This is a genomic window from Pseudomonas sp. Irchel s3b6, from assembly GCF_900187415.1.
In the GTDB taxonomy this organism is placed as follows: Bacteria; Pseudomonadota; Gammaproteobacteria; order Pseudomonadales; family Pseudomonadaceae; genus Aquipseudomonas.
This window is the reverse complement of the sequence record NZ_FYDM01000002.1, coordinates 167,886-283,228: the sequence shown is the minus strand read 5'-3', so window position 1 is coordinate 283,228 and position 115,343 is coordinate 167,886. Positions and strand designations below refer to the sequence as shown.

The following is a 115,343-nucleotide window of genomic DNA, read 5'->3' as shown; positions in this document are numbered from 1 at the left end:
TACCCCATCCAGGCGTTCGGCCAAGGCCTGGGTATCGTGCTCGACAAAATGCACCAGGCCCAGGCGCCGTGCCTCATGGCCATCAAAGCGGGCGGCGGTCAGTGCCAGGCGCCGGGCCTGGGTCAGGCCGATGCGCTGGACCACGAACGGCGCGATTTGTGCCGGCAGCAGGCCCAGGCTGGTTTCCGGCAGGCCGAATTGCGCGTTGTGTTCGGTCAGCGCAATGTCGCTGACACAAGCCAGGCCAAACCCTCCGCCGAGCACCGCGCCTTGCAACACACTGATCAGCACTTGCGGTGCATGCTGGGCCTCTTCCAGGAGCGAACCGAACGCACGGTTCAATTCACGGTAAGCCTCCAGGCCTTGGGCCCGTGCATTGGCCATGTCCTTCAGGTCGCCGCCGGCACAGAAGTGGCCGCCGGCACCGCCCAGCACCAAGGCTCGAACATCCCGGTCATCGCGCACCGCCGCCAGCACCGCGCGCAACTCAGTGACCATCTGCAGGCTCATGGCATTGCGGCAGTCCGGACGGTTCAAGGTGATGTGCAGCACGCCGTTGTGCTGCACCAGCAACAGGGTCTGGCAAGCGGGCAGGGTGCTCATTTTTTCTTCCCGGGCAGGATGCCCATCAGTTTGCAGATGATCCCCAGCATGATTTCGTCGGCCCCGCCGCCGATCGACACCAGCCGCACATCGCGATAGGCACGGGCCACCGGGTTGTCCCACATGTAGCCCATGCCGCCCCAGTATTGCAGGCAACTGTCACTGACCTCGCGCCCCAGGCGTCCGGCCTTGAGCTTGGCCATGGACGCCAGGCGGGTGACATCCTGGCCTTTGACGTACTGCTCGGTGGCCTGATAGACCAGGGCCCGCAGGCATTCGATTTCAGTCGACAGTTCGGCAAGGCGGAAGTGGATGACCTGATTGTCGATTAGCGCGTTGCCGAACGTCTTGCGCTCCTTGCAGTACTCGATGGTGCTGTCGACACAGTACTCCAGGCCCTTGATCATGTTGGCGGCCCCGAACAGGCGTTCCTCCTGGAACTGCAGCATTTGCATCATGAAGCCGGCGCCTTCGTGGCCAATGCGGTTGCGTTGCGGTACACGCACGTTGTCGAAAAACACCTGGGCGGTTTCCGAGCTGCGCATGCCCAGCTTGTCCAGGTTCGGACTGAGGCTGATGCCGGGGGTGTTCATCGGCACCATGATCAGCGACTTGTTGATGTGTGCCTTGTCGTCCGAGGTATTAGCCAGCAGGCAGATGAAGTCGGCGTTCGGCGAGTTGGTGATCCACATCTTGCTGCCGTTGATCACGTAATCGTCACCGTCCTTGCGGGCGGTGGTTTTCAGCCCTGCGACATCGGAACCGGCCCCGACTTCCGAGACACCGATGCAACCGACCTGCTCGCCACTGATCGCCGGGCGCAGGAACTCGTCGCGCAACTCATCGGAACCGAACCGGGCCAGGGCCGGGGTGCACATGTCGGTCTGCACGCCGATGGCCATCGGTATCCCGCCGCAACGAATGGTGCCGAACTCTTCGGCGGCGACAATCGAATAACTGTAGTCCAGGCCCATGCCGCCGAATTTTTCCGGCTTGGAAATCCCCAGCAGGCCGAGCTCGCCGGCCTTGCGGAAAATCTCGTGGATCGGAAAGCGCCCGGCTTTCTCCCACTCGTCGACGTGAGGGTTGATTTCGCGGTCGACAAACTGGCGGACGGTACGGCGAAGTGCTTCGTGTTCCTGGGTAAAGATCATTGTTGTTGTTCTCCTGGCGAACCCTGATCGCTCCCACGCTCTGCGTGGCAACGCTTCTTTGGACGCTCTGCGTCCGCTGTTGGGACGCAGAGCGTCCCGGGCTGCATTCCCGCGCGGCGCGCGGGAACGACCGACTGACTAAAACCGTGCGACACCAAAACTGTTGGGCTGCAACTGACGAACCTCGGCCTCGTGACAAACATCCAGCAGGTAGCCCAGCAGCGTACGGGTGTCCCGTGGATCAATCAGCCCGTCGTCCCACAGGTTGGCACTGCCATAGAGGGCGGTGGACTGGCTGTCGAGTTTTTGCGCGGTGACCTGTTCCAGCATGTCGAGCATCTTCGGATCCGGGACCAGGCCGTCCTTGAGCTGTTTGGCTTCGGTGACGATGCGCAGCACCTTGCCGGCCTGGGCCCCACCCATCACTGCCGTACGGCTGTTGGGCCAGGCGAAAATGAAGCGCGGGTCCAGGCCCCGGCCACACATCGCGTAGTTGCCAGCGCCATAGGAGCCGCCGACCACCAGGGTCAGCTTCGGTACCCGTGCGTTGGCCACCGCCTGAATCAGCTTCGAGCCATGTTTGATCACCCCTTGCTGTTCCGACTCGGTGCCGACCATGAAGCCGGTGGTGTTGTGGAAAAACAGCAGGGGGGTCTGACTCTGATCGCACAACTGAATGAACTGCGCCGCCTTGCTGGCGCCTTGGGGGGTGATCGGGCCGTTGTTGCCGATGAAACCGCAAGGCCGTCCCTGGATGTTCAGATGACCGCAGAGGGTTTGCTGGTCGAACTCCCCCTTGAACTCCAGAAAGCGCGAGCCATCGGCGATGCGGGCAATGATCTCGCGCACGTCGTAGGGTTTTTTCGGGTCATCAGGAATCAGCCCCAGCAGTTCGTCGATGGGGTAGAGCGGTTCGTCCCAGGGTTGGGCGGCGAGCCGTGGCAGTCGAGCGTTCCACGGCAACAGGCTGACGATCTCGCGCACCAGGCGCACACCGTCGGCATCATTCTCGGCCAGGTACTCGGCGGTGCCGGCGATTTGCGCGTGCATTTCGGCGCCGCCGAGCTGCTCGTCGGTGGCGACCTCGCCCGTGGCGGCCTTGAGCAGCGGCGGCCCGGCGAGAAACAGTTTGGCTTTGCCGCGCACCACCACCACGTAATCCGACAGGCCCGGCTGATAGGCGCCACCGGCCGTTGCCGAACCATGCACCACGGTAATCTGCGGCAAGCCCATGGCCGACATCCGTGCCTGGTTGGCGAAGCTGCGTGCGCCCTCGACAAAGATCTCGGCGGCGTAGTTGAGGTTGGCACCACCGCTCTCGGCGAGGGTAATTATCGGCAGTTTGTTTTCCATGGCGATCTGTTGCAGGCGCAGGGATTTCTTCAGGCCGCTGGGGGAGATGGTGCCGCCCTTGATCGCACTGTTGTTGGCCACCACCAGTACCCGCACGCCGGACACATGGCCAATCCCGGCGATCAGGCCGCCGCCGGCCTGGCTACCGTCCTTGTCATCGTGCAGTTTGTAGCCGGCCAGGCTCGCCAGTTCGAGAAACGGCGCGCCGGGGTCGAGCAACAGGTTCAAGCGTTCGCGCGGCAACAACTGCCCGCGCTTGTCGAACTTCGCTTTGGCTTCGGCGGCCTTGCTCAGCAGGTTGCGTTCCAGCTGGCGGATCTGCTCGATGCCGTCGAGCATCGCCTCGCGGTTTTGCGCAAACTGCAGGCTGAGGGGGTCTAGCAGGGATTCGATGACTGGCATGGATCAACCCTCGTCCTTGAGCACGTCGGGTAAATACGCTCGATGGAAGCCATTGAACGACTCACTGTGTTGCGCCTTGTGCAGCGGCCACGCCCGGCTGCCAAGACTGGCGGCGCCGTCGATGCGCAAGGTGCTGCCGCTGACAAACGCGGCGGCCGGGCTTAGCAGGAAAACGATCGCCGCACTGACCTCCGATTCGGTGCCGATGCGTTTGAGGGGGACATGCTCACGCAGGGTCGGGATCACGGCCTTGAAGGCACCTTCGTAGGTGTCCATGCCACTGGAGGCAATCCAGCCCGGCGCTACCGCGTTGACCCGCACCCCGGCATAACCCCATTCGAAGGCGGCGGTCTTGGTGAAATTGTCCATGCCCGAGCGCGCGGCCCCCGAGTGACCCATGCCAGGCATGCCACCCCACATGTCGGCGAGCATGTTGACGATAGCGCCGCCGGTCTTGCTCATGCACTGGTTGAACACTTCCCGGGCCATCAGGAAGCCGCCCACCAGGTTGGTGCGCAGCACGGTTTCGAAGCCCTTCTGATTGATCGAGGCCAGGGGCGCCGGGTATTGGCCGCCAGCATTGTTCACCAGCCCCTGGATCGGACCGTGTGCCTCGATCAATTGCGCCACCAGCTGCTTGACCGCTTCTTCATCGCGAATGTCGCAGGCCTGCCAACTGGCCTTGCCGCCGTCTTCGGTGATTTCAGCGGCGACTTGCTGCAGCTTTTCCAGCTTGCGCCCTACCAGCAGCACATGGGCGCCGAGGGCCGCCAGCTCATGGGCGGTGCAACGGCCAATGCCACTGCCACCGCCCGTGACGAGGATGTTCTGGCCAGCAAACAGATCGGGTTTGAATATTGAATCGAAGGCCACGGTGACAGTCCTCTAGTTGACTTGGTCAGCGATGCTTTGCGGCACCGGGATCTGGATTTCCAGCAGCTGTTGAGCGAATGCCTTGCCTTGCGGGTCGATCCGCAGGCTGGCCACGCCACCGCCACCGAGGGCGTTTTCCAAGAGAAAGTTCAGGCTGTGGGTGCCGGGCAGGTACCAGCGCTCGACTCGCCCGTGGACCGGGTCGAGTACGTGACTCATCCAGTCGACCATCACCTCGGGCGTCAGCGCTTCGGCAATCCACGGCAGGTAATCGGGCGAGCGGGCCATGACACCGATGTTGCTGTGATTGCCCTTGTCGCCGGAGCGCGCCACCGCCAGTTTCACCAGCGCCACACTGGCGTCGGCCCGGCCCTGGGGTTTGGGCGGGGCAAAGGGCACCGGCAGGGTGGCAGTATCAAGATGATCGAGGGCGGGCAGGGGGCAGGCGTAACGCTGACCTTGTAGATCGACTTCCAGCGCGCAGGCCGTTTTGTCGATCAGGAACGAATACAGACGGATCAGCGGGTACACCGTCGGCCGGCCACCGACGATGCCGGTCAAGCCCGGTGCCATGCCGGTGGCCGCCTGGGCGATCTCGCGGGAAAACAGGATCAATGCCTGCTTGTTCGGGTGCCGCACCGCGAGTTTGATCACCACCTCGCGGCTGTCCTGGCGCTGGCCGTGGGGACCGTAGGTCGCTTCGCTGCCGAGCAGTTCGATGTTGACTTCACTGTAGGGCGCCCAGCCGCGCTGGCTGAACATCTCCGAAGTCCTGGCGATGATTGCATCGCTGACACGGCGTGCCTTGGCCACGGCATCGATGCCGGCGATCAGGCAGCTGGCGGTGCAGCGAAAGCCATCCGGATACGTGGCGCTGACCTTGTACTGCGCCGAAGGGGGCAAGCCCTTGGCGCCGTGCACCTGAACACAGTTGTGGCCGTGCTGCTGGAGTTTGACCTGGCTGAAATCACAGACCACGTCGGGTAGCAGGTAGGCGCGCGGGTTGCCGATTTCATACAGCAGTTGCTCGCCCACCGTCAGCGGGGTGACCAGCCCGCCGGAGCCTTCGGGTTTGCCGACTGTGAACTGGCCATCGGCGCCGACTTCGACGACGGGAAAGCCGATGTGTTCGTAGTCTGGCACTGCTCGCCAATCGGTGAAGTTCCCGCCGGTGCACTGCGCCCCGCATTCAATGATGTGCCCGGCCAGTGCGGCCTGGGCCAGTTTGTCGTAGTCCTGCCATGACCAGCCGAACTCATGCACCAGGGCGGCGCTGACCACGGCGCTGTCGACCACGCGCCCGGTAATCACGATGTCCGCACCCTGGCGCAGGGCTTCGACGATGCCGGGAGCGCCCAGGTAGGCATTGGTCGAGACGCACATCGGGGGCAGGGGCGCGCCGCTGAACATTTCCTGCACGCCGCGGGTCGCCAGTTGCTTGAATTGCGGCTGCAGGTCATCGCCCAGCAACACGGCGATTTTCAGGGGCACACCGGCCGCATCGCATGCGCTTTGCAACGCGGCGGCGCAGGCCAGTGGATTGACCCCTCCGGCGTTACTGATCACGCGGATGTTCTGTTGGCTGATGCGGCCCAGGAGCGGACCGAGCACCTCGACGAAGTCGGTGGCGTAACCGGCCTGGGGATCTTTCAGGCGGGCACCGGCCAGCAGCGACATGGTGATTTCCGCCAGATAGTCGAACACCAGGTAGTCCAGCCGGGCGCCTTCGACCAATTGCGCGGCGGCGGTCGAGGTGTCGCCCCAAAAGGCACTGGCACAGCCGATACGAACGGTTTTGTTCATTGCGAGCCTCCGACAGAAGTGTTTTGAGACTACCAAGCAAGCGCTTGGTTTGTAAATGCCGGTTACAACTTCTGCCCAAGCGCTTGCTTGGTTTCCCCGGCCAGCTTAAATTGCCCGCGCAACCCACTGCGTTGGCGGTGTGGCCGCACATTAGATTGAGCGACTGTAGGAGAGAACGGGTGGACGAGCAAAAAGCCCTGCTGGTAATGCGCGAGTTGGTCGACAACGGGAAACTGACCGACCCTGACAGCGCTCGCGGCAAACTGCTGCAGATGGCCGCTCACCTGTTTCGCAACAAGGGCTACGAGCGCACCACGGTGCGTGACCTGGCCAGTGCGGTGGGGATTCAGTCGGGAAGCATCTTTCATCACTTCAAGAGCAAGGATGAAATCCTGCGGGCGGTGATGGAAGAAACCATTCGCTACAACACCGCCTTGATGCGCGCGTCGCTGGCTCAGGCCCCCACGGTGCGTGAAAGGCTGCTGGCGCTGATCCGCTGCGAACTGCAGTCGATCATGGGCGGTAGCGGTGAGGCCATGGCGGTACTGGTCTATGAATGGCGCTCGTTGTCCGAGGACGGGCAAGCCCAGGTGCTGGCATTGCGCGACATCTATGAGCAGATCTGGTTGCAGGTGCTGGGGGAGGCCAAGGACGCCGGATTCATACGCGGCGACGTGTTCATCACCCGGCGTTTCCTGACGGGGGCCTTGTCCTGGACCACCACCTGGTTTCGCCCGGACGGCAGCATGAGCCTTGATCAATTGGCTGATGAAGCGTTGATTCTGGTGCTGGATGAAAAATGACGGTTTGGTAAAAACCATTAAATAGTCCTCCGTACATTGTCTAAGTGGGTGAAACCGCCTAGCGTGATGAAGGAGACAGTATTTTCAGGGGTGGTGTTTTTGATGGCTTCGCCAATGTGGACGGCTTCGCGGATTTTACTGATGGCGCTGGCTGTGCTGTTCGTACAGCCGACTTTGGCTGCACAGTTGGTGCGAGTCGGTGCGGCGCACTTTCCGCCTTACACCGTCCGCCCGGAAAGCGGTGCCGACACCGGGTTGTTGCCGCAATTGGTAGTAGCCCTGAACCAACTGCAAACCGACTATCAATTTATCCTGGTACCGACCTCGATTCCGCGTCGCTTTGGTGACTTCACGCAGGGGCGGGTCGACATGGCGATCTTCGAGAACCCGGCCTGGGGCTGGCAGGACATTCCCCACACGACCGTCGACATGGGGCTGGAAGATGCGGAAATCTTCGTCGCCCAACGACGTCCCGGTCGCGAGCAAACGTATTTTTCCGACCTGCAAGGTAAACGGCTGGCATTGTTCAGTGGATATCACTATGCCTTTGCCAATTTCAACGCGACCCCAAAGTTCCTCGCAGACGAATACAACGCCACGCTGACCTACTCCCACGACAGCAACCTGCTGATGGTCTTGCGTGATCGTGCCGATATTGCGCTGGTCACCCGTTCGTACCTGTTCGATTACTTCTTGCGTAACAATGCTGTCGCGCAACAGCTGCTGGTGTCCGAACGCATTGATCAGGTCTATCACCATTACGCACTGATTCGCCCAACTGCCCCGATCAGCGGCGAGGCATTCGGCAAGTTGCTGCAAGGCCTGCGGGACAACGGGCAGATGCTGAAGATTTTTGATCCGTACAAGATCGCTATCGTCCCGGTACCCAAGGGCTGAAGCCAGGTGCGCTCGCGCCGATTTGCCAGCCACCCCTAAATTTCCCTGCGCCGCTCACGTCACATCAACGAACTGTCGATGATTACCGTGAGCCCGACCCATGTCCAATCTGAATGATCTGACGGCCCTTGCGCTACCGCTGGGGCTCCGTCTTGCTGGTGATGAAAACGAGAGCCGGCTGAGCCTGTCTCTGCAAGGACAACCGCTGATTCAGTTGAGCCTGAGCCGTGAGCCCGGGTTGCACCTGCGTGTGCAGGCGCTGTTTGGCCGTCCTGTCGGCGAGGCCTTGTGGGCGGCCTGTTACTGGTTGTTTGCCCGTGACCCGGGATGTCAGTCCCTGACCTGGCATCTGGATGAGCCTCCCACGCAAGCTTTGTTCAGTGGCTTGCTGATCACCACTGAACACGCCGCACAGTACCGCTGCGAGCGCAGCCTGTTCTGGCAATTGCCCCAACCCTGGCTGGGCGAGTCATGCAACGGCAGTTATCCACAACAGATGTTGATCAGTGCCGGCAAGCGCCATCCCAAGCGTGCCGTGAAGCCCCGAGGTGAAGTCTACCGCCGCTTCGATGCCCGGCTGGGGGCCTGGATATCCTTGCGCACGGTTGAAATCGACAACGACCTGGCGCGCTTCAATCGCTGGCAGAACAGTCCGCGAGTCGCGAGTTTCTGGCAGGAGAGTGGCAGCCTGGAACAGCATCGCGAGTACCTGACCAAGCTGGAAGCCGACCCTCATACGCTGACGTTGATTGGCTGTTTCGACGATCAGCCGTTTGCCTACTTTGAAGCCTATTGGGCCAAGGAAGACCGCATCGCTCCGTTCTATGAGGCCGGTGACTACGATCGCGGGATTCACATGCTGGTCGGCGAAGAACAGCACCGGGGCCCACACAAGGTGGCGAGCTGGCTCTCGGCACTGGTGCATTACCTGTTCCTGGATGATGCGCGCACGCAACGGGTGGTGGCCGAACCGCGCGCCGACAACGCGAAGATGATCGGGCACCTGCACAACCAGTGCTTCCACTGCGAAAAGGAATTCGACTTTCCTCACAAGCGCGCGGCGCTGATGATCCTGGGACGTGAACGGTTTTTTGATCGTTGCGCGTTGGCGTGATTGGTTGGCCAGGAAGGTTTTTTGTAGCGAGGGAGCCAGATCCCTCGCCACAAGGGGTGTTCGGGGTCAGCGACGGGCGAAGGTATCGCTGCGAGTGCCCGAGACCTTGCGGCAATGCACCAGCGCATCGCGGATCATGAAGTTCACCAGGGTCGGCGACACGCCCAGCTCCTTGGCGATGTCCTTCTGGGGCACGCCGTGCAGGCGATACATCTCGAAGGCGTAGCGAGTGCGGCTCGGCAGTTCACCGAGGGCGTCGGCGATATGTTCCAGGGTCGAGAAGTTGATGTGTGACGTTTCTGGTGAAGCACCGTGAATGACCACGTTCAAGCCTTCTTCTTCAGTCCCTGAATACTTCTGCTCCAACGCCTGTTTACGGTAGTGGTCGATCGCCAGGTTGCGCACGATCTGGAACAGGTAGCTGAGCTGTGCCTTGAACGAGGACGTGATCTGCGGCGCCGACTGCAACCGGAAGAAGGCGTCCTGGACCACGTCTTCAGCGCGGGATCGGCAACCGGTAATACGAGCGGCGATCTTCACCAAAGTCAGTCTGTTATCAACGAATGCCTGGAGTAAGGGTGAGTCACACCTGCTTGTGAACACTGGTTCCGTCATGGAAGTCACCTTGCTGCAAAAAGTTAGTGGGACGACAAGGGATTTGGAGCCGTCCAACGCATCGAGCGACAAGCTAGGCTTAATGATAATGATTGTCAATTGAGAGGGATAATTAATTCTATTGGGCAAGGCGTTTTGCGAACCGCCTCACGCTGAGAGCCGTGAACCGCTGCGCTGAGCCTCAAGCACGGACTAATTATTTCGATTCTCCATCCGTTCTCATTGGTGAATGGCACCGGGCAAAGGCCCCGGTTTCGCCGCTTTACCAAGCCTTGCACGGTCGGCAAAGACCGCGTCCTGCACGTTCTTGAATGGACGTAGCGCAAGAAAAAACCGACTCCATTTGCAAGCCGAATTCAGGCAGGAACCCTCATGAGCGACGTGTTCGAACTCCCCAGCACACTGGTCCAAGCCCTCCAGCGCCGCGCGGCCCTGACGCCGGACCGGATGGCCTTGCGCTTTCTTGGCGAAACGCCGGAGCAGGGCGTCGTCTTGAGTTACCGCGAGCTGGACCTTCGCGCGCGAACCCTGGCAGCGGCCCTGCAGGCGCAGACACAACCCGGCGATCGTGCGGTGCTGTTGTTCCCCAGCGGCCCGGATTACGTCGCGGCGTTTTTCGGTTGTCTGTACGCCGGTGTTATCGCGGTGCCGGCTTATCCACCGGAGTCGGCGCGCCGTCATCATCAGGAGCGCCTGCTCTCGATCATTCACGATGCCGAGCCGCGCCTGTTGCTGACCAGCACCGACCTGCGTGATTCATTGCAACAAATCAGTGAGCTGAGCACCGTGCACGCGCCGCAATGGCTGTGCATCGACGAGTTGGACCGTTCGCTGGCCGAGCGTTGGCAGGTACCGTGCCTGCAGGCTGATGACATCGCCTTCCTGCAATACACCTCGGGCTCCACGGCACTGCCCAAAGGCGTGCAGGTCAGCCACGGTAACCTGGTCGCCAACGAGTTGCTGATCCGCCGGGGATTTGGCATCGACCTGAACCCGGATGACGTGATCGTCAGCTGGTTGCCGCTGTACCACGACATGGGGCTGATTGGTGGCCTGCTGCAACCGATCTTCAGTGGTGTGCCTTGCGTATTGATGTCGCCGGCGTACTTCCTCGCACGACCGTTGCGCTGGCTGGAAGCGATCAGTGAGTACGGCGGCACCATCAGTGGCGGTCCGGACTTTGCCTATCGGCTGTGCAGCGAGCGGGTAAGCGAGTCGGCGCTGGAGCGTCTGGACCTCAGTGGCTGGCGCGTGGCCTATTCCGGCTCCGAACCGATTCGTCTCGACACCCTGGAGCGTTTCGCCGAGAAGTTTTCCGCCAGCGGGTTTACCCCGGACAGTTTCATGGCGTCATACGGGTTGGCCGAGGCCACGCTGTTCGTGGCAGGCGGTGCGCGCGGCCAGGGTATCCCGGCGCTGCGTCTGGACGAGCAGGCGCTGGCGCAGAACCGTGCCGAACCTGGCGAGGGTGGCGCCATCATGAGTTGCGGCCACAGCCAGCCTGAACACGCGCTGCTGATCGTCGAGCCCCAGGCGCTGACGGAACTGGCTGACCAACAGGTCGGTGAAGTCTGGGCGGCCGGGCCGAGTATCGCCCATGGGTACTGGCGTAACCCCGAAGCCACGGCGCAGACCTTTGTCCAGCATGCAGGGCGCACCTGGTTGCGCACCGGCGACCTGGGCTTCCTGCGCGATGGCGAACTGTTCATCACCGGGCGCTTGAAAGACATGCTGATTGTGCGCGGCCATAACCTGTATCCACAGGACATCGAACAGGCCATCGAGCGTGAAGTGGAGGTGGTGCGCAAAGGTCGGGTCGCGGCCTTCGCCGTGAATCATCAGGGCCAGGACGGTATTGGTATCGCCGCGGAAATCAGCCGCGGCGTGCAGAAAATCCTGGCGCCCGAGACGCTGATCAAAGCCATTCGCCAGGCGGTGGCCGAGGCCTTTCAGGAGGTCCCCAGCGTCGTGGTGTTACTCAATCCCGGTGCGTTGCCAAAGACCTCGAGCGGCAAGTTGCAGCGCTCGGCGTGTCGCAGTCGGCAGGTCGATGGCAGCCTCGACGCCTACGCGCAGTTTCCCGGCGATGATGAGCCCGCCGCTGGCGAGCCTCGATCGGTGTCGGCACTTGAAAGCCTGATCGGCCAGATCTGGTGCGATCACCTGCACGTCGAGCACGTGAGTGCCGACGATCATTTCTTTCTGTTGGGCGGCAACTCCATCGCCGCCACGCAGGTGGTGGCGTGCCTGCGCCAGGCGTTGGGCCTGGAGTTGAATCTGCGCCTGCTGTTCGAGGCCCCGACCCTCGCGACATTTGCCTCGGCAGTGGCACGCCAACAACAGGACGGCGGGCAGGCCTTGGGCACCATCAAGCCCTTGGCGCGCAACGCAGCATTGCCGCAATCGCTGGCGCAAAACCGGTTGTGGATTACCTGGCAACTGGAACCGCAAAGCAGCGCCTACACCATTCCCGGTGCCTTGCAGCTGCGTGGCGAACTGGATGAAGACGCCTTGCGCGGCAGTTTCCAACAGTTGATCGAGCGCCACGAATCCCTGCGCACGCGGTTTTTCGAACGGGACGGCCAGGCGCTGCAGCAGGTCGACCCCGCCTGTGAGTTCAACCTGCAATTGATCGATATCAGCGACCTGCCGCTGGCCGAGCGTGAAGCCCGCGCCCGGCAGATTCGTGAGGACGAGGCCCGCACCCAGTTCGATCTGGAGAACGGCCCGTTGTTCTGGGTCACCCTGGTACGCCTGGACGATGAAGAGCACCAATTGCTGGTGACCCTGCATCACATCATTGCCGATGGCTGGTCGCTGAACGTGCTGATCGACGAGTTCTCGCACCTGTATGCCGCCGCTGTCCAGGGCCAGACCGCTGCCCTTGCCGCCTTGCCGTTGCAGTATGCGGATTACGGCAGTTGGCAACGCCAATGGCTGGCGCAGGGGGAGGGCGAGCGGCAACTGGCTTACTGGAAGCAGCAGTTGGGCGACGAGCACCCGGCCCTGAACCTGGCGACCGATCATCCACGCTCTGCCCAGGCGTTGCGCAGCGCAGCACGCTACACCCAGCGACTGGACGCTGGCTTGAGCGAGGCGATTCGCCAGACCGCCCAGGCTCTTGATGCGACGACCTTCATGCTGTTGCTGGCAGGGTTCCAGAGCCTGTTGCATCGCTATAGCGGCCAGCGCGATATCCGGATTGGCGTCCCCAATGCCAACCGTCCGCGCCTGGAAACCCAGGGGCTGATCGGCTTCTTCATCAACCCCCAGGTGCTGCGCGCCGAAGTGGATTCGCGTCTGCCATTTGTCGAACTGCTGGCGCAAACCCGCGCCCGCGCACTGGATGCCCAGGCCCATCAGGACCTGCCGTTCGAGCAACTGCTCGAGGCGTTCCCGCAAGCCCGCGAGCAGGGTCTGTTCCAGGTGATGTTCAACCATCAACAGCGTGACCTCGGTGCCCTGCGCCGCTTGCCGGGGCTGCTCGCCGAGGAGCTGTCGTGGCACAGCCGCGAGGCCAAGTTCGACCTGCAACTGCACAGTGAAGAGGACCGCAATGGCCGCTTGAGCCTGTCCTTCGACTACGCCGATGAGCTATTCGATGAAGCGACGGTCCAGCGTCTGGCCCGGCACTTGGTCAACCTGTTGCGCGGTGTTTGCGAGCAGCCGCAACAGACCATCGGCGACCTGTCTCTGCTTGAACCCAGCGAACACGCCGAGCAAGCACAGTGGAGTGTTGCCCCCCGCACCACGGCGAACCAATGGCTACCGGAGTGGCTCAACGAGCAAGCGCGCCTGACCCCGCAACGCATCGCCCTGATGTGGGAGGGCGGGCAACTGGGCTACGCCGAGCTGCACGCCCAGGCCAACCGCCTGGCCCATTACCTGCGCGACAAAGGCGTGGGGCCGGACGTCTGTGTGGCGATTGCCGCCGAGCGATCGCCGCAGCTGTTGATCGGCGTGCTGGCGATCATCAAGGCCGGTGGCGCCTACGTGCCGCTGGACCCGGATTACCCGGCCGAGCGCTTGGCCTACATGCTCGAAGACAGCGGCGTGACGCTGCTGCTGACCCAGAGTCAGCTGCTGCAACGCCTGCCGACAGCGGTGGGTGTCAGTGTCATCGCCATGGACACCCTCAACCTTGACAGTTGGTCGAGTCATGCACCGGGGCTGCACCTGCAGGGCGACAACCTGGCCTACGTGATTTACACCTCCGGCTCCACCGGCCAGCCCAAGGGTGTCGGCAACACCCATGGGGCACTCAGCGAACGGCTGCAGTGGATGCAGGCCACCTACCGCCTCGATGAAAGCGATGTGCTGATGCAAAAGGCGCCGATCAGTTTCGACGTGTCGGTGTGGGAGTGTTTCTGGCCGTTGATCACTGGCTGTCGTTTGCTGCTGGCAGGCCCTGGGGAGCATCGCGACCCCCAGCGCATTGCCCACCTGGTGCAAGCTTTCGGCGTGACCACGCTGCACTTTGTACCAGCGTTGTTGCAGCTGTTCATCGACGAGCCCACGACGGCCGCATGCACCCGCCTGCGCCGCCTGTTCTCCGGTGGCGAAGCCTTGCCTGCCGAGTTGCGCAACCGCGTGCTGGAGCAATTGCCGGCGGTACAACTGCACAACCGCTACGGCCCGACTGAAACGGCGATCAACGTCACCCATTGGCACTGCCACACGAGCGATGGCGAACGCTCGCCGATTGGCCGGCCGCTGGGCAATGTGGTGTGCCGGGTGCTGGACAGTGATTTCAATCCGCTGCCGGCCGGAGTCCCCGGCGAGCTGTGCATCGGTGGTACCGGCCTGGCTCGGGGGTATCTGGGACGACCCGGGTTGACCGCCGAACGCTTTGTCGCCGATCCGCTGAGTGAACAAGGGGCGCGTTTGTACCGCACCGGTGACCGCGTGCGCTGGAGCGCGGAGGGTGCTCTGGAATACCTCGGACGTCTCGATCAGCAGATCAAACTGCGTGGCTTCCGGGTCGAGCCGCAAGAAATCGAAGCACGCCTGCTGGCACAGGACAACGTCGCACAGGCCGTGGTACTGGTGCGTGACACCGTTGCCGGCGTGCAGTTGATCGGCTACTACACGGTGGTCGATAGCGTTGAAGCGCCAGAGGCGAAAAGCCTGCGCCTGAAACACGCACTGGCTGCCGAGCTGCCGGAGTACATGGTCCCGGCACAGTTGGTGCGGCTGGGCACAATGCCCTTGAGCCCGAGTGGCAAGGTCGACCGCCGTGCCTTGCCGCAACCCCAGTGGCAGGTGCGTGAGCAGATTGAACCGGTCACGGCGCTGGAGCAGCAGATCGCCGCGATCTGGCGTGAAGTGCTGGGCCAGGCCCAGGTCGGTCTGCGCGATGACTTCTTCGCCCTCGGCGGCCACTCGTTGCTGGCCACCCAGATCATCTCCCGGACCCGGCAGGCCTGCGACGTCGAGTTGCCGCTGCGGGTGTTGTTCGAGGCCAGCGAGCTGGGTGACTTCGCCGAGCAGGTGCGCTTGATTCAAGCGTCGGGTCAGCGCAACCAACAGCCGCCGATCGAGAAAGTCGACCGCAGAGCACCGGTGCCGTTGTCCTATTCCCAGCAGCGCATGTGGTTCCTCTGGCAGATGGAGCCGGACAGCCCGGCCTATAACGTTGGCGGCATGGCGCGTTTGCGCGGGCTGCTGGATGTCGGGCGTTTCGAGGCGGCGTTGCAAGCGCTGGTCATGCGTCACGAAACCCTGCGCACCACCTTCCCCAGCGTTAACGGTGTGGCCTGGCAGCGGGTTCATCCGCAAACCGGCCTGCGCATGGACTGGCAGGACTTTTCGACGCTGGACGCTGACCTGCGCGAGGAGCGAGTCCAGCAACTGGCCGACCGTGAAGCGCACACCGCGTTCAATCTGGAAACCGGGCCGTTGCTTCGGGCCTGCCTGGTCAAGACCGCCGAGCACGAGCACTACCTGGTACTGACCTTGCACCACATCGTCACCGAAGGCTGGGCGATGGATATCTTTGCCCGTGAGTTGGCGGCCTTGTACGAAGCCTTCCTCGATGATCGGGGGTCGCCGCTGGAACCGTTGCCGGTGCAGTACCTGGATTACAGTGTCTGGCAGCGTCAATGGCTGGAGTCCGGCGAGCGTCAGCGTCAGCTCGACTACTGGACTGCACAGCTGGGCCATGAGCATCCGCTGCTGGAGCTGCCGGGTGACCGCCCAAGACCTGCGGTGCAAAGTCATCGGGGCGAGCTGTTTCGCTTTGATCTGAGTGACGACCTCGCCACACGGGTGCGCACCTTCAATGCACAACAGGGCCTGACCCTGTTCATGACCATGACCGCCGCCCTGGCCGTATTGCTCTACCGCTACAGTGGCCAGACCGACTTGCGTATCGGTGCTCCGGTGGCCAACCGCATTCGCCCGGAAAGCGAAGGGCTGATCGGTGCGTTTCTCAACACCCAGGTCCTGCGTTGTCAGCTCGACGGGCAGATGACGGTGACCGAGTTGTTCGAGCAGGTTCGCCAGCGAGTCATCGAAGGTCAGTCCCACCAGGACCTGCCGTTCGATCACTTGGTAGAAGCCTTGCAGCCACCGCGCAGCACGGCCTACAACCCGCTGTTCCAAGTGATGTGCAACGTTCAGCGCTGGGAGTTCCAGCAGAGCCGTTCGCTGGCCGGCATGACGGTCGAGTATCTGGCCAACGATGCACGGGCGACCAAGTTCGACCTGAACCTGGAAGTCACCGAACTCGATCATCGGTTGGGTTGCTGTTTCACCTACAGCACCGATCTGTTCGATGAGCCGCGCATCGCCCGCATGGCCGGGCATTGGCGCAACCTGCTGCGTACCTTGATCAGCGACCCTGAACAGCGACTCAGTGAACTGCCGTTACTGGGCGCCAGCGAGCAGCAACAGCTGTTGGCCAGCCTTGCGCAAGCGCCGGGCGAACATCGCCTGGACCAGTGCATTCATCACCTGTTCAGCGAGCAGGTGTTGGCGCGCCCCGACGCGCCGGCCTTGACCTTCGCCGCTCAGACCTTGAGTTATGCCGAGCTGGATCGTCGCGCCAATCGTCTGGCCTGGGGGCTCCGTGAGCGGGGCGTCGGCCCGCAGGTGCGGGTCGGCCTGGCGCTGGAGCGCTCGCTGGAAATGGTCATCGGGCTGCTGGCGATTCTCAAGGCGGGCGGTGCCTATGTGCCGCTGGACCCGGAGTACCCGCTGGATCGCCTGCACTACATGATCGAAGACAGTGGCCTTGGCCTGTTGCTCAGCGACGCGGCGATGTTCGAGGCGCTGGGTGAACTGCCGCCCGGTGTGGCGCGTTGGTGCCTGGATAGGGATGCCGTGCGACTGGTGAATTACCCGGACTGCGAGTTGCCCCTGATCAGTTCGCCGCTGGATCCGGCCTACCTGATCTATACCTCCGGCTCCACCGGCAAGCCCAAGGGCGTGGTGGTAGCCCACGGCGAAATCGCCATGCATTGCCGCGCGGTGATCGAGCGCTTCGGCATGCGTGCCGATGACTACGAACTGCATTTCTATTCGATCAACTTCGATGCCGCCACCGAGCGTCTGTTGGTGCCATTGCTCTGCGGTGCACAGGTGGTGTTGCGGGCTCAGGGGCAATGGGACGCGCAAGCGATCTGCCAGCTGATTCGTCAGCACCGCATCACTGTTCTCGGCTTCACCCCCAGTTACGGCAGCCAGTTGGCGCAATGGCTGGCCACCCAGGGGGAAACCCTGCCGGTGCGCATGTGCATCACCGGTGGCGAAGCCTTGACCGGGGAGCACCTGCAGCGAATCCGCGCAGCCTTCCAGCCGAGTCTGTTTTTCAATGCCTATGGCCCGACCGAAACCGTGGTCATGCCATTGGCCAGTCTGGCCCCGCAAAACCTGGAGGAGGGCGCCGGCAGCGTACCGATCGGCCGTGTGATCGGTGACCGCGTGGCCTACATTCTCGACGCTGACCTGGCGCTGGTGCCGCAAGGCTCGACCGGTGAGTTATACATTGGCGGGGCCGGTCTGGCCCAGGGCTATCACCAGCGTTCGGGGATGACTGCCGAACGCTTTGTCGCCGACCCGTTTGCCGCTCATGGCGGGCGGCTGTACCGCACCGGCGACCTGGTGCGCCAGCACATCGATGGCCTGGTGGAGTACCTGGGGCGCATCGACCATCAAGTGAAGGTTCGCGGTTTCCGCATTGAACTCGGTGAAATCGAAACCCGCCTGCTGGAACATCCGGCGGTACGTGAAGCGGTGGTGTTGGCGCTCGATACCCCAAGCGGCAAACAGCTGGCCGGCTACCTGGTCAGTGAGGTGGCCGAACAGGACCTGGCGCAGCAGGCAACGCTGCGCGACTCGCTCAAGGCGCACCTGAAAACCCAATTGCCGGATTACATGGTGCCAACGCACCTGATGCTGTTGGCTCGCTGGCCGCTGACGGCCAACGGCAAGCTTGACCGCCGTGCGCTGCCCACACCGGACCTGGATCTCAATCGCCAAGCGTACGTCGCCCCGAGCAACGCGCTGGAGCAGACGCTGGCCGGTATCTGGTGCGACGTGTTGAACGTCGAGCAGGTCGGCCTCAACGATAACTTCTTTGAACTGGGCGGCGATTCGATCCTGTCGATCCAGGTCGTCAGTCGGGCACGTCAGCAGGGTATTCACTTCAGCCCACGGGACCTGTTCCAGCATCAAACGGTGCAGGCGCTGGCGGCAGTGGCCACGCGTACCGAACAGGTCATGGCCGAGCAAGGCCTGCTCACGGGTGAGTCGGCACTGACGCCGATTCAGCATTGGTTCTTCGAGACCGATATGGCGGCGCGTCAGCACTGGAACCAGGCGCTGTTGCTGGAGCCTACGGTGAACCTTGAACCTCATCGACTGGAGCAAGCGTTGCTAGCGGTGGTCGAGCAGCATGACGCCTTGCGCCTACGCTTCACGCCAATGGCCGGGCAATGGCGAGCCGAGCATCAGGCGCTGACGGATGCCGCCTTGCTGTGGCAAGTCCGGGTACCGGACCTGGACCACTGTGAAGCGCTGTTCGCCGATGCCCAGCGCAACCTGGATCTTGAGCAGGGTCCGCTGATGCGAGTGGTGTTGGTCGATGGGGCCGAGGGTGGGCAACGTCTGTTCATTGCCATTCACCACCTGGTGGTCGACGGGGTGTCGTGGCGGGTGTTGCTGGACGATCTGCAGACTGTCTACCGTCAACTCGAGGCGCAACAGGCCGTGCGCCTGCCGGCGAAAACCAGCGCGCTACGTGACTGGAGCGCACGCTTGCAGGCCTATGCCAGCAGCGAATCCCTGCGCGAAGAGCTGCTCTGGTGGCAAGAGCAACTGGCCACGGCCCGGTCCGGGCTACCCTGCGATCACCCTGAAGGTGGCCGGCAGCAGCGTCACGCACAAACTGTCAGCGTACGGTTGAGCGCCGAGCAGACTCGGCAATTGCTGCAACAGGCGCCCAGTGCTTACCGGACCCAGGTCAACGACTTGCTGCTCACCGCCCTGGCCCGCGTGCTGTGCCGCTGGAGCGGCAATGACTCGGCGCTGATTCAGCTCGAAGGCCACGGCCGTGAGAGCCTGTTCGACGAGATTGACCTGACGCGCACCGTCGGCTGGTTTACCAGCGCCTACCCCTTGCGCCTGACACCCGAACGCATCGAAGACGCGACCGGGCAGGGCGCTTCGATCAAGGCCATCAAGGAACAACTGCGTGCAGTGCCGCACAAGGGGGTGGGGTATGGTGTGCTGCGCTACCTGGCCGATGACGCGTGCCGGCAGCAGATGGCGGCACTGCCGCAAGCGTCAATCACCTTCAACTACCTGGGTCAGTTCGATCAGAGCTTTGGCAACGACGCGCTGTTCCAGCCATTGGATCAACCCGTCGGTGCCGCTCATGACCCGGATGCACCGTTGCCCAATGAACTGAGCATCGACAGCCAGGTGTATGGCGGTGAGCTGTTGTTGCGCTGGACCTTCAGCGCGCAGCGCCATGATGGGCAGACCATCCGCGAATTGGCGCAGGCCTACCTCGACGAATTGCAGGGCCTGATCGCCCACTGCCTGAACGACAATGCCGGAGGCCTGACACCGTCAGATTTCTCGCTGGCGCAACTGACCCAGGTGCAGCTCGACGAGCTGCCGGTTCCCGCCTCGCAGATTGAGGACCTGTACCCGCTCACGCCGATGCAGGAAGGCATGTTGCTGCACACCTTGCTGGAACCGGGCACTGGCCTGTACTACATGCAGGACCGTTACCGTATCCACAGTGAACTTGACCCGCAGCGATTCGCTCAGGCGTGGCAGGCGGTGATCGCTCGGCACGAAGCCTTGCGGGCCTCGTTCTGCTGGGACATCGGCGCGCAGATGCTGCAGGTTATCCACACGCCGGGCAGCACCCCGATCGAGTTCCTGGACTGGAGCTCGGTGGCCGAAGATGAGCAGGAGCCCAAGCTGCAAGCCTTGCTCAAGGCCGAACGCGAGGCCGGCTTCGACCTGCTCCACCAGGCGCCGTTCCACCTGCGGCTGATCCGCGTCGGCGCGGCACGCTACTGGTTCATGATGAGCAACCACCACATCCTCATCGATGCCTGGTGCCGATCCTTGTTGATGAATGACTTCTTCGAGATCTACACGGCAATGGGCGAGGGGCGGGAGGCGCAACTGGCCGTGGCACCGCGCTATCGCGACTACATTGGCTGGCTGCAACGCCAGGACATGGCCGAGGCACGCCAGTGGTGGAAGCACAATCTGCAAGGCTTTGAACGGACCACGTCGATACCGGGTGACCGTCCGTTCCTGCGTGAACACGCGGGTGACAGTGGCGGCATGATCGTCGGTGACTGCTACACCCGGCTGGACGCCCGCGCCGGCGCGCGACTGCGGGAGCTGGCCCAGGCCTATCAATTGACCGTCAACACCTTTGCCCAGGCGGCGTGGGCCCTGGTCCTGCGACGCGTGAGCGGTGATCGCGACGTGCTGTTCGGCGTCACCGTGGCCGGGCGTCCGGTGGAGATGCCCGAGATGCAACGCACGGTGGGGCTGTTCATCAACAGCATCGCCTTGCGCGTCAAGCTGCCCGAAGACGATCAACCCTGCAGTGTGCGCCAATGGCTGAGCGATCTGCTGGACAGCAACATGCAACTGCGCGAGTACGAGTACCTGCCGTTGGTGAACATCCAGGAACAGAGCGAACTGCCCAAGGGCCAACCCCTGTTCGACAGCCTGTTCGTGTTCGAGAATGCCCCGGTGGAAGTCTCGGTGCTGGACCGTGCGCAAAGCCTCAACGCCACCTCGGACTCGGGCCGAACCCACACCAACTTCCCGCTGACGGCGGTGTGCTATCCGGGGGATGACCTGGGGCTGCACCTGTCCTACGACCAGCGTTACTTCGACGCCTCCACGGTCGAACGCATGCTTGGCGAGTTCAAGCGACTGTTGATTGCCCTGATCGATGGTTTCCACGGCGACATGGCGGACTTGCCCTTGCTGGGCGAGCAAGAGCGGGACTTCCTGATCAACGGCTGCAACCAGAGCGAGCATCACTACCCGCTGCAGCAGAGCTATGTCGAACTGTTCGAAGCCCAGGTCGCCGCGTATCCACAGCGCATTGCCGTCAGTTGCCTGGACCAGTGCCACAGCTACAGCGAGCTCAACCAGCGAAGCAACCGCCTGGGTCATGCCCTGGTGGCAGCGGGGGTGCGGATGGATCAGCCAGTGGCGTTGCTCGCGGAACGCACTCCAGACCTGCTGGGGATGATCATCGGCAGCTTCAAGGCCGGTGCCGGTTACCTGCCGCTGGACCCGGACCTGCCGAGTCAGCGCCTGAGCCGGATCATCGAGCTGAGCCATACGCCGTTGCTGGTGTGCAGTGCGGCGTGCCGTGAACAGGCAGTGGCATTGCTGGATGAGTTCGGTTGTGCCAATCGACCTCGCTTGCTGGTCTGGGAGGAGGTGCAGGCGGGTCAGGCCCCGGTGCATAACCCGGGGATCTACAGCGGCCCGGATAACCTGGCCTATGTGATCTACACCTCCGGTTCCACCGGTCTGCCCAAGGGGGTGATGGTCGAGCAACGCGGCATGCTCAATAACCAGTTGAGCAAGGTGCCCTACCTGCAACTGAGCAAAACCGACGTAATCGCGCAGACCGCTTCGCAAAGCTTTGATATCTCGGTCTGGCAGTTCCTTGCCGCACCGTTGTTCGGTGCACGGGTGGACATCGTGCCGAACGCCATCGCCCATGATCCGCAGGGACTGCTGGCCCACGTGCAGGCCCAGGGCATCACCGTGCTGGAGAGTGTGCCTTCACTGATTCAGGGCATGCTTGCCCAGGAGCGGATGTCATTGGACGGCTTGCGCTGGATGTTGCCGACGGGCGAGGCGATGCCACCTGAACTGGCGTACCAATGGTTGCTGCGTTACCCGGATATCGGGCTGGTCAATGCCTATGGCCCGGCGGAATGCTCGGATGACGTCGCGTTCTTTCGCGTCGACCAGGCCTCGACTCGCGGCAGTTACTTGCCGATTGGTACGCCGACCGACAACAACCGTTTGTACCTGCTTGATGGTGCACTGGAGCTGGTGCCGCTGGGGGCCGTGGGCGAATTGTGCGTGGCTGGCACGGGGGTGGGGCGCGGTTATGTCAGCGACCCGCTGCGTACCGCCCCGGTGTTTGTGCCCAATCCGTTTGGTGCCCCGGGCGAGCGCCTGTATCGCAGCGGCGACCTGGCAAGGCGGCGTCCCGACGGTGTGCTTGAGTACGTCGGCCGCGTCGACCATCAGGTGAAGATCCGCGGCTACCGCATCGAGTTGGGGGAAATCGAGGCGCGCCTGCATGAACAGCCAGAGGTCCGCGAAGCGGCGGTCTGCGTGCAGGAAGGTGTCAACGGCAAGCACCTGGTCGGCTATCTGGTGGTCAGCGATTCGACTCAGGATCAAGGTGAACAACTGGAGGGGATCAAGCAACGCCTGCGCGCCGTGCTACCCGACTACATGGTACCGCTGCACTGGTTGTGGCTGTCGCGCATGCCGCTCAATGCCAACGGCAAGCTCGATCGCAAGCAGCTGCCGGCGCTTGCGATCGGGCAGTTGCAAAGCCAGGACTACCAGGCGCCGGGAACGGAGCTTGAGCAAACCCTGGCGGACATCTGGGCGCAGGTGCTGAAAGTCGAGCAGGTCGGGGTTCGCGACAATTTCTTCGAACTGGGCGGTCATTCACTGCTGGCCACGCAAATCGCCTCGCGGGTACAAAACGCCTTGCAGCGGGATGTGCCGCTGCGTGCGATGTTCGAGTGCAGCACGGTGCAGGCGTTGGCGATGTACATCGAAGGGCTGTCCGCGACGGACATCACCGCGGAGAAGGTGGACCGATTGAATGACCTGATGGCGGAACTGGAGGGGCTGTAGTTTTGCAGCGCTTGTAAGTGCCACTTGTCCGGAGCGCCGCCCGGACCGGGCTTGCTCTCTCACGGCATCGGTGTCGCAGGCTTCGTGTGGGAGCGGGCTTGCCCGCGACAACGACCGCGTAGAGGTGGGTGGTCGGTAGCGCTTGTGCGCGGTGGCCTTGTCACATGCGCTATTGAAGCCGGAATTGACGCTCATACCTGCGCGGGACAGTCTGCCGGACCATTTCTGACAAGCACACTGTGCAAAGGAGACAACGGATGCCCTTCGTTACGATTGATGGACAACCCCTTCACTATATTGACCAAGGTGTGGGCCCTGCGGTGCTGTTGGCCGGTAGTTACTTGTGGGACCAGGCTATGTGGGCGCCACAGATTGCGGCCTTGTCGCAACAGTATCGGGTGATTGCCCTGGACCTGTGGGGACACGGTGAGTCCGGGTCGCTGCCCCAGGGCACGGCCTCCCTGGATGACCTGGCGCGCCAGGCCCTGGCGCTGCTCGATCACCTGGACCTTGAGCATGTGACGCTGGTCGGCCTTTCGGTCGGCGGCATGTGGGGGGCGCGCCTGGCCCTGTCCCACCCGCAGCGCATCAACGGCCTGGTGCTGATGGACACCTACCTCGGCGCCGAACCCGAGGCCACCCGGCAGTACTATTTTTCGTTGCTCAAGCAGATCGAGGAGGCGGGTGCGATTACGCCGCAGATTCTCGATATCGTGGTACCGATTTTCTTCCGGCCGGGAATCGACCCGCAGTCACCGCTTTATCAGCAGTTTCGCGCATCACTGGCAGCCTTACCGCCTGAGCGTTTGCGCGAGAGCATCGTACCGCTGGGGCGGATCACGTTTGGTCGAGAGGATGTGTTGGCGTGTCTGAGTCAGTTGAACCCGCAAGCCACGCTGGTGATGTGCGGTGACCAGGACACTCCAAGACCGCCTTCGGAAACCATGGAAATGGCAGAGTTGATTGGCTGTCCCTATCGACTGGTGCCTGAAGCCGGACATATCTCCAATCTGGAAAATCCGCGGTTTGTCACTGAGGCCTTGTTGGCGTTCCTGGCTGACAGGCATCCGTGCAGCGGTTGATTGGAATTCGCAGGCCGCCCCCATTCGGCGGGCGGTACTGCATGGATCAAGCAGGCCCGCGATGGCGGGTCACTCGGCCCTGCGATCCGGCTCGCAGCCCTTGAGCACCAAGCGGATAATTGTCTGCGCCGCCGCTTCGTAATCCTCGTCATCCAGCTTGGCCTTGCCGGTGATGGCGGTGATCTGCCAGTCGAAGTCGGCGTAGGTCTGGGTCGCGGCCCAGATGCTGAACATCAGGTGATGGGGGTCGATGGGGGCGATCTGGCCGCGATCGATCCAGGTCTGGATGCAGTCGATGTTGTGCCTGGCCTGGCCGTTGAGCTGCTCCACCAGGTCGGCGCTCAGGTGTGGGGCGCCGTGCATGATTTCGCTGGCAAACACTTTGGAGGCAAATGGCAGGTCGCGGGAGATGTGGATCTTCGAGCGAATGTAGCCGCCGAGCACTTCGCTGGGCTCGCCGTCGGCGTTGAACGGCGTCGAGGCCTGCAGGATCGGCTCGATGATGCTTTCCAGGACCTCGCGGTAGAGGTTTTCCTTGGACTTGAAGTAGTAATAGACGTTGGGCTTTGGTAACCCCGCCTTGGCCGCGATATCGCTGGTTTTGGTCGCAGCGAAGCCCTTGTCGGCAAATTCTTCACTGGCGGCACGCAGGATCAGTTCTTTATTGCGCTCGCGGATAGTGCTCATAAAACAGGTGATTCCTTGCCTGTACTGGCGGTTGCGCATGGTAGCACCGGCCTCGCGCGACGCTCAAGAATGCCCTTACGCAGTGTGGCAGGCTATGCTGCACATCACTTATTCACGAAGGACACCCTGAGCCATGGCAGGAAGCAGTTTGCTGTTGTTGATCGATGACATTGCCGCGGTGCTCGACGATGTTGCGTTGATGACCAAGTTGGCCGCGAAAAAGACCGCCGGCGTCCTGGGTGACGATCTGGCGCTCAATGCCCAGCAGGTGTCTGGCGTGCGCGCCGAGCGGGAAATTCCGGTGGTCTGGGCGGTGGCCAAGGGCTCGTTCATCAACAAACTGATCCTGGTGCCATCGGCGCTGGCCATCAGCGCGTTCATTCCCTGGCTGGTCACGCCACTGCTGATGCTGGGGGGGGCCTACCTGTGTTTTGAAGGGTTTGAAAAGCTGGCGCACAAGTTCCTCCACAGCAAGGCCGAAGATCAGGCCGAGCATGCGCAGTTGGTCGAAGCCGTGGCTGACCCGGCCGTCGATCTGGTGGCCTTCGAGAAGGACAAGATCAAGGGCGCGGTGCGCACCGACTTCATCCTCTCGGCGGAAATCATCGCCATCACCCTGGGCACCGTGGCCGACGCGCCGCTGACGCAACAGGTGATTGTGCTGTCGGGGATTGCCATCGTCATGACCGTCGGTGTTTACGGTCTGGTGGCGGGCATCGTCAAGCTCGACGATCTCGGCTTGTGGCTCACGCAGAAACCGGCGCAGGTGGCCAAAAGCATCGGGGGCGCGATCCTGCGGGCTGCACCGTACTTGATGAAAAGCCTGTCGGTGATCGGTACGGCCGCGATGTTCCTGGTCGGTGGCGGGATTCTCACCCATGGCGTGCCCGCGGTACATCACTGGATTGAAGGTGTGAGCCAGAGCGTTGGCGGCTTCTCGTGGATCGTGCCGAGCTTGATGAACGCCGTGGCCGGGATTGTGGCGGGGGCGGTGGTGCTGGCCGGTGTGATGATGGTGAGCAGGGGCTGGCGCGCGGTCAAAGGCTGAGCAAGCAATGTACGCTCGCTCCCACAAAGGATAGGGGATGACAGGTGCATGAAAAAGGCCATTCGATGCGAGTCGAATGGCCTTTTTGTTGCCAGCGTGATTACTCGGCGATCTGCAGCTTGCGGGCTTCGCTGTAGACGTAGCGTACCTTCTCGTACTCGAACGGCGAGTTTGTCTGGCCGTAGCGGAAGCGGGTCTGGTAACGCTTGTCGATGCCACGCAGGATCAAGATTTCCGGATGGTTCTCGCTGACTTCCGACACGTTCAGGAAGTTGATCGCTGACTCTGCCGTGTAGTCGACCACCAGCCCGCCGGTGTCGCGCAGGTTCGAGGGGCCGAGGATCGGCAGCATGAGGTAGGCGCCGCCCGGAACGCCGTAGAACCCCAGGGTCTGCCCGAAGTCTTCGCTTTGGCGTGGCAGGCCCATGGAGGTCGCCGGATCCCACAGGCCGGCGATGCCGACCGTGGTGTTGAGCAGCAGGCGCCCGGTGGTTTCCAGTGAGCGCTGGCCCTTGAGTTGCAACAGGCTGTTCACCAGATTGGGCACGTCACCCAGGTTGTTGAAGAAGTTGCTGACACCGGTGCGCAGAAAGCTCGGGGTGATATAGCGGTAACCGTCGACCACCGGCAGGAACACCCACTGGTCGAAGCGGTAGTTGAAGTGGTAGACCCGACGGTTCCACGACTCTAGCGGGTCATAGACGTTCAGGGCGCTGAGGGTCGAGCGCTCGAATTCGCGCTGGTCCAGCCCCGGGTTGAACTTGAGTTTGGTCAAGGGTTCGGTGAAGCCGTCCGGATCTACCACGGTCGGGGTGTTGGCCTTGCTGTTGTCGGCATTGGCATAACTTGCGCAGAGCAACGCAGCGAGAAACAGGAGAGGTTTAGCCACGGAAGAACTCCAGCATGTCGTCGGCGTTGACGCGATAGTTGAGGTTGCCGCAATGGCCGCCGTGAGGGTAGACCGTCAAGCGGTCGCCGAAAGTCTTGCGCAGGAAGCCCAGGTCGCCAGGGCCAAGGATCACATCGTCAGCGTTGTGCATGACGGCGATTTTCGGGCTGTCGTGCAGGTAGTCCTTCAGTGCGTACAGGCTGACCTGGTCGATCAGTTGCAGCAGGCTGCCGCCGTCGGTGCGCGCGCGCCACATGGGAATCACCTGCTCGGTGAGGTAGCAATCGAAGTCGCATTGCAGGGCGCGTTTGAAGAACGGCGTCAGGCTGGTGCCTTCGGCGATCGGGTACTTGGGCGGGGTGATCAGGCCGCGGCGGTTGACCAGGTCCGAGGTGTAGGCGATGTCGGCGGCCGAGAAACGGAACGAGGTACCGATCAGCATGGCCATCTGTTCGTTGGTCAGATGCTCTTTTGACTGCTGGAAGTCATAGACCAGCGCATCGTTGAGGTCGATGTAGCCTTTTTCCTGGAAGTAGCGGGTCAGCTTGTTGAGGACCAGTTCATAAAACGTGGTGCTGTTGTTGATGCCCTTGACCTCGGTTTGCACCATCTTGTCGAGGTTGGTCACGGAGGTATAGAGGTTCACCGGCGGATTGAGCAGCAGGACTTTCTTGAAGTTGAAGCTGCGCCGGGTTTCGTCCAGATGGGCGACGAAGGCCGCATCCAGTGCGCCCAGGCTATAACCGGTGAGGTAGTAGTCGGTGACCGGCAGATTCGGGTTGTGCGCGCGCACGGCTTGCATCACGCGGTACATGTCCTCGGCATCTTCCTTGCTCACGCCCGGGGTGGCGAAGCGGGACGCGGAGGCAATGAAGTCGTAGCTGGTGGGCGAGGACAACTGGACGACGTGATAGCCGGCCTTGTAGTAGAGGCGCTTGAGGTATTCGTTGAGGCTGCTGTCGTAGCGTGCGCCGGTGCCGGCGATCAGGAAAATCAGCGGTGCGGCGTGGTCCTGGGTGGCCATGCGGTAGGTGAGTTTTTTCACCGCCCAGAAGTTGTCCGGCAATTCGAAGGCGCGCTCGGGGCGCAGCGCCAGGCTGTAATCGCCCTGATTGATATCTTCGTCCAGTGGCAGCTCTGGCCTCAGTTCTGGCGGTGTCGTGGCAATCGTCGCTTCAAACGGGTTGGTAAGCGGGTAGCCATAACTGGCGGCATCTATATCTATCGCCAGTGCGGACGCACTCAGGATAAGGCCGCCGAAAAGGGCAGCGAAGCGCAAGGAACGGAGCATGACTAAATCCCTTAGAGGAAGGTGCCTAATGAAGTTCGCAGGCTATGACCACAGGTTTCGCGCCAAAGTGCCATGCATCGGCACCAAAGTGGCTGAGTGGTGGTCAATAGTAGCCGGACGATACACTTTGCAGGCATTTGATGACCAGTTATCTGTTGAATGCGTTTGTTTCGCGGCCTCGTGCGATTAAGCTGGGCGCCGTTTTGCCTCTCGGAGAGTTTCATGTCCCGCCGTTTACCCGTGATATTGCTGTGCATCGTACTGCCGCTATGGCTGGTCGCCAGTTATGGTGCGCGTTATGGCTTTATGGAAGATGCCCAGTGGGTCGGCATTTGCGTGGATCAGGCCAGTCGCTGGGAATGCCAGTTGCGCTCCGGGCTGGGGTTGATGATTCACTTCAAGGTCATGGGCTGGGCCGCGTTGGCCGCGGCGCTGGCCGGTTTTTTCGCACCGGAGCGGGCGGGCTGGTGGCTGGCGCTGCTGGCGCTGATGTTCGGTTTCCCTGCACTGGCCCTGTACAACACCAGCCTGGCGGTGTTTGCGGTGGTGATTGCGGGGTTGCGGTTGGTGCGGGCACCGGCTGCTTGCCCGCGATAACCCATCGGCAGGCGAATGGCCGTCAGCCTTTGCGCACTCGCAAACTGCGCCACAACGCGGCAACCATCAACCCACTGACCAGTGCCCAGCCCCAGGCTTGCTGATTGAGCAAGCCTTCGCGATACAGTTGCGGGGCGATGCCGGCGCCGATGATAAAGGTCAGCAGGGCGATTTCACGGCGAGGAACACTGACCGGGCGAATCAGGTAAACCAGTGCTGGTAGCAGCAGGGCGGCGCTTGGGAAGCTGCGATAACGTGGCTCGAACACCAGTCCCAGCATCATCACCGCACCGGCAAAGCCTGCCGCGGCCAGCAGCCAGCCGGCGCGACGCTCCAACGCATTGAAGGCGCGTTCACGCCAGCCGGTTCGGGTACTCAGGGTCAATGCTGCATGGGTCAGAACCAGCAGGTTCAGGGTGACGAGCACAACGGCCCAGATCCATTCATCGGCAGAGCGGCTGGTGACGCGCGCCAACTCGGCAAAGCTTCCGATAGAGCAGGCCGCGACAGCGCCCAGCAGCGGCAATATCAATGCTGAACGGGTGCTGCGCACGCGGCCTCCCAGCATCAACGCGCCGAGGAATATCAGCCCGCCCACGGCCAGCCATTGCGGCCAGTACGGCAGGTTGCTGACCGGGCCTGCGAGAACGCCCTTGTCCTGGCGGTCGGCGTCGAACAACCCCCAGTAACCACCGACCGCGCCTTCGCTGCCGCGTTTCCAGGGTTGGTCGAACGCTTCGATCAGGTTGTAGTGCCAGCCTTGCTGTTCGGCCATGGCGACAAAGCCGCGAATGAAGCGGGCTTCGTTGACCCGGCTGGGCACGGCGGTTTCCCGCTGGCGGCCTTCGCTCGGCCAGCCGGTCTCGCCAATCATCACGTCTTTGGGGGCGAAGCGATTGCCGAACACCTGGCGTACCTCGGCGACGTGTTGCAGGGCGGCGTCGATGTTCGACGGATCGTCTTCCCAGTACGGCAGCAAGTGGATGGTGAGGAAATCCACTGTCGGGGCGATTTCAGGATGTTTGAGCCAGAATTCCCAGACGTCGGCGTAGGTCACCGGTTGTTTGACCTGGCTTTTGACGTGACTGATCAGCTTGGCCAGTTGCGCGCCAGTGATTTCCTTGCGCAGTAGGGCTTCGTTGCCGACGATCACCGCAGTGACCACGTCCGGGTTGGCGTTGGCTTCGGCGATCAGCAGCTCGACTTCCTTGGCGGTGTCCACCGGGTTGCTGTTGACCCAGGCGCCGATCATCATTTTCAGACCGTGCTTGCGCGCCAGGTCCGGCAGGGCTTCGAGGCCGGTCATCGAGTAAGTGCGGATGCATTCAAAACGGGTCGCCAGCAGCGCAAGGTCGGCGTCCATGCGCTCGGGACGCAGGTTGAATGGCACATCGAACGGCGACTGGTCTTTATCGAACGGGGTGTAGGAGGCGCACTGCAGTTTGTGCGTGGCGCTGGCAGCATCCGGTAATACCACCGGTTGGCCGAGGCCGTACCAGTAGCCACATAAGGCAAAAAGGCCGAGCAGGCAGGCAAACAGATAAGCGAAAAAAGGGAAGCGCGAGCTGGCGGGCATGGTCAAGCCATCCGGGAACAAAGCCGCGCATCTTACCTGCATTTGCCAGAGGCTTGGTGGGCTGCATGATTTTGATATGCAAAGTTCGGGCGGGAGTTGCCAGGGTAATTCGTCGGGGTGTCGTTACTGGCTTTCTGATGTCGTTTCTCGCTGCCTTGAGGTCGCTCGTAGAGCAGGTCGCCGAGGTCGCGAGGTTGATGATCGAGGTATCAGTACTCCGCTGATGTTCGAACGAGTTTGCGGTGAGGCGTGATGGAGGCGCTGTGCACATACGTTGACGCTGCTCGGCATTCGTCGGGCGCAGCACTTTCGGGGAAGTAACGATGAAGATGCGACGACTCTTAGGCGCCGGTGCCGCTCTGGCACTGGCGATCGGCTCCACGCAGGCATTTGCCGACAGCAAAACCCTGAGCATCGGCTATGTCGACGGTTGGTCCGACAGCGTGGCGACCACTCACGTGGCAGCGGAGGTGATCAAGCAGAAGCTCGGCTATGACGTGAAGCTGCAAGCCGTGGCGACCGGGATCATGTGGCAGGGCGTGGCCACGGGCAAACTCGATGCCATGCTCTCGGCCTGGCTTCCGGTGACCCACGGTGAGTACTGGACGAAGAACAAGGACAAGGTGGTCGACTACGGTCCCAACTTCAAGGACGCAAAAATCGGCTTGATCGTGCCGGAGTACGTCAAGGCCATCTCCATCGCTGACTTGAAGGATGACACCACCTTCAAGAACAAGATCGTCGGCATCGATGCCGGTTCAGGCGTGATGCTCAAGACCGACCAGGCCATCAAGGACTACGGCCTGGACTACAAACTGCAGGCCAGTTCCGGTGCCGGGATGATTGCCGAGCTGACCCGCGCGGAAGAGAAGAAAGAGTCCATTGCCGTGACCGGCTGGGTACCGCACTGGATGTTCGCCAAGTGGAAGCTGCGCTTCCTTGACGATTCCAAAGGCGTTTACGGCGCAGCGGAAACCGTCAATAGCATCGGCAGCAAGGGGCTGGAGAAGAAGGCGCCGGAAGTCGCCAAGTTCTTGCATAACTTCCAGTGGGCCTCGAAAGACGAAATCGGCGAAGTCATGTTGGCGATTCAGGATGGCGCCAAGCCGGATGTCGCGGCCCGGGATTGGGTGGCCAAACACCCGGAACGAGTGGCCGAGTGGGTCCAGTAATTTAATTCGACGCGTCTAGTCAGCACCTTCCAGGCCCGCTTGGCATTTTTGCCTCGCGGGCCTTTGTTTTTGTCCGCGTTCAATGGGTGAAACCGACACTTTGCGTTCTAAGACTAAGGTCGTCTGGAACCTCTCCTTGAGCCGCATAGAGTGGATAACGTTCCAACACATATCTGTGCTGCGAGGATAAAAACAATGAACGACAGCATTTACCTCTCGATTCAAAACAGCCCGCGCTTCAAGGAGCTGGTTCGTAAAAGGGAAAAGTTCGCCTGGATACTATCGGCGATCATGCTTGGGCTGTACTCCGGATTCATTCTTCTGATCGCTTACGGGCCGCACGTACTGGGGGCGAAGATCAGCCCTGAGTCGTCGATTACCTGGGGCATTCCGATTGGTGTGGGGCTGATTGTTTCGGCCTTCATTCTGACCGGCATCTATGTACGACGCGCCAACGGCGAGTTCGACGATCTCAACAATGCGATTCTGAAGGAGGCCAAGCAATGATCCGGCGCCTATTTGCAGTCCTGGGCCTCGCCGCCTTCGCCCCCGCCGTTTGGGCGGCCGAGGCACTCACTGGCGAAGTGCACAAGCAACCGCTCAATATTTCGGCAATCCTGATGTTCGTGGCCTTTGTCGGCGCGACGCTGTGCATCACCTACTGGGCCTCCAAGCGTAACAATTCGGCTGCTGACTACTATGCGGCGGGCGGCAAGATCACCGGTTTCCAGAACGGTCTGGCGATTGCCGGTGACTACATGTCGGCGGCGTCCTTCCTGGGGATTTCCGCGCTGGTGTTCACGTCCGGCTATGACGGCCTGATCTACTCGATCGGCTTCCTGGTGGGCTGGCCGATCATTCTGTTCCTGATCGCCGAGCGTCTGCGTAACCTGGGTAAATACACCTTTGCCGACGTGGCGTCCTACCGCCTTGGGCAGACCCAGATCCGCACCCTGTCTGCCTGCGGTTCGCTGGTGGTGGTGGCGTTCTACCTGATCGCGCAAATGGTCGGTGCCGGCAAGCTGATCCAGCTGCTGTTCGGCCTGGACTACCATGTTGCGGTGATCCTGGTAGGCATCCTGATGTGCATGTACGTGCTGTTCGGCGGCATGCTGGCAACCACCTGGGTGCAGATCATCAAGGCCGTGCTGCTGCTGTCCGGTGCCTCGTTCATGGCGCTGATGGTGATGAAGCACGTCAACTTCGACTTCAACATGCTGTTCTCCGAGGCGATCAAGGTTCACCCGAAAGCTGAAGCGATCATGAGCCCGGGCGGCCTGGTGAAAGATCCGATCTCGGCGTTCTCCCTCGGTCTGGCGCTAATGTTCGGTACCGCTGGCCTGCCGCACATCCTGATGCGCTTCTTCACCGTGAGTGATGCAAAGGAAGCTCGCAAGAGCGTGCTCTATGCAACTGGCTTCATCGGCTACTTCTACATCCTGACCTTCATCATCGGCTTCGGCGCGATTCTGCTGGTCAGCACCAATCCGGAATTCAAGGATGCGGCGGGCGCCCTGTTGGGCGGTAACAACATGGCGGCGGTGCACCTGGCCAACGCGGTGGGTGGCAGTATTTTCCTGGGCTTTATCTCGGCGGTAGCGTTCGCCACCATTCTGGCGGTGGTTGCCGGCCTGACCCTGGCCGGTGCATCGGCGGTGTCGCATGACCTGTATGCCAGTGTGATCAAGAAGGGCAAGGCCAACGAGAAGGATGAAATCCGTGTCTCGAAAATCACTACCATTGCCTTGGCGGTGCTGGCGATCGGTCTGGGGATCCTGTTCGAAAGCCAGAACATCGCGTTCATGGTAGGCCTGGCGTTCTCCATTGCCGCGAGCTGTAACTTCCCGGTGCTGCTGCTTTCCATGTACTGGAAGAAGCTGACCACCCGTGGGGCGATGATTGGTGGCTGGCTGGGTCTGGTCAGTGCGGTGGGCTTGATGGTGCTGGGTCCGACCATCTGGGTGCAGATCCTGCATCACGAGAGGGCGATCTTCCCGTATGAGTACCCGGCGCTGTTCTCGATGATGATTGCGTTTATCGGGATCTGGTTCTTCTCGATCACTGACAAGTCGACGGCGGCGGACAATGAGCGGGCGCTGTTCTTCCCGCAGTTCGTTCGTTCGCAGACTGGGTTGGGGGCGAGTGGGGCGGTTTCGCACTAAGGTTTGATGTTTCTATATAAGTAGCGACGTTGTATGAAATGCCTCGGTCGAGAGATCGGGGCATTTTTATTCGGCGCTGATAATTCCGTAGGAGCGAGCGATGTGGCGATCCGACTTGTCCTGAAGGTGACCGGACAGCCGACCTATATTTTATTGACCGAGTACATATCCATTCCTGCGGTAACGGCGACTTATGGTTTCGCCCTTACGGCGACTCACTTTTTTTACAAGCGCCTAAAAAAAGTAAGCAAAAAAACGCTTCGCCCCGAGCGTCCGGCCCCTCGCTAAGGCTCGGCGTTCCTTCGCTCCGGCATCCATCCGGGGGCATTGCCCTCCGGTCTGCTTCGCGACGACCTCCAGGCAATGAGTTCGACTGCGTCGAACGGCGCTGCGCGCCAATCCCCGGATGAATACCTCCACTCAGCCTCCCGAAGGGGCGGGTGGATCAAGATCAAGAGCTGCAGGCGAGCTAACGCTCGGCCTGTTGAGTGGTGATGCTCCACACTGATCGTTCCCATGCGGGAACGATCAGTTGACCACTACACAGTGACCAGGCCGGCCGGTAGGCCGCCTCGCGTTGCTGTTGCGGTGCACGCCCCCTCGAGAGGCTGAGTGGAGGTTCTGCGCAGTGGGCAACCCGGCATGGATGCCGGGTTAGCCGCCCCCGGCCATGGATGGCCGATGGCGGCGGGCCCACGGAGCAGGGCCGGAGCGAAGGCACCCTGAGCCTGGGCGAAGGGCCGAACGAAAGGGGCACAGCCTTTTGGTTACTTTGGGGCCCCAAAGTAACCCGCCGTAAGGGCGGAACCCTAACTGGCCGTTACCTAAACAACAGATATGTACACAATCAAAAAAACGCCCCTAAGTCCGACGCAAACAAAAACGGCCCCTATATAAATAGTGGCCGTTTCCAGTGCAACTCAACACGCTACAGCAAGACTGAACTTACTTGCGGTCTTCCAGCTTGGTAATGTCACGCGACTCGTAGCCGGTGTACAGCTGGCGCGGGCGGCCGATCTTGTACGGGCTGGAGAGCATTTCTTTCCAGTGGGAGATCCAGCCGACGGTCCGCGCCAGGGCGAAGATCACGGTGAACATGCTGGTTGGAATGCCGATCGCCTTGAGGATGATCCCCGAGTAGAAGTCGACGTTCGGGTACAGCGAGCGCTCGATGAAGTACGGGTCGGTCAGGGCGATCTCTTCCAGGCGCATGGCCAGTTCGAGTTGCGGATCGTTCTGGATGCCGAGCTCCTTGAGCACTTCGTCGCAGGTCTTTTTCATGACGGTAGCGCGTGGGTCGCGGTTTTTGTAAACCCGGTGACCGAAGCCCATCAGTTTGAACGGATCGTTCTTGTCCTTGGCCTTGGCGATGAACTTGTCGATGTTCGAGACATCGCCAATTTCATCGAGCATGGTCAGTACGGCTTCGTTGGCGCCGCCGTGAGCCGGGCCCCACAGTGCCGCGATGCCGGCAGCGATACAGGCGAACGGGTTGGCGCCCGAGGAGCCTGCCAGGCGTACGGTGGAGGTCGATGCGTTCTGCTCGTGGTCGGCATGGAGGATGAAGATCCGGTCCATGGCCTTGGCGAGTACCGGGCTGATCGGTTTGATCTCGCACGGAGTGTTGAACATCATGTGCAGGAAGTTTTCCGCGTACGACAGGTCGTTGCGCGGGTACATCATGGGTTGGCCCATGGAGTACTTGTAAACCATCGCTGCCAGGGTCGGCATCTTGGCAACCAGGCGGATCGCGGAGATTTCGCGATGCTGCGGGTTATTGATGTCCAGGGAGTCGTGGTAGAAGGCCGACAGGGCGCCGACTACGCCGCACATCACGGCCATTGGGTGAGCGTCGCGACGGAAGCCGTTGAAGAAAGTCTTCAGCTGCTCGTGAACCATGGTGTGGTTCTTCACGGTGCTGACGAACTGGGCCTTTTGCTCTGCTGTCGGCAGTTCGCCGTTGAGCAGCAGGTAGCAGGTTTCCAGGTAGTCCGACTTCTCGGCCAGTTGCTCGATCGGGTAGCCGCGGTGCAGCAGAATGCCGTTATCGCCGTCAATATAGGTAATCTTCGACTCGCAGGAAGCGGTCGACATGAAACCCGGGTCAAAGGTGAAGCGGCCCGTGGCCGTCAGGCCCCGAACGTCGATAACATCGGGACCAACGGTGCCGGTTAAAATGGGCAGCTCGACGGGGGCTGCGCCCTCGATGATCAACTGCGCTTTTTTGTCAGCCATGTGGCCTCCTATTTATGCTTGAAATCATCAGACAGACCCCCCACGCAGGGCCCGCACCACTATAGTGAGATAAATTCGAATGTCAATTTGCCTAAAGTCTTGCTCCAGAAGGCTTTAACCGGACTTTTTCCTCGAAATTGCCTGCCGTTTACGCCTTTTATTGCGCTTGTGCAATCAGCTATTAGGGGAAGGTGAACGCGTTGTCATTAGTAGCCTAACTGTCTATACTCGGCCACCGACCGCCAGGGGCTTTTGGGCCTGCTTTATTGGGGGTCGCATCCCTGGGTGGTGGTTACCTGACCAGTGCACTCCCCAACAACTTTGCCCTGATTGTTAGGGGCTCTTCAGTGTGAAAAAAAAGCCGTGAAAAGCCAACGACCTGTAAACCTAGACCTAAGGACCATCAAACTCCCCATCACCGGCGTTACGTCGTTTCTTCACCGTGTTTCCGGCATCATCCTCTTCCTGGGCCTTGGCTTCATGCTGTATGCATTGGGCAAATCCCTGGGTTCCGAGGAAGGTTTTGCCGACGTGAAGGCATGCTTGACCAGTCCGCTGGCCAAGTTCGTAGCATGGGGCCTCCTGTCCGCTCTGCTGTATCACCTGGTAGCCGGTGTGCGCCATTTGATCATGGACATGGGCATCGGTGAGACGCTGGAAGGCGGCCGCCTGGGCTCGAAAATTATCATCGCCGTTTCCGTGGTGTTGATCGTTCTGGCAGGAGTTTGGATATGGTAACCAGCGTTACGAACCTTTCGCGTTCGGGCCTCTATGATTGGATGGCACAGCGTGTGTCTGCGGTTGTTCTCGCGGCTTATTTCATTTTCCTGATCGGATACCTCGCAGCGAATCCGGGCATTGGCTACGAGCAGTGGCATGGCCTGTTCGCCCACAACGGGATGCGTATCTTCAGTCTGCTGGCCCTCGTTGCCCTGGGCGCTCACGCCTGGGTCGGCATGTGGACCATCGCGACCGACTACCTGACGCCGATGGCGCTGGGCAAGTCCGCGACTGCAGTACGTTTCCTTTTCCAGGCAGTATGCGGCGTTGCGATGTTCGCTTACTTCGTCTGGGGTGTGCAGATTCTCTGGGGTATCTGATTCATGGCTAACATTCCAACGATTTCTTTCGACGCCATCATCATTGGTGGTGGCGGTGCCGGCATGCGCGCAGCGCTGCAACTGGCACAAGGTGGTCACAAGACTGCCGTGATCACCAAGGTTTTCCCGACGCGTTCGCACACCGTATCGGCTCAGGGTGGCATCACCTGCGCTATCGCCTCCGCGGACCCGAACGATGACTGGCGCTGGCACATGTACGATACCGTCAAGGGTTCCGACTACATCGGTGACCAGGACGCTATCGAATACATGTGTCAGGAAGGCCCGGCTGCCGTTTACGAGCTGGACCACATGGGTATGCCATTCTCGCGTACCGAGCAAGGTCGTATCTACCAGCGTCCGTTCGGCGGTCAGTCCAAGGACTACGGTAAAGGCGGCCAGGCTGCGCGTACTTGCGCTGCGTCCGACCGTACCGGTCATGCTCTGCTGCACACCCTTTATCAGGGCAACTTGAAAGCCGGTACCGTGTTCCTGAACGAGTACTACGCTGTCGATCTGGTGAAGAACGGCGAAGGCGAGTTCGTCGGCGTGATCGCCATCTGCATCGAAACCGGCGAAACCACCTACATCCGTGCCAAGGCCACCGTACTGGCTACCGGCGGTGCAGGTCGTATCTACGCTTCGACCACCAACGCCCTGATCAACACCGGTGACGGCGTTGGCATGGCGCTGCGTGCCGGCGTGCCGGTACAAGACATTGAAATGTGGCAGTTCCACCCGACCGGTATCGCCGGTGCCGGTGTACTGGTTACAGAAGGTTGCCGTGGTGAAGGTGGATACCTGATCAACAAGCACGGCGAGCGTTTCATGGAGCGTTATGCTCCGAACGCCAAAGACCTTGCTGGTCGTGACGTTGTTGCCCGTTCGATGGTTAAAGAAATCATCGCCGGCAACGGTTGCGGTCCGAATGGCGACCACGTAATGCTTAAACTCGACCACCTGGGCGAGGAAGTGCTGCACAGCCGTCTGCCAGGCATCTGCGAACTGTCGAAGACTTTCGCACACGTTGACCCGGTTGTTGCTCCGGTTCCGGTTGTTCCGACCTGCCACTATATGATGGGCGGCGTTGCCACCAACATTCACGGCCAGGCGATCACCCAGAACGGCGAAGGCGTCGACGAAATCATCCCTGGCCTGTTCGCAGTGGGTGAAGTGGCTTGCGTATCGGTTCACGGTGCCAACCGTCTGGGCGGCAACTCGCTGCTCGACCTGGTGGTATTCGGCCGCGCTGCCGGCCTGCACCTGGAAAAGGCGCTGACCGACGGTATCGAATACGACGAGGCCACCGACGCCGACATCAATGCGGCCCTGGCCCGTCTGTCCGCTCTGAACGAGCGTACCGAAGGTGAGGACGTGGCAACCCTGCGTCGCGAGCTGCAAAACTGCATGCAGAACTACTTCGGTGTATTCCGTACCGGCGAATACATGCAGAAGGGTATTGCCCAACTGGCTGACCTGCGCGTGCGCATCGCCAACGTCAAGATCAACGACAAGTCGCAGGCGTTCAACACTGCACGTATCGAAGCGCTTGAGTTGCAGAACCTGCTGGAAGTGGCCGAAGCCACCGCCATCGCAGCTGAAGTACGTAAAGAGTCCCGCGGTGCTCACGCCCGTGAAGACTTCGAAGACCGTGACGACGAAAACTGGCTGTGCCACACCCTCTACTTCCCGGGTGACAAGCGCGTGACCAAGCGTGCTGTGAACTTCTCGCCGAAGACTGTTCCGACTTTTGAACCTAAGATTCGGACTTATTAAGGGTGGCCGCCATGTTGAAAGTCAGCGTTTATCGTTACAACCCTGATCAGGACGCCGCGCCGTTCATGCAGGAATTCCAGGTCGATACCGGTGGTAAAGACCTGATGGTGCTGGACGTGCTGGCCCTGATCAAAGAGCAGGACGAGGGTTTCTCCTATCGTCGTTCTTGCCGTGAAGGTGTTTGCGGTTCCGACGGCATGAACATCAACGGCAAAAACGGCCTGGCCTGCGTCACGCCGCTGTCTGCTGTCGTAAAAGGTAACAAGTTGATCGTTCGTCCTCTGCCAGGTTTGCCGGTTATCCGTGACCTGGTCGTCGATATGAGCATCTTCTACAAGCAATACGAGAAGGTTAAGCCTTACCTGCAGAACGATACGCCGGCTCCGGCCATCGAGCGTCTGCAGTCCCCTGAAGAGCGTGAAAAGCTCGACGGTCTGTACGAGTGCATCCTGTGCGCTTGCTGCTCGACCTCGTGCCCGTCCTTCTGGTGGAACCCGGACAAGTTCCTGGGTCCAGCTGCCCTGCTGCAAGCCTACCGCTTCCTGGCAGACAGCCGCGACACCAAGACGTCCGAGCGTCTGGCTTCGCTGGATGACCCGTTCAGCGTATTCCGCTGCCGCGGGATCATGAACTGCGTCAACGTATGTCCGAAAGGCCTGAACCCGACTAAGGCCATCGGTCACATCCGTAACATGCTTCTGCAAAGCGGCGTGTGATTCAGCTGTTGTACCCGTAGGACCGCTGTACCCGTAGAGGCTAAGGCGCGGGCTTCAACCCGCGTCGTAGCTATAACCAGAGCCGCAGCTCAAAAAGCTGCAGTTCTTATTTTGAAGAAATGAGACAAGCAGGGGCATCCGGGCTGGTACCCGGACTATCAGCGTGATCCTAAGTGGCTTGTTTTGGTCGCTGCACTCGGACTTCTGCAAGTTTGCTCGGTGTCTTCGCCGGTGGTGTTCCCCTAACCGAGGGTGACCAAGCATGCAAGAAAGCGTGATGCAGCGCATGTGGAACAGCGCCTACCTATCCGGTAGTAACGCTGCCTATGTGGAAGAGCTCTACGAGCTCTACCTGCACGACCCTAACGCTGTGCCAGAAGAGTGGCGCACCTACTTTCAGAAGTTGCCGACAGACGGCAGCTCTGCCATCGATGTTTCGCACTCGACAATTCGCGACCATTTCGTACTGCTGGCAAAGAACCAGCGCCGCGCCCAACCGGTTTCCGCCGGCAGCGTGAGCAGTGAGCACGAGAAGAAGCAAGTTGAAGTGCTGCGATTGATCCAGGCCTACCGTATGCGTGGCCACCAGGCAGCCCAGCTTGACCCGCTGGGGCTGTGGCAGCGTCCTGCACCTGCAGACCTGTCGATCAATCATTACGGCTTGACCAATGCCGATCTTGATACGACCTTCCGTGCCGGCGACCTGTTCATCGGCAAAGAGGAAGCGAGCCTACGCGAAATTCACGAAGCGTTGCAGCAGACATATTGCCGCACCATCGGCGCTGAATTTACGCATATCACCGATTCCGAGCAGCGCCAGTGGTTCCAGCAGCGTCTGGAAAGCGTGCGTGGCCGTCCGACCTACTCGGCGGACATCAAGAGCCACTTGCTCGAGCGCGTGACCGCTGGCGAAGGCCTGGAAAAATACCTGGGTACCAAATACCCGGGCACCAAGCGTTTCGGTCTGGAAGGCGGCGAAAGCCTGATTCCGATGCTCGACGAGCTGATCCAGCGTTCCGGCTCCTACGGCACCAAGGAAATCGTTATCGGCATGGCCCACCGTGGCCGTCTGAACGTGCTGGTCAACACCTTCGGCAAGAACCCGCGCGAGCTGTTCGACGAGTTCGAAGGCAAGAAGAAGGTCGAGCTGGGTTCCGGTGACGTTAAATACCACCAGGGCTTCTCGTCCAACGTGATGACCAGCGGCGGTGAAGTTCACCTGGCCATGGCGTTCAACCCGTCCCACCTGGAAATCGTTTCCCCGGTGGTCGAGGGTTCGGTTCGCGCCCGTCAGGATCGTCGCAACGACCCAACCGGTGAGAAGGTTCTGCCGATCTCCATCCACGGTGACGCTGCATTCGCAGGTCAAGGCGTGGTCATGGAAACCTTCCAGATGTCGCAGACCCGCGGTTTCAAAACCGGCGGCACCGTGCACATCGTGATCAACAACCAGGTCGGTTTCACCATCAGCAACCCGCTGGACTCGCGTTCCACCGAGTACGCGACCGACGTTGCGAAAATGATCCAGGCGCCGATCCTCCATGTGAATGGTGATGATCCGGAAGCCGTATTGTTCGTGACCCAGCTGGCCATCGACTACCGCATGCAGTTCAAGCGTGACGTGGTGATCGACCTGGTCTGCTACCGTCGTCGCGGCCACAACGAGGCCGACGAGCCAAGCGGCACCCAGCCGCTGATGTATCAGCAGATCACCAAGCAGCGCACCACCCGTGAGCTGTATGCCGATCGTCTGATCCAGTCCAGCGTTCTGGACGCCGAGCGTGTTCAGGCGAAAGTCGACGAATACCGCAACGCGCTGGACAACGGTCTGCACGTAGTGAAAAGCCTGGTCAAAGAGCCGAACAAAGAGTTGTTCGTGGACTGGCGTCCGTATCTGGGCCACGCCTGGACTGCGCGTCACGACACCACCTTCGATCTCAAGACCCTGCAAGAACTGTCCGCCAAGCTGCTGGAGATTCCGGAAGGCTTCGTGGTTCAGCGTCAGGTTGCCAAGATCTACGAAGACCGTCAGAAGATGCAAGCCGGCGGCCTGCCGATCAACTGGGGTTACGCCGAAACCATGGCGTACGCGACCCTGGCGTTCGAAGGTCACCCGATTCGCATGACCGGCCAGGATATCGGCCGCGGTACGTTCTCGCACCGTCACGCGGTCTTGCACAACCAGAAAGACGCGGGGACCTACATCCCGCTGCAAAACCTGTACGAAGGTCAGCCACGTTTCGATCTGTACGATTCGTTCCTGTCCGAAGAGGCCGTACTGGCGTTCGAATACGGCTACTCGACCACCACGCCTAACGCGCTGGTGATCTGGGAAGCCCAGTTCGGCGACTTCGCCAACGGTGCCCAGGTCGTTATCGACCAGTTCATCACCAGTGGCGAGCACAAGTGGGGCCGTCTGTGCGGTCTGACCATGCTGCTGCCGCACGGTTATGAAGGTCAGGGTCCGGAGCACTCCTCGGCTCGTCTGGAGCGTTACCTGCAGCTGTGCGCCGAGCACAACATTCAGGTGTGCATGCCGACCACCCCGGCTCAGATCTACCACTTGCTGCGCCGTCAGGTGATTCGCCCGCTGCGTAAGCCACTGGTCGTCCTGACACCGAAGTCGCTGCTGCGTCACAAGCTGGCCATCTCGACTCTTGAAGATCTGGCCCAAGGTTCGTTCCAGACCGTTATCCCGGAAATCGATGCTCAGGATCCGAAAAAGGTCGAGCGCATTGTTCTGTGTAGCGGCAAGGTTTACTACGACCTGTTGGAAAAACGCCGTGCCGAAGGTCGTGATGACATCGCGATCGTGCGTCTCGAGCAGCTGTACCCATTCCCTGAGGACGACTTGAATGAAGTCCTGGCGCCTTACACCAACCTCAAGCACGTCGCTTGGTGTCAGGAAGAGCCGATGAACCAGGGTGCCTGGTACTGCAGCCAGCACCACATGCGCCGCATCATCAGCGCTCACGACAAGTCTCTCGTACTTGAGTACGCGGGCCGTGAGGCTTCTGCTGCACCGGCTTGTGGTTATGCATCGATGCACGCTGAGCAGCAGGAACAACTGCTGCAAGACGCCTTTACTGTTTAACGCCTTCGCGCACCTGAAACCGAATTTAAGGAACTACAGACAATGGCTATCGAGATCAAAGCCCCCACTTTCCCGGAATCGGTTGCCGATGGCACCGTTGCCACCTGGCACAAGCAACCGGGCGACGCGGTCAAGCGCGACGAGCTGATCGTCGACATCGAAACCGATAAAGTCGTACTGGAAGTGTTGGCGACCGCCGACGGCGTGTTGGGCGCTATCGTCAAGAACGAAGGCGAAACCGTTCTGTCCGACGAAGTCCTGGGCTCCATCGAAGCGGGCGGCGTTGCTGCCGCACCAGCCGCTGCTCCAGCTGCCGCCGCACAGGCTGCCGCTCCGGCCGCTGCTGGCGAAGACGATCCTGTTGCTGCACCGGCTGCTCGCAAGCTGGCTGAAGAAAACGGCATTAACATCGCTTCCGTTGCCGGTACCGGCAAAGGCGGTCGCGTGACCAAGGAAGACGTAGTCGCTGCTGTTGCTGCCAAGAAAGCCGCACCGGCTGCCGCGCCTGCCAAGGCTGCTGCACCTGCCGCCGCCGCTCCTGTGTTCGCTGCTGGCGACCGCATCGAGAAGCGTGTCCCGATGACCCGCGTTCGCGCTACCGTTGCCAAGCGTCTGGTTGAAGCTCAGTCGAACATGGCGATGCTGACCACGTTCAACGAAGTCGACATGACTGAAGTCATGGCCCTGCGTTCGAAGTACAAGGACCTGTTCGAGAAGTCCCACAACGGCGTACGCCTGGGCTTCATGTCCTTCTTCGTGAAAGCGGCTACCGAAGCGCTGAAACGCTTCCCGGCTGTCAACGCTTCGATCGACGGCGCAGACATCGTTTACCACGGCTACGCCGACGTCGGTGTTGCTGTTTCCAGCGACCGCGGCCTGGTGGTTCCGGTTCTGCGTAACGCCGAACTGATGAGCCTGGCTGAAATCGAAGGCGGCATCGCCACCTTCGGCAAGAAAGCCCGCGACGGCAAACTGTCGATGGACGAAATGACCGGTGGCACTTTCACCATCACCAACGGTGGTACTTTCGGTTCGATGATGTCGACCCCGATCGTCAACCCGCCACAAGCCGCCATCCTGGGCATGCACAACATCATCCAGCGTCCTATGGCCATCAACGGTCAGGTCGTTATCCGTCCGATGATGTACCTGGCACTGTCCTATGATCACCGTCTGATCGATGGCAAAGAAGCTGTGACCTTCCTGGTGACCATCAAGAACCTGCTGGAAGATCCGGCTCGTCTGTTGCTGGATATCTGATAGAGAAGCAGCGGCAAGCTTCAAGCGACAAGCTGCAAGTACAAGCAGTTTGGTTTGGGGGGTGCCGCGTCACATACAGCGATGAGCTGCAAGCGCAGGTTGCAAGGTAACGCAGCTTGGCTTGTAGCTTGTAGCTTGAAGCTAATAGAGGATTCTTTTACATGTCGCAGAAATTTGACGTAGTAGTGATCGGCGCGGGCCCTGGCGGTTACGTGGCTGCCATCAAGGCCGCTCAGCTTGGTCTTTCGACTGCCTGCATCGAGAAGTACACCGACAAGGAAGGCAAACTGGCTCTGGGCGGTACTTGCCTGAACGTCGGCTGCATTCCATCCAAGGCTCTGCTGGACAGCTCGTGGAAATTCCACGAAGCCCAGGACGGTTTCGCGATCCACGGTATCAATCACGCTGGCGTGACCATGGACGTGCCAGCGATGGTCGGCCGTAAAGCCAACATCGTCAAAGGCCTGACCTCTGGCGTTGCGACCCTGTTCAAAGCCAACGGTGTGACCTCCATCCAGGGTCACGGCAAGCTGCTGGCCGGCAAGAAAGTCGAAGTCACCAAGCCAGACGGCTCGGTTGAAGTCATCGAAGCCGAAAACGTCATCCTCGCTCCGGGCTCGCGTCCGATCGACATTCCGCCAGCTCCGGTTGACCAGAATGTGATCGTCGACTCCACCGGCGCCCTGGAATTCCAATCGGTTCCAAAACGTCTGGGCGTGATCGGCGCTGGCGTGATCGGTCTGGAACTGGGTTCGGTATGGTCCCGTCTGGGCGCTGAAGTGACTGTCCTGGAAGCCCTGGACACCTTCCTGATGGCTGCCGATACCGCCGTTTCCAAAGAAGCACTGAAAACCCTGACCAAACAAGGTCTGGACATCAAGCTGGGCGCTCGCGTCACCGGTTCCAAAGTCAACGGCGAAGAAGTTGTCGTGACTTACACCGACGCCAACGGCGAACAGACCATCACCTTCGACAAGCTGATCGTAGCCGTTGGTCGCCGTCCGGTGACCACCGATCTGCTGGCCGCTGACTGCGGCGTGACCCTCGACGAGCGCGGTTTCGTGCACGTTGACGATCACTGCGCGACCACCGTACCGGGCGTTTACGCGATCGGCGACGTGGTTCGCGGCATGATGCTGGCTCACAAGGCCTCGGAAGAGGGCATCATGGTTGTCGAGCGCATCAAGGGCCACAAAGCCCAGATGAACTATGACCTGATCCCTTCGGTTATTTATACTCACCCGGAAATTGCATGGGTCGGTAAAACCGAGCAGGCCTTGAAAGCTGAAGGCGTTGAAGTTAACGTCGGCACTTTCCCGTTTGCAGCCTCTGGCCGTGCCATGGCAGCCAACGATACCGGCGGTTTCGTTAAAGTCATCGCCGACGCCAAGACTGATCGCGTATTGGGCGTCCACGTGATTGGCCCGAGCGCAGCAGAACTGGTCCAGCAGGGCGCAATCGGCATGGAATTCGGCACCAGCGCCGAAGACCTGGGCATGATGGTCTTCTCCCATCCGACCCTGTCCGAAGCCTTGCACGAAGCAGCTTTGGCAGTGAATGGCGGCGCCATTCACATCGCCAACCGCAAGAAGCGTTAAGACAATAAGAAACCACGGCGGAATGGCCCGTCGTGAGCCTTGCATGCAAGACTCACCGCGGAATATCCGCTGGACGCAGTCTTGCGTAGCTTAGGCTACGCAAGCAGCAGTCAAAGGTGGTGCGGCACTTGAACAAGTGCAGCACCGAATGCGCAGTACCTAACGAAGACGGTAATAAGCATGAATCTTCACGAGTATCAGGGTAAGCAGCTGTTCGCTGAATACGGCCTGCCAGTATCCACCGGTTACGCGGTAGACACCCCGGAAGCAGCAGCAGAAGCTTGCGACAAAATCGGCGGCAGCGAGTGGGTTGTCAAAGCCCAGGTCCACGCCGGTGGTCGCGGTAAAGCGGGCGGCGTCAAGCTGGTTCGCAGCAAAGAAGACGCTAAGGCATTCGCTCAACAGTGGTTGGGCAAGCGTCTGGTGACTTACCAGACTGATGCCAATGGTCAGCCAGTCACCAAGATCCTGGTTGAATCGTGCACTGATATCGCTAAAGAGCTGTACCTGGGCGCTGTCGTTGACCGTTCGAGCCGTCGCATCGTGTTCATGGCTTCCACCGAAGGTGGCGTGGACATCGAGAAAATCGCTCACGACACCCCTGAGAAAATCCTCAAGGCTACTATCGATCCACTGGTTGGCGCTCAGCCATTCCAGGGTCGCGAGCTGGCATTCCAGCTGGGCCTGGAAGGCAAGCAAGTTGCTCAGTTCGCCAAGATCTTCGTAGGTCTGGCCAAGCTGTTCAAGGATCACGACCTGGCTCTGCTGGAAGTGAACCCGCTGGTGATCAAGGCTGACGGCGATCTGCACTGCCTGGACGCCAAGATCAACATCGACGCCAACGCCATGTACCGTCAGCCTAAGCTGAAGACTTTCCACGATCCGTCGCAAGACGATCCGCGCGAAGCGCACGCTGCCAAGTTCGAACTGAACTACGTAGCACTGGAAGGCAACATCGGTTGCATGGTCAACGGTGCTGGCCTGGCCATGGGTACCATGGACATCGTCAACCTGCATGGCGGCAAGCCAGCCAACTTCCTCGACGTGGGCGGCGGTGCTACCAAGGAACGCGTTACCGAAGCGTTCAAGATCATCCTGTCCGACACTAACGTCGCTGCAGTACTGGTCAACATCTTCGGCGGCATCGTTCGTTGCGACATGATTGCCGAAGGCATCATCGGCGCTGTGAAAGAAGTCGGCGTGAAAATCCCGGTTGTTGTTCGCCTTGAAGGCAACAACGCTGAGCTGGGCGCTAAAGTACTGGCAGAAAGCGGTTTGAACATCATCGCTGCTACCAGCCTGACCGACGCTGCTCAACAAGTTGTCAAAGCTGCGGAGGGCAAATAATGAGCGTCCTGATCAATAAAGACACCAAAGTTATCTGCCAGGGTATTACCGGTTCGCAAGGTAGTTTCCACACCCAGCAAGCCATCGAGTACGGCACCAAGATGGTTGGTGGTGTAACTCCAGGCAAAGGCGGCACCGAGCACCTGGGCCTGCCAGTGTTCAACACCGTGAAAGACGCCGTAGCTGCCACTGGCGCCACCGCCAGCGTGATCTACGTTCCGGCTCCTTTCTGCAAAGACTCGATCCTGGAAGCTGCCTTCGGCGGCATCAAGCTGATCGTGTGCATCACCGAAGGCATTCCTACCCTGGACATGCTGGATGCCAAGGTCAAGTGCGACGAACTGGGCGTGATCCTGATCGGCCCTAACTGCCCAGGCGTGATCACTCCAGGCGAATGCAAGATCGGCATCATGCCAGGTCACATTCACTTGCCAGGCAAGGTCGGTATCGTTTCCCGTTCCGGCACCCTGACCTACGAAGCTGTTAAGCAGACGACTGACGCCGGTTTCGGCCAGTCGACTTGCGTTGGCATCGGTGGTGACCCGATCCCGGGTTCGAACTTCATCGACATCCTGAAACTGTTCCAGGAAGACCCGAAGACCGAAGCGATCGTGATGATCGGTGAGATCGGCGGTTCGGCTGAAGAAGAAGCGGCTGCCTACATCAAGGCACACGTGACCAAGCCGGTTGTTTCCTACATCGCTGGTGTGACTGCTCCTCCGGGCAAGCGCATGGGCCATGCTGGCGCAATCATCTCTGGCGGCAAAGGCACTGCAGACGAGAAATTCGCTGCTCTGCAAGACGCAGGCGTTAAAACCGTGCGTTCGCTGGCAGACATCGGCAAGGCCCTGGCCGAGCTGACCGGTTGGGCTGTCAAGTAAGCCTCGCGCTTAACTGACGCTTTACCAGGCAAAGGCCACCTTCGGGTGGCCTTTGTCGTTTCTGGCATTCAGGAACATATCCAGCGCCCTCGCCACGGGGGGCAGAGGTGAAATATAGATATGTAAACGCGACAGAATAATGTCGCATATCGGATAGTTCGCCCTCAAACAGTGCGTTTGTCGGACAAATTCGTTAGGCTAGCCGCCATTTTGCGATTGCGGCCCACAAGGTTGCTGCGCGCTAAACGGGTCAGTCCCAAACGGACCGGCAGCATTTCCCTCACCCTTCAGGGAAATCCCTCTCTAAATTCCGATTCAGTAGTGTGGTATTTCCTTAATGAAAGTGTTGAAAGGCCAGGACATTCTGGCACTTGGTTTTATGACGTTTGCCCTGTTCGTCGGGGCTGGCAACATCATCTTCCCGCCTATCGTCGGTTTGCAGTCCGGGCCTCATGTCTGGATGGCGGCGCTGGGCTTTCTGATCACCGCGGTGGGTTTGCCGGTGATCACCGTGATCGCACTGGCCAAGGTCGGTGGTGCCATGGACGCTCTGAGCAGCCCGATCGGCAAAATCGCCGGTGGTGTGCTGGCTGCCGCTTGCTACCTGGCCGTGGGGCCACTGTTCGCCACGCCGCGTACTGCTACGGTGTCCTTCGAAGTGGGCCTGGCACCGCTGACCGGTGAAAGTCCGCTGGCGCTGTTCCTCTACAGTGCGATGTATTTCCTGGTGGTGTTCTTCATCTCGCTGTACCCGGGTCGCCTGCTGGATACCGTCGGCCGTTTCCTGGCGCCGCTGAAGATCATCGCACTGGCCGTCCTCGGTATCGCGGCATTCATGTTGCCGGCAGGTGACGTTGGTCAGGCAACCCCCGAATACATTGCTGCGCCGTTCTCCCAGGGGTTCATCAATGGTTACCTGACCATGGATACCCTGGGCGCACTGGTGTTCGGTATCGTCATCGTCAATGCCATTCGTTCCCGTGGTGTCGAGTCCCCGGCCTTGATTACCCGATACGCGATCATCGCCGGGTTGATTGCCGGCGTTGGTCTGGTGCTGGTGTATGTGAGCCTGTTCCGCCTCGGCTCGGGCAGCCATGAAGTGGCAGCCGGCGCGACCAATGGCGCGGCGGTACTGCACGCTTATGTGCAACATACCTTCGGCTCCCTGGGCAGTGGTTTCCTGGCTGTGCTGATCTCCCTGGCGTGCCTGGTCACCGCGGTCGGCCTGACCTGTGCCTGCGCGGAGTACTTCAGCCGAGTGCTGCCGCTGTCCTATAAGACACTGGTGGTGATCCTGGCGGCGTTCTCGCTGGTGGTATCCAACCTGGGCCTGACCAAGCTGATCGCGTTCTCGATCCCGGTACTGACTGCCATCTACCCGCCGTGCATCGTGCTGGTGGCCTTGAGCTTCTGCAAAGACTTCTGGCTGGAGCAGGGCCGCATTGTCGGGCCGGTGATGCTGGTGTCGTTCATCTTCGGCTTGATCGACGCACTCAAGGGTGCTGGCCTGGCTGACTGGATGCCGACCCAGCTGGCGCATCTGCCGCTGGCTGAGCAAGGTTTGGCGTGGCTGGTACCGTGCGTCTTCACCCTGGTGGTCGCGGTCGCTTGTGATCGTATGCTGGGCAAGCGCAGCGAAGCCCTGGCGTAATCTGCGACACCCGCCACAAGCGGGGGTGCGCTAGAGACCGAAATGCCCCGTATCAATCGATACGGGGCATTTTTTATGGGCGCGTGGCAGTGTCTTTTTCCGTGGGCTAGCGTCGAAGCACTGAGTAGACTTGATGTGGGCATGAGTGTGCTCGCTCCCACGGGTTTACGGTTGTCAGCACCTACTTCACAAGGACATGCATGTCGTTCATCCACGCCAACCTGATTCACCTTATCGCCGCGCTCTGGTTTGCCATCTGCTGGGGCGGCTACACCCGCTATGCATCGTGGAAGGGCCGTGACACCGCGTGCCTGGCCAGCGTACTGCACTTGTACCGCGAAGACTGGATGCGTCGCATGCTGTTGCGTGACAACCGCATCGCCGACGCCAGTGTGATCGGCAACCTGGAGCGCAATGCCTCGTTTTTCGCTTCCAGTACGCTGATTATCCTCGCCGGTATTCTCACGGTGCTGGGGGCCTCCGAGCGGGCGGTGTCGCTGCTGGCGGACATTCCGATGGTCCAGCAGGCCTCCCAGGGGATGTCGGAGATCAAGCTCCTGTGCCTGGCGCTGGTGTTCGTCTATGCCTTCTTCACGTTCAGTTGGTGCATGCGCCAGTACAACTTTGCCGCGATCCTGGTGGGCTCGGCACCCATGGTGGGGGAGCGCCATGTTTCCGAGCAGGAGCGCAAGGCGTTCGCCGCACGGGCGGCGCGAGTGATCTCGATGGCGGCCAACCAGTTCAACTTCGGTTTGCGCTCCTATTACTTCGGCATGACCATGCTCGCCTGGTTTGTCAGCCCCTGGTTGTTCATGTTGATGAGCGCCGGCGTGGTGCTGGTGTTGTATCGTCGGGAGTTCCATTCCGATGTGCTGGAGGTCATGGTCTATACCCCGACCGAGGCGCCATTGCCTGAGGCGGGCAAAGAGGCGGCTTGATGGCGCACACTCTACTAGCGGCAGGTTGATGGATGGCCTGCCTGTTGGTTATTGCCAAAGATGAGTGCGGCATTTAGAGCGGTACTGCTCCAAGCCTGTATTGTGGACAAAAGAAAACCCGCGCAAGGCGGGTTTTCTTTTGTCACGCTAAAAACCGAATCAGTTCTTAGGTGCTTCCGGAGCGGCTTCTTTTGCTGCTTCTACGCTCGATTCAGCCTGATCTTTGGCGGCTTCGGCGTTTTCTTTTGCCGCTTCGTTCACTTTATCCTGAGCTTCGTTCATTTTTTGCTGGGCTTGCTCAGCAGGTTGGTTAGGCGCTTGAGCTTTGTCCTCGGATTTTTTATCGCAGGCAGCGAGACCGAGGGAAGCGGTCAACATCAAGGCAATAGCTAAAGTCTTACGCATGGGGTGTTTCTCCTTGTGGAAAATATCTAGTTGGCCTTTCGAACGCGGCGTCAGGGGTTAAGTTCAATGTTTCGTTCAGATATATAAGTTTGTTGTTGCGGGAACTTTTTCTTACACCCTCAATGGCTGTGCCACGTCACTGCAAAGAGTCTTTCTCGAATGACAGAAAACCCCGTTTTTGAGCGTGCAATGCGGTTTTTATCGGCACTGCGTCATTGCCAGGTATTGGGTTTGCGCGTACACAGCGCCACTCACGAAGGGCTGACCATTACCTTGCCCTATAGCCCACAGATCGTCGGAAATCCACAGACGGGAGTGATTCATGGCGGCGCGATCACCTCGTTGATGGACACTGCTTGCGGCATGGCAACGCTGTGCGTGCTGCCGGAGTTCGAGGTGTGCCCGACCCTGGATTTGCGCATCGACTACATGTACCCGGCCGAGCCCCATAAAGATGTGCATGGCTTTGCCCAGTGCTACCGGGTGACGACCGACGTTATTTTTACACGTGGTTTTGCTTATCAGGGCGAGCCCGAACAACCGATCGCCCACGTGGTTGGAACCTTCATGCGCATGGGCAAGGGCGTCAAAGGCGCCAAGGGCTTTGGTGGTGTGATCAGTGGTGAGACGAAATGAGCGATAACTTCAAGGCACAATTGCAGCAGGCCCATGAGCGCGGCGATTACGCTTCGGTGCTGCACCTGATTCCCTACGCCAAGCTGATTGGCATCGAGTGTTCTAGGGTCGGGGATGAACTGCTTTTTCGCCTGCCGGCCAACAAGGACAATATTGGCAACCCGCTATTGCCGGCGATTCACGGCGGCGTGATTGCAGGCTTCATGGAGTTGGCGGCGGCCTTGCATTTGCTGGTGTTCACCGGCTCCCCGGGGGTGCCGAAAATTATCGATTTCTCTCTCGATTACCTGCGTGCCGGGCAGTTTCGCGATACCTATGCCAAATGCCAGGTGTGCCGACAGGGGCGACGCGTGGCCAATGTGGCAATAACTGCGTGGCAGAGCACCGAAGCCGAGCCGATTGCCACGGCGCGCGGACATTTCAAGATTGAAGAACACTCAGGCCCTTGAAATCTCACTCTGTGCCCCCAACTCTGATGACATCCCGCCGCCACCCCTTCAGGGAGCGGCCACTGCCATCCAATCGGAGTTTGATGACCATGAGCGTGGAAACTCAAAAGGAAACCCTGGGCTTCCAGACCGAGGTGAAGCAACTGCTGCACCTGATGATTCATTCGCTGTATTCCAACAAGGAAATTTTCCTTCGCGAACTGATCTCCAACGCCTCTGACGCTGTCGACAAATTACGTTTCGAAGCCCTGTCCAAGCCTGAGTTGCTGGAAGGTGGCGCTGAACTGAAAATCCGTGTGAGCTTCGACAAGGACGCGAAAACCGTCACCCTCGAAGACAACGGTATCGGTATGAGCCGTGAAGATGCGATCACGCACCTCGGCACCATCGCCAAGTCCGGCACCGCCGATTTCATGAAACACCTGACGGGCGACCAGAAGAAAGATTCGCACCTGATCGGTCAATTCGGCGTGGGTTTCTACTCCGCGTTCATTGTTGCCGACCAGGTTGAAGTGTTCAGCCGCCGTGCCGGCCTCGCCGCGAGCGAAGGCGTGCACTGGTCGTCCAAGGGCGAAGGCGATTTTGAAGTCGCGACCATTGAAAAAGCCGATCGCGGTACCCGCATCGTCCTGCACCTGAAATCCGGCGAAGACGAGTTCGCCGATGGCTGGCGCCTGCGCAACATCATCAAGAAGTACTCCGACCACATCGCACTGCCGATCGAGCTGCCGAAAGAAGTCACGGCGGCCGAAGGTGAAGAGACGCCTGCCGTTGAATGGGAAACCGTCAACCGTGCCAGCGCCCTGTGGACCCGTCCGCGTACCGAGATTGCGGATTCGGAATACCAGGAGTTCTACAAGCACATCGCCCACGATTTCGAGAACCCGCTGAGCTGGAGCCATAACAAGGTCGAAGGCAAGCTGGAATACAGCTCGTTGCTCTACGTGCCGGCCCGTGCGCCGTTCGATCTGTACCAGCGCGAAGCGCCGAAAGGCCTGAAGCTGTACGTGCAACGTGTGTTCGTCATGGACCAGGCTGAGTCGTTCCTGCCGCTGTATCTGCGCTTCATCAAGGGCGTGGTCGACTCCAACGACCTGTCGCTGAACGTGTCGCGGGAAATCCTGCAGAAAGACCCGATCATCGATTCGATGAAGTCGGCGCTGACCAAGCGCGTGCTGGACATGCTGGAAAAACTGGCGAAGAACGAGCCTGAGCAATACAAGGGCTTCTGGAAGAACTTCGGCCAGGTCATGAAAGAAGGTCCGGCTGAAGATTTCGCCAACAAGGAAAAAATTGCTGGCCTGCTGCGTTTTGCCTCCACTCAGGGCGATGACGGCGAGCAGGTTGTAGGCCTGACTGACTACCTGGCTCGCGCCAAGGAAGGTCAGGACAAGATCTACTACCTCACCGGTGAAACCTACGCACAGGTCAAGAACAGCCCGCACCTGGAAGTCTTCCGCAAGAAAGGCATCGAAGTGCTGCTGCTGACCGACCGTATCGACGAGTGGCTGATGAGCTACCTCAGCGACTTCGACGGCAAGAGCTTTGTCGACGTGGCACGCGGTGACCTGGACCTGGGCAACCTGGACTCGGAAGAGGACAAGAAAGCCGCGGAAGAAGTCGCCAAGTCCAAGGAAGGTCTGGTCGAGCGGATCAAGACCGCGTTGGGTGACAACGTTGCCGAAGTGCGGGTTTCCCACCGTCTGACCGACTCCCCGGCGATTCTGGCCATCGGTGAGCAGGACCTGGGCCTGCAGATGCGTCAGATCCTGGAAGCCAGCGGTCAGAAAGTGCCGGACTCCAAGCCGATCTTCGAATTCAACCCGGCTCACCCGCTGATCGAGAAGCTCGACGGTGAGCAGAGCGAAGAGCGTTTTGGCGACCTGTCGCACATCCTCTTCGATCAGGCGGCCCTGGCTGCCGGCGACAGCTTGAAAGACCCGGCCGCCTATGTACGCCGGCTGAACAAGTTGCTGGTTGAACTGTCGGTTTAACCGCGTTGTAGAAAAACCCGCTTCGGCGCAATGCTGTTCAGTTAAGGTGATGAGGTCGCAATTGTAGGAGCGAGCTAGCTCGCGATGGACGTTAACGATTACGCGTACTTTTTGAGTAACCACGTAGTTCTTGAGTTCATCGCGAGCGCGCTCGCTCCTACAAAGGTTGGCGTTCGCTTAACTGAACAGCATTGCTGCTTCGGCGGGTTTTTTCATTCTGGCGTTTCTTTACGGGAGTGAGTCATGAGTCAAATCACTGTGCGTTCCGTGGTCTATCAGATTGATGGCAAGTCTTATGAAAGTCGTCTGGCGTTCGATGCCAGTCATTCGGGTCCGCGTCCGGGCCTGTTGATGGCGCCGAACTGGATGGGTGTCGGCGCCGGTGCCGAGAAGATCGCTCAGGACGTCGCCGCCAAGGGGTATGTGGTGCTGATTACCGACCTGTACGGGCAGGGCGTTCGTCCGCAGAACAACGATGAAGCTGGCGCGGCGATGATGCCGCTGAAGAATGACCGTCCATTGCTGCGCAAGCGCATGCAGGTGGCATTCGAACAGCTGCAGAGCCAGGGCGAGGTGGCGGTCGATACGTCGAAGCTGGCCACGTTCGGCTTCTGCTTTGGCGGTTGCTGCGCATTGGAGTTCGCTCGTACCGGCGCGCCAGTGAAGGCGGCTGTGTCGTTCCACGGTACCCTCGATACGCCGAACGTCAACGATGCGAAAAACATCAAGGGGTCGGTGCTGGTGTTGCATGGAGCCGCCGATCCATTGGTGCCCAAGGAGCAGTTGCCGGCATTCGAGGCTGAGATGAATGCTGCAGGCGTGGATTGGCAGTTGTCGAGTTATGGTGGGGCGGTGCATTCCTTTACGGATCCGCATGCGAATGTGCCGGGGATGATGATGTATGACGCGAAGGTCGCCGGTCGTGCGTTTGCTTCGATGCATAATCTGTTGGATGAGGTGTTCAAGGGGTGAGGAGTTGTTCGCGGGTAGTCAGCTCATGTGGGGGCTGGCTTGCCCGCGGTGGCGGCCTGACAGTCGACCATTCTTTTGCAGGTGTACATATCCGTTGTTGCGGTAACTGCGGCTGGCGGTTTCGCCCTTACGGCGACTCCCTTTGGCAAGCGCCCCAAAGGAAGCAAAGGTCTTCGCCCCGAGCGTCCGGCCCCTCGCCAAGGCTCGGGGTTCCCTCACTCCGGCATTCTTCAGGGGGCATCGCCTCCGGTCGGCTTCGCTCGACCTCCTCTCGATGTGTTCGACTGCGTCGAACGGCGCTACGCGCCAGCCCCCTGATGAACGCCTACGTTCGGCCTCCCGAAGGGGCGGGTGGATCAAAAGCCAAAGCCAAAGCAAGATCAAGAGCGGCAGGCGAGCTAACGCTCGGCCTGTTGAGTGGTTGGAGAGCAAAGCAAAGCCAAAAGCCTGAACTTTCGGAGAGGGGTGGGGCTTTCTGGTGGTTGTGGATTTGTCCGTCCGACGACCATTGCGCTCGGGTTTGCCGGTGGTGATTTCAGCCTCGGCCACTTGGCAGTTCGATCCGTTCATTCTCGCCCGGGACGGTTGGCCAGTCCCCGGCTGCCCAGCGTCGACGTGCTTCATCGATCGCCGCCGGGTTGCTGGCGACGAAGTTCCAGTTGATCCGCCGTGGCCCGTCCAGTGGCGCTCCGCCTAGCAATACGGCGTGGCAGTCGCTTTCGGCGAACAGGCTCATTTCTTCGCCCGCTGGCAGCACCACCAACGAGAGTGGCTGAACGGGTTCGCCATTGAGCTGTGCGTCACCAGAGAGTACGTAGAGCGCGCGTTCTTCATGTTCGGTGGGGATCAGCAGGGTTGTTGCGGTTTGCAGTTCAAGCTCGGCGTACAGTGTCGGCGAGAGTACTGGCACCGGTGACTCCAGGCAAAAGCCCGTTCCGGCAATCATCCGGATCTTCACCCCGAGGTTGTCGCTCATGGGCAGGCTCGCGGCGGGGTGGTGGCTGTAGTGGCCGGGGCCTTGTTCGTGTTCCTTGGGCGATGCCAGCCAGATTTGCAGGCCGTGCAGTGTGAAATCGGTCCCCCATAGCGCTTCGGGGGTGCGCTCGACATGGGCGATCCCGCTGCCGGCGGTCATCCAGCTGACGTCGCCCGGTCTAACGATCTGATCCGATCCCAGGCTGTCCTTGTGCAGCAGTTCGCCTTCGAACAGGTAGGTGAGGGTGGACAGGCCGATGTGCGGGTGCTGGCGGATGTTCATGCCGCGGCCGGTCGGATAGGTCGTTTCGAGCATGTGATCGAAGAATACGAAAGGCCCGACGCTTCGGCATCTGGCCGAAGGCAGCGGGCGCAGGATCGGCTGGCCTTCGACGTCTTCGGCGCGCGGGCGGATGACGAGTGGAGCGTTCATATGGCATTCCAGGCTGTACGAATGATGCCGCTGAGCATAACCCGCACAGCCGGGGTGTGCCGCTATTGGCTGAATGGGCCTTCGGACAGGTGGGTTTCGATGCTCACTTCACTGGTGGTCATCAGCTTGTGGATCGGGCAACGGTCGGCGACCCGATGCAGCTCGTTGCGCTGGGCGTCGGTGAGTACGCCCTTGAGGGTGAGTTTGACGTGCAGGGCGTATTGCCCTGTCTGTTCCTGGCTGTTGTCGTGTTTGACCTCGACCGTGACGCCGGTCAGCGGGATGCCTTTCTTCTGGGCGTACAGCTTGAGGGTCAGGGCCTTGCAGGCGCCCAGGGCCGCGTCGAAGTAATCGTGTGGCTCGGGCGCCGAGCCTTCGCCCCCCGCGGACACGGGGACATCGGCAAAGAGTTGATGGTCATCGATCTGGACGCTGTGACGAAAACCTTCGCTGGATTCAGTGTTGACGATAACGGTCATGGCTAGCCTCTTGATCAGTGGGGGGAGGAAAAGACCTTGCAGTTATAGAGCATCCAGCGACCGAGGCGTTCCACTTTCCTGGCGGCCAGGGCCCAGGGGCGTTAGCCGGGGGGAGGTGTGCCGCACTTTGTCATCAGTCTGTCACCCCGGCGTCATACCCTCGCGCTCATCTCAATCAAGGAGCGTGATATGTCCCTCACCCGTTTAAGCGCATTGGCGGCGCTGATGTTGATCAGTGGCTTGGCCAGCGCTGAAGTCCGCGTTGAAGGTCCGGTGGAATATGGCGTGTTTGAAGGGCCTTCGGCCGAACTGCAATCGGGTGAGCGCGTACTGCGTCGCAGCAATGAGTCGATCCGGCAGACCGAAACCGTGCCAGCCAAACTCGGCACCAAGTTCGGTATGCGTTATCAGTTGGTGGGCAAAGTGGCCGAAGGGCAGCCGCTGACCCTGCTGTACTTCACCCCGGGCATTCGGACGGCGGACGGTGCGCGCCACGACAAATTCGAAGTGACGCAAAAACTGGTGCCTGGCGCGCCACAGGACGTGATGGCCTACGAGTTCACGGAAAACCACGAAGTCGTGCCTGGAGAGTGGCGCTTCATGGTGTTTCAGGGGGACCGCCTGTTGACCCAGCAGCGCTTCACGGTTCGCTGAAGTCGATATCCGGTTCGACCGTAGCCTGCCTCCATGAGGGGTAATTCAGCGCCGTCAGGGTGTCAGTGATAAATCCAAGACAATAAAAAACGCCCCGAACCAGTCGGGGCGTTTTCATGTGCGGCGTTGTGGCGGGGTATTACTTGCCCTGCCAGCGCTTCAGTACCAGGGTGGCATTGGTGCCACCGAAGCCGAAGCTGTTGCTCATCACGGTGTTGAAGGCCACGTCTTCACGGGTCTTGGTCAGGATTGGCATGTCTGCCACTTCCGGATCAAGTTCGTCGATGTTGGCCGAACCTGCCATGAAGTTGCCTTCCATCATCAGCATGCAGTAGATCGCTTCGTGAACGCCGGCGGCGCCCAGGGAGTGACCCGACAGGCTCTTGGTGGAGCTGATGGCCGGGGCCTTGTCGCCGAACACTTCACGCACACCTTTCATTTCCATGACGTCGCCGACCGGAGTCGAGGTGCCGTGGGTGTTCAGGTAGTCGATCGGAGCGTCGACGGTGGACATGGCCATCTGCATGCAGCGGATGGCGCCTTCGCCGCTTGGCGCGACCATGTCGTAGCCATCGGACGTCGCGCCGTAGCCGACGATTTCCGCGTAGATCTTCGCGCCACGGGCCAGAGCGTGCTCCAGCTCCTCGACCACGACCATGCCGCCACCGCCGGCGATGACGAAACCATCACGCTTGGCGTCGTAGGCACGGGAGGCTTTCTCCGGGGTCTCGTTGTACTGGCTGGACAGTGCGCCCATGGCGTCGAACAGGAACGACTGGCTCCAGTGTTCTTCTTCACCGCCGCCGGCGAACACGATGTCCTGCTTGCCCATCTGGATCTGTTCCATGGCGGTACCGATGCAGTGAGCACTGGTGGCGCAGGCAGAAGCGATGGAGTAGTTCAGGCCCTTGATCTTGAATGGAGTGGCCAGGCAAGCGGAAACCGTGCTGCTCATGGTCCGCGTAACGCGGTATGGGCCGACGCGCTTGACGCCTTTTTCGCGCAGGATATCCAGCGCTTCCATCTGGTTCAGGGTCGATGCGCCACCGGAGCCGGCGATCAGGCCGGTACGCGGGTTGGACACTTGCTCTTCGGTCAGGCCGGAGTCAGCGATGGCGTCTTTCATGGCCAGGTAGGCGTAAGCCGCCGCGTGGCCGACGAAGCGATAGATCTTGCGATCGATCAGCTCTTCGAGTGGCAGGTCAATGGAGCCGGAAACCTGGCTACGCAGACCCATTTCGGCATATTCCGGGTTGAACCGGATGCCAGGGCGGCTTGCACGCAGGTTAGCGGAGACGGTCTCTTTGTCATTGCCCAGGCACGAAACAATGCCCAGACCAGTGATAACGACGCGGCGCATGCGAATAACCCTTAGAAGTTGTCAGTGGAGGTGAACACGCCGACCCGGAGGCCTTCGGCGGTGTAGATTTCGCGACCGTCGACAGTCACCGAACCGTCGGCGATGGCCAGGTTCAGCTTGCCTTTGAGGACGCGCTTGATATGAATGTTATAGGTGACTTTCTTGGCCGTCGGCAGTACCTGGCCAAAGAATTTCACTTCGCCCGAACCCAGGGCCCGGCCACGGCCAGGCAGGCCTTGCCAGCCGAGGAAGAAGCCGACCAGTTGCCACATGGCATCGAGGCCCAGGCAGCCTGGCATCACCGGGTCACCTTCGAAGTGGCAGCCGAAGAACCACAGGTCCGGAGTGATATCCAGCTCGGCGACCAATTCACCTTTGCCGTACTTGCCGCCTTCTTCACTGATCAGGGTGATGCGATCTACCATCAGCATGTTCGGGGCGGGCAGTTGCGCGTTACCTGGGCCGAACAGCTCACCGCGACTGCAGCGCAGCAGGTCTTCCCGGGTAAAGGCGTGTTGTTTGGTCATGCGAGCTCCTCAATAGTCCCATGTGGCAGGTGGGGCAAATCTTCCCGGCCAGTCAAAGCAATCGTGCCTTGAGCTGGCAGCCTACTCATAGACTATTGCGTTGTAGTGAAAGTCACAGCACAAGGGACATGAATGTACACTTGTGCACTGAAATTATTATTCAAGCCCAAAATCGAGCCTGTGCAGGTGCCTAAGACTGCCGCACTTTCGCCTTTCACGCCAGTCGCAGATGGTCGAAAGCACTGCACTACTGTACCCAACGCTGCAGAATTTGTTGCAGATCAGTGCGTTTGAACGGCTTGGCCAGGTAATCGTTCATTCCCGCCGACAAGCAGGCTTCACGGTCACCCTGCAAGGCATTGGCGGTCAAGGCGATGATCGGTAGCTCGCCGCAGCCGGGCAGTTGGCGGATTTGCCGGGTGGCTTCGTAACCGTCGAGCGTTGGCAGCCGACAATCCATCAGGATGGCCTCGAACGCCTGGTTTTCGGCGCTGTGTACGGCCTGCGCGCCGTCGGTGGCGATACTGACGGTAAACCCCAGGCTGCGCAGCATGGCTTCGATGACGGTGAGGTTGACCGGGTTGTCCTCCACCAGCAGCACATTGCGCCCCTCACCGTGATGGTTGCCCGCAGGCGTGCGTGGCACCGGCACCGGTAATGTCTGGCGGGACAGGGCCAGCGGCACTTCCAGGGTAAATACCGAACCTTGTCCTTCCTCGCTTTGCGCGCGCAATGTGCCGCCCATCCGCTCGGCCAGCGTACGAGCGATCGGCAAGCCCAGGCCGGTGCCGCCGTATCGCCGGGAGATGGAACTGTCGGCCTGCTGGAAGGCGTTGAACATCAGTTCCAGACTCTCGGCCGCGATACCAATCCCGCTGTCACGTACCGAGCAGGTGAACCACAGCAGTTCGTGGTCCAGCGATTGCCATTGGGGTTCGATGGTGATCTGCCCTTGTTCGGTGAACTTCAGCGCATTGCCGATCAGATTGACCAGAATTTGCCGAATTCGGGTCGGATCGCCTGCGACCTGCAAGGCCTGCATGCCGTTGGGAAACTTCAGTTCAAGGCTCAAGCCGCGCTGAGCGGCGCTGTGGGCGAAGGCCTGGGCGCAGCTGCCGATCAGCTCGGCGAGGTTGAACGGGATGTGTTCCAGCTCCAGTGCCGAGCGCTCGATGCGTGAGAAGTCGAGGATGTCGTTGATGACCTTGAGCAGGTGTTCGGTGGACTCCGATGCCAGTGCGGCGTACTCGGTTTGCTCTGCCGTCATCTCGGTGGTCTCCAGCAGCTGCAACATGCCCAGCACGCCGTTCATGGGGGTGCGCAACTCATGGCTCATCATTGCCAGGAAGTCGGACTTGGCGCTGTTGGCCTTTTCCGCTTCTTCGCGCGTCTGGATCAGTTGCGCCATGGCCTGATGCTGTTCGCGGCTGGCCTGCTCCAGGCCATCGGCAAGGTTGTTGATATGGCGTGACAGGCTGCCCAGTTCGGCGTCGTCGACGATCGGCAGTGGCCTCTGGTAGTCGCCTTGCTGGATCGCCTTGACGGCGTTGCCCATGGCGCTGATTGGCTCCGATAGGCTGGCGGCCAGACGGCGTGCCAGTAGAAAAGTGAAGAGCAGGGCAAACAGCGCCAGGATCCCGGCCTTGAACACGATCTCCTTTTGCCGCTGGCTGAAGGCATCGTTGGACATGCCGACAATCACCCGCCCCAGATAATCTTCGGAAGTGCCCGGGGTGGGGGGCGAGCCTTGCAGGAAGTCATCGTTGAGCCGGATCCGTTGCAAGCGCACCGGGGCCTGGAACACCTCGACCTGTTGTGGGCGCCCTTTGCTGGCATCGGGTTGCTCGACATATACCAGCACATTGTTGGCGCTGTCCTGTACTTGCAAAAAGCGTACGTGAGGGGTGGCCAGGGTCGCTTTCATCAGGCTTTCGAGTACTTCCCGGTTGCCGGAAATCACCCCGTATTCGGTGGCCGGGGCCAGTTGGTTGGCGATCAGTTGCCCGGTGTGGTTGAGCTCCTGGCGCAGGTCCTGGATCCGTACGAAGGTAAAGAAGCTGATCAGCAGCAGGGTCAGCAGCAGCGCCGGGCCAAGGCTGATGACCTGGGTGCGGGTATTGATGCCCCAATGGCGACGGAACGTCATGGAAGGTGTTCTCCTTCGGCCAGCTGCGTTGCAACCTCAGTGGGGTCTATCTGTCCGATCCCCAGGGAGCGTGTGACTTGCGGATTGTTGGCGACCTTGAAGCGATTCGGGTAGAGGCTGCGCGGCCAACTGACCGGTGCCCGGTCAAGCAAGTCGCCAAGGACCGCCAGCCAGTCGCTCTGGTCGCTGTAGGTGCTGGCCAGGCTGCCGGCCTTGACGAAGCCGGCGTTGGGGCCGATCAGGGCAAGCTGTTGGCCATAGCTGCTGAGCAGCAGGTTCTTGGCCGTTTTCGGGTTATACAGGTCCGGGTCGTCGAGCCCCAGCAATACATCGCTGTTGCTGAGCAATGTCTGCAGGGGCCTGCTGTCATTGGTGTTGTCCCAGCGCTCGCTGACGATTTCCAGCGACAGTTGGTGGGCTGCCTGATGCAGTTCCTTGAGCAGGAATTCGCTGTTTTTTCCATACAGCACGCCCACGCGCCTGGCTTGCGGCAACAGGTTACGGGTCAGGCGCAGCTGTCGGCTCAAGGGTGGGTCGCTCCAGAGCAGGCTCAGGTGCAGCGGTCGGGTGTCGCCCACACGTTGATTGGCCTGCAGGCGGCTGACGCGCAACACCAGTGTCGGCGGTCCCTGGCTGTCTTGCAGGCGCCAGTCCAGGGCGGCCAGGTCCAGCAGAATAAGGCGTGTACTGCTGGGGATGCGCGACGGTGGGGGCAGTTCGCTCAGCGGGACAAAGCGCACCTGGTCCTTGGGCCGCTGCCCGGCCAGGGCATGGGTGAAGGCTTGCATGCCAGGCGTGTCGTCGGCGGCGGTCAACAGCACATCGGCCGCCCGCACGGGCAGGGCTATCAGGCAGGAAAACAGCAGGATGGCCCAGGGGCGAAGGCTGCTCAAGAGACGGAACCGGTTGCGAATGTCGGCCATGTCAGAACACCAGCTCGGCGCTGAAATAGAGCACCTGGCGTGAGTCATAGTTGTTGTCGGCAACAGTGGTCGGTTGATTGTCGAGGCGTTGCTGGAGGACACCGGCCAGTTCCAGGCTGGCCTTGCCCAGGCTGAGGCGTTTGGCAATCCGTGTGTCGACGCGCTCGAAGCGGTAGCCGTTGAGCGCGTCATCACCGTAGTAGAACAGTGCGCTGTTCCAGTCGTTGCCCCAGTTGCGCAGCCAGCCGGCCGAACCACTGTTGCGCGCAGTCAGTTGTTCATCCTGGGGGTTGCTGGCCTGGGCGTCGACATAGGCATACGTCAGGCGCAACCGGTCGGCAACGCCCAGGTGCCAGTCCAGCTGGGCCTCCGTGCCGCTGAAGCGTGCGGAGTTGGCGTTGCTGGCGATGTATTGGTTGTTGCGCAGCGGTTCACTGATCATGCCGGTGATTTCATCGTGGAACAGCTTTATATCGGCGTTCAGTCCCCAGTCCACGAAAAAGCCGTTATAGCCCAGTTCTCGTGAGCGCATGTGTTCCTGTTCGAGGTCGCCGGGGCCGCGGGTCTTGACGAAGTATCGGGCGCTGCTCCGGCCATAGGCTCCGGGGTTGAGCGCGGTCACCTGATAGCTCCAGTTGACGTTGTTCTCGAACATGTCCGGGGAGCGGACGGCTTCGGAGTACACCGCGCGCAGGCCATGGCGTGGATTGATCAGGTAATTGATCGCCACCCGAGGGGTCAGGGAGTCACCGATCAGCCGGGAGTTTTCGTACATGGCGCCGCCCTGAAGCAGCCAGTGTTCAGTGGCACGCCACTCCAGCTGGCCGAACCCTCGCCAGGTCGTGTCATCGAGGGTGCCATTGAAGTACGTCTCGGAGTCGGCCCGGTCGTAACGATAGTTCATGCCGCTGACCAGTCGCAGGCTATCGGACAGGCTCAGGGTGTCCTGCAGCTCAAGGTCGTAACGCGATTCCCGGGAGCTTTGGTCTATGTCGCCGCAGACGGTCTGACTGGCGCCCGCTTTCCACTGCTCAAGCACTTGATTGCCCAGTGCCTGTTCCGCTGGCGTGCCGCTGGGTGCGCCTGGACCGGTATAGCTTTGCATGTGCCGCGCCAGTTGTTCGGCGTAGTTGGGGTTGAGCTGCCAGAGGTCAGTGAGCTGCGGGCTGAACGACACCTCGGCGTCGCAGGCTCGCCAGGTTTGCTGGCGATCCCAGTGCTGTGCCGAGCCCTGAATATACAGGCTGTGATCGGGGTTGATGTCCAAATTCCAGCGCAATGAGCCGGCGTAGTCCTTGGCGGTTACGTCGGAGTTATTGCCGGCAGCGGTAATCCCGGAAAATACCGGGCGGTAGGTATAGGGCCGCTGGTTGCTGCCATCTTTGGCGTTGAGCTGCCAGTCAATGCTCTGTTGCTCGTCGAGGGTTTGACTGACGGCCAGGTTGAAGCGGTTCAGGCGTCGACTGTCGCGGTAATCGTCACCCTGGCGGTCCGAATCGAAACCGTCATCCTGCTGGCCGGACAGCGACAGGCGCAGGTCGCCGGTTTCCCAGCCGGTGCCCTGGCTGGCGTACCAGTCGTCGATGCCGCGCTCACCCCGGGTGACCTTCAGTCGCGTGCCATGACTGGCCGATGGGGCGCGGGTGATGATGTTGACCACCGCCATCAGCGCATTGGCACCGTAGCTGACCGTGTTCGGCCCACGGAAGACTTCGATGCGCTCGATGTCCTCCATGGCTACCGGAATGTCGCTCCAGTCCACCGTCGCCAGGCCTGCGCGGTACACCGAGCGGCCGTCGATCAGCACTTGCATGCGTCGTGCGCCATCGGCATTGCTACCGTGGTAGTTCACCACCGCCTGGTTGCCGCTGATATTGCCGACCATCATCCCCGGTACCAGCCTGAGCAGTTCGCTGATGTCCCGGGCCCCGCTGGTCTTGATCAGTTCGCTGTCGAGCACGGTCATGCTGCCCGGTACGGCGGCCGGCGACTGTTTGAGGCGAGTGGCGGTCAGCACTTGCGGCAGCTGCGCATTGTCGAGGAACAGGTCATCGGCCAGCAGCACGTCGCTGAAGATCAGTGCCAGTGCCAGCGAGGGGCGTAGGTGAGTGGGGCCAACAGACACGGTGCAGCCTTGATAGCGTTTAGATGTCGCGCATGTTAACCGAGCCGGTTGGGTTTTCCAGTCACGATGCTGGCGTTTTCCTGGGTTTTATTCTCAACCTTCCTACAAATGCTGGTAATTGTCGCAGGGGCTGGCCGATGGTGGACCGCTCCGTATAATGCGGACATCGCCACTGGTTTGGATGAATGGATTGAATATGACTGAACAGCGCCCGATTGCGGTCCTGGGAGGCGGAAGTTTTGGTACCGCTGTGGCTAATCTGCTGGCCGAAAACGGTCACCAGGTGCGGCAATGGATGCGAGATCCCGAGCAGGCGGAGGCCATTCGCGTCAATCGTGAAAACCCTCGCTACCTCAAGGGTATCAAGGTGCATCCGGCCGTGGAGCCGGTCACCGATTTGCTGGCCACCCTGACCGAGTGCGACCTGTGCTTCGTCGCGCTGCCGTCCAGTGCCCTGCGCGCGGTGCTCGCCCCTCATGCCGAGCGACTGAGTGGCAAGCTGCTGGTGAGCCTGACCAAGGGCATCGAAGCCCACACCTTCAAGCTGATGAGCGAGATCCTTCAGGAGATCGCTCCACAAGCGCGGATTGGCGTGTTGTCCGGGCCTAACCTGGCACGTGAAGTGGCCGAGCATGCGCTGACGGCCACGGTGGTTGCCAGTGAAGACGAAGCGCTTTGCCAGCGTGTACAGGCGGCGCTGCACGGTCGTACCTTCCGCGTCTACGCCAGCGCCGACCGCTTTGGTGTCGAACTGGGCGGGGCGCTGAAAAACGTTTACGCCATCATTGCCGGCATGGCGGTCGCGCTGGGCATGGGCGAAAATACCAAGAGCATGCTGATCACGCGCGCGCTGGCGGAAATGACGCGCTTTGCCGTGAACCAGGGTGCCAACCCGATGACCTTCCTGGGGCTGGCCGGGGTGGGCGATCTGATCGTGACCTGTTCGTCACCCAAGAGCCGTAACTATCAGGTCGGTTTTGCCCTCGGTCAGGGCTTGAGCCTGGAAGAGGCGGTGACCCGCCTGGGCGAAGTCGCCGAGGGCGTCAATACTCTCAAGGTGCTCAAGGCCAAGGCCCAGGAAGTAGGGGTCTATATGCCGTTGGTCGCGGGGCTGCATGCCATTCTGTTCGAAGGGCGCACGCTGGAGCAGGTGATTGAACTGCTGATGCGTGGCGAACCGAAAACCGATGTCGACTTTATCTCCACCAGCGGTTTTAACTGAGCACTCAATTTACAGGGACTGGGAGCAAGACATGAGCGATCCAAAAGCAGAAGCCAAGTACGAATCCATCCTGCTGCGTGTGTTGTGGATGCTGGTCTATGTGCTGGTCTGGCAGGTGGCGCAATTTATCCTTGGTGCCGTGGTGCTGGTGCAGTTGATCTATCGGCTGATCTACGGTGCCCCGAGTGCCAGCCTGATGAACTTCGGTGACAGCCTCAGCCAGTTCCTGGCGCAGATCGGCCGCTTCGGCAGCTTCCATAGCGACCAGAAACCCTGGCCGTTCGCCGATTGGCCAACCCCGCGCACGCCTGAAGGCGAGGCCCCGCATGCTGTGGCTCCGGCGCCGCACCCGACCCGGGACGAGGAGCCGAAGCTATGAAACTCTGGGTGTTGCGTCACGGCCAGGCCGAGCCCTACGCCCCCAGCGATGCCGAACGGGAGCTGACTGCGCAGGGTCGCGAAGAGGTGCTGCGCAGTGCCGCGCACCTGATCGGCCAGCCGCTGAACGCCATCATCGCCAGCCCCTATGTCCGCGCCCAGCAGACGGCGCAACTGGTGCGCGAGGCATTGGGGTTCGAGCCGCAGATTCTCACCGTGCCCTGGCTGACGTCGGACAATAATCCGTTGGCGGTCGCCGGCCACCTCGACTATGCGGACAACATCCTGCTGGTCAGCCATCAGCCGTTGGTGGGCAACCTGATCGGCTTGTTGCAGCACGGCCACTTGCGTGCACCGCAACCGATGCACACCGCCAGCCTGGCCGAGCTTGAAGCGGATTACCCACTGGCGGGGGCGATGACGCTCAACAGCGTCAAGCACCCGTAAGCCTGCTGGCCAGTTAAGCGAGCGCCGCCCCTTGTAGGAGCAGCCGGTCGACGCTCGAGCGCTCGCGATGAACTCAAGAGCAACGCGTTCAATCAGAAAGCACGCGTTATCGTTGACGTCCATCGCGAGCTAGCTCGCTCCTACACATGCGCCTCGTCTCCTTGACTGACTGGCATTACCCGTAAGCCTGCTTTTGTTCGAGCAAGGCTTGCCCGCGAACGCTTCACTGTGGTGAGCCTGATGTCTTGCCGTGTCTGTTTCGCGGGCAAAACGGTATCGACAGGCAGGGCAGATTTCGCATTGATCTTTTTTGCAAATAGATAACCAAGCAACCGCTTGGTTGGTCTACGCTTGCCGCCACCTCGAACAAAAAGGAGCGTCTTCCATGTCCGCCGCTTTTCGTTTGCCGCTGCAAGTGTTCTACGAGCGCGAAGCTCGCCATCCTCATCAGCGCTTCCTGGTGCAGCCCGTGGGCGGCGGACAGGTGGAAACCCTGACCTGGGCTGACGTCGGGCACCAGGCGCGGTGTGCCGCCCACTGGCTACGCGCCCGCGAATTGCCCAGGGGCAGTCACATTGCCCTGATTTCGAAAAACTGCGCGCACTGGATCATTGCCGACCTGGCGATCTGGATGGCCGGGCATGTTTCCGTTCCGCTGTACCCCAACCTGACGGCCGACTCGGTGGCCCAGGTGCTCGAGCACTCGGAAGCGGCACTGGCGTTCATTGGCAAGCTCGACGACTGGCCGGGCATGTCCAGGGGCGTCAAGGCCGAGCTTCCCACCATCAGCCTGCCGCTGTGTCCCGCGGGGGCGTTCGACTACAGTTGGGCGGATCTGCAGCGCAGCTCACCGATCCAGGACAACCCGACTCCAGGTGCCGATGAGCTGGCGACTATCATCTATACCTCCGGCACCACCGGCCTGCCCAAGGGGGTGATGCACAGCTTTGGCACCCTGGGGTTTGCGACCACTCATGGCACGCAGCTGTTCAACCTGAATGAGTCGGACCGGCTGTTGTCGTACTTGCCCCTGTGCCATGTCGCCGAGCGGATGTTTGTCGAGCTGGCGTCCATCTATACCGGGCAAACGGTGTTCTTTGCCGAAAGCCTCGACACCTTCCTTGCCGACTTGCAGCGCGCACGGCCCACCGCATTGTTTGGTGTGCCGCGCATCTGGACCCGGTTCCAGATGGGGGTGTACAGCAAGATACCGGCCAAGCGCCTGGATTTTCTCCTGGGCCTGCCAATCATCGGCAAGCGGATCGGGCACAAGGTGCTCGCCGGACTTGGCCTGGATGCCTTGCGCATTGCCCTGTCCGGTGCCGCGCCGGTGCCGCTGGCCTTGCTGCACTGGTACAAGCGCCTTGGGCTGGACGTGCTGGAGGTCTACGGCATGACCGAAAGCTGCGGGTACTCCCATATTTCCCTGCCGGGCCAGAACCGACCCGGCTGGATCGGCAAGCCTTGCCCGGAGGTGGACGTTCGCATCGATGAATCCGGCGAGGTACTGGTGCGCAGCGGCGCGACCATGCTGGGTTATTTCAAGGAGCCGCAGAAGACCGCCGAGACCCTCACGGAGGACGGCTTCCTGCGCACCGGCGACAAGGGCGAGCAGGACGCCGAGGGCTATCTGCGCCTGACCGGGCGGCTCAAGGAGATCTTCAAGACCAGCAAGGGCAAGTACGTGGCGCCGGCACCGATCGAAAACCGCCTGGCGGTGCATTCGCGCATTGAGCAAGTTTGTGTGGTCGGAGATGGACTGAGTGCGCCACTGGGGTTGTGCGTGCTGTCGGCGGTGGGCTTGCAGGACGCCGCCAGTGCCGCGCGCGCGGCGTTGCAGTCAAGCCTGGAAAGCCTGTTGCAGGAGGTCAATGGTGCCCTCGACAAGCATGAGCGCCTGCACCAGCTGGTGGTGGTCAAGGATAACTGGGCGGTGGAAAACGGCTTCCTGACCCCGACCCTGAAGATCAAGCGCAACGTGATCGAAGCGGCTTATGGCGCCCGGTTTGAAGAGTGGAGTGCGCGCAGCGAGGCGGTCCTGTGGCAGGATTGACCGCGACAACACCAACAACAAAGGACGTAGTGATGAGCCTGTGGCGGACCCTTCCCAACATTGAACACTTGAACGAGACTCAGAAGAACACCATTGGCGAAGTGCTGGATATACGCTTCGAAGCCTTTGATGACGAGTCACTGACCGCCAGCATGGCCGTCGATCACCGTACCCATCAGCCCTTTGGCTTGTTGCACGGCGGCGCCTCGGTGGTCCTGGCTGAAACCGTGGGCTCGATGGCCAGTTTCCTGTGCCTGGACCCCAGCAAGTACTACTGCGTGGGCCTGGAAATCAACGCCAACCACTTGCGCGGCCTGCGCAGCGGAAGGGTGACGGCGGTCGCCAGGGCGATCCACATCGGCCGTACCACCCATGTCTGGGACATTCGCTTGAGCGGCGATGAAGGCAAGGTCAGTTGCGTGTCGCGCCTGACCATGGCGGTGGTGCCGCTGGGTGAGGCGCCACCAGCTCGTTGAGATACATCAGCATTCCATGTGACGAGGGAGCAAGCTCCCTCGCCACAGAGTCCACCGTGCAATTGGCCTGACTGTCATCATTCATGGCAGTTACAGTCATTGCCGCAGGATCGCGTCTTGCGGACAATCAACACCTGATTTTGTTTATGGACACGCCGTTATGCCGCAGCAGATTTTTTTCACCCATGCCAATGGCTTTCCTTCAGGCACTTACGGCAAGTTGTTTGCCGCGCTGTCGCCGGAGTATCAGGTCGCGCATCTGCAGCAGCATGCCCATGACCCCAGGTTTCCGGCGGACGACAACTGGTACAACCTGGTGGATGAGCTGATTCATCACCTGGAACAGCAACCCGGGCCTGTGTGGGGCGTCGGGCACTCCTTCGGCGGGGTGCTGCACCTGCACGCCGCCTTGCGTTGCCCGCAGCTGTATCGCGGCGTGGTGATGCTCGATTCCCCCGTGCTGACCCGCACGGATCAGTGGGTCATTCGCGCGGCCAAGCGCTTTGGCTTTATCGATCGACTGACCCCGGCGGGGCGTACCCTGGGGCGCCGCGAAGAGTTTGCCGACCTGGAGTCGGCGCGTCGTTACTTCGCTGGCAAGACCCTGTTTCGTGGCTTTGACCCGGAATGCTTTGACGCCTATCTGCAGCACGGCCTGCACAAGGTCGGTGATCGTCTGCGGTTGCGTTTTGATCCGGCCACCGAGATCAGTATCTACCGTGGCGTGCCGCATACCAGCCCGGGCCGCACCCGCCAGTTGAAAGTGCCGCTGGCCGTGGTGCGTGGTCGTCAGAGCAAGGTGGTCATGCGCCATCACGCAAGCTCCGTCGGCCGCCTGCCTCAAGGCGAATCGCTGACCATGCCCGGTGGTCATATGTTCCCGCTGGAGCGCCCACAGGACACAGCCGCGCTGCTCAAGGATCTGTTCACCCGCTGGGAAGGTCGCAGCGCCCGGAGTTGTGCGTGAGCAGCGTTGAAGAGGTCCGCCTGAGCCTGCCGCATATTGAGTTGGCGGCCCATCTGTTCGGGCCCGAAGACGGTCTGCCGGTGATTGCCCTGCACGGCTGGCTGGACAACGCCAACAGCTTTGCACGGCTGGCGCCCAAGCTTGAGGGCTTGCGGATTGTTGCCCTGGACATGGCCGGGCATGGGCATTCCGGGCATCGGCCATTGGGCGCCGGTTATGCCCTGTGGGATTACGCACACGATGTGCTGCAGGTTGCCGAACAGCTGGGCTGGAAGCGTTTTGCGCTGCTGGGTCACTCCCTGGGGGCGATTGTCTCGGTGGTGCTGGCCGGTGCGTTGCCCGAGCGCGTGACGCACCTGGCGTTGATCGATGGGGTGATTCCGCCCACCACCCCCCACGACAATGCCGCCGAACGCATGGGCATGGCGCTGCAGGCGCAACTGGACCTGCAACACAAGAGCAAACCGGTCTACAGCACCCTGGAACGGGCCGTGGAAGTGCGCATGAAAGGCCTGGTGGCGGTCAGTCGCGAAGCGGCCGAACTGCTGGCGCAACGGGGGTTGATGCCCGTTCCCGGCGGTTACACCTGGCGCACCGACAGCCGCCTGACGCTGGCGTCCCCGCTGCGCCTGTCGGATGAACAGGCCATGTCCTTCGTTCAGCGCATCCAGTGCCCCGCGCACCTGGTGGTGGCGGCTGACGGGATGCTGGCCAGGCATGCTCCGTTGCTGGAACGTCTACCCTTTAGCCGAGAACAGCTGCCGGGTGGCCATCATTTGCACCTGAATGACGAGGCCGGCGCCACCCTTGTTGCAGACTGTTTCAATCGGTTTTTCGCCATTCCTTGACTTGCGCGGGGCAACTGTCGAGGCTGGGCGGGTTGAAATGGGAGACAACCATGATAGATCTCTACACCGCTGCGACCCCTAATGGCCACAAGGTCTCTATCGTGCTCGAAGAACTCGACATGCCCTACACGGTGCATGCCTTGAGTTTCGACAAGAAGGAACAAAAGGCACCCGAGTTTCTCAAGATCAATCCCAATGGCCGGATTCCGGCGATTGTCGACCGCGCCAATGGGGATTTCGCCGTGTTCGAATCCGGCGCGATTCTCATCTATCTGGCTGAACTGAGTGGGCAACTGCTGCCCAAGGACCCGAAAGGGCGCTCGGTGGTGATCCAGTGGCTGATGTTTCAAATGGGCGGCATCGGTCCGATGCAGGGCCAGGCCAATGTGTTTTTTCGCTACTTTCCGGAAAAACTGCAGGGCGCCATCGACCGCTATCAGCATGAAACCCGGCGCTTGTATGAAGTGCTCGACACCCGCCTGGAGTCCGTCGAGTTCCTGGCCGACGCCTACAGCATTGCCGATATCGCGACCTACCCGTGGGTCCGTGGCCATGAATGGTCCGGGGTCCCGGTCGATGGCTTGCCCGCCCTGCAGCGCTGGATGGCGGCGATGGCGCAACGCCCGGCCGTGCAGCGTGGTTTGCTGGTACCGCAACGCGTTGACGACGCCAGCGTCATCAAGGGCGCCCAGGCCATGCTGATCCGATGAGAGTGCCTTCCAGTTTGAAAAGCATGAGTGTTGCCTGCTGGCTTGCGGCAGGGTGTTTCAGTGCGCTGGTGGTCGCCGCCGATGTTCCCGGCAGCCAGGATCTACCAGGGGTGCCCCGGATGGTGGATGCGCAGATTGTCGACTACCGACCGGCGGCTGAGCTCGAGCGGATTTACCCAATGGGTTCGATCCGCAAAATCAGTGGCCAGTTGCGTTTCGACGGGCAGGTCAATGCCCGTGGGCACATGACCTCGGTGACCTACGAACTGCCGCCGGAGCATTCGTCCCTCTCGGCCTTTACCGCAGCCCGCGAAGCCTTGCAGAAGCAGGGCGCCGAGTTGTTGTTCTGGTGCCAGGCCCGTGATTGTGGCGAAAGCAGCCTGTGGGCCAATGAGGTCTTTGGCAACGCCAAGCTCTACGGCGTCGATAACGCACAGGCTTACCTGCTGTTGCGTCTGGCGCCGCCCCAGGACAATTCGCTGGTGGCACTCTACAGCATCACCCGCGGCAATCGCCGGGCGTACCTGCATGTCGAGCAGTTCGAAGCCAGTGCGCCACTGGGTGACCTGTTGCCGACCTCCGCCACCTTGTTGCGTCAACTCAAGGACACGGGAGTGCTGGATCTGCCACGCCTGAACGGCGACCCACAAACGGCCTGGTTGACCTTGTTGTCCCGTGGGCTGAATCTGGACACCACGTTACGCATCAGCTTGTCCGGGGCTAATGCCGAAGCCTGGCGCCAGGCGCTGGTCGATCAGGGCGTGCGTACCGCGCGCCTGGAACTTGGCACAGTGGAAACGCCAGGCCTGCGGCTTGAGCTTCTGCGTTAAGCTTGTGGCAGGCGAGCGCGCTGTCGGCCGTTCGCCTGCCTCCTTGTCGATTGACCCTGTTCGAGATTCTTCATGCTCAATAATGATCGGCTATTGGTGCAGATCCTGCTTTTGGTGTTGTTCGGTGCCAGCTTCTGGGTGATGGCGCCCTTCTGGTCGGCGCTGTTCTGGGGCGCGGTGCTGGCGTTCGCCAGTTGGCCGCTGATGCGTCTTCTGACCCGCTGGCTCAATGGTCGTGAATCCCTCGCGGCGGGCGTGCTGACGCTCGGCTGGATGGTGCTGGTGGCGGTGCCGCTGGTGTGGCTGGGGTTCAACCTGGTGGACCATGTGCGCGACGCAACCGCGCTGTTCAAGGATGTGCAGGTCGATGGCTTGCCCGAAGCGCCGGCGTGGCTGGGCGGTGTGCCCCTGGTCGGCGAACGGCTGGTGGGGATCTGGAACAGCATCGACCAGCAGGGTGCGGCGCTGATGCTGTCGGTCAAGCCCTACCTGGGGCAGGTCGGCAACTGGTTGCTGGCGCGCAGCGCGCAGATCGGTGGCGGTATCCTCGAACTGGCCTTGAGCATCGTCTTCGTGTTCTTTTTCTATCGGGATGGTCCACGCCTGGCGATGTTCGTCCATCGCCTGCTGGAACGCCTGATCGGTGATCGTGCCGGCTACTACATCTCGCTGGTGGCCGGTACCGTGCAGCGGGTGGTCAACGGGGTCATCGGCACGGCCGCCGCCCAAGCCGTCCTGGCCTTGATCGGCTTCCTGATTGCCGGTGTGCCGGGGGCGCTGGTGCTGGGCATCGTCACGTTCCTGCTCAGCCTGATTCCCATGGGGCCGCCGTTGGTGTGGATTCCCGCCACGGCCTGGCTGGTGTGGAAGGGCGATTATGGTATGGCGGTGTTCCTCGGTATCTGGGGCACGTTCATCATCAGCGGTGTCGACAATGTGCTCAAACCGTACCTGATCAGCCGTGGTGGCAACCTGCCGCTGGTGATCGTTCTGCTCGGGGTGTTCGGCGGCTTGATAGCCTTCGGTTTTATCGGCCTGTTTGTCGGCCCGACCCTGTTGGCGGTGGCCTACAGTCTGTTGATCGACTGGAGCAAGAGTCAGGGGCGGGTTGAAGAAAAGCGCGAATAACCGATTTTTGCTGTCGGGCCCCCCATGCCGGGCCCGACGCAAATGGCGTGTATGCCGGGTTTTTATCCGCCCAATGACGCCGTTGATGATGATTTACTGATCATCGGGTCCCGGACGGGCTCGTGTTCCGCTACAATGCGCGCCGATTTCGACTTGCCTGAGAGCCCACTCATGTCCGCCTGCCAGACTCCTATCATCGTCGCCCTGGATTTCCCTACCCGTGACGCCGCACTGAAGCTGGCCGACCAGTTGGACCCGAAACTGTGCCGGGTCAAAGTCGGTAAAGAGCTGTTTACCAGCTGTGCTTCGGAAATCGTCGGGACCCTGCGCGACAAGGGTTTTGAAGTGTTTCTGGACCTCAAGTTCCACGACATTCCCAACACCACGGCCATGGCCGTCAAGGCGGCTGCGGAAATGGGCGTGTGGATGGTCAATGTCCACTGCTCTGGCGGCCTGCGCATGATGGCGGCCTGCCGTGAAGTGCTGGACCAGCGCAACGGTCCAAAGCCGTTGCTGATCGGTGTGACCGTGCTGACCAGCATGGAACGTGAGGACCTGGCCGGGATCGGTCTGGACATCGAGCCGCAAGAGCAGGTGCTGCGCCTGGCCGCATTGGCGGAGAAGGCCGGGATGGACGGCCTGGTGTGCTCGGCGCTGGAAGCCCAGGCCCTGAAGTCGGCGCACCCGTCGCTGCAACTGGTGACCCCGGGGATTCGTCCGGCGGGCAGCGCCCAGGACGACCAGCGTCGCATCCTGACCCCGCGTCAGGCGCTGGACGCCGGTTCCGATTATCTGGTGATCGGCCGTCCGATCAGCCAAGCGGCCGATCCGGCCAAGGCGTTGGCCGCGGTCGTCGCCGAACTGGCCTGATCAAGCACTGAAGATCCTGTGGGAGTGAGCACGCGCCTTCCCACAGGATCTTGCCGTCGCCAGGTAGCGCGTTAAACCTTCAGCACCAACTTGCCAAAGTTCTCTCCGCTGAACAATTTCATCAGCGTTTCCGGGAACGTCTCCAGCCCGTCGACGATATCTTCCTTGCTCTTGAGCTGCCCCTTGGCCATCCAGCCGGCCATTTCCTGCCCGGCGGCCGCGAACTGCGTGGCGTAGTCCATCACCACAAAGCCTTCCATGCGCGCACGGTTGACCAGTAGCGACAGGTAGTTGGCCGGGCCCTTGACCGCTTCCTTGTTGTTGTACTGACTGATGGCGCCACAGATCACCACGCGGGCCTTGAGGTTCAAGCGGCTGAGCACCGCGTCGAGGATGTCGCCGCCAACGTTGTCGAAATACACGTCCACGCCTTTCGGGCATTCGCGCTTGAGGCCGGCGAGCACGTCTTCGCTCTTGTAGTCGATGGCACCGTCAAAGCCCAGTTCGTCGATCAGGAACTTGCACTTGTCCGCACCGCCGGCGATACCCACCACACGGCAGCCTTTGAGCTTGGCAATCTGACCGGCAATGCTGCCGACGGCGCCGGCGGCACCCGACAGCACCACGGTATCCCCGGCCTTCGGTGCGCCAACGTCCAGCAGGGCGAAGTAGGCCGTCATGCCGGTCATGCCCAACGCCGACAAATAGCGCGGCAAGGGCGCCAGTTTCGGATCGACCTTGTAGAAACCACGGGGCTCGCCGACGAAGTAGTCCTGCACACCCAGCGCGCCGTTCACATAGTCACCCACGGCAAAGCCCGGGTGGTTGGAGGCGATGACCTGGCCTACACCCAAGGCACGCATGACTTCGCCGATGCCCACGGGTGGGATGTAGGACTTGCCTTCGTTCATCCAGCCACGCATGGCCGGGTCCAGCGACAGGTATTCGTTCTTGACCAGGATCTGACCGGCCGCCGGTTCCCCGACCGGAACTTGCTGATAGGTAAAGGTCTCGCGGGTCGCGGCCCCCACCGGGCGTTTGGCGAGCAGGAATTGACGGTTGGTCTGGGCAGTCATGGCGGGCACTCAAGGGTGGATGAAGTCTGATTGATAGACCCTCGTGGCCGTTGTCGCAAGGTTTGCCGACGCAGCGAATACAGGTCGATCCAGTGGAGTGATAGTCAGGCGGGGAGGTTCATCACTGTCACTCATGAGCAATCAACCGGCCTTCTGATAGTGGTGCCGCGTGACGGGGCGGGGTGGCTAGACTGGGGCCGCGCGATCACGCCCATCTTTCGAGGACATAACAATGAGCATGAGATTTTCCGGCCAGGTAGCGTTGGTGACAGGTGCGGCGGCCGGTATTGGCCGTGCGACCGCCCAGGCATTTGCCGCCGAGGGATTGAAAGTAGTCGTCGCGGACCTCGATGTGGCGGGCGGTGAAGGCACCGTCGAGCTGATCCGCGCGGCCGGCGGCGAGGCGGTGTTCGTGCGCTGCAACGTGACCCTGGAAAGTGACGTGCAACACCTGATGGCCCAGGCAGTGAACACTTATGGCCGCCTCGATTATGCCTTCAACAATGCCGGGATCGAGATCGAAAAGGGCAGGCTGGCGGAGGGCACCCTCGATGAGTTCGATGCAATCATGGGCGTCAACGTCAAGGGCGTCTGGTTGTGCATGAAGTACCAACTGCCGCTGATGCTCGCTCAGGGGGGCGGGGCCATCGTCAACACTGCTTCGGTGGCCGGTCTTGGCGCAGCACCCAAGATGAGTATCTACGCGGCTTCCAAGCATGCGGTGATCGGCCTGACCAAATCAGCCGCCATCGAGTACGCGAAGAAAAAATCCGGGTGAACGCGGTGTGCCCCGCGGTGATCGCCACTGATATGTTCCGCCGCGCCTATGAAGCCGATCCGAAGAAGGCTGACTTCGCCGCCGCCATGCACCCGGTAGGGCGCATTGGCACGGTGGAGGAAATCGCCAGTGCAGTGTTGTACCTGTGCAGCGACGGTGCAGCGTTTACCACCGGCCATTCACTGGCGGTCGATGGTGGTGTAACGGCGTTCTGAGGGTTGGACGAGATCACCGTCCCTTGTAGGAGCGAGCAAGCTCGCGATGGACGTTAACGATAATGCGTACTTTCTGATTAAACGCATTGCTCTTGAGTTCATCGCGAGCATGCTCGCTCCTACAAGGGGCGGTGTTCGCAATGTGGCTGCGGTTTGTGTTTCAAAGAGTTAGACGCTCATGTGTTGGCGGCGTTGTCGCACATCGACGTGAGGGGGCCTGTGCTTAACTGTTTTTCGGACATGCCATCAAACAGTTGGAGTGGGTCTCTCATGGAGTTGAGAATCGATCGCCAGGCGCTGGTGCCTGTGGTGCAGCAAATCGTTGACGCCCTCGTGGGCTGGATTCGCCAGAGTCGCGTTGAACCTGGAACGCGTTTGCCGTCTATCCGGAAGCTGGCCCGGGATAACCTGCTCAGCCAGTCCAGTGTCGTTGAGGCGTATGAGCGCATGGTTGCCCAGGGCGTGCTCGCCTCGCGTCAAGGTTCGGCATTTTTTGTCGCGGCGCCTCGGCCCGTGTCCCACGGTAGCGCTGCCGAGTTGGGCCTCGCAGGCAGTGGTACGGCAGGTGAGGGCCCCTTGGACAGCTTGCCGCTCGGGCGCGGTGGCATGCCCGAAAGCTGGCGGGAGAGCGATGACCTCCGTTATGCCATTCGCCAGGTGGCCGGCACCGACATGGCCGGACTGTTCAATTACAGCACCTCCCATGGCTTGCCAGCCTTGCGCCAACAGATCGTCAAACGTCTGAAGCAGCAGGCAATCGCTGTCGAGGAGCAACAGGTGCTGACGACCGCAGGCGCTACCCAAGGGCTTGATCTGATTATCCGGGTGCTGCTCAAGCCGGGTGATTGTGTCGTGGTGGAAAGCCCGGGTTATTCGAATCTGTTCGAGCAACTCAGGTTGTGGGGCGTCCGTTTGCTGGAGGTTCCTCGAACCCCGTGCGGGCCTGATACCCAAGTGCTGGAACGGTTGCTGGATGGGCACGCGCCACGGGCCCTGTTCATCAACAGTCAGTTTCACAACCCGACGGGCAGTTGCCTGACTCGCGACGTGGCGCAGCGGGTGCTGGAAATGGCCGGGCGTCATGGGCTGATCATTGTCGAGGACGACGTTTATGCTGACTTTCAGGTGCGCACGGGCACCTGTCTTGCCGCGCTGGATACCGGTGGGCGAGTGGTGTACGTCGGTAGTTTTTCGAAAACACTCAGCAGTTCGTTGCGGGTTGGTTACGTGGTGGCCAGCGCTGAAAGGATCGCGCGCCTGGCACAGGTCAAGATGATCAGCAGCCTGGGTGTTTCGCGGTTTTGTGAGTCGGTGCTGGCTTGTCTGCTGGCTAATGGCGCTTACCGCAAGCTGGTGCAGCGTCAGCGTCAGCGCCTGAAACGCGACATGAGCGCCGCGTTGCAGGCGCTGGAAGAGGTCGAGTGGGAGGTCTTCGGCAAACCCGCCGGCGGCCTGTACCTCTGGGCACGACCCAAGGCGTGTGACCCGGCCCGGGTACGTACGCTCGCCGAGCGCTTGGGGGTCTCGCTGTCGTCCACGACCGCGTTCAGCCCGGCTGACCGGGCCAGTGATTGGTTGCGCATCAATGTGGCCTATGCCGGTGACTCACGGGCACTGGCTTTCTTTCGGGCCTGCGCATTACCAGATCGACCTCAAGCGTTCTGAAAGCGACCAGTACGTAGCTTTTTGCCATTATTGCGGCGCCAGAGACTTGTGCTTGGGGGGGGCCCGTTGCGACTCTGCGTCAACAGACAATGGCCGCGTCGCCATTGGCCACTGACGGGGGTTGCGAGCAATGATTTCGGGCGTGCAAGGACGTTTTGCCAACCTGGGTATGGCAAAGAAACTGGGTCTGGGGTTTATGCAGGTTTTGCTGTTGACGACGCTGGTGGCTGCCATCGGTGTCTGGTCCTTGCACACCATCAGTCAACGCTTCGATGGCCTCAAGCAGATGTCGTCGCTCAACAGCGGCTTGCTCCAGGTCCGTCTGCTGGAGCAGGAGTACGCCTTGCACGGCGACTCGAAAACTGTCGATGCCTTGCATGAAGGTGTCGATGCGCTGATCGTTCTTGCAGGCCAGCTCAAGGCTCAGTCAGCGGCCAATACGGCGCTGATGAATGAGGTCGAGCAATCCCTGGGTGCCTACCGCAAGGCTTTCGACGAATTTGTCGAGCTGGCCTCGGCCAAGGACCTGGCGCTGGAAATGGCCAGTTGGTCGGTCTCCAGCGTGGCCAATAACCTTGATGTGTTGCAGGCAGGGCTTGCCGATGATGGCGCCTATACACTCAAGGAGACCGCGGGTAAGGACGGCGCCGGGTTTATCGAGCAGGCCAATCAGGTCAGCCAGGTGTCGAAGCTGATGCTGCAGGCGATGAACGAAGCGCGGCTACGCCTCGACCAGAGTCGCAAGGCCAGCGAGGACGGTGCCGGGCAGGGCAGGATCGAGCAGGCCGACCAGGCGCTGGCCCAGGCGCAAACGCTGAAGGGCGCGGTCAAGGATGGGGGTTATCAGACGGTGCTCAGTGAAGTGGCCGGACATATCGCCAGTTTCAGCGAGAAGCTCACCGAGTACACCGGCTTGCTGGCCCAGGAGAGGCAGGTGTATCAGCGGTTGCATCAGCGCGCGGATGAAGTCGTGCAGCGGGTCGATCAAGCCTATCGCGGGCAGGACCAGGCGATGCAGGTGGAGCTCAAGAACAACGCGCTGCTGATCATTGCGTCTTCGGCATTGGCATTGTTGGTTGGGGTGATTGCCGCGTGGTTCATTACCCGACTGATCGTTGCGCCTCTGCGCAGCGTGATTCGCGTGGCCGAGCAAATCGCCGCGGGCGACCTGAGCGCCACGGTGCAGGTGACGCGTCGTGATGAAATCGGCCAGTTGATGCAGGCGATGCAGACCATGGGGGCCGGGTTGAGCCAGATCGTCAGCGGGTTGCAGGCGGGCATCGAGCAACTGGCGAGCTCCGCGCAGTCGTTGTCAGCCGTGACCGAGCAGACCAATCTTGAAGTCAGCAGCCAGAAGGAAGAGACCGATCAAGTCGCCACCGCGATGAACCAGATGACGGCCACCGTACACGACGTGGCGCGTAACGCCGAGGAGGCGGCACTGGCGGCGCAAACGGCCGATGGCAAGGTCGAAACCGGTCAGCAGGTGGTCCGCCAGAGCATGCAGCGGATCGAACAGCTGGCCGACTCGGCGGGTTCGGCCAGCGCCAGCATCGAGAGCCTCAGTGCACAAATCCAGAACATTGGCACCGTGCTCGGTGTCATCAAGAGCGTCGCCGAGCAAACCAACCTGCTGGCGCTCAACGCAGCGATCGAAGCGGCGCGGGCGGGGGAGCAGGGCAGGGGCTTTGCCGTGGTGGCGGATGAAGTTCGGGCATTGGCCAAGCGCACCCAGCAATCGACCGAGGAAATCGAGCAACTGGTGAGTGCCTTGCGCGCGGCCGCGCAGGCGTCGGTGCTGCAGATCCAGAGTAGCGGCGAGCTGGTCAAGCTCGCGGTCAGTGATGCGTTGCAGACCGAAAGCGCGCTGGGCAGCATCGCCGCGGCGGTATCGCTGATCCAGCAGATGAACCAGCAGATTGCGGCGGCCGCCGAGCAACAGAGTTCGGTGGCTGAAGAGATCAACCGCAGCGTGACCAGCATTCGGGCCAGTGCCGATCAGTCCTCGGTGGCCATGCAAGGCAATGCCGCGTCAAGCATCGAACTGGCGCAGTTGGGGGGTGAGCTGAAGGGGATGGTGGGGCATTTCAGGTTATAGCGCGGGGGGAGAGGCTCAAGATCCCATGCGCCTGTCGGTGAATCCCTTCAGGCGCAGGTAATGCAGGGGGTTGTTCGCGGTGCGGCGCAATCAGTCGTAAATGGCCTTCTTCTTCCAGTCCGCATCGGCCTCGACTTCCTTGAGGCCTTCGGTCAATTCGTTCACCTCGCCTTCAACCGGTGCGATGTTGGTCAGCACCATGGAGTTGGCGCGGGCCAGGAGCTTCTCCAGGTACTGCAGCTGTTCGCTGTAAACCTGAGGATCCGGTTGTTTGCGCAAGTACTGTACGCCGCGCTCGAACGCAAGGCGGGCCTGGCCGGGTTGTTCCTGTTGCAAGGCGTGCTGGCCGAGGTTATTGAAGAACTCGATGTGCAGCAGCACCAGAATATGGCGAATTTCGCGGATCCAGCCTTTGGCTTCGTTGGTCGGCAGGAAGCCATCGTGGGCCGCCCGCGTCACCTGGCCATGCAGGGCCTCGAGCAGAAAGCGTACGTCCTTGGCCTTGGCTTCGGTCTGGATCGGCGCTGGCGGGTTATTGACCGGGATGGATTCGCCTTGTGCGACCAAGGCCGTCAATTCATCGATACGGGCTTTCAGGCTGGTGCTGGATTTATCCAGGTTCAGCATGCGCTGGCAGACATTGAGCTCCAGCCGGGTCAACAGCAGTTTGAGCGCCGGGGTCATCAGTTGCCCGGGGAAGGTCTCGGTAATTTCGCCACAACGGCGCAGGCGGTCGTTGAGTTCGACCTTGGTGCGGGCCTTTTCCAGTTTATTGTTTTCCACCACATGGTTCATGTAGCCAATGGCGATCAATAGTGCGATCCCGACTATTACTAGCAGGGTGATCATGAGTGGTGTCACCGTGAAGACCTCTTTATTGGGTTTGCGTACGAGTGTAGTGGCTAAGCCTGGGGGCGGATAGGGCACCGCGACGGGCTGGAACGGCCGATCGCGCTACGTGCAAAGGCAACGCAAGGATGGATGCATATCGCCAGTATCGTTATGGAAAGGACTATAGCGCCTTGGCGGGTGACAGAATATAGGCGTCAAAGCCCGGTCGGACGAAAAGCCCGAATCGCCCCTGAAAGGGCCGCGAAGTCATTGATTTAAATAAATTTATATCGGGGGGTTGACGACCCCTCAATCCATCCATAGAATGCGCGCCACTTACAGCGGAAAGCGAACAACGCAACGCGGTAGGGAGTGAAGTTGTAGCTGTGTCCCCTTCGTCTAGTGGCCTAGGACACCGCCCTTTCACGGCGGTAACAGGGGTTCGAGTCCCCTAGGGGACGCCATTGCGGGAATAGCTCAGTTGGTAGAGCACGACCTTGCCAAGGTCGGGGTCGCGAGTTCGAGTCTCGTTTCCCGCTCCAATTTTAAACAGCAGTGCTTTCGGGCGGTGCTGAGTGAAACCAGGGCCAAATCTTCGGATGCGGATCTGGACACTGGAACACACACCATGTGTTCCGGGTAGCGTGTCCCCTTCGTCTAGTGGCCTAGGACACCGCCCTTTCACGGCGGTAACAGGGGTTCGAGTCCCCTAGGGGACGCCATTGCGGGAATAGCTCAGTTGGTAGAGCACGACCTTGCCAAGGTCGGGGTCGCGAGTTCGAGTCTCGTTTCCCGCTCCATATTTAACGAAAACGCCGCTGCCTGAGCGGCGTTTTTGTTGGACACCGGAACCATGTTCCGGTTAGCGTTGTCCCCTTCGTCTAGTGGCCTAGGACACCGCCCTTTCACGGCGGTAACAGGGGTTCGAGTCCCCTAGGGGACGCCATTGCGGGAATAGCTCAGTTGGTAGAGCACGACCTTGCCAAGGTCGGGGTCGCGAGTTCGAGTCTCGTTTCCCGCTCCATATTCAACAAAAACGCCGCTCATTGAGCGGCGTTTTTGTGTGCGCGTTTTTTGTGTGGCCAGAAGGCTGGCGGCGGTTCAGCTGCCAAGGCTGTGTATCAGTTGGTCGAGTATTTGAGCGGTTTCAGCATCGAGCGTCGGTTCTATTGCACACGGCACCTTAAGCTGGTGTGCCTGGCGGTATTCGCTGGGTGTGCAGTTGGCGAACTGCTTGAAGGCGCGCGCGAAGTAGGACGGGTCCTTGAACCCGGCTTCATAGCCGATGGTGGTGATGGGCATCTGGCTGTTGTCGAGCAAATCCTTGGCGTAGTTCATGCGCTTGTTCAAGACATAATCCATGAAGCCAAGCCCGTTGGCCTCCTTGAACAGGCGGCTGAAGCGGAATGCGGTCATGCCGAAGCGCTTTGCCAAGTCCCTCTGGTCTATGTTCTCGGTAAAATGCTGGTCGATGTACAGCAGTATGTTGTTCAGTGCCTGGTGTTTCTGGTGTTCTGACGTCAGCCGGATGCTGCCAGGCAACGTCGGAGCATGGTCAATCTGCGACGTCTTGCCCTGGCCGTTGCGACGCAACTCACAGAGCTGCAGCAGGGCCTTCAGGTAACGGTTCTTCTCGGTACTGGTGAGGGGCAGCACCATGTATTCCCAGACACTGGAGCGCATGGCCCATACGGCCAGCTCTTCGGAGTGCTGCACGGTGAACATGGTGATCGGAATCTTGGGCTGGGTGTGCTTGATTTCCAGCAACAACCGCAGGCCAGCCGTATCGGGGCGATCGAAGTGCATGCAGATCATGTCGGCCTGTTCCCCGATGGAAAACATCGAGTCTTTGGCCGGCCGGCAGTCGCAAGTCCCCACGAACTGGTTGATGAGTTCATGGGTGGACCGATCATGGGTCAGATCGAACCATAACAGAGATGGTCGCTTGCTCGCGTTGGACGTCATATTTCTCGCTCTGAGGTTCGTCTCCCTACGCTCAGTAGTATTGACAATGTGTTATCACTTCGCAGACTAAATCCTGATAAGAGAATCAGTATTTAGTTCTATGGGTGCTATGTGTCGGTGTGTTGGCGTAACGCCAGTGCCGGGTGGCGGATGCTACGTACTTTGGCTGCGCCCGGCATCCGCCGCTGGTCGCTTGCGAATCAGTGGCAGTGACATTCGCGAACCATTCTTTTCCTCCTTTTCCATTCTCCCTGTCCGTTCGTAAGCGGCGTGCACGGCATTTGGCAGTGCCTGCAAAAAAGTCCTAACGAAGTGCAAAAGACTCCTAACGGCTTGGCTGGGACCTGACTAGGGTAGCAACAGGCAGTGCAAAACGTGCTGTCCCCCGAAAGAACAACATTCGAGAAAATGAGGTGGGCAAAATGACTCTGCAAACAATCAAGGCTTCGGTACTGAAATTCGCCAAAGACGAAGATGGTCTGACCATTGTGGAATACGCGGTGGCGGGTGGGTTGATTACGGTATTGGTTGCCGCTGCGTTCGTTCTTTTGGGCGAAGCGGTGGAAACACAGATCACGGCGCTGTGCCAGGCTGTTAACGGTAACGTTGCGTGCTAATAACAACCACGCATGTTGGGGGAAGGCGCTGCGAAGTCCACAACTGAATAACTCACTGGACTTCGCGCGACCTCTGCCCATGGATTTTCTGAGCGATGTAGTTACGAATCCGAGGAATACAACATGACTCTGCAAACAATGAAAATGTCAGCTCTGAAGTTTGCCAAGGACGAGGACGGCCTGACCATTGTGGAATACGCGGTGGCGGGTGGGTTGATTACGGTATTGGTTGCCGCGGCGTTCGTTCTTTTAGGCGAAGCGGTTGAAACCCAGATCACGGAGCTGTGTCAAGCCGCTAATGGCAACGTTGCGTGCTAATAACTATCTCGCACGTTGGGGCTGCAAGACGAAGTCCATGGAGTAACCGGTGCAACGTTTCGCTAATAGCACCGCCGGATAACCCAATGGACTTCGCACTTTCTCTTCCTACGGACTTGGTATAGCCACGAGTCCGAGGAATGCAAAATGATGCCGCAAACCGTTAGCGCTTTATTGCTGAAGTTCACCAAAGGTGCGGATGGCCTGATCTGTGGAGTACGCGGCGGCGGGCAGTATGCAGGTCATGAATAGCAACTTAGCGTGCTAACGAAACTTCCCGGTCGGGAGAGACGAGATGTCCACAGAACTGCTGGTTTCTACTGTGTTGCTGATCGGGCTGCTGGGCATCGCGGTGGTGAGCGACCTGCGTCGCCACCGTATTCCCAACCTGCTGATTCTGGTGGGGCTTGCCCTGGGGTTGGCCGGTCAGACCTATTCAGGCGGTGTAAGCGGATTGGGCTACAGCCTGTTGAGTATGCTGATCTGTTTTGCACTGTTTCTACCCATGTACGCCCTGGGCGGCATGGCCGCCGGCGACGTCAAGTTGATGGCCATGGTCGGCAGCTTTTTACCGGTCCACTACGCCTTGTGGGCTGCCCTGTTCAGCCTGATAGCCGGCGGAGTCTGTGGTTTCCTGATTGTGCTGGTTCGCGGTCAGTTGTTACAGACCCTGGGCCGCTACTGGTTGATGCTCAAAGCACAGGCCTATATGGCGCCGGCCTCGAATGAAGTGGCGGGCAGACCTTTTCCTTATTCCGTCGCCATTTTGCTCGGAACCTTGAACAGCGTTCACTGGCAACTCTTTGCCAGCGGACTGGGAGTTTAGTCATGCACGTCATCGTCGATAGTGATGCCTACCCCAGCGAACGGGATGCGGTACAGCGCCTGGCGCCTCAGCCTTGCACGATCCGCGACACGGGCCTGGCAGAGAGTTTTCTCGGTGAGCTGGTGTGCAAGCACTTGTATGACGCCGGTGTGCTGGACATGTCCCGGTTGGTGGAGCGCCTGGCGCTGACCGGCGCGGTCATGGAGGAGATCCTGGGTTTTCTGCGCAAGGACGGCCGTGTCGAAGTGTTGGGCCAGACGGGTGGACAATCGCTGCGTTATGGCTTGACCGACCGTGGTCGCAGCTCCGCTCGCGATGCCTTGTCCCGTAGCGGTTACATCGGTGCTGCTCCTTTCCCGGTCAGTTCCTACCGCTCGCTGCTGAAATTGCAGACCATTCACCACGGACGCATCAATGCCGACGATATGCGCGCCGCCCTCGCGGGGGTGGTGCTCACGGAGCGCATGCTCGATCAGTTGGGTGTGGCCATGAATTCCGGGCGGGCGATCATGATTTATGGTCCCGCGGGTACCGGCAAGACTTATGTCAGCAGTCGCTTGATCCGCTTGTTCGCCGAGGCGATCTGGGTGCCTCACGCCATTGCGATCAATGAGGCGGTGATCGAGATCTACGACCCCCAGGTGCATCAACGCCTGGATGACAAGGGCCAGCAGGGCAACCTGATGCTCAACGAAGGCATCGATCGCCGACTGCTGTGCTGCAAGCGCCCGATCGTCATCACCGGCGGTGAGTTGAGCATGGAGCAGTTGGATGTGCGCTATGACCCCTTCACTCGCCAGTATCAGGCCGCCTTGCAACTCAAGGCCAGTAACGGCCTGTTCATCATCGACGACATGGGACGCCAGCGCATGGCGCCGGCCGAACTGCTCAATCGCTGGATCGTACCGATGGAGGAAAAACGCGATTTCATCAACCTCGGCGGCGGGCGCCATTGCGAGCTGCCCTTTGACCTGATCCTGGTGTTTTCCACCAACCTCAATCCCCTGGAGCTGGCCGACGAGGCGTTCCTGCGGCGCATTGGCTACAAGCTGCAGTTCGGTTACCTGAAGCCTGAGGAATACGAACGGATCTGGCAGCAGGAAAGCGAGCGCCTAGGCATTCGTCATGATCCATTGCTGCTGCGCTATGTGCTGCAGCGGCTGTATGCAAGCGAAGGCATGCCCCTGGTGCCTTGCCATCCCCGCGACCTCCTGAACATGGCGCTCGATCGCCAGCGCTACATGGGCGGTTCCGGAGCACTGTCCCCGCAAGAGTTGGAGTGGGCCTGGCACAACTACTTCGTCCAGCTCGACTTTCTTTGATAAGGAGATACAGACATGAGCTCTCGTACTCTTAGCCTGATTGGCGTTTCCCTGGTCTTGGGCCTCGGTGCCGCATGGATGGCCGACAGCTGGCTGAGCAAGCGCCTCAATGCCAGCCCGGACGATCATCTGCGAAGTGTGGTGGTCGCCACGGTGGAGATACCTTTTGGGCAGTTGGTCGAAGCCCAGCACATTTCGACCGTACGCATGCCGATAGATACGGTACCGGATGATGCCTTCGACTCCACCGACAAGGTGCTGGGCAAGATTGCCACGTTCGACATCCTGCGCGGCGACATCGTGCGCGGTGCACGGGTCAGTGAGCACTTGGGCGGCAGCACCCTGGCGTCGTTGATTGCCCCTGACAAGCGTGCCGTGTCGGTACGGGTGGACGATGTGGTGGGGGTGGGCGGGTTCCTGTTGCCGGGTAACCGGGTCGATGTGCTGGCGACCAAAAACGCGGATGCGGGCGGCACCACACCTGCCAAGACCATCCTCGAAAACCTGCGGGTGCTGGCGGTGGATCAGACCGCGGGGACTGACAAGACCCAGCCGGTCGTGGTGCGTGCGGTCACGCTCGAGATGTCGGCTACCGAGGCCGAGACTCTGGTCACGGCGCAGACCGGAGGGAAGTTGCAACTGGCACTGCGCAACCCGCTGAACCTCGATAAAAAAGTCGCCGCTACAACTCCGCCGTTGCCGGCCGTGGCCCAGGTCACTCCTCCTGTTGCGGCGGCGCCAAAAGCCGTGACGCGCCGTAGTCATCCAGTAGACGTCACCATTATCCGCGGAATTGAATCCAAGGTCGTCATCGTACGTTGATACAGCGCAGGGCGCGCCCGGGCATCTGACTAAGGGCGCACCGAGGCGGATCACTACCGGTAAACGAGGGCTTGATGATGAATCTCCAGACTCAGCGGTCGCTTACGGCGACGGCAAGGCGCCAGAAAGGCGCGGTGAGCGTCTTGATGGCGATTTCGCTGGTGGCAATTACCATGATGGCCGCCCTGGCGCTGGATGGTGGTCACATGCTGCTGAACAAGACCCGCCTGCAGAACGCCGTGGATGCGGCTGCATTGAGTGGTGCCAAAACCCTGAGTCAAGTGACGGGCGGGACCAATGTCGCCAGTACGACCCGTACCGCCGCGCTCAATACGCTGACGCAAAATGCCATTGCGGTGGGTAACGACGAGTTGGAGGCGGCGGTCGACGGTGATCCTGGCGCCTTTGCGGTGGTGGAATTGGCCGCCAGTGTCTATGGGCCGTTTACCTATCCAGGGCCGACGGATGCCAAGTATGTTCGGGTATCGGTACCGAACTATCAGCTGACAGGCTTTTTCTGGGGCGCTGTCCAGGCATTGGGTGCTGGGGGGGTGGGAGATAAAGCCGTAGCGGCGATTGCTACCGCCGGCCCCAGTCCTACCAGCCCCTGTGATCTCGCTCCATTGATGGTGTGCGGCGACTCGACGCAATACGACCCGAGTGCGGGGATGTTCTGGGGTTACCGCTTTGGTGATCTGGAAGTGTTGAAGACGGCTGCGGGCAATAGCTCACCCATTGGCCCAGGCAACTTCCAACTGCTCGATTTCGGTTCCGGTGGCAGCACGGTCAGGGAGGACCTGGCCGGAGGCGGCTCGATATGCCGCGATGTCGGGGACAATGTCCAGACGGCACCGGGCAACAAGGTCGGCCCTACCTCCCAGGGCATGAATACCCGCTTTGGCATCTACAACGGACCGGTCAGCGCTTCGGACTATCCACCGGACCTGGTGACCAGCTCCAGCACACCCGGAATGAAGTACAACGACGCCGTCACTCCGCCGAGGGTGGAGTACCAGGGGCAACCGGTCACCTCAAGCAATGGCAGCCTCTCCGCCGGCGGCAACGGGATACTGGACTACAACGACTGGCGCGCAAGTACTGCTGCCTGTGTGGCAGGCAGCGGCAGCGGCTGTCAGAGCGGCGGGGTCTTCGAGCGCCGAATGCTGAAAATCGTGATTGGCAACTGCACCGGGAAAGACGGGGGATCCAGCTCGATTCCCGTCCTGGGCTTTGGCTGCTATTTCGTGGTGCAGCCACTCGATGCCGGCGGGAAGGACTCGGAGATCTTCGGACAGTTCGTACAAGAGTGTGAAGGTGACAACGTTGCTGGCCCTAACCCGTCGACCGATTCCGGTCCGCAGATCATCCAGCTGTATAAAACCTACCTCAACGGCAGCGGTACTCCGAGCACTGATTCCTAGGAGGCGTCATGGCACTTCACGCTTTCAAGCGACCGCAGAACCAGCAAGGCCTGGCCTTGGTGGAGTTCACCCTGGTCCTGCCTTTGTTGCTGCTGTTGTTGCTGGCCCTCGGCGAGTTCGGTCGCATGCTCTACCAGTACAACGTACTGCTGCAGGCCAGCCGTGATGCCGACCGCTTTGTTGCCGGCCAGGCCTGGAATTCGACCGCCGGAGCCGTGGTGCTGGGCGGTACGCTGACGACCCAGACGAAAAATGTCGCGGTGTATGGCGTGCCCGTTCAGACCGGGACCGCGGTCTTGTCAGGGCTGACGACAGCCAATGTGGTTGTCGCAGCCGTGGGTACCGACCATGTGCGGGTCACCATCACCTACAACTTTTGTCCGGTGATTGGTGCTGGCAATTGTGTCGGGTCGATGCCTGGTTTCTTTGGCAACGCGTTTTCGCTGAGCATCCCGCTGGTCGCCACGACCGTCATGAGGGCACTGTGATGAACCGCAAACAGATGCGCGGTACCTATGTCGTTGAGTTCGCTTTCGTTGGCCTGCTGGTCTTCACGCTGCTGTTCGCGGTGGTGGAAATGGGTCGCCTGTACTTCACGGTCAATGCGCTCGATGAAGCCGTGCGCCGTGGTACGCGCCTGGCGGCGGTGTGTGCTGTTACCCCTGAGCAGCAGGAGATCATCTTGCGGCGGGCGATCTTCAATGCGGCGAGCGACAGTGGCACGAGCCAGCTGATCGGCAATCTGAACACCACCAACCTGACCCTGAGCTACCTGGACGCGAACGGTGCTCAAGTGGCCAATCCCTCCGATACCACCGGCGTCAATGGTTTTCGCGCCATTCGCTATGTCCAGGTGAGCTTGCAGAATTACGTGTTCAATCTGTTCATTCCCGGGTTTGGCGTGCCCATTACCTTGCCCGTGGTCCGGGCGACCTTGCCACGCGAAAGTCTCGGGCGTCACTCCGATTCAGGGGAGATCACACCATGCTGAGTACCAAGGACATCCCGCTCTCCACTGCGACCGGCAAATCCGGGCTGCGCCTGCTGATCAGCAGTCGTGATGCCGTGTCGTTGCGTGACCTGCAAAGCGTCTGCCAGCGTCTGCCCGGCCTTGAGGTGAGCTCGCGGCTGGTGAGCAACGGCCACGTCGACCCGCTCTATGGCCTGGAGCGCCTACCCGACCTGTTGCTGGTGCGTGTCAGCCATTTGTGGCGTGAGGAATTGTCGGCGCTGCTACAGCGCCCGGCCCATGAGCGTCCGCCGATGCTGGTGTGTGGCTCATTGAGTGAGCAGGATGGAATGCGCTTGGCGATGCAGGCCGGCGCCCGTGATGTGTTGCCGGAGCCGCTGGTCGAGACTGAACTGGTCGCGGCCCTGAACCGCTTGGTGATGGAGATTCGGGATGGCAACGAGGGCGAGGGCAAACTGGTCGCGATAATGGGCGCCAAAGGCGGGTCCGGCACAACCTTGCTGGCCTGCAACCTGGCCCAGCAACTCAGCACCAGGGGTGGCACTACCTTGCTGCTGGACCTGGACCTGCAATTTGGCAGCGTGACCCATTATCTGGATGTGCAGCAGTCGCACAGTCACCTGGAGGTGTTGCAGCAGATCAAGGGCCTGGATGCGGTGGCGCTTCGCGGGTTCTGCAGTCACTTCAGCCCGACCCTGCATGTGCTGGGTGGCCGGGCGGGCGAGCTATGCCTGCCGCAGGATGCCCATACCGACCAGCTCGATGCGCTGTTGCAGTTGGCGCGCACCAGTTATGACTGGGTGGTGGTCGACCTGCCACGGCAAATTGATCACCTCACCAGCTCAGTACTGGAGCAGGCGGATCGTGTGTTTGTGGTGGCACAGCAGAGTGTCAGCCACTTGCGCGATGCCAGTTCCCTGGTGCGGATACTGCGCGATGACCTGGGGGTACGAGGCGAAAACCTGCAGGTGGTGGTCAATCGCTTTGACAAGTCCGCCGCCGTCAGCGTCAAGGACATTGGCGAGGCGCTGCGCTGCGCGAATCTGTTGAAACTGCCTAACGATTTCAACGCGGTCAGCCAGAGCCAGAACACTGGCGTGCCATTGGGTTTGTGTGCACCACGGTCACCGATCACTGTTGCGCTGAATCAGATGACAGACGAGTTGGTCGGTGTCCAGATAAGCAACAAGCGGGGCTTGCTCAATCGCGCCTTCCACCGTCTTTTCAGGGGATGAATCATGCTCAACGACATTCGTAATCGCTTGCGCAAACAGTCCGGCAAACCGGTCACCTCGCTGCATGGGCAACAGGACGAAAACCTGGAAGACCCGGCTGCAGAACTGATGGCGTGGGAGCGTGCAGCTCCGGACATTGTTTATGAGACCCGAAGCCAGGTCACCACGGTGGAGGCCGAGTGGCGGGAAAAGATCTATCAGCAACTGCTCAAGGTCATGGACCTGTCGTTACTGGATACTCTTGAACAGGCCGATGCCGCACGCCAGATCCGCGAGATTTGCCAGCGCCTGCTCGATGAACATTCCGCGCCGGTAAGCTCCGCCAGCCGCCAGTTGATCATCAAGCAGATCACCGACGAGGTGCTGGGACTTGGCCCGCTGGAGCCGTTGCTGGCCGATCACAGTGTGTCGGACATCCTGGTCAATGGCCATGCCTCGGTCTATGTCGAACGCTTCGGCAAGCTGCAGCGCACTGACGTGCGTTTTCGCGACGATCAGCATTTGCTGAATATCATCGACCGGATCGTTTCCAGCCTGGGCCGGCGTATCGATGAGTCCTCGCCGTTGGTGGACGCCCGGCTCAAGGACGGTTCGCGGGTCAACGCGATCATCCCGCCGCTGGCCATCGACGGTCCGAGCATGTCGATTCGCCGCTTTGCCGTGGACCTGCTCAATACGGACAGCCTGATCCAGGTCGGGACTTTGACCCCGGCCATTGCCTTGCTGCTCAAGGCGATTGTCCGTGGGCGCTTGAACGTGCTGATCTCCGGAGGGACCGGCAGCGGCAAGACCACGATGCTCAACGTGCTCTCCAGTTTCATTCCACTGAACGAGCGCATTGTCACGATCGAGGACTCGGCCGAACTGCAACTGCAACAGCCCCACGTGGTACGCCTGGAAACCCGTCCCTCGAACATCGAAGGGCGGGGCGAGGTGAGCCAACGGGAACTGGTGCGCAACAGTCTGCGGATGCGCCCGGACCGCATTGTCATCGGCGAGGTGCGGGGAGCCGAGGCGCTGGACATGCTGACGGCGATGAACACCGGTCACGATGGCTCGTTGACCACGATCCACGCCAATACCGCGCGCGATGCATTGGGGCGTATCGAGAACATGGTGTCGATGACGGGGGCCACGTTCCCGATCAAGGCCATGCGTCAGCAGATTGCGTCGGCCATTGATGTGGTGATCCAGTTGGAGCGCCAGGAGGACGGCAAGCGGCGGCTGGTCAGTGTGCAAGAGATCAACGGCATGGAAGGCGAGATCATTACCATGACCGAAATATTCTCCTTTGCCCGTCAGGGCATGGGCGAAAACGGCGAAGTGCTTGGCGAGTACCGGCCCAGCGGCATGATCCCGTCATTTCGCGATGTCTTGGCCAAGCGCGGTATCGAACTGCCACTGACGATGTTCAGGCCTGAATGGATGGAGGAACGGCAGTCATGAACCAGATTCCCGGTGAATTCATTCTGGTCTTTCTCGGCATGGTGTTTATTGCCGTGTTCCTCCTGTCCCAGGGGGTGGTGGTGCCGGTGTTCGGCGAGGCCGGCAAGATGCGCAAGCGCATCCGTGGCCGTTTGCATGAACTGGAGAAGGTCAACCAGCTGCCGAACATGCAGACGGTGCTGCGGCAAAAGTACCTCACACGCTTGTCGCCCATGGAGGCCTGGCTCGAGCAGTTGCCCTTCATGGAGTCCATCACCCAGATGATCGAGCAGTCCGGGCACGAGTACCGGGCCTATCGGGTGCTGCTGTTCGGGCTGTTGCTGGGGGGGGGCGCAGGTATTCTGGTGTGGATGATCTCTTCGGTCTGGTGGATGGCATTGGCAGTCTGCTTCGGGGTGTTCTGGCTGCCCCTGCTGAAGATTTCCCGTGACCGTGGCAAGCGTTTCGCGGCGTTCGAGGAGGGCCTGCCCGATGCCCTGGACGCCATGTGCCGGGCCTTGCGCGCCGGGCACCCGTTCAATGAAACCTTGCGGCTGGTGGGTGATGAACACAAGGGGCCGGTGGCGCATGAGTTCGGCCTGACCTTTTCCGACATCAACTATGGCAATGATGTGCGCCGGGCCATGCTCGGCCTGCTGGAGCGTATGCCGAGCATGACGGTGATGATGTTGGTGACCTCGATACTCATCCATCGCGAAACCGGCGGCAATCTGACGGAAGTGCTGGAGCGTTTGAGCCGGCTGATCCGCGGGCGATTCCGCTTCCAGCGCAAGGTCAAGACCTTGTCGGCCGAAGGGCGCATGTCGGCCTGGGTGCTGGTGGCCATTCCCTTCGTGCTGGCGATCGCGATTGTGCTCACAAGTCCCAGCTACATGCCGGTGCTGTTCAATGACCCCATAGGCCACAAGCTGATCATGGGCGCGTTCTGCGCCATGTTGATCGGGATTTTCTGGATACGCAAAATCATCCGGATTCAGGTTTAGGCGCCGGTCGCTACCGGGAGGTACAGATCATGGATTATTTGCTCGGGTTGTTCAGTCGGGTGACGGGTAACGAGGAGTTGGCGCGCCTGTTGTTCGTTGGTGCCATCGGTGCCAGTACGATTCTGGCGGTGGTCACCGTGGCGTTGTTGTTGCTCGGTCTGCAAGACCCGGTGCAGCGTCGTCTGGCGCTGATCAAGCGTGGTGGTGTGGTGTCCGGGCAGGAGGCACCGGGCAACCTGCAACTGTTGCTGGAGCGGGTGGGGCAACGCTTTGGCTCGGCCGAATCGACCAAGGCCTCCGCGACCCAGATGCTGTTGATACATGCCGGCTACCGCTCGACTTCGGCGGTGCAGATGTACTGGGCGGCGCGCTTGCTGCTGCCGTTGGTGCTGATCGGTGTTGCGCTGCTGGTGTTACCGCTGATCAGCGGGCTCTCCCTGGCCCTGGGTATGCTGCTGGTGCTCTTGGTGGCGGGTATTGGATGGCTGGTGCCGGCATTTTATGTCAACAAGCGCAAACAGATGCGACAAGCCCGTTTGCGGGCTGCGTTTCCGGATGCCCTGGACCTGATGGTGGTGTGTGTGGAATCGGGCCTGGCCCTGCCTACAACCATTGAACGGGTGGCCGAGGAGATGGCGGTCAGTCAGATTGAGCTGGCGGAGGAACTGGCGTTGGTCAACGCGCAAATCCGTGCCGGGGTGACCAGTACCGAGGCGCTGAAACAACTGGCCGAGCGTACCGGGCTCGAGGATGTCCAGGGCCTGGTCAGTCTGTTGGCACAGAGTATTCGCTTTGGTACCAGTGTGGCTGACACTCTGCGCATCTATGCCGACGAGTTCCGTGACCGTCGTACACAGGCGGCCGAAGAGATGGGCGCGAAAATCGGTACCAAGCTGATCTTCCCACTGATCTTCTGCTTGTGGCCAAGCTTCTTTCTGGTCGCCATCGGGCCGGCCATGATCGGAGTGTTCAGGGCGTTCGGGAAAATGTGAGGCAGGCGTTGGTGGCTGTTTGAGGGGGGTGCTATCGGAACATGGGGTGGAGCAGGCGAGGGGAGCATTCAATTCCGTCGCCGTTGTGGCCCTGCACCTGGCCCACATTACCCTTTCAGTCCTGAAACAAGCTTACGGCCATTGCACCTTGACGCCCGATGCACCGCATCGGGCGTTTTGTATGCTGAGGGCGTGCGCGGTCGCTCCAGGTTGTAAAGGGTGATTGCCTCTCGCAGCATTCTCCGGGCCTGTCGCGATCACTTGCCGCAGGCTTGTCTTCAGCTGGTTGGGGTGACAGCGAAAGCGATGATGGCTGGCGCAAGCACGGGTGGCAGGCCCGCTTCCTGCGAACTCGCCACGGTGCTCACGCAAGACCTCGAACAAAGGATCCAGGTCTGAGCACTCTTGTCTTTAGCGCTGCTCGTGCATCAGTGAGAGCGGCTTGCGAGTGCCGATAGAGGTTTGGTGTGTTCGGATTTCACCCGCTATCGTTATGAGCTTCGCGCCTTTTTCGACCTGATCAACGACCAACAATTCAAACGTCAGCGAGTCATCTCGTTGGCCGGGCGTTGCACCCCTTCCCATTGCACTTTCCTGAGAAAGAAGCTTGAAGGTGTAAAGCTCAGCCAGCACAAAAAGTTGCCCCGGCCTGTTGGCCGGACAACATTGGAATACGCTTGTATTGACTGACGTCAGAGGCTGATGTGCCTCTGGCGTGACTCAGTCACTGGTAATGTCTCCCGCCATATCCTGGTCATAGAACTCCGGAATCTTGTACGTGTAGCTATCGAGCCAGCGCTGCATGGCCAGGTCACGTTCGGTGGCCGAGGCGGCTTGCAGTTTAGGGGACGCCAATACACCACGAATCTGCAGTTGCAACCATTGTTCCGTGCCTTGCTGCGGGACGGATGAGGGACCTGGATCAATCGCCCAGGCGCTCGTGGACAGGCAGGTGATGCACATCAGAGCCAACCGTTTGGTCTTCATGTCAGTTCCTCGTAGGGTCTACTTGATCGCCGCCGTAGAGGCGCCGACCGCCTCTGCTACGCGATTGGGCGCGGGTTCCGTCGATTTACCCGAGGCCTTGAGCTTTTCCGCGCGAGCGTGAGCCTCCGAGACCTGGCTGGAGGTCAGGCTGGCGCGAGTCGCGAGTTCTGCGGCCTGCTTCCATTTATCCTGATAGATCAGCAGCGTGACCATGTTCAGGGCTGCCGGTGAATCTTCCTGCTTGAGTTCCAGGGCGGTCATGAACTCGAAGCGTGCTTCCTCGATCCGCCGTTGATTGAGGTAGACGACCCCCAGGTCATTGCGGATTTTCTCGTCGGTGGGGGCCATTTTCGCCGCGCGCTCAAGGTGCGCTGTGGCGACTGCGTAATCACCGCGGGCAGCCGCCAGTTGCCCCAGGCCATGTTCTCCTTCAGCAGTCAGGCAGGTGCCGATCAGGCTCTGATACAGCGGCCCGGCCTCGCTACGGCCGAGCATGCGCAGTACCCGCGCCTTGCGCAGGCGAACCTGGACCAGGTCATCCGGCAACCCGTCCAGGTTCGCCAGGCTGGCATACAGGCGGCCATCGTTGGCCATCTCTTCGGCCAGATTCAGCGACAACTCCTGGTCCGAGGTGGGCTTGGCGCAACTGGCGGGTTTCGAAGAGAAGCCGTTTGAGGCGCACCCTGCGAGCATCAAGCTCGCCGTTAGTGCAATGACTGCTTTCATCGAGTGTCCTCTGGCGATGCCCCCTTGAGTGCTCGGCCAGCGGTAATACGGCTCGCCGGCCAGGCGCTCAAGGTCACTGTCATGACGGGGAAGGGTGAGAAAAGACCGATTCAGGCACCGGCTCATTGCGATAACCCGGTGCGTTTGTCGAAGTCGCCGTTTTCCAGGAAGAACATACGGTAGAAATTCGGATCGTAGTTGCGCAGTTGCTCGCCTGGCAACGAAGGCAGCTTCGCGTTGGCGGCCAGCGGCTGGACCAGGTGTGGCGTAACGATCATCAGCAACTCGCGTTCTTCGCGGTTGATGGCGTTGTCACGGAAGAACGCGCCGAGCACCGGAATGTCGCCCAGTCCTGGAAACTTGTTCACTTGAGAGGAGTTGCGACTGCTGATCAAGCCGCTGATGACGAAGCTTTCGCCATCGGCCAGCGAGATGCTGGTGTCGGTGCGTCGTATGGTGAGCGCCGGCACGGCGGTCCCGGCGATCTGCACGGCGTTGCTGAAGTCCAGTTCACTGACTTCCGGTGCCACTTTCAGGGAGATGCGATCACGCCCGATGATGGTGGGGGTCAGGGTCAGGCGGATACCGAACTCCTTGTACTCGATGGACACGTTGTCGCTGCCCGAACTGGGCACCGGGATCGGCACTTCACCGCCGGCGAGAAAGCTTGCGCTCTGTCCGCTCAAGGCGACCAGACTGGGCCGCGCCAGGGTGTAGGCGAAACCGCTGCCTTCCAGGGCGTTGATCATCACCAGGGTTTTGCCACCGAGATAGGAGAGGTTGAACGAATCGTTGTTGAATGGCAGCCTGGGCTGGACGATGCCGTTGATGGTGGGCACGGTTCTTGGCGAGCCGAACAGGAAGTTGCCGCGTTCTCCGAAAATCGAGGCCGAGGCTTCCTTGAGTTTGGTACGGCTGACTTCAACGAAGCGGATGTCGGTCTGCACCTGGCTGGGCAACATTGAGTCGTCGGTAGGTCCCGTCGCCACACTGGTCAGTGCGGCGGTCGCCTTGCCCTTGACGAATATCATGCTTTGGCGTGGTGTGGAGGAGCAGGCGGTCCAGACCATCAGGCTGGTGGCCCCCGGGGCGATACCCGTGAGGATAAATGCGCTACTGCTGCTGGTTTGCACGTCGGCGACTTTCGGGTCGCCCACCGCCAATTGCGTCACCGGGACGGGCATGCGCAGCTCACTCTGCAGCCCTTGGCCGACTTCATACACGGCGGGTAAGTTGGCCAGTTGCGCACAATTGCTCGGCGCAGCCTGGGCGGCATCCACACTAAGGCCCACCCACAGCAGGCCATGGAAAACTCGCTTGAAAGCGGGCAGGGTACGATAGTTCATTAAGTGCATCCTCGCTGAATACGTAGATTTTCCTGGGTGCTGTGCATAGCCGAGCCCCGGACACGGGTCGGGCCGACCGGTGAAGTGACTTCGGTAAACGGGGTGAGAGTGAGAAATATTTCTGGAGACGGGAGCCGGGAGGCCTGGTTCGCACGCCCGGTCAAGCCGACGGCAGTCAGGGGGCAAGCCAGGAACAAACGGGCCAGGATCATAGTGTGGTAGTTCCTTATGCCAATCCGCTAATTGATCACTGAACAAAACGTATGCAACTTGCACCAGCAAGACGTTCTCCTTGTTTGAAAGTAGTTCAAACAAGGCAAACCGCCATATTGCAAAGAAAAGCTTTCGTTAAATAATCAGGAACACTTCTGAAAGCAGGGACTTGGGGAGAGGTGTTGCCACGGTTTCTGGGTCTCCTACGCAAAGTGGACAGCTTAGTTCAGGGATTTTCGGGCACGCTTTTTTATTCCACTGCTCAAAAATTTCGTACATCGAGCGGAATCGGTTGGCGCGTCGTAAGTCTTTTTCAGCCGCGGAGCTAGCCCATTGCGGGGTATTTCTACACGCCGTGCAGTGCCTCTGGTTGTTACCGAATGCACTGACTCGGTGCGAAACACGATGGAGGTAACAGTCGCGAACGCGCTGCCGTGCTTCTCGAAAACCGCTTTTCGACGCTTGAGACCCTTATTCCAGAGCCTCTGATCTTGTTTTGTGCGGAGTGAGTCAGCCAATGGTTGATGAGTTGGCTGATTGATTGCATATGCTTGTACGTACAAGTAAGTGTCTGTGCGTAGGAGTTGCCGGCAGGCATCGACGTACAGGACTGCTTAAAGCATGTGCTTGAGATGGGTTCGGGGTCGGAGGCGTTGCGTGCATTCCGGGAGTAGTACCCGCGCGCACAAGCGCCCTAGTGGTTTTCAGGAGTTGAATAATAATGAAAAAAACATTGCTGACCCTCTCTGCGCTGACGTTGTGCATGGCTGCAGGCCTGGCAACGGCCAAGGAATACAAGGAACTGCGTTTTGGTGTCGATCCGTCCTACGCGCCGTTTGAATCCAAAGCTGCCGATGGCAGCCTGGTAGGCTTCGATATCGATCTGGGCAATGCAATCTGCGCCGAGCTGAAGGTCAAGTGCAAATGGGTCGAGAGCGATTTCGACGGCACGATTCCGGGTCTGAAGGCCAACAAGTTCGACGGTGTGATCTCCTCGATGACCGTGACACCCGCCCGCGAGAAGGTTATCGACTTCTCCAGTGAGCTGTTCTCCGGCCCGACCGCGCTGGTGTTCAAGAAAGGCGCCAGCCTCAGCACCGACCCGGATTCCCTGAAGGGCAAGACTGTCGGTTACGAGCAGGGCACTATTCAAGAGGCCTACGCCAAGAAAATACTGGACAAGGCCGGGGTGAAGACCCAGGCCTACGCCAACCAGGACCAGGTCTACGCGGACCTGATTTCCGGTCGCCTCGACGCCTCGATCCAGGACATGCTGCAAGCCGAACTGGGTTTCTTGAAGTCGCCTCAAGGCGTGGGTTTCGAGGTCAGCCCGCCGGTCGACAGCGAACTGTTGCCGGCCAAGACCGCAGTGGGTATCGCCAAGGGCAATACCGAGCTCAAGGCCCTTATCGATAAAGGCATCAAGGCGCTGCACGATGACGGTACCTACGCCTCGATCCAGAAGAAACACTTCGGTGATCTGAATCTCTACAGCGGCAAATAACGCCTCGCGCCCGTCCCCGGACGGGCGTTTTTTTATCGCTATAGGTCCTCAATTATGTTCGAAGCTGTGCTACAGACACTCGGGCTTTCCGCATTCAGCTTGCAGGGTTTTGGCCCTCTGTTGCTGGAAGGCACCTGGATGACCGTCAAGTTATCGATACTGTCGCTGTTGCTGAGCGTTGTGCTCGGCCTGATCGGTGCCAGCGCCAAGCTCTCCAGCGTCAAGTTGTTGCGGATTCCGGCCCAGCTCTACACCACGCTGATTCGCGGCGTGCCGGACCTGGTGCTGATGCTGCTGATTTTCTACAGCCTGCAAACCTGGCTCACCAGCTTCACGGTGGTCATGGACTGGGAGTACATCGAGATCAATCCCTTTGGTGCTGGGATCATCACCCTGGGCTTCATCTATGGCGCCTATTTCACCGAGACCTTTCGTGGCGCGATCCTCGCCGTACCCCGTGGGCAGATGGAGGCGGCCACCGCCTATGGTTTAAGCCGCGCCCAGCGTTTTCGCTTCGTGGTGTTCCCGCAAATGATGCGCTTTGCCCTGCCGGGTATCGGCAACAACTGGATGGTGATCCTCAAGGCCACCGCGCTGGTGTCGATCATCGGCCTGGCCGATCTGGTCAAGGCGGCCCAGGACGCCGGTAAAAGCACCTATCAGCTGTTCTTTTTTCTGGTGTTGGCGGCGCTGATCTACCTGGTGATCACCAGCGCGTCGAACGTTGTCCTGCGCTGGCTTGAACGGCACTACGCGGCAGGCTCCCGGGAGGCTGTACGATGATTGAACTCATGCAGGAATACTGGAAGCCGTTCTTCTATAGCGACGGTTACCACATCACCGGCCTGGCCATGACCCTGTGGCTGCTCAGCGCCTCGATCCTGATCGGTTTCCTGGTGTCGATCCCGCTGTCTATCGCCCGGGTTTCCTCCAGGTTCTACGTGCGTCTGCCGGTGCAGTTCTACACCTACCTGTTCCGGGGTACGCCGCTCTATATCCAGCTGCTGATCTGCTACACCGGGATCTACAGCCTGGCCGCGATCCGTGAGCAGCCGCTGCTGGATGCGTTCTTTCGCGATGCGATGAACTGCACCATCCTGGCGTTTGCCTTGAACACCTGTGCCTACACCACGGAGATTTTCGCCGGGGCGATCCGCAGCATGGCCCACGGCGAAGTCGAAGCCGCCAAGGCCTATGGCCTGACCGGCTGGAAGCTGTATGCCTACGTGATCATGCCATCTGCCCTGCGTCGTTCGCTGCCGTACTACAGCAACGAAGTGATCCTGATGTTGCACTCGACCACCGTGGCCTTTACCGCGACCATCCCGGACATTCTGAAAGTCGCCCGCGACGCCAACTCCGCGACCTTCCTGACCTTCCAGTCGTTCGGCATCGCCGCGTTGATTTACCTGGCGGTCACCTTTGCGCTCGTCGGCCTGTTCCGACTGGCTGAACGCCGCTGGCTGGCCTTTCTCGGCCCGGCTCACTAAGACTTCCCGTTGAGGATGCTTGCGCACATGTACAAATTGACGATTGAAGACCTGCACAAGAGTTACGGCAGCCACGAAGTACTCAAAGGCGTTTCGCTGAAGGCCAATACCGGTGATGTGATCAGCCTGATCGGCGCCAGCGGTTCGGGCAAGAGTACCTTCCTGCGCTGCATCAATTTTCTCGAAACCCCCAACGACGGCGCCATGAGCATGGACGGCAAGTCGATTCGCATGGTCAAGGATCACCACGGCATGCGCGTGGCGGACGATGCCGAGTTGCAACGACTGCGTACGCGCCTGGCGATGGTGTTCCAGCATTTCAATCTGTGGGGACACATGACCGTGCTGGAAAACATCACCATGGCCCCGCGCCGGGTGCTGGGCGTGAGTAAAAAGGACGCTGAAGAGCGTGCTCGCCGTTATCTGGACAAGGTCGGCCTGCCCGCCCGGGTAGCGGACCAGTACCCTGCGTTCCTCTCTGGTGGCCAGCAGCAGCGCGTGGCCATTGCCCGTGCGCTGGCCATGGAGCCGGAAATCATGCTGTTTGACGAGCCGACCTCGGCCCTGGACCCGGAACTGGTCGGCGAAGTGCTCAAGGTGATTCAGGGGCTGGCCGAAGAAGGCCGGACGATGATCATGGTTACCCACGAAATGAGCTTCGCGCGCAAAGTGTCCAACCAGGTGCTGTTCCTGCATCAGGGGCGGGTCGAGGAACAGGGCGCGCCAGAAGAGGTGCTGGGCAATCCGAAGAGCGAGCGTCTGCAGCAGTTCCTCAGCGGTAACCTCAAGTAACAGGCCGCGCTGTCAGGCCGGAGAGCAACTGCCCGTTGCTCTCCGGCCCGTGGATTCACAGCGAGAGCATCAAGCGCCCGGCAAACAGGATCAGGATCACGCCCATGGTCCGTTCGAACCAGTGGCCCATGCGCATGAACAACTCCCGCACCCGGCTGCTTGAAAAGAACAACGCCACAATCACGAACCACAGGGCGTTGACGAAGCACATCCACAGCCCGTAAAGCGCCTGCACCTGCAAGGGGGTCGTGGCGCTGATGAGGGTAGTGAATATCGCCAGGAAGAACAGCGTTGCCTTGGGGTTGGTGGCGTTGGTCAGAAAGCCTGTGGTGAAAGCCTTGAACAGGGTCTGCTGTTCCAGCGATGGCTCTTGCGTGTTCTCGCCTTCGATCGTCGACTTGGGTTTGCTGCGCAGCAGGCTCACGCCGAGGTACAGAATGTAGGCGCCCCCCACCACCTTGGCCACTGTCAGTAACCAGGGCGTGGTGTGCATCAATGCGCCCACTCCCAGCAAGGTGTACAGCACATGCACCGAAATGCCGGCGCCAATACCCAACGCCGTGCAGATCCCGACCACGCGCCCGAACCGCACACTCTGGCGGATAGTGACCGCAAAATCAGGTCCCGGTGCGACGACGGCCAGAAAATGAATGGTCGCCAGCGCCAGGAATTCGCCTAGATAATTCGAAAACATTTCAACTCCAGAAAGTAAGGGGGGAGGCATTGCCGCGATAGCCGACAAAAAACGACAGGCTCAATCGTGGATCGGCCAGTCCCGGTGTCACCGCGTGCATGCGGCGTGAATTGAACATGATGAAGTCGCCGGGCTGCGGAACGATCTCCAGGGTGGGCGGGCCGAGCAGGGCCGGGTCGATGCCATAGCTGTCGCCGCGCATTTCATCGAACCGCTCGGGTGAGATGTCGTGGTCCCAGATCTGCAGGGCGCCACCTTCGGTGGGCATATTCAGGTAGAGGTTGCAGGCAAATTGCGCCTCCAGGCTGCGGGCCTGAAAACTATCGGGTGCGTCCTTGGCGAAAATGTCGTGGTGAGCCAGGAAGCACACCCCGGGCTTGACCACTCGGGACAGGCCGGCGTACATCTTGCGACCGTACAGGGTTTCCAGGTGCGCCCCGGCTGGCCATGCCTCGTCGAGCAGGCAGCGCAGGGTGTCGACGGGGGAGGAGTAGGGCGCGCAACGGGCACGCAGTTCGGCGGTGTTGGCACTGGCACGCTCGAAATAGTCTTCGATCAGTGGTGGCTGGTTTTGCGCTTCGTAGAACGCCATGCCGATGCGTCCGATACTGGGAGCATTGAGGTAGCCCTCGAAACCGGGCGCGAGAATCTTGTTGCCGATCTTGCGGGCGAGCGGTCCGGGGAGAAAATGCTTGAGCCGGATGGCGAGCACTTCTTCGTTGGCCAGTTTTTGTAGGCAGGTCTCATCGAGACATCCGACGTCAAGCATCATGTCTTAGGTCCATCTAGCAGAGAGTCATCAAGCCTGCGAGTGCAGGCCCACCAGCTTCAGGCAATGACGCTGGCTTGAGCGCAGCGTCATCGCCGAATGACTCAGCTCACGTCGTAGCGAACTGAAAGCGCGCCTTTCTTTTGCGAAAGGGAGTCGATAGTGACCGTGCCTAATTCCCGCAGGCGCCGTACATGGGTACCGCCACAGCCGTAGGCGGGCAGTTCACCGAAGCCGATTTCCCGCGCGCCTTCGCGTAGCGAGGTCAAGCGCGGCAGATCATTGGCAATCCACTGGGCCAGGGTGTTCTGGAGCGTCTCGACGTTGAGCTCCTGTGGCGTCTGGCCCGGCATGAACGTCACGCGACCCTCGCCAGGCCAGTGGTGGGCCTTGACGGGAATCCAGCCCAGGGATTCGGCGCAGTGACCAATCAAGTGCCCGGCCGAATGCAGGCGGGTATTGAGTTGTCGACGCTGTTCGTCGACCTGTATCCGGGTCATTCCCGGGGCAACCGGCTGGTCGACGTAATGCACAATCCGATCTACTTCCTGGGTCACGCGCACGACCTGACTGTCACCAATCCAGCCGGTATCACAGGGTTGGCCGCCACCCTGGGGATGAAACAGCGTCGCCTGCAGCACGACGGCAAACTCGTTTTCGCAGGGCGTACATTCCAGGACTTCCACATTGGCCTTGAGGTCATCACTATGGAAAAAGAGGCGAAGCGTCATATTCCACGGCCTTACTAAAATTTCTATTTTTTATTATATGTACCGCTGAATTGCGTGATAATCCGTTTAAACATCAAAGGACTGTTGCGCTGTGAGCATAAATCTACCGCTGCCGTTGCTGGGTGAAATGGCGACTTTCGTCAAGGTCGTCGAGACCGGCAGCTTCTCCGAGGCCGCTCGGCAGATGGGCTCGTCACCGTCAGCGGTAAGCCGCAGTATCTCGCGTCTGGAGAAGGCCCTGGCCACCCGGTTGCTTCAACGCACCACGCGCAAATTGCGCCTGAGCGATGGCGGTGAAGAAGTGTTCAAGCGGTGTCAGGAGATGGTCAGCGCCGCCCGTTCGGTGATGGAAATCAGTGGTCAGTTCACCCAGGAGGCCGAAGGGCTGGTGCGGGTCAGCGTGCCGAAGGCGGTGGGACGATTCGTGATTCATCCCCACATGCCGGAATTTCTTCGCCGTTACCCCAAGGTCGATGTAGAACTGCTGCTGGAGGATCGCCAGGTTGACCTGATCGACGATCATGTCGACCTGGCCATTCGCATTACCGATCGCCCGCCCGCGGGGCTGGTGGGGCGGCAACTGCTGACCATCGACCACATGCTGTGCGCGACACCGCAGTACCTGGCGGAGCACGGCACGCCCACCCATCCCCATGACTTGCTCAATCACAGTTGCGTCTACCTGGGCGAAACCCCAAGCGATGCGCGGTGGAAGTTCAAGAAGGGCAGCAAAGCCGTTACCGTCGGCGTGCGTGGCCGATATGCGGCCAATCACACCGGCGTGCGCCTGGGGGCCGTGCTGCAGCACATCGGCATTGGCAGCCTGCCGTATTTCACGGCGCGCCATGCCCTGGAACAGGGCTTGATCGTGCAGGTACTGCCGGACTGGACCTTTCTGGCCTCCTATCATGGCGGCGCCTGGTTGCTGCATTCGCCGACGCGCTACCTGCCGCCCAAACTAAGGGTATTGATCGACTATCTGGTGGAGTGCCTGGAGAAGGAGCCGACCCTGAGCAACCCGGGCAAGTCCGGTGGTTCAGGCAAACTCGAGGCGCAGTACGAGTTGCCTGAGAGTGACGGGCTGTACTGAGGGCCAGGATTCATGCCCACAAAAAAGGCCCGCCGGTCGAACCGTACGGGCCTGTTGCGTCACTGAGCGCAGATCAGTGCTTGCTGTCCTGGTTCGACAGGGCCAGCAGTTGCTTTTCCTGGTTCCAGTCAAACGGCTCATCGTTCTGCTCGGCTTCATAACGACGTTCTTCGAGGGCCTGGTACAGGTCGATTTCATCGTCTGGCATGTAGTGCAGGCAGTCGCCGGCGAAGTACCACAGCAGGTCCCGTGGTACCAGGTGGGCAATTTGCGGGTAGCGTTGGATCACCTGGCACAGCAGGTCCTGGCCCAGGTACTGGCTTTCGATCGGATCGATCGGCAACGAGGCGCGCAGTTCGTCGAAGCGCTCCAGAAACAGCGCGTGGCTTTCTTCCGGAACCTGCTCGGCTTCACCGACAGCGACCAGAATACTGCGCAGGAGGTCGAGCTGGACGAGAGTTTGGTCGAGCATAACGGGAGTCCTCTAGAACTAAAGCAAAACGGGCGCCGGAGTATATAGCTCCGACGCCCGCATTTCATCATTGAACCGCTGGGCGTGCCGTTGCTTTATCGGATCTTGCCCTCTGCCAGCTCCAGCTGCTCCTTGGAAAAGTCATCGACATCGATCACTTTACGCCGCGCCACTTCGGCCTCGCGCAGGCTTTGCGCCTCTATCAGTTGCAGCACGCCGGCTTCCAGCGCGGCATCGATGAGGGGCTCTCCGGCAGCCGGTTTGAACTGCCCGCTCCTGAGTGCGTTGTGCAGCTTTTTCTGCAGCGGCTGTACAGCGCTCAACAGGTCGCAGGCCTGTTGCAGGGCGCCGACCGGGTCCTCGAGCGATTGTGGACGGTAGCAACCGCCCAGCAGTTCTTCGAGGGTCGGATCGCCTTTGGCGCGACCGATCACCGCCGCCACCTCGGCCGCGAGAGTGTCCGACGGGCCCTTGTGGCGCCGCCCGAACGGAAACACGATGACCCGTAGCAGGCAGCCCAATACCTTGCTCGGGAAGTTGCTCAGCAATTCATCGAGCGCGCGCTCGGACTGTCCCAGGCTTTCCTCCATGGCCCAGGTAAACAGGGGCGTCATGTGCTGCGGCGAATCGAGGTCGTGATAACGCTTGAGCGCAGCGGAGGCCAGGTACAGGTTGCTCAGTACATCGCCCAGGCGGGCCGACAGGCGTTCGCGACGTTTCAGTTCACCCCCCAGCAGCATCATGCTCAGGTCGGCCAGCAGGGCGAAGGCCGCGGCCTGACGGTTGAGGGCTCGGCAGTAGCGCTGGCTGAGCCTGTCTCCCGGAGCGCGTTCGAAGTGGCCAACACCGAGGTTGAGCATCAGGGTGCTGGCGGCGTTACCCAAGGCAAATCCGATGTGCCTGAGCAACAGGCCATCGAACTCCTTGAGCGCCTGGTCCTTGTCTTCGCGGCTGGCGAGGGCCATTTCCTGGAGTACGAATGGATGGCTGCGGATCGCGCCTTGGCCGAAGATCATCAGGTTGCGCGATAGAATGTTCGCGCCTTCGACAGTGATGAAGATTGGCGCGCCGTTCCAGCTGCGACCCAGGTAGTTGTTGGGGCCCATGATGATCGCCTTGCCACCGTGGACATCCATCGCATGGCTGATGCATTCGCGCCCGCGCTCGGTGAGGTGGTACTTGAGGACTGCCGACAGCACCGATGGCTTTTCTCCAAGGTCCAGCGCGGTGGCCGTGAGCATGCGCGCCGCGTCCATCATCCAGGCGTTACCACCGATACGCGCCATGGCTTCCTGAATGCCTTCGAAGGCCGCGAGCGGGACGTTGAACTGCTCGCGGACCTGCGCGTACTGGCCCGTCACCAGGCTGGTGAACTTGGCGGCACCGGTGCCGACGGCCGGCAGCGAAATCGAACGCCCGACCGACAGGCAGTTCATCAGCATCATCCAGCCCTTGCCGAGCATTTCCTGGCCGCCGATGATGAAATCCAGCGGTACGAACACGTCCTTGCCTGAGTTCGGGCCGTTCATGAAGGAGGCGCCGAGGGGCAGATGACGGCGGCCGATTTCCACGCCGGCGATATCGGTGGGGACCAGCGCGAGGCTGATGCCCAGGTCTTCCTGGTCGCCCAGCAGATGGTCCGGGTCATAGGCCTTGAATGCCAGGCCGAGCAGGGTGGCGACCGGTCCCAGGGTGATGTAGCGCTTTTCCCAGTTCAACCGCAGGCCCAGGGTTTCCTGGCCTTGCCATTGGCCTTTGCAGACCACCCCGGTGTCGGGCATCGAGCCTGCGTCGGAGCCAGCCAGGGGGCCGGTCAGCGTGAAACAGGGGATGTCATCGCCGCGCGCCAGTCGGGGCAGGTAGTGGTTTCGTTGTGCTTCGGTGCCGTAGTGCAGGAGCAGTTCGGCCGGGCCAAGGGAGTTGGGGACCATCACGGTGGACGCCAGGTCGCCACTGCGGGTGGCCAGCTTCATCGCCACTTGCGAGTTGGCGAAGGCCGAAAATCCCTTGCCGCCATACTCTTTGGGAATGATCAGGGCAAAAAAACCGTTCTGCTTGATGTGCGCCCAGGCCTCGGTCGGCAGGTCCATGGTCTGGCCGATGCGCCAGTCGCTGACCATCGCGCACAACGCTTCAGTCGGACCATCGATGAAGGCTTGCTCTTCTTCGCTCAACTGCGCCTTGGGGTAGGCCAGCAGTTTGTTCCAGTCCGGGCGACCGCTGAACAGATCACCATCCCACCAGACCGTGCCGGCATCGATCGCGTCGCGTTCGGTTTGTGACATCGGTGGCAGGGTTTTCTGGAACCAGCTGAACAGCGGCGCACTGAACAACTTGCGGCGCAGGTCTGGCAGCAGCAGGGGAGCGGCCACGACCGCGAGCATGATCCAGAATATCAATAGCAACCAGCCGGGTGCGCGACTCAAGACGCTCATCGCCACCAGGTAGACCGCAATGATGCCCAGGGCGGGCAGGGGCGCGGTGCGGCGGTGAGCCAGCCAGGCAATCCCGAACACCAGTACCAGTATCCACAACAGCAACATAGTCAATCCTCCGTGAAACCAAGGGCAAAACCACCTCCAGAGCGTAGACGGCATCTGTAAAAGGGGGCAGTGCGCGCGGTGTGTTTGAACAGGCAGGAAACAGGGTGGGTGGCAGCGTTGCCGGGGCCGACGAAAACCTTGGAAGAGCACGCAACAAACGCTGATGTTTGGCCGAAATGTCGTTATCTCTGTGCTGAAGGTGTCGCTAGACTCGGGGCTTCTCCAGGAGATTGTTCTCATGCACGAGTATCTGAGTCCCGGCCGCTTCATCGATAGTGACCACCCTGCGGTGGTGGAGTTCGCCGAAAAACACCGTGGCAGCAGCCGTGACCCGATCGAGCAGGCAATCAACCTGTATGGCGCGGTGCGCGAGGCGGTGCGCTACAACCCCTATACCTTCAGTCGTGATCCGGCGACCTTGCGTGGCAGCTATGCGCTGGCGACCGGCGAAAGCTACTGCGTGCCCAAGGCCACGCTATTGGCAGGCTGTGCCCGGCATTGCGGCATCCCCGCACGCATCGGCCTGGCGGACGTCCGCAATCACTTGTCGACGCCGCGCCTGATCGAGCTACTCAGGAGCGATGTGTTCGCCATGCACGGTTATACCGAACTGTATCTGCAGGGGCGCTGGGTCAAGGCTACGCCGGCGTTCAATGCCAGGCTCTGCGAATTGTTCGATGTGCCACCGCTGGAGTTCGATGGGCGCAACGATAGCGTGTTTCACCCCTTCAATCGCCAGGGACTGCAGTCGATGGAGTACCTGGTCGACCATGGCCAGTTTGTCGATGTGCCCGAGGATTTCTTTTTCAAGCACCTTGAGCAGTGCTATCCGCATTTGTTCGGCGATCAGTCGCCAGCCTTGCTGGGTGATATGCAGAGCGATTTGAGCCGGGCCTGATCCGGCGTAGACTCCCTCGGCATTCATCCATTGAGGGGCGGTCATGCTGAAGATCTGGGGACGGAAGAATTCATCGAATGTCAGGAAGGCGTTGTGGGCGGCCGAGGAGCTTGGCCTGAATTATCAGGCCGTGGACGCAGGCGGCGCCTTCGGTGTGGTCGATACCCCGGAATATCGGGCGATGAACCCCAATGGTCGCATACCGGTCATTGAGGATGACGGCTTCGTGTTGTGGGAGTCGAACACCATCGTACGCTACCTCATGGCCCGTCATGCCAGTGGTTCGTCCTGGTATCCGGCCGACCTGCAGGCCCGCGCGACAGCGGAAAAGTGGATGGACTGGACCACGTCCAGCTTTGCCGACCCGTTTCGCACGGTGTTCTGGGGCGTGTTGCGCACGCCGGCCGAACAACAGGACTGGATCGCGATCAAGGCCGCCATCGCTACCTGCGATGGCTTGCTGTCGATGGCCGACCGGGCACTGGCCGACCAGCCTTATCTGTCCGGTGATGACATCGGCATGGGCGACATTCCCTTGGGCAGCTTCATTTATGCCTGGTTCGAAATGCCGATCGAGCGTGCACCGCAACCGCACCTGCACGCCTGGTACCAGCGTTTGAAGCCGCGCCCGGCCTATCAAAAAGCGGTCATGACTGCGTTGACTTAATACTGACTATCAACACAGGTGACTGTACTTGTGCGGCGCCGCCAAGCACCATTGCGCTCATGCGTCGCGGTTGTCTTGCTCGCCGCCGCCCTTACTTGTTCCTTACTTCCCCTTCTTGGTGCGTAAATCCGATATGAGTTCTGCTCTGTCCATCCGGCAGCTAACCAAAACCTACGGCAACGGTTTCCAGGCCCTGAGTGGTATCGATCTGGATGTCGTCGAAGGTGACTTTTTCGCCTTGCTCGGCCCCAATGGCGCCGGCAAATCCACGACCATCGGCATTCTTTCAACCCTGGTGAACAAGACCAGCGGCACGGTGAATATCTTTGGCCACGACCTGGACCGCAACCCGGCCGCGCTCAAGCGCAGCATCGGGGTGGTGCCACAGGAATTCAACTTCAACCAGTTCGAAAAGACCTTCGATATCGTGGTGACCCAGGCGGGTTACTACGGCATTCCGTCCAGGGTTGCCAAGGAACGTGCCGAGCAGTACCTGACCCAACTCGGTCTGTGGGACAAGCGCGATGTGCCGTCGCGCTCGCTGTCGGGCGGCATGAAGCGTCGCCTGATGATTGCCCGGGCGCTGGTACACGAGCCACGCCTGCTGATCCTCGACGAACCGACCGCCGGCGTGGACATCGAATTGCGTCGCTCGATGTGGAGCTTCCTGACCGAGCTGAACCAGAAAGGCATCACCATCATCCTCACCACCCATTATCTGGAGGAGGCTGAACAGCTGTGCCGCAACATCGGCATCATCGACCACGGCACGATCGTCGAAAACACCAGCATGCGTAACCTGCTCGGCCAACTGCATGTCGAAACCTTCCTGCTGGACCTCAAGCACGACATGAAGGTCGCGCCGCAGCTGATCGGCTACCCGAGCCGCCTGCTGGACAGCCATACCCTGGAAGTCCAGGTCGATAAGGCCGCTGGCATCACGGCGCTGTTCGGTCAACTGGCCACGCAGAACATCGAAGTGCTGAGCCTGCGTAACAAAACCAATCGCCTCGAGGAGCTGTTCGTGTCCCTGGTGGAGAAAAACCTGGCGAAGGTGGCCGTATGAGTTCCGAACTGCAACCCAACCTCGTCGCACTCAACACCATCGTTTACCGCGAGGTCCGGCGCTTTACCCGGATCTGGCCGCAGACGCTGCTGCCGCCGGCTATTACCATGGTCTTGTACTTCGTGATCTTCGGTAACCTCATTGGTCGGCAGATCGGCGATATGGGTGGCTTCACCTATATGGAGTACATCGTGCCGGGCCTGATCATGATGTCGGTGATCACCAACTCCTACGGCAACGTGGTGTCGAGTTTCTTCGGCAGCAAGTTCCAGCGCTCCATCGAAGAACTGATGGTGTCACCGGTTTCGCCCCACACCATCCTGATCGGCTACACCCTGGGCGGTGTGCTGCGCGGGTTGATGGTCGGGATCATCGTGACCTTGCTGTCGCTGTTCTTCACTGACCTTCAGGTGCATCACCTGGGGGTGACTATCCTGGTGGTGGTGCTGACGGCGACGATCTTCTCGTTGCTGGGGTTTATCAACGCGGTCTTTGCGCGCAACTTCGACGATATCTCGATTATCCCGACCTTCGTGTTGACGCCGCTGACTTACCTGGGCGGGGTGTTCTACTCGATCAGCCTGTTGCCGCCGTTCTGGCAGACGGTGTCGTTGGCCAACCCGGTGCTGCACATGGTCAACGCTTTCCGCTACGGTATCCTGGGCGTCTCGGACATCAGGATCAGCATCGCCATCACCTTCATGCTGGTTGCCACCGTGGTGCTGTACGTCGGCTGTGCGCGGCTGCTGGTCAGCGGGCGGGGGATGAGGACGTAAGCTTCAAGTTGCAAGCTACAAGCCTCAAGCTGTTGATTTGGTTTGCAGCTTGCAGCTTGCAGCTGCTACAGCCGACTTTTCTTACGCCGCGTCCATTGCCGGCTGACCCACCAGCGCCAGTAGGTCATGGTCATGCAGTAGGCCAGGGCACCCAGCACCAGGCCCGCCACCACCGATCCCAGCAGGAACGGCTGCCAAAGGCTCGCCAGTTCGCCGCTGATCCATTCCCAGGTCAGTTCGTCCGGCAGGCTGCGCGCCGGTACATTCATCAGCCAGGCGCCGGTCTGATAGGTGCAGAAAAACACCACGGGCATGGTGATCGGATTGGTCAGCCAGACCAGGCTCACCGCAATCGGAATATTGCCGCGCACCGAGATCGCAAGGGCGGCCGCCACTAGCATCTGCATGGGAATCGGCAAAAAGGCGGCGAACAGACCCACGGCCATGGCCCGGGCAACCGAATGCCGATTGAGGTGCCAGAGGTTGGGATCATGCAGCAGTGTGCCGAGAAAGCGTAAGGATTTGTGTTCCTTGATGCTGGTCGGGTCTGGCATGTAGCGTTTGAATAAGCGCCGGGGCATAGGGCTTCTCGGTCAGATCAAGCGGCAAGTATGCCCGGATTCTACTGAGCGCCAATTCAGACTTTGTGACAATTAATAAACGCGGGCCTCTGTGACTCGGCTAATCCAAGAGAGGGAACTCTCAAGGACGGGCTTATGCGCACAGGGATGTTGGCGCTCGCGATGGGTCTGTTGACCCTGGTTTTTTTACCGGTGCTACCGCCGGTCGGGCTGTTGCTGTCGTTACCGGTGCTGGCCCTGATGCTGCTGCCGTTTCGCACCTATGCACTGGCGTTTTTTCTGCTGGGTTTCACCTGGGCATGCGCCAGCGCCCATTGGGCACTGACTGACCGCCTGACACCCGACCTTGACGGTCAAACCCGCTGGGTCGAGGGGCGGGTGGTCGGCTTGCCGCAAGAAACCCCGGGCGTAGTGCGTTTCGAATTGGCCGATGGCCAGGCGCGACGTACGCCGTTGCCCAGCCTGATGCGACTGGCCTGGTACGGCGGCCCGCCGGTCAACAGTGGCGAGCGCTGGCGCCTGGCGGTGAAGTTGAAGCGCCCGGCAGGTCTGCTCAATCCCCATGCCTTTGATTACGAGGCCTGGTTGTTGGCGCAACGCATCGGTGCCACGGGAACGGTCAAGGACGGGCAATTGCTCAGGCCGGCGCAAGGGGCCTGGCGTGATGCCATTCGCCAGCGCCTGCTGGCGGTGGACGCCCAGGGGCGCGCGGCTGCGCTGACGGCGCTGGTGCTGGGCGATGGATCCGGATTGAGTCGCGATGACTGGCGCGTATTGCAGGACACCGGCACCGTGCACTTGCTGGTGATCTCCGGGCAGCATATCGGCTTGTTGGCTGGCATGGTGTACCTGCTGGTTGCCGGGCTGGCGCGTTACGGGCTGTGGCCCCGACGCCTGGCGTGGCTGCCGTGGGCGTGCGGTCTGGCGTTTACGGCGGCGCTGGGCTACGGGGTGCTGGCCGGGTTCCAGGTGCCGGTGCGCAGGGCGTGTGTGATGATCGGGCTGGTGTTGTTGTGGCGCCTGCGTTTTCGTCATCTGGGGGCCTGGTGGCCGTTGCTGCTGGCGCTGAACGCGGTGCTGTTGCTGGATCCGCTGGCGAGCTTGCGGCCGGGATTCTGGCTGTCGTTTGTGGCCGTGGCGGTGTTGATCTTCACCTTTGGCGGTCGACTAGGTGCGTGGCGTTGGTGGCAGACCTGGACGCGAGCGCAGTGGTTGATAGCCATCGGCCTGTTCCCGGCGTTGTTGATACTGGGGCTTCCCGTCAGCCTGACCGGACCGCTGATCAATCTGCTGGCCGTGCCCTGGATCAGTCTGCTGGTGTTGCCCCCGGCGTTGCTGGGAACACTGCTGTTGCCGTTGCCTTATGTTGGCGAAGGCTTGTTATGGCTGGCGGGTGGCCTGCTGGACGTATTGTTCAAGGGCCTGGCCTTGGCGGCGGGGAAGGTGCCGGCATGGCAGGCTCCGGCCATTTCACCCTGGGCCTGGGGCGTGGGGGCCCTTGGCGCCGTTTTGCTGTTGTTGCCCAGTGGCGTGCCGCTGCGGTGGCTGGGCTGGCCGATGCTGCTGGTGCTGGTGTTCCCGCCGCGAAGCACGGTGCCGGAAGGCATGGCTGAAATCTGGCAACTGGATGTCGGTCAGGGTTTGGCCATGGTGGTGCGCACCCGTCATCACACATTGCTCTATGACGCAGGTCCAGGTTTCGGCGACCTCGATCTGGGTGAGCAGGTGGTCCTGCCGGCCTTGCGCAAGCTGGGGGTTCGCCGGCTGGACCTGATGTTGATCAGCCACGCCCATGCCGATCACGCTGGGGGCGCGCGTTCGGTCTACAGGGGGCTGCCGGTAACACAGGTTATCGGCGGAGAGCTCCAGGGCTTGCCGAAAGTGCTGCGGGCCAGGGCTTGCGTCAGTGGCGAGCACTGGGAGTGGGATGGCGTGCGCTTTGTGCTGTGGCAATGGGACCGGGCCGGTGACAGCAATCAACGCTCCTGTGTCTTGCTGGTCGAGGCCGGTGGCGAACGTTTTCTGCTGACGGGCGACATTGATGCCCATGCCGAACGGGCCTTGCTCAAGAGCCCGTTGGCCGTCTCCACTGATTGGCTGCTGGCCCCCCATCACGGCAGCCGCAGTTCGTCTTCGCAAGCCTTTGTGGAGGCGCTGGCCCCCAAGGCCGCGCTGATTTCCCGCGGTCACAACAACAATTTTGGTCACCCCCATCCCCAAGTGGTGGCGCGTTACCGCAGGTTGGGGGTGCAGGTCCTCGACAGTGTGGAGCAAGGGGCCGTGCGTGTGCGTCTCGGGACGTTCGGGCCGGCTGAATCCATGCGCCAGCAACCACGCTTCTGGCGCGCGGCGCCGCCCGTCAGCCATTCGCCTTGAAGGAGGCGGGGATATCACGGTCGTCGGTGAGCCGAGCCTCTATGTCGAGTGTGTATGGTAAAGTGGCGCACTTTTTCGAGGGGACTGTCACTGTGTGGGAATTGGTCAAATCCGGCGGCTGGATGATGCTGCCGATCATTTTGAGCTCCATCGCGGCATTGGGCATCGTCGCCGAGCGCCTGTGGACCCTGCGTGCCAGCCGTGTGACCCCGGAGCATCTGCTCGGGCAGGTCTGGGTCTGGATCAAGGACAAGAAACTCAACAAGGACAAACTCAAGGAATTGCGCGCCAACTCGCCGCTGGGAGAGATCCTCGCGGCGGGCCTGGCCAACTCCCGTCATGGTCGCGAGATCATGAAGGAATGCATCGAGGAAGCCGCCGCCCGGGTGATCCACGAGCTGGAGCGCTACATCAACGCCTTGGGCACCATCGCCGCCATGGCGCCGTTGCTGGGGTTGCTGGGTACGGTGCTGGGCATGATCGACATTTTCAGCTCGTTCATGGGCGGTGGCATGACTGCCAATGCCTCGGTGCTGGCCGGTGGTATTTCCAAGGCCTTGATCACCACGGCCGCGGGCCTGATGGTGGGTATCCCGGCGGTGTTCTTCCACCGTTTCCTGCAACGGCGCATCGATGAGCTCGTCGTCGGCATGGAGCAGGAAGCCATCAAACTGGTGGAAGTGCTGCAGGGTGATCGGGATGTCGACCTGGCCGAGGGCAAAGCGTGAAATTCCGTCGCAAGCCACGGGAAAATGTCGACATCAACCTCGCGTCGCTGATCGATGTGGTGTTTATCCTGCTGCTGTTTTTCGTCGTGACCACCACCTTTACCCGGGAAACCCAGTTGCGTGTCGACTTGCCGGAAGCGGTCAGTGGTTCCCCCGCCGAAGACCAGCAGGCCAAGCAGCTGGATGTCGCCATCAGCGCCGAAGGTGCGTTCTCGGTCAACAATCAGTTGTTGCCCAAGAATGATCTGGCCAGTCTGATCGACGCCTTGAAGAAAGAATCCAATGGCGACACCACGCTGCCGCTGTCCATCAGCGCCGATGGCAAGGCGCAGCACCAGGCGGTCATCACCGCCATGGATGCCGCCGGCAAGCTGGGGTTCACGCATTTGCGCATGACCACCGTTGAGGCGGCGCCGACTCCCTGATGGCCATCTCCGATCGTTTGCTCGCGGCGTGGTACGCCGGCCATCCGGCACTCAAGCTCTTGGCGCCACTGGAGTGGCTGTACCGGCGCGTGGTTACAGCCAAGCGTGAGCGGTTCCTGGCGGGTGAGGGTGAGATTTACCAGCCACCGATTCCCTTGATCGTGGTCGGCAACATTACCGTTGGCGGCACGGGCAAGACGCCCTTGATTCTGTGGATGATCGAGCACTGCCAACGGGCCGGCCTGCGGGTGGGCGTGGTCAGTCGCGGTTACGGGGCCACGCCGCCGCAACTGCCGTGGCGGGTCGAGCCAGAGCAGAGCGCGGCGGTGGCGGGTGATGAACCCCTGTTGATCGTTCAGCGCACCGGCGTTCCCTTGATGATCGACCCCGATCGCAGTCGAGCCGTTCAGGCGTTGCTGGCGGCCGAACCGTTGGACCTGATCCTGTCGGATGACGGGATGCAGCATTACCGCCTGGCGCGTGACCTTGAGCTGGTGCTGATTGATGCGGCGCGTGGGCTGGGCAACAAGCGTTGCCTGCCGGCAGGACCACTGCGCGAGCCGATCGAGCGCCTGCAAAGCGTCGATGCGGTGCTGTTCAATGGTGCCGAGACGGATCGCGACGAGGGTTTTGCCTTCCGCCTGCAACCGACTGCGCTGGTCAACCTGCTGACGGGCGAACGTCGCGGCCTTGAGCATTTTCCGGCGGGGCAGGCATTGCACGCCGTGGCGGGTATCGGTAATCCGCAACGTTTCTTCAATACCCTTGAAACGCTACAC

At 60.6% G+C, this 115,343-nt stretch carries 97 protein-coding genes, 6 tRNA genes and 2 pseudogenes (2 of these 105 cut by a window edge); 73 read left to right on the top strand and 32 right to left on the bottom strand.

The window, feature by feature from the left end; translation table 11 throughout:
• From CKW07_RS04805 to CKW07_RS04780, 5 genes are all read right to left on the bottom strand, one after another.
• On the bottom strand, positions 1-603 hold the 5' portion of the coding sequence (locus CKW07_RS04805; RefSeq protein WP_095143834.1) for an enoyl-CoA hydratase/isomerase family protein. Its footprint begins 195 nt before the window's first position; only the first 603 of its 798 coding nucleotides appear in the window; it begins with the start codon at positions 601-603; its stop codon lies off the left edge, out of view.
• Positions 600-1,757: a citronellyl-CoA dehydrogenase gene (gene atuD / locus CKW07_RS04800; RefSeq protein ID WP_095143833.1), complete on the bottom strand. Its 1,158-nt coding sequence runs from the start codon at positions 1,755-1,757 to the stop codon at positions 600-602. Before atuD ends, CKW07_RS04805 begins: the two co-directional genes overlap by 4 nt.
• Before the next feature lie 138 nt (positions 1,758-1,895).
• Positions 1,896-3,512, bottom strand: coding sequence for a geranyl-CoA carboxylase subunit beta (gene atuC / locus CKW07_RS04790; RefSeq protein WP_095143831.1), 1,617 nt, complete (start codon positions 3,510-3,512; stop codon positions 1,896-1,898).
• A 3-nt stretch (positions 3,513-3,515) separates the two neighbouring features.
• Complete coding sequence (locus tag CKW07_RS04785; RefSeq protein WP_095143830.1) at positions 3,516-4,385, bottom strand: SDR family oxidoreductase; 870 nt, start codon at positions 4,383-4,385, stop codon at positions 3,516-3,518.
• A gap of 12 nt (positions 4,386-4,397) precedes the next feature.
• Positions 4,398-6,188, bottom strand: a complete 1,791-nt coding sequence (locus CKW07_RS04780) for an acyclic terpene utilization AtuA family protein (RefSeq protein WP_095143829.1) — start codon at positions 6,186-6,188, stop codon at positions 4,398-4,400.
• Between the two features lie 179 nt (positions 6,189-6,367).
• On the opposite strand from CKW07_RS04780, the gene CKW07_RS04775 reads away from it, so the two are divergent.
• From CKW07_RS04775 to CKW07_RS04765, 3 genes are all read left to right on the top strand, one after another.
• A complete protein-coding gene (locus CKW07_RS04775) occupies positions 6,368-6,991 on the top strand; it encodes a TetR/AcrR family transcriptional regulator (RefSeq protein WP_095143828.1) in 624 nt (207 codons plus the stop codon).
• Between the two features lie 102 nt (positions 6,992-7,093).
• Positions 7,094-7,888, top strand: coding sequence for an ABC transporter substrate-binding protein (locus CKW07_RS04770; RefSeq protein WP_095143827.1), 795 nt, complete (start codon positions 7,094-7,096; stop codon positions 7,886-7,888).
• Positions 7,889-7,988: 100 nt separating this feature from the next.
• Complete coding sequence (locus tag CKW07_RS04765; RefSeq protein ID WP_095143826.1) at positions 7,989-9,002, top strand: GNAT family N-acetyltransferase; 1,014 nt, start codon at positions 7,989-7,991, stop codon at positions 9,000-9,002.
• Between the two features lie 66 nt (positions 9,003-9,068).
• Here the strand turns inward: CKW07_RS04765 and CKW07_RS04760 are convergent, their stop codons facing one another.
• Entirely contained in the window at positions 9,069-9,617 is a 549-nt protein-coding gene (locus tag CKW07_RS04760) for an RNA polymerase factor sigma-70 (RefSeq protein WP_095143825.1), read from the bottom strand.
• A gap of 372 nt (positions 9,618-9,989) precedes the next feature.
• On the opposite strand from CKW07_RS04760, the gene CKW07_RS04755 reads away from it, so the two are divergent.
• Together CKW07_RS04755 and CKW07_RS04750 are read left to right on the top strand one after the other, a co-directional pair.
• The gene (locus tag CKW07_RS04755; RefSeq protein WP_095143824.1) at positions 9,990-23,003 is read left to right on the top strand and encodes a non-ribosomal peptide synthetase; all 13,014 of its coding nucleotides are present in this window, start codon (positions 9,990-9,992) and stop codon (positions 23,001-23,003) included.
• A gap of 257 nt (positions 23,004-23,260) precedes the next feature.
• Positions 23,261-24,085: an alpha/beta fold hydrolase gene (locus tag CKW07_RS04750; RefSeq protein ID WP_095143823.1), complete on the top strand. Its 825-nt coding sequence runs from the start codon at positions 23,261-23,263 to the stop codon at positions 24,083-24,085.
• Positions 24,086-24,154: 69 nt separating this feature from the next.
• On the opposite strand, the gene CKW07_RS04745 is transcribed toward CKW07_RS04750, so the two are convergent.
• Positions 24,155-24,772, bottom strand: a complete 618-nt coding sequence (locus tag CKW07_RS04745) for a TetR/AcrR family transcriptional regulator (RefSeq protein ID WP_095143822.1) — start codon at positions 24,770-24,772, stop codon at positions 24,155-24,157.
• Positions 24,773-24,905: 133 nt separating this feature from the next.
• Here CKW07_RS04745 and CKW07_RS04740 point away from each other — a divergent pair, with 133 nt between their 5' ends.
• Entirely contained in the window at positions 24,906-25,820 is a 915-nt protein-coding gene (locus CKW07_RS04740; protein ID WP_095143821.1) for a DUF808 domain-containing protein, read from the top strand.
• A gap of 100 nt (positions 25,821-25,920) precedes the next feature.
• Here the strand turns inward: CKW07_RS04740 and CKW07_RS04735 are convergent, their stop codons facing one another.
• Positions 25,921-26,709, bottom strand: coding sequence for a VacJ family lipoprotein (locus CKW07_RS04735; protein WP_095143820.1), 789 nt, complete (start codon positions 26,707-26,709; stop codon positions 25,921-25,923).
• Complete coding sequence (locus CKW07_RS04730) at positions 26,702-28,000, bottom strand: serine/threonine protein kinase (protein WP_095143819.1); 1,299 nt, start codon at positions 27,998-28,000, stop codon at positions 26,702-26,704. The genes CKW07_RS04735 and CKW07_RS04730 overlap by 8 nt, the downstream gene beginning before the upstream one ends.
• 222 nt (positions 28,001-28,222) lie before the next feature.
• Between CKW07_RS04730 and CKW07_RS04725 the strand changes: the two genes are divergently transcribed.
• Positions 28,223-28,597 carry a hypothetical protein gene (locus CKW07_RS04725; RefSeq protein WP_095143818.1) on the top strand — a complete coding sequence of 125 codons (375 nt, stop codon included), beginning with the start codon at positions 28,223-28,225 and terminating at the stop codon, positions 28,595-28,597.
• Positions 28,598-28,619: 22 nt separating this feature from the next.
• Here CKW07_RS04725 and CKW07_RS04720 read toward each other — a convergent pair whose 3' ends face one another.
• Positions 28,620-30,215: a glycosyl hydrolase family 17 protein gene (locus CKW07_RS04720; RefSeq protein ID WP_095143817.1), complete on the bottom strand. Its 1,596-nt coding sequence runs from the start codon at positions 30,213-30,215 to the stop codon at positions 28,620-28,622.
• 281 nt (positions 30,216-30,496) lie between these two features.
• Between CKW07_RS04720 and CKW07_RS04710 the strand changes: the two genes are divergently transcribed.
• The 4 genes from CKW07_RS04710 to CKW07_RS25160 all read left to right on the top strand — a co-directional run bounded on the left by CKW07_RS04710 (position 30,497) and on the right by CKW07_RS25160 (position 33,795).
• Positions 30,497-31,345 carry a glycine betaine ABC transporter substrate-binding protein gene (locus tag CKW07_RS04710; RefSeq protein WP_095143816.1) on the top strand — a complete coding sequence of 283 codons (849 nt, stop codon included), beginning with the start codon at positions 30,497-30,499 and terminating at the stop codon, positions 31,343-31,345.
• 195 nt (positions 31,346-31,540) lie between these two features.
• The gene (locus tag CKW07_RS04705) at positions 31,541-31,852 is read left to right on the top strand and encodes a DUF485 domain-containing protein (protein WP_095143815.1); all 312 of its coding nucleotides are present in this window, start codon (positions 31,541-31,543) and stop codon (positions 31,850-31,852) included.
• Positions 31,849-33,507 carry a cation acetate symporter gene (locus tag CKW07_RS04700; protein ID WP_095143814.1) on the top strand — a complete coding sequence of 553 codons (1,659 nt, stop codon included), beginning with the start codon at positions 31,849-31,851 and terminating at the stop codon, positions 33,505-33,507. The genes CKW07_RS04705 and CKW07_RS04700 overlap by 4 nt, the downstream gene beginning before the upstream one ends.
• Before the next feature lie 33 nt (positions 33,508-33,540).
• A complete protein-coding gene (locus CKW07_RS25160; RefSeq protein ID WP_141234421.1) occupies positions 33,541-33,795 on the top strand; it encodes a hypothetical protein in 255 nt (84 codons plus the stop codon).
• A gap of 657 nt (positions 33,796-34,452) precedes the next feature.
• On the opposite strand, the gene gltA is transcribed toward CKW07_RS25160, so the two are convergent.
• Positions 34,453-35,742, bottom strand: a complete 1,290-nt coding sequence (gene gltA, locus CKW07_RS04690) for a citrate synthase (protein ID WP_090464061.1) — start codon at positions 35,740-35,742, stop codon at positions 34,453-34,455.
• A 363-nt stretch (positions 35,743-36,105) separates the two neighbouring features.
• Between gltA and sdhC the strand changes: the two genes are divergently transcribed.
• The 11 genes from sdhC (at position 36,106) to CKW07_RS04635 (ending at position 50,103) form a co-directional block, all read left to right on the top strand.
• The gene (sdhC, locus tag CKW07_RS04685; RefSeq protein ID WP_056852964.1) at positions 36,106-36,480 is read left to right on the top strand and encodes a succinate dehydrogenase, cytochrome b556 subunit; all 375 of its coding nucleotides are present in this window, start codon (positions 36,106-36,108) and stop codon (positions 36,478-36,480) included.
• Positions 36,474-36,842, top strand: a complete 369-nt coding sequence (sdhD, locus tag CKW07_RS04680; RefSeq protein WP_045057756.1) for a succinate dehydrogenase, hydrophobic membrane anchor protein — start codon at positions 36,474-36,476, stop codon at positions 36,840-36,842. Before sdhC ends, sdhD begins: the two co-directional genes overlap by 7 nt.
• Positions 36,843-36,845: 3 nt before the next feature.
• On the top strand, positions 36,846-38,618 hold the full coding sequence (gene sdhA / locus CKW07_RS04675; RefSeq protein WP_095143812.1) for a succinate dehydrogenase flavoprotein subunit: 1,773 nt from the start codon (positions 36,846-36,848) through the stop codon (positions 38,616-38,618).
• An 11-nt stretch (positions 38,619-38,629) separates the two neighbouring features.
• On the top strand, positions 38,630-39,334 hold the full coding sequence (locus CKW07_RS04670; RefSeq protein WP_095078947.1) for a succinate dehydrogenase iron-sulfur subunit: 705 nt from the start codon (positions 38,630-38,632) through the stop codon (positions 39,332-39,334).
• 262 nt (positions 39,335-39,596) lie between these two features.
• Positions 39,597-42,428: a 2-oxoglutarate dehydrogenase E1 component gene (locus CKW07_RS04665; RefSeq protein ID WP_095143811.1), complete on the top strand. Its 2,832-nt coding sequence runs from the start codon at positions 39,597-39,599 to the stop codon at positions 42,426-42,428.
• 42 nt (positions 42,429-42,470) lie between these two features.
• Positions 42,471-43,688 (top strand): 2-oxoglutarate dehydrogenase complex dihydrolipoyllysine-residue succinyltransferase, encoded by a 1,218-nt coding sequence (gene odhB, locus CKW07_RS04660; protein WP_095143810.1) that lies wholly within the window; start codon positions 42,471-42,473, stop codon positions 43,686-43,688.
• Positions 43,689-43,849: 161 nt separating this feature from the next.
• On the top strand, positions 43,850-45,286 hold the full coding sequence (gene lpdA, locus CKW07_RS04655; protein ID WP_095143809.1) for a dihydrolipoyl dehydrogenase: 1,437 nt from the start codon (positions 43,850-43,852) through the stop codon (positions 45,284-45,286).
• Between the two features lie 180 nt (positions 45,287-45,466).
• Positions 45,467-46,633 carry an ADP-forming succinate--CoA ligase subunit beta gene (gene sucC / locus CKW07_RS04650; RefSeq protein ID WP_007919879.1) on the top strand — a complete coding sequence of 389 codons (1,167 nt, stop codon included), beginning with the start codon at positions 45,467-45,469 and terminating at the stop codon, positions 46,631-46,633.
• On the top strand, positions 46,633-47,514 hold the full coding sequence (gene sucD / locus CKW07_RS04645) for a succinate--CoA ligase subunit alpha (protein ID WP_017127973.1): 882 nt from the start codon (positions 46,633-46,635) through the stop codon (positions 47,512-47,514). The genes sucC and sucD overlap by 1 nt, the downstream gene beginning before the upstream one ends.
• A gap of 337 nt (positions 47,515-47,851) precedes the next feature.
• The gene (brnQ, locus tag CKW07_RS04640; RefSeq protein ID WP_095143808.1) at positions 47,852-49,165 is read left to right on the top strand and encodes a branched-chain amino acid transport system II carrier protein; all 1,314 of its coding nucleotides are present in this window, start codon (positions 47,852-47,854) and stop codon (positions 49,163-49,165) included.
• A 200-nt stretch (positions 49,166-49,365) separates the two neighbouring features.
• Positions 49,366-50,103: a DUF599 domain-containing protein gene (locus CKW07_RS04635; RefSeq protein ID WP_095143807.1), complete on the top strand. Its 738-nt coding sequence runs from the start codon at positions 49,366-49,368 to the stop codon at positions 50,101-50,103.
• Between the two features lie 159 nt (positions 50,104-50,262).
• Here the strand turns inward: CKW07_RS04635 and CKW07_RS04630 are convergent, their stop codons facing one another.
• Positions 50,263-50,508 carry a hypothetical protein gene (locus CKW07_RS04630; RefSeq protein WP_095143806.1) on the bottom strand — a complete coding sequence of 82 codons (246 nt, stop codon included), beginning with the start codon at positions 50,506-50,508 and terminating at the stop codon, positions 50,263-50,265.
• A gap of 159 nt (positions 50,509-50,667) precedes the next feature.
• Between CKW07_RS04630 and CKW07_RS04625 the strand changes: the two genes are divergently transcribed.
• The 4 genes from CKW07_RS04625 (at position 50,668) to CKW07_RS04610 (ending at position 54,559) form a co-directional block, all read left to right on the top strand.
• Positions 50,668-51,144 (top strand): PaaI family thioesterase, encoded by a 477-nt coding sequence (locus CKW07_RS04625; RefSeq protein WP_095143805.1) that lies wholly within the window; start codon positions 50,668-50,670, stop codon positions 51,142-51,144.
• Positions 51,141-51,593: a PaaI family thioesterase gene (locus tag CKW07_RS04620; protein ID WP_095143804.1), complete on the top strand. Its 453-nt coding sequence runs from the start codon at positions 51,141-51,143 to the stop codon at positions 51,591-51,593. The genes CKW07_RS04625 and CKW07_RS04620 overlap by 4 nt, the downstream gene beginning before the upstream one ends.
• Before the next feature lie 89 nt (positions 51,594-51,682).
• Positions 51,683-53,587, top strand: coding sequence for a molecular chaperone HtpG (htpG, locus tag CKW07_RS04615; protein WP_095144064.1), 1,905 nt, complete (start codon positions 51,683-51,685; stop codon positions 53,585-53,587).
• Positions 53,588-53,830: 243 nt separating this feature from the next.
• Positions 53,831-54,559 carry a dienelactone hydrolase family protein gene (locus CKW07_RS04610; RefSeq protein ID WP_095143803.1) on the top strand — a complete coding sequence of 243 codons (729 nt, stop codon included), beginning with the start codon at positions 53,831-53,833 and terminating at the stop codon, positions 54,557-54,559.
• Between the two features lie 535 nt (positions 54,560-55,094).
• On the opposite strand, the gene CKW07_RS04600 is transcribed toward CKW07_RS04610, so the two are convergent.
• Together CKW07_RS04600 and CKW07_RS04595 are read right to left on the bottom strand one after the other, a co-directional pair.
• The gene (locus CKW07_RS04600; protein WP_095143802.1) at positions 55,095-55,967 is read right to left on the bottom strand and encodes a pirin family protein; all 873 of its coding nucleotides are present in this window, start codon (positions 55,965-55,967) and stop codon (positions 55,095-55,097) included.
• Between the two features lie 62 nt (positions 55,968-56,029).
• Positions 56,030-56,446 (bottom strand): OsmC family protein, encoded by a 417-nt coding sequence (locus CKW07_RS04595; protein ID WP_095143801.1) that lies wholly within the window; start codon positions 56,444-56,446, stop codon positions 56,030-56,032.
• A 189-nt stretch (positions 56,447-56,635) separates the two neighbouring features.
• On the opposite strand from CKW07_RS04595, the gene CKW07_RS04590 reads away from it, so the two are divergent.
• The gene (locus CKW07_RS04590) at positions 56,636-57,100 is read left to right on the top strand and encodes a DUF3859 domain-containing protein (RefSeq protein ID WP_095143800.1); all 465 of its coding nucleotides are present in this window, start codon (positions 56,636-56,638) and stop codon (positions 57,098-57,100) included.
• Positions 57,101-57,239: 139 nt separating this feature from the next.
• On the opposite strand, the gene fabB is transcribed toward CKW07_RS04590, so the two are convergent.
• From fabB to CKW07_RS04565, 5 genes are all read right to left on the bottom strand, one after another.
• A complete protein-coding gene (fabB, locus tag CKW07_RS04585) occupies positions 57,240-58,460 on the bottom strand; it encodes a beta-ketoacyl-ACP synthase I (RefSeq protein ID WP_095143799.1) in 1,221 nt (406 codons plus the stop codon).
• Positions 58,461-58,471: 11 nt separating this feature from the next.
• On the bottom strand, positions 58,472-58,987 hold the full coding sequence (gene fabA / locus CKW07_RS04580) for a 3-hydroxyacyl-[acyl-carrier-protein] dehydratase FabA (RefSeq protein ID WP_095143798.1): 516 nt from the start codon (positions 58,985-58,987) through the stop codon (positions 58,472-58,474).
• Positions 58,988-59,234: 247 nt separating this feature from the next.
• Positions 59,235-61,133, bottom strand: coding sequence for an ATP-binding protein (locus CKW07_RS04575; RefSeq protein ID WP_095143797.1), 1,899 nt, complete (start codon positions 61,131-61,133; stop codon positions 59,235-59,237).
• Positions 61,130-62,056 (bottom strand): ABC transporter substrate-binding protein, encoded by a 927-nt coding sequence (locus tag CKW07_RS04570; protein WP_095143796.1) that lies wholly within the window; start codon positions 62,054-62,056, stop codon positions 61,130-61,132. Before CKW07_RS04570 ends, CKW07_RS04575 begins: the two co-directional genes overlap by 4 nt.
• 1 nt (position 62,057) lies before the next feature.
• A complete protein-coding gene (locus CKW07_RS04565; RefSeq protein ID WP_095143795.1) occupies positions 62,058-64,181 on the bottom strand; it encodes a TonB-dependent siderophore receptor in 2,124 nt (707 codons plus the stop codon).
• Positions 64,182-64,377: 196 nt separating this feature from the next.
• Between CKW07_RS04565 and CKW07_RS04560 the strand changes: the two genes are divergently transcribed.
• From CKW07_RS04560 to pyrF, 11 genes are all read left to right on the top strand, one after another.
• Positions 64,378-65,403, top strand: coding sequence for an NAD(P)H-dependent glycerol-3-phosphate dehydrogenase (locus CKW07_RS04560; RefSeq protein ID WP_095143794.1), 1,026 nt, complete (start codon positions 64,378-64,380; stop codon positions 65,401-65,403).
• A 31-nt stretch (positions 65,404-65,434) separates the two neighbouring features.
• Positions 65,435-65,782, top strand: coding sequence for a DUF4389 domain-containing protein (locus tag CKW07_RS04555; RefSeq protein WP_095078757.1), 348 nt, complete (start codon positions 65,435-65,437; stop codon positions 65,780-65,782).
• Positions 65,779-66,228, top strand: coding sequence for a phosphohistidine phosphatase SixA (sixA, locus tag CKW07_RS04550; RefSeq protein ID WP_095143793.1), 450 nt, complete (start codon positions 65,779-65,781; stop codon positions 66,226-66,228). The genes CKW07_RS04555 and sixA overlap by 4 nt, the downstream gene beginning before the upstream one ends.
• A 385-nt stretch (positions 66,229-66,613) precedes the next feature.
• Positions 66,614-68,281 (top strand): AMP-binding protein, encoded by a 1,668-nt coding sequence (locus CKW07_RS04545; protein ID WP_095143792.1) that lies wholly within the window; start codon positions 66,614-66,616, stop codon positions 68,279-68,281.
• A gap of 32 nt (positions 68,282-68,313) precedes the next feature.
• A complete protein-coding gene (locus CKW07_RS04540; protein ID WP_095143791.1) occupies positions 68,314-68,757 on the top strand; it encodes a hotdog fold thioesterase in 444 nt (147 codons plus the stop codon).
• Positions 68,758-68,917: 160 nt separating this feature from the next.
• Complete coding sequence (locus CKW07_RS04535; RefSeq protein WP_095143790.1) at positions 68,918-69,724, top strand: alpha/beta fold hydrolase; 807 nt, start codon at positions 68,918-68,920, stop codon at positions 69,722-69,724.
• On the top strand, positions 69,721-70,572 hold the full coding sequence (locus tag CKW07_RS04530) for an alpha/beta hydrolase (protein ID WP_095143789.1): 852 nt from the start codon (positions 69,721-69,723) through the stop codon (positions 70,570-70,572). Before CKW07_RS04535 ends, CKW07_RS04530 begins: the two co-directional genes overlap by 4 nt.
• A 50-nt stretch (positions 70,573-70,622) precedes the next feature.
• On the top strand, positions 70,623-71,282 hold the full coding sequence (locus tag CKW07_RS04525) for a glutathione S-transferase family protein (protein ID WP_095143788.1): 660 nt from the start codon (positions 70,623-70,625) through the stop codon (positions 71,280-71,282).
• Between the two features lie 23 nt (positions 71,283-71,305).
• Positions 71,306-72,112 (top strand): DUF4892 domain-containing protein, encoded by an 807-nt coding sequence (locus CKW07_RS04520; protein WP_371850637.1) that lies wholly within the window; start codon positions 71,306-71,308, stop codon positions 72,110-72,112.
• Between the two features lie 72 nt (positions 72,113-72,184).
• A complete protein-coding gene (locus CKW07_RS04515; RefSeq protein WP_095143786.1) occupies positions 72,185-73,240 on the top strand; it encodes an AI-2E family transporter in 1,056 nt (351 codons plus the stop codon).
• Positions 73,241-73,411: 171 nt separating this feature from the next.
• Positions 73,412-74,110, top strand: a complete 699-nt coding sequence (pyrF, locus tag CKW07_RS04510; protein ID WP_176465270.1) for an orotidine-5'-phosphate decarboxylase — start codon at positions 73,412-73,414, stop codon at positions 74,108-74,110.
• 71 nt (positions 74,111-74,181) lie between these two features.
• Here pyrF and CKW07_RS04505 read toward each other — a convergent pair whose 3' ends face one another.
• Positions 74,182-75,186: an NADP-dependent oxidoreductase gene (locus CKW07_RS04505; RefSeq protein WP_095143784.1), complete on the bottom strand. Its 1,005-nt coding sequence runs from the start codon at positions 75,184-75,186 to the stop codon at positions 74,182-74,184.
• 232 nt (positions 75,187-75,418) lie between these two features.
• On the opposite strand from CKW07_RS04505, the pseudogene CKW07_RS04500 reads away from it, so the two are divergent.
• The 4 genes and pseudogenes from CKW07_RS04500 to CKW07_RS25895 all read left to right on the top strand — a co-directional run bounded on the left by CKW07_RS04500 (position 75,419) and on the right by CKW07_RS25895 (position 79,942).
• Positions 75,419-76,179, top strand: a pseudogene (locus CKW07_RS04500) (SDR family oxidoreductase).
• Positions 76,180-76,449: 270 nt separating this feature from the next.
• Entirely contained in the window at positions 76,450-77,844 is a 1,395-nt protein-coding gene (locus tag CKW07_RS04495; RefSeq protein ID WP_095143783.1) for a PLP-dependent aminotransferase family protein, read from the top strand.
• 130 nt (positions 77,845-77,974) lie between these two features.
• Positions 77,975-79,036, top strand: a pseudogene (locus CKW07_RS25900) (HAMP domain-containing protein); the annotation flags it as partial.
• 24 nt (positions 79,037-79,060) lie between these two features.
• Positions 79,061-79,942 carry a methyl-accepting chemotaxis protein gene (locus CKW07_RS25895; protein WP_371850640.1) on the top strand — a complete coding sequence of 294 codons (882 nt, stop codon included), beginning with the start codon at positions 79,061-79,063 and terminating at the stop codon, positions 79,940-79,942.
• 90 nt (positions 79,943-80,032) lie between these two features.
• On the opposite strand, the gene CKW07_RS04485 is transcribed toward CKW07_RS25895, so the two are convergent.
• On the bottom strand, positions 80,033-80,791 hold the full coding sequence (locus tag CKW07_RS04485) for a hypothetical protein (RefSeq protein WP_176465269.1): 759 nt from the start codon (positions 80,789-80,791) through the stop codon (positions 80,033-80,035).
• Between the two features lie 370 nt (positions 80,792-81,161).
• On the opposite strand from CKW07_RS04485, the gene CKW07_RS04480 reads away from it, so the two are divergent.
• The 6 genes from CKW07_RS04480 (at position 81,162) to CKW07_RS04455 (ending at position 81,797) form a co-directional block, all read left to right on the top strand.
• Positions 81,162-81,237 (top strand) — tRNA-Glu (locus CKW07_RS04480).
• Positions 81,238-81,239: 2 nt separating this feature from the next.
• A tRNA-Gly gene (locus CKW07_RS04475) sits at positions 81,240-81,315 on the top strand.
• A gap of 104 nt (positions 81,316-81,419) precedes the next feature.
• Positions 81,420-81,495: transfer RNA gene (locus CKW07_RS04470), tRNA-Glu, on the top strand.
• Between the two features lie 2 nt (positions 81,496-81,497).
• Positions 81,498-81,573: transfer RNA gene (locus CKW07_RS04465), tRNA-Gly, on the top strand.
• Positions 81,574-81,643: 70 nt separating this feature from the next.
• Positions 81,644-81,719 (top strand) — tRNA-Glu (locus tag CKW07_RS04460).
• Between the two features lie 2 nt (positions 81,720-81,721).
• Positions 81,722-81,797 (top strand) — tRNA-Gly (locus tag CKW07_RS04455).
• Positions 81,798-81,874: 77 nt separating this feature from the next.
• Here the strand turns inward: CKW07_RS04455 and CKW07_RS04450 are convergent.
• On the bottom strand, positions 81,875-82,738 hold the full coding sequence (locus tag CKW07_RS04450) for a helix-turn-helix transcriptional regulator (protein WP_095143780.1): 864 nt from the start codon (positions 82,736-82,738) through the stop codon (positions 81,875-81,877).
• A gap of 422 nt (positions 82,739-83,160) precedes the next feature.
• Here CKW07_RS04450 and CKW07_RS04445 point away from each other — a divergent pair, with 422 nt between their 5' ends.
• From CKW07_RS04445 to CKW07_RS04390, 12 genes are all read left to right on the top strand, one after another.
• Positions 83,161-83,355 (top strand): Flp family type IVb pilin, encoded by a 195-nt coding sequence (locus tag CKW07_RS04445; RefSeq protein WP_095143779.1) that lies wholly within the window; start codon positions 83,161-83,163, stop codon positions 83,353-83,355.
• A gap of 123 nt (positions 83,356-83,478) precedes the next feature.
• The gene (locus tag CKW07_RS04440) at positions 83,479-83,673 is read left to right on the top strand and encodes a Flp family type IVb pilin (protein ID WP_095143778.1); all 195 of its coding nucleotides are present in this window, start codon (positions 83,479-83,481) and stop codon (positions 83,671-83,673) included.
• A 295-nt stretch (positions 83,674-83,968) separates the two neighbouring features.
• Positions 83,969-84,499, top strand: a complete 531-nt coding sequence (locus CKW07_RS04435) for a prepilin peptidase (protein ID WP_095143777.1) — start codon at positions 83,969-83,971, stop codon at positions 84,497-84,499.
• Positions 84,500-84,501: 2 nt separating this feature from the next.
• The gene (locus CKW07_RS04430) at positions 84,502-85,821 is read left to right on the top strand and encodes an AAA family ATPase (protein ID WP_095143776.1); all 1,320 of its coding nucleotides are present in this window, start codon (positions 84,502-84,504) and stop codon (positions 85,819-85,821) included.
• Positions 85,822-85,836: 15 nt separating this feature from the next.
• Positions 85,837-86,643, top strand: a complete 807-nt coding sequence (cpaB, locus tag CKW07_RS04425) for a Flp pilus assembly protein CpaB (RefSeq protein WP_095143775.1) — start codon at positions 85,837-85,839, stop codon at positions 86,641-86,643.
• 74 nt (positions 86,644-86,717) lie between these two features.
• On the top strand, positions 86,718-88,064 hold the full coding sequence (locus CKW07_RS04420; protein ID WP_095143774.1) for a TadE/TadG family type IV pilus assembly protein: 1,347 nt from the start codon (positions 86,718-86,720) through the stop codon (positions 88,062-88,064).
• Positions 88,065-88,072: 8 nt separating this feature from the next.
• Positions 88,073-88,552, top strand: a complete 480-nt coding sequence (locus CKW07_RS04415; protein WP_095143773.1) for a TadE/TadG family type IV pilus assembly protein — start codon at positions 88,073-88,075, stop codon at positions 88,550-88,552.
• Positions 88,552-89,055, top strand: a complete 504-nt coding sequence (locus tag CKW07_RS04410; protein WP_095143772.1) for a TadE/TadG family type IV pilus assembly protein — start codon at positions 88,552-88,554, stop codon at positions 89,053-89,055. Before CKW07_RS04415 ends, CKW07_RS04410 begins: the two co-directional genes overlap by 1 nt.
• Positions 89,049-90,269 carry an AAA family ATPase gene (locus tag CKW07_RS04405; RefSeq protein ID WP_095143771.1) on the top strand — a complete coding sequence of 407 codons (1,221 nt, stop codon included), beginning with the start codon at positions 89,049-89,051 and terminating at the stop codon, positions 90,267-90,269. Before CKW07_RS04410 ends, CKW07_RS04405 begins: the two co-directional genes overlap by 7 nt.
• Before the next feature lie 3 nt (positions 90,270-90,272).
• Complete coding sequence (locus CKW07_RS04400; protein WP_095143770.1) at positions 90,273-91,715, top strand: CpaF family protein; 1,443 nt, start codon at positions 90,273-90,275, stop codon at positions 91,713-91,715.
• The gene (locus CKW07_RS04395) at positions 91,712-92,698 is read left to right on the top strand and encodes a type II secretion system F family protein (protein WP_095143769.1); all 987 of its coding nucleotides are present in this window, start codon (positions 91,712-91,714) and stop codon (positions 92,696-92,698) included. The genes CKW07_RS04400 and CKW07_RS04395 overlap by 4 nt, the downstream gene beginning before the upstream one ends.
• Positions 92,699-92,727: 29 nt before the next feature.
• Positions 92,728-93,690: a type II secretion system F family protein gene (locus CKW07_RS04390; RefSeq protein WP_095143768.1), complete on the top strand. Its 963-nt coding sequence runs from the start codon at positions 92,728-92,730 to the stop codon at positions 93,688-93,690.
• 411 nt (positions 93,691-94,101) lie between these two features.
• Here CKW07_RS04390 and CKW07_RS25150 read toward each other — a convergent pair whose 3' ends face one another.
• The 4 genes from CKW07_RS25150 to CKW07_RS04375 form a co-directional block, all read right to left on the bottom strand.
• Positions 94,102-94,323: a hypothetical protein gene (locus CKW07_RS25150; RefSeq protein WP_141234420.1), complete on the bottom strand. Its 222-nt coding sequence runs from the start codon at positions 94,321-94,323 to the stop codon at positions 94,102-94,104.
• 87 nt (positions 94,324-94,410) lie between these two features.
• Entirely contained in the window at positions 94,411-94,677 is a 267-nt protein-coding gene (locus tag CKW07_RS04385) for a DUF3613 domain-containing protein (RefSeq protein WP_095143767.1), read from the bottom strand.
• Between the two features lie 18 nt (positions 94,678-94,695).
• Positions 94,696-95,403 (bottom strand): tetratricopeptide repeat protein, encoded by a 708-nt coding sequence (locus CKW07_RS04380; RefSeq protein WP_095143766.1) that lies wholly within the window; start codon positions 95,401-95,403, stop codon positions 94,696-94,698.
• Positions 95,404-95,525: 122 nt separating this feature from the next.
• Entirely contained in the window at positions 95,526-96,749 is a 1,224-nt protein-coding gene (locus tag CKW07_RS04375) for a type II and III secretion system protein family protein (protein WP_095143765.1), read from the bottom strand.
• 934 nt (positions 96,750-97,683) lie between these two features.
• Here CKW07_RS04375 and CKW07_RS04370 point away from each other — a divergent pair.
• The 4 genes from CKW07_RS04370 to CKW07_RS04355 are packed head-to-tail and all read left to right on the top strand — an operon-like array spanning position 97,684 to position 100,748.
• Positions 97,684-98,466: a transporter substrate-binding domain-containing protein gene (locus CKW07_RS04370; protein ID WP_095143764.1), complete on the top strand. Its 783-nt coding sequence runs from the start codon at positions 97,684-97,686 to the stop codon at positions 98,464-98,466.
• A 54-nt stretch (positions 98,467-98,520) separates the two neighbouring features.
• Positions 98,521-99,249 carry an ABC transporter permease gene (locus CKW07_RS04365; protein WP_095143763.1) on the top strand — a complete coding sequence of 243 codons (729 nt, stop codon included), beginning with the start codon at positions 98,521-98,523 and terminating at the stop codon, positions 99,247-99,249.
• Positions 99,246-99,956, top strand: coding sequence for an ABC transporter permease (locus tag CKW07_RS04360; protein WP_095143762.1), 711 nt, complete (start codon positions 99,246-99,248; stop codon positions 99,954-99,956). The genes CKW07_RS04365 and CKW07_RS04360 overlap by 4 nt, the downstream gene beginning before the upstream one ends.
• Before the next feature lie 27 nt (positions 99,957-99,983).
• Positions 99,984-100,748 (top strand): ABC transporter ATP-binding protein, encoded by a 765-nt coding sequence (locus CKW07_RS04355; RefSeq protein WP_095143761.1) that lies wholly within the window; start codon positions 99,984-99,986, stop codon positions 100,746-100,748.
• Positions 100,749-100,803: 55 nt separating this feature from the next.
• On the opposite strand, the gene CKW07_RS04350 is transcribed toward CKW07_RS04355, so the two are convergent.
• From CKW07_RS04350 to CKW07_RS04340, 3 genes are all read right to left on the bottom strand, one after another.
• Positions 100,804-101,442, bottom strand: coding sequence for a LysE family translocator (locus CKW07_RS04350; protein ID WP_095143760.1), 639 nt, complete (start codon positions 101,440-101,442; stop codon positions 100,804-100,806).
• Position 101,443: 1 nt separating this feature from the next.
• Positions 101,444-102,214, bottom strand: coding sequence for a 2OG-Fe(II) oxygenase (locus CKW07_RS04345; protein WP_095143759.1), 771 nt, complete (start codon positions 102,212-102,214; stop codon positions 101,444-101,446).
• 101 nt (positions 102,215-102,315) lie between these two features.
• Positions 102,316-102,942: a hypothetical protein gene (locus CKW07_RS04340; protein ID WP_095143758.1), complete on the bottom strand. Its 627-nt coding sequence runs from the start codon at positions 102,940-102,942 to the stop codon at positions 102,316-102,318.
• Between the two features lie 91 nt (positions 102,943-103,033).
• On the opposite strand from CKW07_RS04340, the gene CKW07_RS04335 reads away from it, so the two are divergent.
• Complete coding sequence (locus tag CKW07_RS04335; RefSeq protein ID WP_095143757.1) at positions 103,034-104,032, top strand: LysR family transcriptional regulator; 999 nt, start codon at positions 103,034-103,036, stop codon at positions 104,030-104,032.
• Between the two features lie 73 nt (positions 104,033-104,105).
• Here the strand turns inward: CKW07_RS04335 and CKW07_RS04330 are convergent, their stop codons facing one another.
• Entirely contained in the window at positions 104,106-104,504 is a 399-nt protein-coding gene (locus CKW07_RS04330) for a PA2817 family protein (RefSeq protein WP_095143756.1), read from the bottom strand.
• A 95-nt stretch (positions 104,505-104,599) separates the two neighbouring features.
• Positions 104,600-107,047 carry an acyl-CoA dehydrogenase gene (locus CKW07_RS04325; RefSeq protein WP_095143755.1) on the bottom strand — a complete coding sequence of 816 codons (2,448 nt, stop codon included), beginning with the start codon at positions 107,045-107,047 and terminating at the stop codon, positions 104,600-104,602.
• A gap of 238 nt (positions 107,048-107,285) precedes the next feature.
• On the opposite strand from CKW07_RS04325, the gene CKW07_RS04320 reads away from it, so the two are divergent.
• From CKW07_RS04320 to CKW07_RS04305, 4 genes are all read left to right on the top strand, one after another.
• Entirely contained in the window at positions 107,286-107,945 is a 660-nt protein-coding gene (locus CKW07_RS04320) for a transglutaminase family protein (RefSeq protein WP_095143754.1), read from the top strand.
• 43 nt (positions 107,946-107,988) lie between these two features.
• A complete protein-coding gene (locus tag CKW07_RS04315) occupies positions 107,989-108,612 on the top strand; it encodes a glutathione S-transferase family protein (RefSeq protein WP_095143753.1) in 624 nt (207 codons plus the stop codon).
• A gap of 133 nt (positions 108,613-108,745) precedes the next feature.
• Positions 108,746-109,678: an ABC transporter ATP-binding protein gene (locus tag CKW07_RS04310; protein ID WP_095143752.1), complete on the top strand. Its 933-nt coding sequence runs from the start codon at positions 108,746-108,748 to the stop codon at positions 109,676-109,678.
• Entirely contained in the window at positions 109,675-110,454 is a 780-nt protein-coding gene (locus CKW07_RS04305) for an ABC transporter permease (protein ID WP_095143751.1), read from the top strand. The genes CKW07_RS04310 and CKW07_RS04305 overlap by 4 nt, the downstream gene beginning before the upstream one ends.
• A 65-nt stretch (positions 110,455-110,519) precedes the next feature.
• Here the strand turns inward: CKW07_RS04305 and CKW07_RS04300 are convergent, their stop codons facing one another.
• The gene (locus tag CKW07_RS04300) at positions 110,520-111,035 is read right to left on the bottom strand and encodes a DUF2062 domain-containing protein (protein ID WP_095143750.1); all 516 of its coding nucleotides are present in this window, start codon (positions 111,033-111,035) and stop codon (positions 110,520-110,522) included.
• Positions 111,036-111,170: 135 nt separating this feature from the next.
• Here CKW07_RS04300 and CKW07_RS04295 point away from each other — a divergent pair, with 135 nt between their 5' ends.
• From CKW07_RS04295 to lpxK, 4 genes are all read left to right on the top strand, one after another.
• Positions 111,171-113,411: a DNA internalization-related competence protein ComEC/Rec2 gene (locus CKW07_RS04295; RefSeq protein WP_095143749.1), complete on the top strand. Its 2,241-nt coding sequence runs from the start codon at positions 111,171-111,173 to the stop codon at positions 113,409-113,411.
• A gap of 92 nt (positions 113,412-113,503) precedes the next feature.
• A complete protein-coding gene (locus tag CKW07_RS04290) occupies positions 113,504-114,139 on the top strand; it encodes a MotA/TolQ/ExbB proton channel family protein (RefSeq protein ID WP_172736474.1) in 636 nt (211 codons plus the stop codon).
• On the top strand, positions 114,136-114,564 hold the full coding sequence (locus CKW07_RS04285) for a biopolymer transporter ExbD (protein WP_095078804.1): 429 nt from the start codon (positions 114,136-114,138) through the stop codon (positions 114,562-114,564). The genes CKW07_RS04290 and CKW07_RS04285 overlap by 4 nt, the downstream gene beginning before the upstream one ends.
• On the top strand, positions 114,564-115,343 hold the 5' portion of the coding sequence (gene lpxK / locus CKW07_RS04280) for a tetraacyldisaccharide 4'-kinase (protein ID WP_095143748.1). The gene runs 231 nt beyond the window's last position; the window shows 780 of its 1,011 coding nt (coding positions 1-780); the start codon lies at positions 114,564-114,566; the stop codon falls past the right edge of the window. Before CKW07_RS04285 ends, lpxK begins: the two co-directional genes overlap by 1 nt.

Bases quoted from the DNA above. Each gene is read 5' to 3' on its own strand.
- atuD (WP_095143833.1), bottom strand. From the start codon at position 1,757: ATGATCTTTACCCAGGAACACGAAGCACTTCGCCGTACCGTCCGCCAG.
- atuC (WP_095143831.1), bottom strand. From the start codon at position 3,512: ATGCCAGTCATCGAATCCCTGCTAGACCCCCTCAGCCTGCAGTTTGCG.
- CKW07_RS04780 (WP_095143829.1), bottom strand. From the start codon at position 6,188: ATGAACAAAACCGTTCGTATCGGCTGTGCCAGTGCCTTTTGGGGCGAC.
- CKW07_RS04770 (WP_095143827.1), top strand. From the start codon at position 7,094: ATGGCTTCGCCAATGTGGACGGCTTCGCGGATTTTACTGATGGCGCTG.
- CKW07_RS04765 (WP_095143826.1), top strand. From the start codon at position 7,989: ATGTCCAATCTGAATGATCTGACGGCCCTTGCGCTACCGCTGGGGCTC.
- CKW07_RS04760 (WP_095143825.1), bottom strand. From the start codon at position 9,617: ATGACGGAACCAGTGTTCACAAGCAGGTGTGACTCACCCTTACTCCAG.
- CKW07_RS04755 (WP_095143824.1), top strand. From the start codon at position 9,990: ATGAGCGACGTGTTCGAACTCCCCAGCACACTGGTCCAAGCCCTCCAG.
- CKW07_RS04750 (WP_095143823.1), top strand. From the start codon at position 23,261: ATGCCCTTCGTTACGATTGATGGACAACCCCTTCACTATATTGACCAA.
- CKW07_RS04745 (WP_095143822.1), bottom strand. From the start codon at position 24,772: ATGAGCACTATCCGCGAGCGCAATAAAGAACTGATCCTGCGTGCCGCC.
- CKW07_RS04740 (WP_095143821.1), top strand. From the start codon at position 24,906: ATGGCAGGAAGCAGTTTGCTGTTGTTGATCGATGACATTGCCGCGGTG.
- CKW07_RS04730 (WP_095143819.1), bottom strand. From the start codon at position 28,000: ATGCTCCGTTCCTTGCGCTTCGCTGCCCTTTTCGGCGGCCTTATCCTG.
- CKW07_RS04725 (WP_095143818.1), top strand. From the start codon at position 28,223: ATGTCCCGCCGTTTACCCGTGATATTGCTGTGCATCGTACTGCCGCTA.
- CKW07_RS04720 (WP_095143817.1), bottom strand. From the start codon at position 30,215: ATGCAGGTAAGATGCGCGGCTTTGTTCCCGGATGGCTTGACCATGCCC.
- CKW07_RS04710 (WP_095143816.1), top strand. From the start codon at position 30,497: ATGAAGATGCGACGACTCTTAGGCGCCGGTGCCGCTCTGGCACTGGCG.
- CKW07_RS04705 (WP_095143815.1), top strand. From the start codon at position 31,541: ATGAACGACAGCATTTACCTCTCGATTCAAAACAGCCCGCGCTTCAAG.
- CKW07_RS04700 (WP_095143814.1), top strand. From the start codon at position 31,849: ATGATCCGGCGCCTATTTGCAGTCCTGGGCCTCGCCGCCTTCGCCCCC.
- CKW07_RS25160 (WP_141234421.1), top strand. From the start codon at position 33,541: ATGAAATGCCTCGGTCGAGAGATCGGGGCATTTTTATTCGGCGCTGAT.
- gltA (WP_090464061.1), bottom strand. From the start codon at position 35,742: ATGGCTGACAAAAAAGCGCAGTTGATCATCGAGGGCGCAGCCCCCGTC.
- sdhD (WP_045057756.1), top strand. From the start codon at position 36,474: ATGGTAACCAGCGTTACGAACCTTTCGCGTTCGGGCCTCTATGATTGG.
- sdhA (WP_095143812.1), top strand. From the start codon at position 36,846: ATGGCTAACATTCCAACGATTTCTTTCGACGCCATCATCATTGGTGGT.
- CKW07_RS04670 (WP_095078947.1), top strand. From the start codon at position 38,630: ATGTTGAAAGTCAGCGTTTATCGTTACAACCCTGATCAGGACGCCGCG.
- CKW07_RS04665 (WP_095143811.1), top strand. From the start codon at position 39,597: ATGCAAGAAAGCGTGATGCAGCGCATGTGGAACAGCGCCTACCTATCC.
- odhB (WP_095143810.1), top strand. From the start codon at position 42,471: ATGGCTATCGAGATCAAAGCCCCCACTTTCCCGGAATCGGTTGCCGAT.
- lpdA (WP_095143809.1), top strand. From the start codon at position 43,850: ATGTCGCAGAAATTTGACGTAGTAGTGATCGGCGCGGGCCCTGGCGGT.
- sucC (WP_007919879.1), top strand. From the start codon at position 45,467: ATGAATCTTCACGAGTATCAGGGTAAGCAGCTGTTCGCTGAATACGGC.
- sucD (WP_017127973.1), top strand. From the start codon at position 46,633: ATGAGCGTCCTGATCAATAAAGACACCAAAGTTATCTGCCAGGGTATT.
- brnQ (WP_095143808.1), top strand. From the start codon at position 47,852: ATGAAAGTGTTGAAAGGCCAGGACATTCTGGCACTTGGTTTTATGACG.
- CKW07_RS04635 (WP_095143807.1), top strand. From the start codon at position 49,366: ATGTCGTTCATCCACGCCAACCTGATTCACCTTATCGCCGCGCTCTGG.
- CKW07_RS04630 (WP_095143806.1), bottom strand. From the start codon at position 50,508: ATGCGTAAGACTTTAGCTATTGCCTTGATGTTGACCGCTTCCCTCGGT.
- CKW07_RS04625 (WP_095143805.1), top strand. From the start codon at position 50,668: ATGACAGAAAACCCCGTTTTTGAGCGTGCAATGCGGTTTTTATCGGCA.
- CKW07_RS04620 (WP_095143804.1), top strand. From the start codon at position 51,141: ATGAGCGATAACTTCAAGGCACAATTGCAGCAGGCCCATGAGCGCGGC.
- htpG (WP_095144064.1), top strand. From the start codon at position 51,683: ATGAGCGTGGAAACTCAAAAGGAAACCCTGGGCTTCCAGACCGAGGTG.
- CKW07_RS04610 (WP_095143803.1), top strand. From the start codon at position 53,831: ATGAGTCAAATCACTGTGCGTTCCGTGGTCTATCAGATTGATGGCAAG.
- CKW07_RS04600 (WP_095143802.1), bottom strand. From the start codon at position 55,967: ATGAACGCTCCACTCGTCATCCGCCCGCGCGCCGAAGACGTCGAAGGC.
- CKW07_RS04595 (WP_095143801.1), bottom strand. From the start codon at position 56,446: ATGACCGTTATCGTCAACACTGAATCCAGCGAAGGTTTTCGTCACAGC.
- CKW07_RS04590 (WP_095143800.1), top strand. From the start codon at position 56,636: ATGTCCCTCACCCGTTTAAGCGCATTGGCGGCGCTGATGTTGATCAGT.
- fabB (WP_095143799.1), bottom strand. From the start codon at position 58,460: ATGCGCCGCGTCGTTATCACTGGTCTGGGCATTGTTTCGTGCCTGGGC.
- fabA (WP_095143798.1), bottom strand. From the start codon at position 58,987: ATGACCAAACAACACGCCTTTACCCGGGAAGACCTGCTGCGCTGCAGT.
- CKW07_RS04575 (WP_095143797.1), bottom strand. From the start codon at position 61,133: ATGACGTTCCGTCGCCATTGGGGCATCAATACCCGCACCCAGGTCATC.
- CKW07_RS04570 (WP_095143796.1), bottom strand. From the start codon at position 62,056: ATGGCCGACATTCGCAACCGGTTCCGTCTCTTGAGCAGCCTTCGCCCC.
- CKW07_RS04560 (WP_095143794.1), top strand. From the start codon at position 64,378: ATGACTGAACAGCGCCCGATTGCGGTCCTGGGAGGCGGAAGTTTTGGT.
- CKW07_RS04555 (WP_095078757.1), top strand. From the start codon at position 65,435: ATGAGCGATCCAAAAGCAGAAGCCAAGTACGAATCCATCCTGCTGCGT.
- sixA (WP_095143793.1), top strand. From the start codon at position 65,779: ATGAAACTCTGGGTGTTGCGTCACGGCCAGGCCGAGCCCTACGCCCCC.
- CKW07_RS04545 (WP_095143792.1), top strand. From the start codon at position 66,614: ATGTCCGCCGCTTTTCGTTTGCCGCTGCAAGTGTTCTACGAGCGCGAA.
- CKW07_RS04540 (WP_095143791.1), top strand. From the start codon at position 68,314: ATGAGCCTGTGGCGGACCCTTCCCAACATTGAACACTTGAACGAGACT.
- CKW07_RS04535 (WP_095143790.1), top strand. From the start codon at position 68,918: ATGCCGCAGCAGATTTTTTTCACCCATGCCAATGGCTTTCCTTCAGGC.
- CKW07_RS04525 (WP_095143788.1), top strand. From the start codon at position 70,623: ATGATAGATCTCTACACCGCTGCGACCCCTAATGGCCACAAGGTCTCT.
- CKW07_RS04520 (WP_371850637.1), top strand. From the start codon at position 71,306: ATGAGTGTTGCCTGCTGGCTTGCGGCAGGGTGTTTCAGTGCGCTGGTG.
- CKW07_RS04515 (WP_095143786.1), top strand. From the start codon at position 72,185: ATGCTCAATAATGATCGGCTATTGGTGCAGATCCTGCTTTTGGTGTTG.
- pyrF (WP_176465270.1), top strand. From the start codon at position 73,412: ATGTCCGCCTGCCAGACTCCTATCATCGTCGCCCTGGATTTCCCTACC.
- CKW07_RS04505 (WP_095143784.1), bottom strand. From the start codon at position 75,186: ATGACTGCCCAGACCAACCGTCAATTCCTGCTCGCCAAACGCCCGGTG.
- CKW07_RS04495 (WP_095143783.1), top strand. From the start codon at position 76,450: ATGGAGTTGAGAATCGATCGCCAGGCGCTGGTGCCTGTGGTGCAGCAA.
- CKW07_RS25895 (WP_371850640.1), top strand. From the start codon at position 79,061: ATGCAGGCGATGCAGACCATGGGGGCCGGGTTGAGCCAGATCGTCAGC.
- CKW07_RS04485 (WP_176465269.1), bottom strand. From the start codon at position 80,791: ATGATCACCCTGCTAGTAATAGTCGGGATCGCACTATTGATCGCCATT.
- CKW07_RS04450 (WP_095143780.1), bottom strand. From the start codon at position 82,738: ATGACGTCCAACGCGAGCAAGCGACCATCTCTGTTATGGTTCGATCTG.
- CKW07_RS04445 (WP_095143779.1), top strand. From the start codon at position 83,161: ATGACTCTGCAAACAATCAAGGCTTCGGTACTGAAATTCGCCAAAGAC.
- CKW07_RS04440 (WP_095143778.1), top strand. From the start codon at position 83,479: ATGACTCTGCAAACAATGAAAATGTCAGCTCTGAAGTTTGCCAAGGAC.
- CKW07_RS04435 (WP_095143777.1), top strand. From the start codon at position 83,969: ATGTCCACAGAACTGCTGGTTTCTACTGTGTTGCTGATCGGGCTGCTG.
- CKW07_RS04430 (WP_095143776.1), top strand. From the start codon at position 84,502: ATGCACGTCATCGTCGATAGTGATGCCTACCCCAGCGAACGGGATGCG.
- cpaB (WP_095143775.1), top strand. From the start codon at position 85,837: ATGAGCTCTCGTACTCTTAGCCTGATTGGCGTTTCCCTGGTCTTGGGC.
- CKW07_RS04420 (WP_095143774.1), top strand. From the start codon at position 86,718: ATGATGAATCTCCAGACTCAGCGGTCGCTTACGGCGACGGCAAGGCGC.
- CKW07_RS04415 (WP_095143773.1), top strand. From the start codon at position 88,073: ATGGCACTTCACGCTTTCAAGCGACCGCAGAACCAGCAAGGCCTGGCC.
- CKW07_RS04410 (WP_095143772.1), top strand. From the start codon at position 88,552: ATGAACCGCAAACAGATGCGCGGTACCTATGTCGTTGAGTTCGCTTTC.
- CKW07_RS04405 (WP_095143771.1), top strand. From the start codon at position 89,049: ATGCTGAGTACCAAGGACATCCCGCTCTCCACTGCGACCGGCAAATCC.
- CKW07_RS04400 (WP_095143770.1), top strand. From the start codon at position 90,273: ATGCTCAACGACATTCGTAATCGCTTGCGCAAACAGTCCGGCAAACCG.
- CKW07_RS04395 (WP_095143769.1), top strand. From the start codon at position 91,712: ATGAACCAGATTCCCGGTGAATTCATTCTGGTCTTTCTCGGCATGGTG.
- CKW07_RS04390 (WP_095143768.1), top strand. From the start codon at position 92,728: ATGGATTATTTGCTCGGGTTGTTCAGTCGGGTGACGGGTAACGAGGAG.
- CKW07_RS04385 (WP_095143767.1), bottom strand. From the start codon at position 94,677: ATGAAGACCAAACGGTTGGCTCTGATGTGCATCACCTGCCTGTCCACG.
- CKW07_RS04380 (WP_095143766.1), bottom strand. From the start codon at position 95,403: ATGAAAGCAGTCATTGCACTAACGGCGAGCTTGATGCTCGCAGGGTGC.
- CKW07_RS04375 (WP_095143765.1), bottom strand. From the start codon at position 96,749: ATGAACTATCGTACCCTGCCCGCTTTCAAGCGAGTTTTCCATGGCCTG.
- CKW07_RS04370 (WP_095143764.1), top strand. From the start codon at position 97,684: ATGAAAAAAACATTGCTGACCCTCTCTGCGCTGACGTTGTGCATGGCT.
- CKW07_RS04365 (WP_095143763.1), top strand. From the start codon at position 98,521: ATGTTCGAAGCTGTGCTACAGACACTCGGGCTTTCCGCATTCAGCTTG.
- CKW07_RS04360 (WP_095143762.1), top strand. From the start codon at position 99,246: ATGATTGAACTCATGCAGGAATACTGGAAGCCGTTCTTCTATAGCGAC.
- CKW07_RS04355 (WP_095143761.1), top strand. From the start codon at position 99,984: ATGTACAAATTGACGATTGAAGACCTGCACAAGAGTTACGGCAGCCAC.
- CKW07_RS04350 (WP_095143760.1), bottom strand. From the start codon at position 101,442: ATGTTTTCGAATTATCTAGGCGAATTCCTGGCGCTGGCGACCATTCAT.
- CKW07_RS04345 (WP_095143759.1), bottom strand. From the start codon at position 102,214: ATGATGCTTGACGTCGGATGTCTCGATGAGACCTGCCTACAAAAACTG.
- CKW07_RS04340 (WP_095143758.1), bottom strand. From the start codon at position 102,942: ATGACGCTTCGCCTCTTTTTCCATAGTGATGACCTCAAGGCCAATGTG.
- CKW07_RS04330 (WP_095143756.1), bottom strand. From the start codon at position 104,504: ATGCTCGACCAAACTCTCGTCCAGCTCGACCTCCTGCGCAGTATTCTG.
- CKW07_RS04325 (WP_095143755.1), bottom strand. From the start codon at position 107,047: ATGTTGCTGTTGTGGATACTGGTACTGGTGTTCGGGATTGCCTGGCTG.
- CKW07_RS04320 (WP_095143754.1), top strand. From the start codon at position 107,286: ATGCACGAGTATCTGAGTCCCGGCCGCTTCATCGATAGTGACCACCCT.
- CKW07_RS04315 (WP_095143753.1), top strand. From the start codon at position 107,989: ATGCTGAAGATCTGGGGACGGAAGAATTCATCGAATGTCAGGAAGGCG.
- CKW07_RS04310 (WP_095143752.1), top strand. From the start codon at position 108,746: ATGAGTTCTGCTCTGTCCATCCGGCAGCTAACCAAAACCTACGGCAAC.
- CKW07_RS04305 (WP_095143751.1), top strand. From the start codon at position 109,675: ATGAGTTCCGAACTGCAACCCAACCTCGTCGCACTCAACACCATCGTT.
- CKW07_RS04300 (WP_095143750.1), bottom strand. From the start codon at position 111,035: ATGCCCCGGCGCTTATTCAAACGCTACATGCCAGACCCGACCAGCATC.
- CKW07_RS04295 (WP_095143749.1), top strand. From the start codon at position 111,171: ATGCGCACAGGGATGTTGGCGCTCGCGATGGGTCTGTTGACCCTGGTT.